Source organism: Micromonospora arida (genome assembly GCF_042873195.1).
Classification (GTDB): Bacteria; Actinomycetota; Actinomycetes; order Mycobacteriales; family Micromonosporaceae; genus Micromonospora; species Micromonospora arida.
In genome coordinates this window covers 165,728-276,328 of record NZ_JBIALC010000005.1, presented here as the reverse complement: position 1 = coordinate 276,328, position 110,601 = coordinate 165,728, and the positions used below count along the sequence as shown (strand labels likewise).

The following is a 110,601-nucleotide window of genomic DNA, read 5'->3' as shown; positions in this document are numbered from 1 at the left end:
GATGGCGATCGCGCGGCGGATGTGTCGGCGTTGCGCGGCGGGTTCCTCGTGGTTGTCGGTGAGCAGGTGCCGCATCGCGGTGAACGCGTCCCCGGGCCGGCCGATGACGTTGAGCAGCATCGAGTGGCTGACCTGGAAGCTGGAGGTCAGTGGCTCCGGCTCGGCGTCGACGAGTCGGTCGAAGGTGGGCTGGCCCCAGCCGATCGAGCCCTCCGGCGGCTTCTTGCGGACCACCTTGCGCCGCTTCTTCGGGTCGTCGCCGGCCTTGGCGAGAGCCTTCTCGTTGTCGATGACGTGTTCCGGGGCCTGCACCACGACCCGGCCGATGGTGTCGTAGCCGGCCCGGCCGGCCCGCCCGGCGATCTGGTGGAACTCCCGGTTCTTCAGCAGCCGGGTACGGACCCCGTCGTACTTGGACAGGCCGGTGAACAGCACGGTCCGGATCGGCACGTTGATGCCGACGCCGAGGGTGTCGGTGCCGCAGATGACCTTGAGTAGGCCGGCCTGGGCGAGGGTCTCCACCAGGCGGCGGTACTTGGGCAGCATGCCGGCGTGGTGCACGCCGATGCCGTGCCGGACCAGCCGGGACAGCGTCTTGCCGAAGCCGGCGGTGAACCGGAAACCACCGATCGCCTCGGCGATCATGTCCTTCTCGGCGCGGGTGCAGACGTTGACGCTGGTCAGGGCCTGGGCGCGTTCCAGTGCGGCGGCCTGGGTGAAGTGCACCACGTACACCGGGGCCTGCTTGGTCTCCAGCAGCTCCTCAAGCGTCTCGTGCAGCGGCGTCATCGCGTACGAGAAGATGAGCGGGACCGGCCGCTCCGCCGTGCGCACGACGGCGGTGGGCCGCCCGGTGCGCCGGGTCAGGTCGTCGACGAAGCGGGTGGTGTCCCCCAGAGTGGCGGACATCAGGATGAACTGGGCCTGCGGCAGCTCGATGATCGGCACCTGCCACGCCCAGCCCCGGTCGGGTTCGGCGTAGAAGTGGAATTCGTCCATGATCACCTGACCGACGTCGGCCTTCGTGCCCTCGCGCAGCGCCAGGTTCGCCAGGATCTCCGCGGTGCAGCAGATGATCGGGGCGTCGGCGTTGACGCTGGCGTCGCCGGTGAGCATGCCGACGTTCTCGGCGCCGAAGACCTCGCAGAGCGCGAAGAACTTCTCCGACACCAAGGCCTTGATCGGTGCGGTGTAGAAGGTCGTCCGGCTGTCGGCGAGGGCCGCGAAGTGCGCGGCGATCGCCACCAGGCTCTTACCCGAGCCGGTGGGCGTGTTCATGATCAGGTTGGCGCCGGAGACGATCTCGATGACCGCCTCTTCCTGATGGGGGTAGAGGTCGAGGCCGCGCTCCTTCGCCCAGCCGGCGAACGCGTCGAAGAGGGTGTCGGGGTCGGCGCTTGTCGGCAGCGCGGCGGTGAGCGTCATAGCCTGTCCATGGTGCCTGGATCATGCCCCGGTACGCCAACCCGGCCTGCACCGGACCCCCGTCCGGGCATCCCGAACGCCCCGCCGCGTTCCGGTTCGGGCGTTTCGTCGGTCACCGTCGGCGGTACAGCAGGTCGGCGACCGGCCGACCGGCAGTGATCGCCCGCCGTTCGAACTTCGTCACCGGTCGGTGCGCCGGCCGCGGCGCGAAGCCGCCGTACGTGTCCACCAATTCCGGGTCCGCGTCGAGGGTCTCCCGCATCACGTCGGCGTACTCGGCCCAGTCGGTCGCGCAGTGCAGCATTCCGCCGGAGCGCAGCCGGGACCGCAGCAGCGCCACGTGCGTCGGCTGGATGATCCGCCGCTTGTGGTGGCGGGACTTCGGCCACGGGTCCGGGAAGAATACGTGCACGGCGTCCAACACACCCTCGGGCAAGCCGTTTACCAGGGACAACGCGTCGCCCTCAGCCACCCGTACGTTGCGCAGGCCATCGCGCTCCACCAGGTGCAGCAGGTTGGCGATTCCCGGCGTGTGCACCTCGACCGCCAGATAATCTCGATCCGGGTCGGCGGCAGCCATCGCAGCGGTGGTGTCGCCCATGCCCGAGCCGATCTCCAGCACCACGGGCGCCCGGCGACCGAACAGGTCGGCCAGGTCGACGGGCAGCACAGGCCCGTCCGGCACATCCAGGCCGTACGCGGGCCAGAGCCGGCTCAGCGCGTCGGTCTGCCGGTCGCTCATCCGACCCCGGCGGGGGTGGAACGTGCGGATCGTCCGGCTCGCGGGCGGGACGGCGGGGTCATGGTCGGTGGCGGTCACAGCGACCCGAGCGTACGCGACGCCGCCGGCGGATCGGATGTGATGTGCGACCGGAAATGAGAGGATCCAACTGGTACGGCAGGTCGGGTGCTCCACCGCCCGACCCGGCCGCACGGCGTCGAGAGGGGGCATCGTGACAGTGACCCGCGGCGTCGTGACCCTGTCGCTGGTGACCGTGCTGGCCGGCCCCCTGCTGGCCGCCACGCCCGCCCTCGCCGCGCCTGAGCCTGCCGCCGTTGCCCTTGCCGCATCCCAGCCCGCCGTCGCCGTCTTTGCCGTGTCCGAGCGGCCTGCTGCCGTTCTTGCCGTGCCCGAGCAGGCTGTTGCCGTTGCGCCAGCGTCCGAGTGGGCCGTCGCCGTCGCGCCCGCGTCCGAGTGGGCTGTTGCCGTCGCGCCCGCGCCGCAGCCCGAAGGGCCGCCCGGCGGAAGGCCTCAACCGACTCCGGCGGTGGACATCTTCGTCGAGGTGAGCCCCAGCACTGTGCAGCCCGGTTACCTGGTCGGCATTCGGGCCAGTTGTCGGGACAACTCGGTGGGCGCCACCGTGGTCTCCGACGCTTTCGGGGCGGTCGGCGTGCAGCCGCAGCGCGGGGTGCTCACCGCCGCGCCGATGGTCCGCGAGCGCACCCGCCCCGGCAACTACCGGGTCAAGCTGGAGTGCCGTGACGGCGAGACCGCCTCGACAATGCTCCAGGTGGTCAAGAAGGTCCCCGTCCAGCCCAGCCGTGGTCCGGCGACCGGCTTCGGTGGGAGCAGCGGCGGGATGACCGGCAAGCTGCTGCTGCCCGGCGGCGCGGCGCTGATCATCACCGGGCTGGTCCTCGCCGTGATGGCGCTGCGCCGCCCCCGAGCCGCCGCGCGTCGCTGAGGCCCGCCATGGAGATCTTCCGCCCCACGCCCCCGCCGGCCGGTTCACGCCCGCCGGCGCCTGGCCGTCCCGCGTCGCCGCCGGACGCTGCCCGCCAGCCGTTCGCCGGCCGTCCCGCGTCGCCGCCGGACGACGTTCGGCTGCCCTTGGACGACGGTTGGCCGGGCGACCGCCCGCCAAAACCTGACCGCCCGCCGGATCCAAGCCGCCCGCCGGATCCCGACCGCCCGTCGGTGGCCGCGCGTCCGCCGACCGCCGTTGCCCCCCGGCGTAGTCGTCCCTCGGGTCGCAGCCCCTGGTCCGTACCGTTGGCTGTGGTGTTGGTGTTGGCCGGGGTCTTCGCCACCGGGGCCGGGCTGGGCCGTTCGGTCGGCCCCTTCGACCTGGCCCCGACCGGCGGCGACCGGCCGGCCCGCAGTGAGTCGGTCGGGTTGTCGGCCAGTCGCCCGGTGCGCCTCTCGGTGCCGGCGATCAAGGTGGCCGCGCCGGTGGCGCCCGTCGGGCAGGCACGGGACGGCTCGATCGCCGTACCGCCGTTGGAGCGGCACAACGAGACCGGCTGGTACGACCGGGGGCCCACGCCCGGTGAGCCTGGCCCTGCGGTGATCGTCGGGCACGTGGACACGAAGACCGGCCCGTCGGTCTTCTACGACCTGGCCAAGCTGCACCCCGGCGACCTGATCGAGGTGGCTCGGGCGGACGAGTCGGTGGTGGTGTTCCGAATCGACACCGTCGAACACTTCCCGAAGGACCAGTTGCCCGCCGAGCGGATCTACGGCCACGACGGGCCACCCGGGCTGCGGTTGATCACGTGCGGTGGGCAGTTCATCGGGGGCCGTACCGGCTACGCCGACAACGTCATCGCCTTCGCCACCCTCCAGTCCTCCCGCAAGTCCTGAGGCCGACCCCGGCCAGGCCGGCGGGGCCGTCCGCTCGCCTGCTCGTCGGCCTGTCCGGTCGGCCGTTCCTCGGTCGCGGCCGTTGATCGACTCGGGATCATTGAAGTCGCGCTATCGGGCCGACCAGGACACCCCGGTTTCATTGAACCCGAGTGGATCAAGTCGGCGGGGGCGCCGGGCCAGCTACCGCTCGGGCCGCCTCGACGCTATCAACGGAGACAGCCGGTCCGGCGCGATTCGGCCGTGGTGCGGGCCTGAGTGCATCTGAGGGTATGGCGGCGCGGTTCCGACGTCCCCGTGAACTCCGCCATCGGTCTCCCAACCTCCCGCTTGACTTCAACCAATATTTAAGTCCTAGCGTCGTTGACACGAGGTGTCGAGGCGGAACCGAACCGTCGGACTGTGCTGATCGGAGACATGCGTGCGGGCGATTCAGGTTTCTCGGTACGGGGGTCCGGAGGTTCTGATCCCGGTGGACCTACCCGATCCGCAAGCCGGGGAGGGGGAGGTCATCGTTCGGGCCGAGGCTGTCGACACGATCTACCTGGAAACTCAGATCCGCGGTGGCTGGGGTGAGATGTTCGGTGTTACCCCGCCGTACGTACCGGGCGGCGCAGCGGCGGGAACGGTTGTTTCCACCGGTCCGGGTGTCTCTGCGTCCTGGCTCGGCCGCCAGGTCGTTGCGGGTGCCGGAACGCGGGGTTCATACGCTGAACTGGTTCGGGCCGGCGTCGACCGACTGGTGCCGGTCCCCGACGGCCTGGGCCTGCGGGAAGCGGCTGGTCTCGCACACGACGGCGTGACCGCCATGGGCATCATCGACGGCGTCGGCGTCAAGCCGGGCGACCGGGTGCTGATCCTGGGGGCTGCGGGCGGCATGGGAACGCTGCTCGTTCAGCTCGCACACCGTCTCGGTGCGCAGGTCGTGGGAGCGGCCCGTGGCGCTGACAAGCTCACACTGGTGCGACGGCTCGGCGCCGACGCTGTCGTCGACTACTCCGGTGATGGATGGACCGACGCGGTACGCGAAGCCCTTGGCGGTATGTCTGTCGATGTGCTGCTGGACGGCGTCGGGGGAGATCTGGGCAGCGACGCCTTTCCTCTGGTCGCCGACGGCGGGCGGGTCTCGGCCCATGGGGCGGCGAGTGGCGACTTCGCCAAGACCGACCTACAGGGTGCACAGGCGCGCGGCATCGATCTGTACGGCATCGCGGACGTTCAGTTCGAGGCACCGGAGATGGTGCAGCTCGCGAGCAGGGCCCTGACCGAGGCGGTGCAAGGGCGGATCCGCCCGGTGATCGCACGCGAGTACCCACTGTCCTCCGCGGCTGAAGCTCACCGCGCGATGGAGGCGCGCGCGATCCCGGGCAAGGCCCTCCTCATTCCGTGAGGCGGGTCGCGACCGCTGCGGTGAACCTCGGCGATCGCCGCCTGGCGTCACCGGCCGGTCGTCGCATGACCTCGACTGTCAAACCGGGCCGTTGCCCGCAGGTAGGTGGCTAGGGCTGGGGGACGTGCAGCGCCACCTCGAACTCCAGCAGGCTGGCGCCGGTGGAGACCGGTGGACGGGGCTTGTCGCCGGGGGCGGTGGCGTGGGCGGCGCGCGAGGGGCCGGCGGCCCACGCCTGGAACGCTTCTTCGCTCTCCCACTTCGTGTAGACGAAGTAGCGGGTCTCGCCGGCCACCGGGCGGAGGAGTTCGAAGCCGAGGAAGCCGGGGGAGTTCTCCACCGCTCCGGCCCGCGCGGCGAACCGCTTCTCCAGCTCCGCGCCGCCACCGGGCGGGACGTCGATTGCGTTGATCTTCACAACTGCCATCTGCCCACCCTAGCCACTCAGAACGTCTCGACCGCGGGCACCAGGTCCGCGTCGACCACGATCGGCGCGTGGTCGGAGGGGCCCTTGCCCTTGCGGGCCTCCCGGTCCACGTACGCGGAGCGGACCGCTCGGGCGAACGGCGCGGACGCGTACACCAGGTCGATTCTCATGCCCTTGTTCTGGTGGAACATGCCGGCCCGGTAGTCCCAGTAGGTGAAGGGGTGCGGGCCCTTCATCGGGGTGGGCACGACGTCACTGAGGCCCAGGTCGCGCAGCGCCGCGAGGGCTGCCCGTTCGGCCGGGGTGACGTGGGTGGAGTGGGTGAAGACCGCCGGGTCCCAGACGTCGGCGTCGGTCGGGGCGACGTTGAAGTCGCCGCAGACCGCCAGCGGCAACCCGCCGGCCAGCTCCGCGTCCAGCGCGTCGCGCAGCGCCGCGAACCAGGCCAACTTGTACGCGTAGTGCGGGTCGTCCGGCGTCCGGCCGTTGGGCACGTACACCGACCAGACCCGCACCCCGTCGCAGGTGGCGGAGATGGCCCGGGCCTCCGGTTCGGGAAAGCCGGGTTCACCGGCGAACCCGACCCGGACGTCGCCCAGCCCGACCCGGGACAGGATGGCCACCCCGTTCCACCGGCCGTCGCTGTGGCTGGCCACGGTGTAGCCCAGCGCGCCCACCTCGGTCACCGGGAAGGCGCCGTCCGGGCATTTGGTCTCCTGCAGGCAGACGACGTCCGGCCCGGTGTCGGCCAGCCACTCCAGCAGCCGGGGTAGGCGGGCCTTCACCGAGTTGACGTTCCAGGTCGCCAGGCGCATACCCCCAGCCTGCCGCATCCGCCGCCGCGACGCCGGGTCAGCTGCCCGGGGTGTCGCCGGGACGGGTCTGTTCGGCCAGGAACCGTTCCAGTTCGGCGCCGAGTTCGTCGGCCGTGGGCAGTGGGCCGGCATCCGGGGCGAGCAGGCTCTTCTCGCCCCGACCTCGGGCGAACGCGTCGTACTGCTCCTCCAGGGCCTGGACCAGGGCCGCGGCGTCCTCGGTCTGCGCGACCTGCCGGTCGATCTCCACCCGGACGACCTCGGCGGCCGAGCGCAGCCCGTCGCCGGGCAGCAGCAGCCCGGTGCTGCGCGACACCGAGGTGAGCAGCACCTCGGCGGCTGCCGGGTATTCGGTCTGCGCCACGTAGTGCGGCACGTGGGCGGCGAAGCCCAGCGCGTCGCGGCCCTGCTCACCGAGGCGGAACTCCAGCAGGTGACCGACGCTGCCGGGCACCTGGACGCGTTGCAGCCAGGGCTCGTAGCCGGCGATCAGTTCGGGGCGGGTGGCGTGTGCGGTCACCCCGGTCGGTCGCGTGTGCGGGACCGCCATCGGGATCGAGTTGAGTCCCACTGTGAGTCGGACGTCCAGCTGGGCGGCGAGCCCGGCCACGGCGGCCACGAAACGCTCCCACTGCAGGTCCGGTTCGGGGCCGGTGAGCAGCAGGAACGGGGTCTCGTCGTCGTCCCGCAGCAGGTGCAGCTCGAGCTTGGGCGCGTCGACGCTCTCCCAGTGGTCCTCGACGAAGGTCATCACCGGTCGTCGCGATCGGTAGTCGAAGAGCTGGTCGACGTCGAACGTGGCGATCGGCCGACCCTCCAGCGAGGTGAGTAGCTGCTCACGCGCCAGTCGGCTGGCGTTTCCGGCGTCCACGAACCCGGTGAGGGCCTGGATCAGGACCGGCTGCCCGAGGTCGGGCAGATCGTCGGTGAGCTGGTAGAGCTCGTGTGGGTCGAGCACCGGTGCGGACCTCCCTGAAATGTGCCTGCGGGGTGCCTCGCGACGAAGGGCACCCGTTCGGGCAACGTACCCGCCATCCTGGTGCATTCCTGCGTCGGGCGATCCGTTGGCCGGGTGGTGGGCGTGACCGGACTAATCGGCTGTTTACGCCACCAGGCCGAGCCTCGTGGCCGATCGGCCGAGGGGCGGTTCGGCCCAAAGGCCGAGTTTGTCGATCATGTCAGACTCGGGGGTGGAATGTTCGGTCCTGTCCGGGCGCGTGCCGGTCCGCGTGCGGCGCCAGCTTCATCCGGTACGCGAGGTCCGTTCCCCGGGCGGGTCACCCCGCCCAGGTCGTCCACCAGTACGGCTCCGATCTGTGTCGAGCGCCACGTGATCACCGTGCGTGATCAGGGTTTCCACCTGCCTAGCCTCGGTTGATGCGTGACGACGGCACCCTCGACGACCCGTACGCCCCGAGCAGGCCCACTGCCGATACGGAGGATGGCACCTCAACCGAACGGACAACCACCGCGAGCCGGCTCCGGGCGTACGCCCGGGACCTGACCGGTCGACGCCGGGCACAGGTGGCGCTGGCCACCGGTGTGGTGTGCTGCCTCGGTCTGACCGCCGTCGTCCAGGTTCGGAACGAGGACGCCGACGCGGCGACCAGGAGTGGATCGCTCTCCAGCTCCGAGTTGGCGCAGCGGGCCGAGCAGCAGCGCGCCTCCCGTTCCCTCGACCGCACGGCTGCCCCGAGCACCTCCGCCGCCGCCCAGTCCCCCGCGGCGAGCCCTGCCGACCCGGACACCAGCGCGCCGGCCCGTAAGGTCGCCCCGGCTCGCCCGACCGACCCGGCGCCCGTCGCCGGGCTGGACGAGGACCAGATGGAGAACGCCGAGGCGATCGTCAGTACCGGCCGCAAGATGGGTGTGCCGCGCCGGGGTCTGGTGATCGCGGTGGCCACCGCCATGCAGGAGAGCAATCTCTACAACGTGGCCAGCGGCGTGCTGCCCGAGTCGCAGGACTATCCGCACCAGGGCGTCGGCTGGGACCACGACTCGGTCGGGTTGTTCCAACAGCGCTCCAGCAGCGGCTGGGGCCCGGTGGGGCGGCTGATGGACCCCGAGTTCGCCACCCGGCAGTTCCTCAGCGCGCTGGAGCAGGTGCCCGGCTGGCAGCGGATGCGGCTCACCGACGCCGCCCAGGCGGTGCAGGTCTCCGCGTACCCCGAGCACTACCAGCAGCACGAGTGGCGGGCCACCAGGGTCGTTGACGCCATCGTTCCGGCGGGGCGGTAACCTACCGCCCACTATGGACGGTCAGGGTTGAGGCTGTCGCATCCCGGGTACATGTGTTGCGGGTTCGGGGTACACATGACTGCGGGACCATCGACAGGAGGACGCCATGTCACTGATGCAGCGGATCACCACATTCCTGAGATCGCCGAAGGGGCAGCAGTTGGTCGAGCGAGGTCGTCGAGAGATGGCCAAGCCGGGCAACCAGCAGAAGTTGAAGGGGTTGGCGGCTCGGCTGTCCAACCGCCGCCGCTGACCGCTCCATCGGCCGCCCTGTCCACCGTTTCCACCCCTGGGGAGACCTGGTGACCGACACCCCGCCCATCGGCGGCCAGCCCGCCGCCCCTACTCCGCAGCCGTCCGTCGACCTGCCGGCCGGGCCGGTGGACGCCCCCGAGGGCCCGCCGGCCCGGCTCTGGGACCGGATGCGTGACGACCCGCAGTACGCGCCGGAGCACCTTGCCCTGGAGGCGGTGCGCCGCCTCGGGCCGGAAGCCGTGCAGTGGGCCGCCCGTGCCCGGGCCGAACAGCCCGGGGTTTCCGCCGACGTCCTGGCCGACCAGGCGGCCCGCAAGTTCGTCAACCTGGCCCGGCTGTCCGGCGCGGTCTCCGGCGCGGCCGGGCTGCCCGGCGCCGTGATCGACGTGGGCGTGCTGGCCTGGACCCAGGCGCGGATGGTGCTGCACATCGCCGCCGCGTACGACGTCGACCCCCTGCACAATGACCGGGCCACCGACCTGCTGGTGCTCCAGCGGGTGCACAAGGTCGCCGAGAGCGCCCGGCTGGCGCTCGGCGTGGCCGCCGGCCGGGAACGCGCCGACGCGCTCTTCGGCCTGGGCGGCCAGCGTCCGCTCGGTCGGGTCATGCTGCAACTCGGCATCCGGCTGGCCCAGATGGCCGGCGTCCGGGCCGCGAAGCGGATGGTCGCCAAGATCGTCCCCGGTGCGGCCATCGTGCTCGGCACCTGGGCCAACTCGTCGGCCACGAAGGACCTCGCCCAGCGGTCCCGGGCCCTCTACGGCTCCCGCGGCAACGCCGTCCCGGAGCCGCGCCAACCCTGACGGCCCGTCCGGGGTCGTTCAGCTGGCCAGGCCGGAGGAGCGCCAGGTCACCTCGGCGATGCGGCCCTGGCCGGTGGCGTTGGGGTGGAACCAGTCCAGCGGGTTGAGCAGGTCCAGGGTGAACCGGACCTTGTGCAACGCGCCGCCGTCGTGCCGGCACCGTGCTCCGTACGCCCGGCAGGCCGCCTTCAGCTCGGCGTTGTACGCGTCGATCCGGTCCCGGACGGCGGCCCGGCGCGCCCGGTCGGCCGGTGCGGTCGAGGTCGCCTCGGCCAGCAGGGCGGGGCAGATGCCCCGCCGCCACGCGCGGGTCGCCCGGGCGTCGTCGTGCCCGACCTCCCAGAGCCGGTAAAGGTCCGGGATGCTCACCACCAGCACCCGGGCCTTCGGCCGGCCGGTCCGCAGAACCCGCAGCCCCCGGTCGACGTCGGCCCGGAACTGCGCCACCGGCGTCATCGCGTCCACCCCGCCCCGGCAGATGTCGTTGGCGCCGATCAGCACTGTGACGTAGTCGGCGCGGTCGCGTACCGCCGCCTGGGCCTGACCCTCCAGGGCGTCCGCGCGAGCGCCGGGACGGGCATGGTTGTACGTCCGGCCGCGGATCGCCGGGTTCTGTTCGAGCAACCGCCGGTAGTGGCTCTGCACCCGCAGCCCGTCCCCGGTCGACCAGGAGTTGCGCTCGCAGGAGGTGAGCACCAGGCAGGAGGCGAAGCCGGTGCTGATCGAGTCGCCGAGGGCGGCGATGCCGCCGGGCCCGCTCGACGGTCTGGCGCTCGTGGTGGGGCGGGGTGTCGCGGAGTTGCCGCCCTCGCAGGCCAGGGCGACCAGCGCCGCGAGACAGGCCAGTGCGGCGACCCAGCGTCGAGGCATGACGTCTCCCGTTCCCGCAGCACAGAGCGACAGCGCGGTAACTCTATGCGCAGGATGTGGTTCGCCGGGAAGTTGCTGTCGGGTATGCGGCAGAGTGCCGACGCGGAAGCCGTAGGGGTGCTAAGCGTCCCGCCACGGTGCCCGCTGACCGTGCAGCCACCAGTGCAACGCCCGGGTGATCCGGGGCAGCACCAGATAGGTCATCAGCGGGGTCAGGCAGAGCGTCATCAGCAGCACCCGGGCCGCCAGCGGCACCGCTTCGAGAAAGCGGCTCGTCAGCAGAGTGGCGGTCAGGCTCAGGGGGAAGAACGCCAGCCAGATCGTCACCGCCTGCTTCCAGCGGGGAGGCGATGCGGGCGGGGCCGGCTCCACCGGGTCCACCGAGTGCTCCAGCGGCCTGTCGAACCAACCCTCGATTCCGGTACGCCGCTCGACCCGCGTGTGCTCGACGATGCCCTGCGCCGAGCTGAGCCACCAGTGCCGCTGCGGCGACTCCTCCCACCGGCGCAGCGTCTCGGCGTCGGCGAAGCGGTAGAGCATGTGCCACTCCGGCGAACCGGGGCCGCTCTGCACCCAGCCGGCGCCGAGGAAGCCGGGGAACGCCTCGGCCAGCGCGGTGCCGGCCCGCATCCAGGCCACCATCTCGCTGGCCCGGCCGGGATCGACGCGGCGGGCGATGGAGACGGTCACCGGTACGGCGAGGGTCATTGACATGCGCCCATCCTGCGGTCGACGAGGCCGCGGCGCGAACGGATGTGCCGGAGCACACCGGCGGGTGCGGGTGTGCGGGCGCGCGCGGTACCGGTTAATCCGGCCGATCGGGGGTAGATCGGTGGGTATGACGAGATCGCAGCCCCGGCGCGCCCGTGGCACGGTCGGCCACGCGAACAGCGCGTTGAACCTTCGGCTCACCCTCGCCAGCTTCGGGCTGGTGATCATGGTGCTCTTCGCGGTGCTGGCGTTCTGGGCCGGCATCGCCTGGCTCGGCGTACTCTGCGCGATCTTCGCCGTGGTCGCCGTGGTCGACCTGGTCGTGATCCAGCGCCGCCGCGCCGCCCGCCGCCGCGAGGAGCCGGGCGTACGACACTCGTTGTTCGAGTGACAGGAGGACGCAATGCCCCACATCGCCACCACCAACCCCGCCACCGGACAGGTGCTCAAGACCTACGAGGCGATGTCCACCGAGCAACTCGACGACGCCATCGAGCGCACCGACCTCGCGTTCCACCAGCTGCGGGCGACGACCGTCGGCCAGCGCGCCCAGTGGATGAACGCCGCGGCCGACCTGCTGGACGCCGAGCGCGACGAAATCGCCCGGATCATGACCACGGAGATGGGCAAGACGTACGTCGCGGCGCAGGCCGAGGTGACCAAGTGCGCCAGCGCCGCCCGCTTCTACGCCGACAAGGCCCCCGCGTTCCTCGCCGACGAGCCCGCCGACGCCGACGCCGTGAAGGCCACCCGGGCGTTCATCCGCTACCAGCCGATCGGCGTGGTGCTCGCGGTGATGCCGTGGAACTTCCCGCTCTGGCAGGTGATGCGCTTCGCCGCCCCGGCGCTGATGGCCGGCAACACCGGCCTGCTCAAGCACGCCTCGAACGTGCCGCAGACCGCGCTGCTGCTGGAGGACGTGTTCCGGCGAGCAGGCTTCCCCGAGGGGGCCTTCACCACCGTGCTGGTCGACTCGGAGGCCGTCGACCACATCCTCAGCGACCCCCGGGTACGCGCCGCGACGCTCACCGGCAGCGAGCCCGCCGGCCGGTCCATCGCGCAGATCGCCGGGCGGGAGCTGAAGAAGACCGTCCTCGAACTCGGCGGCAGCGACCCCTTCGTGGTGATGCCCTCGGCCGACGTGGATCGGGCGGCCGAGGTCGCCACCACCGCCCGCTGCCAGAACAACGGCCAGTCCTGCATCGCGGCGAAGCGGTTCATCGTGCACACCGACGTGTTCGACGCCTTCGCCGAGAAGTTCGCCGCCAACATGGCCGCGCTGCGCGTCGGCGACCCGATGGACCCGAACACCGACGTCGGGCCGCTGGCCAGCGAGCGTGGCCGCGACGAGGTGCACGCCCAGGTCCGCGACGCGGTCGACAACGGCGCGACAGTGCTCTGCGGCGGCGAGCCGCCGAGCGGCGACGGCTGGTTCTACCCGCCGACCGTGGTCACCGACCTCACCCCGCGGATGCGGATGTGGTCCGAGGAGGTCTTCGGCCCGGTGGCCGGCCTGTTCCGGGTCTCGTCGTACGAGGAGGCCATCGAGGTCGCCAACGGCACCAGCTTCGGGCTCGGCTCGAACGCCTGGACCCGGGACCGGGCCGAGCAGGAGCGCTTCGCCACCGACCTGGACGCCGGCAACGTCTTCATCAACGGAATGACCACCTCGTACCCGGAACTGCCGTTCGGTGGTGTGAAGAACTCCGGGTACGGGCGGGAGCTGTCGGCGCTGGGCATGCGGGAGTTCTGCAACACCAAGACGGTCTGGGTGGGAGAGGGCGCCCCCTCGGCCGGCGCCGGCGCACACGCCGAGTAGTTCGGGTCGCGGCACGCGTCAGCCGGTGCCGTCGTGGGTAGGAAGTGTGCCCATGACGTCGTACGGATTTCACGCCTCGCATGAGCAGATCGGTCCACGCGCCCTGTTGGAGGCGGTGATCCACGCCGAGCGGGCCGGCTTCGACGCCGCCATGTGCTCCGACCACTTCTCGCCGTGGAGCGCCCGGCAGGGCGAGTCCGGCTTCGCCTGGTCCTGGCTCGGCTCGGCGTTGCAGGCCACCGGCATGCCGTTCGGCGTGGTCAACGCGCCCGGTCAGCGGTACCACCCGGCGATCATCGCGCAGGCTATCGGCACCCTCGGCGCGATGTACCCGGGCCGGTTCTGGGCGGCCCTGGGCACCGGCGAAGCCAGCAACGAGCACATCACCGGCGACCCGTGGCCGCGCAAGGACGTGCGCACCGCCCGGCTGCGCGAGTGCGTGGACGTGATCCGGGCCCTGCTGGCCGGCGAGGAGGTCAGCCACGACGGCCTGGTCCGGGTGGATCGGGCCCGGCTGTGGACCCGCCCCGAGCAGCCGCCCGCGCTGGTCGGCGCCGCCGTCAGCGTGGCCACCGCCCGCTGGTGCGCCGAATGGGCGGACGGGCTGATCACCGTGAACGCCCCGGTGGCGCACCTGCGCGAGATGATCGACGCGTACCGGGACGCGGGCGGACGTGGGCCGCTGCACCTCCAGGTGCACGTCTCCTGGGCGCCGGAGCAGGCCCAGGCCGAGGCGCTCGCGTACGACCAGTGGCGCAGCAACGTCTTCGCCCCGCCGGTCTGCTGGGACCTGGAGACCGTCGAACACTTCGACGTGGTCTCCGCCGACGTGCCGGCGCAGCGGGTCGCCGAGGTGGTGAACGTGTCGGCCGACCTGGGGCGGCACGTCGGCTGGCTGGAGGAGTACGCGCAGCTCGGCTTCGACCAGATCGCCCTGCACCACGTCGGGCAGGAGCAGCGCGGCTTCATCGACGCGTTCGGGGCGGAGGTGCTGCCGAAGCTGCGTCCGGCTGGCTGATCGAGGGCTCAACCGACGGACCCCTAGGCTCGTACCCCATGGAAAGCCTGTTTCCGGTCGTCGTCTTCCTGGCGATCGCCACCCTGGGCGCCGCGTTGGCCCGCCGGCTCGGTCTGCTCGCGCCGATCGTGCTGGTCGTCCTCGGCCTGGCGCTCTCGTTCGTGCCAGGCTTCCCGCAGATCGAACTCGACCCTGAGTTGGTGCTGGTCGGCATCCTGCCGCCGCTGCTCTACGTGGCCGCGCTGGAGACCTCGGTGCCGGCGTTCAAGAACAACATCCGGCCGATCCTGCTGCTCGCGGTCGGCCTGGTGTTGTTCACCGCGTTCGTGGTCGGGTTGGTGTTGCACCTGCTGTTGCCGCAGCTGCCGTTCGCTATCTGCCTGGCCCTCGGCGCGGTGGTCGCCCCACCGGACGCCGTGGCCGCCACCGCCGTCGCCCGTCGGGTCGGGCTGCCCCGCCGGGTCGTCACCATCCTCGAGGGCGAGAGCCTGGTCAACGACGCGACCGCGCTGGTGCTGCTGCGGGTCGCGACGATGGCCACCGTCGGCTCGACCGTCGGCGCCGACAAGATCGCCATCGAGGTGCTGCGGTCGACCGGCGGCGGCATCCTGATCGGGGCGCTCGGGGCGCTGGTGTTCGGCTTCCTGCATCGGCGGATCACCGACCCGCTGCTGGACAACGCGCTGTCGTTGATCATCCCGTTCGCGGTGGTGTTCACCGCCGAACACCTGCACGCCTCCGGGGTGGTCGCGGTGGTCGTCACCGGTCTGGTGCTCGGGCACAAGCTGCCCCAGCTGCTGTCGGCGGCGTCCCGGCTGCAGATCGGCGCGTTCTGGCGGCTGGTTCGTTTCCTGCTGGAGGGCCTGGTCTTCCTGCTGGTCGGGCTGCAACTGCGGGAGGTACTGCACGATCTCGACGAGCCGATCGGCTCGCTCGTCCTGATCACCTTCGCGGTGCTCGGCACCGTCTTCCTGACCCGGTTCCTCTGGCTCTTCCCGGCCACCTACCTGGCCCGGTTGGTCCCCCGGGTCCGCCGCCGGGACGCCCGGCCGTCACCGAAGATCCCGATCATCATCGGCTGGGCCGGCATGCGGGGCGTGGTGACCCTGGCCGCCGCGCTGGCCCTGCCGCTGACCCTGGCCGGCGACGAGTCGTACCCCAGGGCGTTGTTGATCTGGCTGGCCTTCGCCGTGATCGTTTTCACCCTGGTCGGCCAGGGCGCCACCCTGCCGCTGGTCGCCCGGCGGTTGAAGCTGCCGCAGGACGACCCGGTGCAGGACGCGCTCTCCGCCGCCGCCGTGCAGCAGCAGGCCAGCAAGGCCGCCCAGGACCGCCTCGGCGAGTTGGCCGACAGCGCACCGGATGCCGTGGTGGACCGGCTGCGCCGAGCGGTGGAGGACCGCACCAACATGGCGTGGGAACGACTCGGCGGCGACGAGCGGGAGACCCCGTCGCAGGCGTACGGTCGGCTGCGGCAGGAGATGATCGACGCCGAGCGGGACGTGTTCCGGGCGGCCCGGGACTCCGGCCGGATTCCTGAGGAAGTCCTGGTGCGGGCCTACCGTGACCTGGACCTGGAAGAGTCGTTGCTGCGAGAGGTTGAGAAGTGAGCTGTGAGCACCTGACCGAGGCCGGTGCCGCCGAGCCGCGTACCCCCGACGAGTGCGCGGACTGCGTCGCCATCGGCGACACCTACTGGGTGCACCTGCGCACCTGCCTGAGCTGCGGGCAGGTCGGCTGCTGTGACTCGTCGCCGAACCAGCACGCGAGCAAGCACTTCGCGTCCACCGGCCACCCGGTGATCCGCTCGGCGCAGCCGGGTGAGGCCTGGCGCTGGTGCTTCGTCGACGAGGAGATCGGCTGACGGTCAGCCCGGGTGCGGTGACCGGTCGGCGCGGTCGGTGTGGTCGCTGCGGTCAGCGCGTTCGGCGTGGTTGGCCAGGGCCCGTCGGGTGAGCGGCGGCACGGCGAGGCCGGTGAGCGCCAGCAACCCCGCCAGCGCCAGCCAGCCGACCGGGCCGCCGTCGATGATCAACCAGGTCAGCAGGGCCGGGCCGGCCGCGCGGACCAGCCCGGCGAGCAGTCCGTCGACCCCCTGGTAGGCGCCGAGGGCGTCCGGGGCGGCGAGGTCGTAGGCCAGCGCCGCCCCGGCCCCGGCGTGCCACAGGTCGCCCAGGGTGTAGATCACCGTCGCCGCCAGCAGCAGACCGACCGCCGCCGCGGTGGGCACGACGGCGGTCGCGGCCCAGAGCAGCATCCCGGCCGCGAGCACCAACCCGGCCCGGCGCATCGTCGCCGCCGCCGGCGCCGCGTGCCGGGCGCTCCCGCTGAGTCGTACGGCGAGCAGCACGGTGAGCAGCGTGTTGATCAGCAGGAGGGCGGCGACCGTCACCGGAGGCGCATCGGTGTGCGCCACCACCCACAGCGGCAGCACCAGCGTCAACGCCACCTGGTGCACGGAGAGCACCGCCGAGGCGCCGGCGACCGCGAGGAACGGCCCGTCGCGCAACGCCCGGCCGGCTCTCTGCCTCAGGGGTCGCCGGGCCGGCGGGTACGCCGGGAGCCGCATGATCAGCGCCGCCGAGACGAGATAGGTGGCGACGTTGCCGAGCACCAACAGTCGGTACGCCCACCCGGTGTCCGCCACCAGCGCGAACGCGGCCAGCCCCGCACCGAGCGCCACACCCAGGTTGGCCACCGCGCGCAGGGTCGCGAAGGCGTGCACCCGGCCCTCGGGGCCGCCCACCGCCGCTACCAGCGCGGCGCGGACGGCGAGGTTGCCGGAGATCAGCAGAGCGTCCAGTGTGGCCACCAGCAGAAAGACCGGGAAAGAACCGACCAACAGGTACGCGGCAGCGACAACCGCCTGCGCCAGTTGCAGGACGGCGCGCAGGCTCCGGGGGTCACGTCGGTCGGCGAGCCCGCCGAGCGGCACGCTGGCAGTGAGCCCGACCAGGCCGGCGAGAGTGAGCCCGAGCCCCACCTCGGTCGGAGTCAGCCCCACGGTGCGGGTGAGGAAGAGCGCGGCACCCGTCACCCACAGCCCTGTGCCGACCGTGTTGGCGAGGGTGGCCAGCGACAGGGTGCGCAGCCGACCGGGCGGCGGCAGCGGCGACAGCGACCGCCAGCGGCCGCGAACCTCCGCCGTGGTGCCCATTCACCGACCCTAGAGCTGGCGCCTGCTCATCGATGCCCCGCGCAGTGCGGTGCCCGTCACAGCCCGCCTCCGGGTCGCCTGCCGGTTCTTGATCTGCTCGCGCGCTGCGCCTGTTCGGCGGCGCAGGCTTGTTCGGTGGCGCAAACTTGTTCGCCGGGGTCGTCCCTTTCGGCGACGCACGTTGGCTCGGCGGCGTCGGCTTGTTTGCCGGGGTCGGCATTTCGGCGACGCGGGCTTGTTCGGCGGCGCAGGCCTGTTTGCCGGGGTCGGATCAGTGATGGGTCACGTTCGCCGGTGGTAGTGGTTGCGGCGGGGGAGCCGGTCGGGATCGAGCCAGGCTGGCGGGACGAATTCGGGCCGACCGTCGCCACCGAGCCGGACGGTCCACTCGCCACGGTGGACATGTCGGTGATGGTGGGCGCAGAGCAGCACGGCGTTGGTCAGGCTGGTCCTGCCGCCGTCGGCCCAGTGGTGGATGTGGTGGGCGTCGCACCAGCGGGGCGGGCGGTCGCAGCCCGGGAACGCGCAGCCGCGGTCGCGCAGGACCAGGGCGCGGCGGAGAGGGCCGGTGACGAGGCGCCGCTGCCTGCCCACGTCGAGCGTCTGACCGGTGCCGCCGAGGACGGCGGGCAGGATCGCCGCGTCGCAGGCGAGCCGGCGAACCGTCTCCGGGGTGAGCCGAAGGTCGGTGTCGAGAGTGCCGGCGGCGAGCTGCCGGGCCAACGTCTCGAAGCTTGTGGTGACGACGAGCTGGGCGGGGTCGCCGCCGTGCTCGGGCAGCTCGCCGGTTCGCAGTGCAAGCCGGCAGAGGTCGGCGAGCGCATCGTGCCGGCGTTGCCCGGGAGAACGCCGATCGTCCGGACCGGACGGCGCGGTCAGGGGATCGATCGCGGCGCGCAGCAGGCCGGCCGCCTCAGCGTCCAGGCTGCCGGACAGCCGCAGCCGGCCGTCCGACAGCTCGGACAGGGTGACATGGCGATCCCGGCTGGCTCGGCGGGCCTCGGCCTCCAGCGCCGCCCGGGCGGCGGCTTCGGCGACCTCCGGGGCGACGTGATCGAGGATGCGGGTGCCCAGCTTGCGCAGCAAGGTCGGTTCGAACTGCCCGGCCCACTCGACCAGGACGGCGACCGCCTTCCCGGCCGCCTCGGCGCCGGCGGACGTGCGCACCGTGCTGACCGTGTCGCCGATGACCCGGGCCTGCTCCACGCTGATATCCCCGCCGGCCAGAGCAGCCCGCACGCCTGGCGCTCCCGCGTCCAACGCGCCGGCGAGATCGACCAGCCGGCGTGCGGCGGAGACGCTGAGCCGCAGCCGGTCCCGCAGCCACACCGCCGTCGAGGACGCGCCCTGCGCGGTCGCGGTGCCTCGACCGTCCAGCTCCCGCACGAGGGTCAGCTTGACCGCGGCCAGACGTTGCTCGAGTCGGTGCGCGGCGTCGAGTGCCGCGACGAGGTCGTGCTCCGCAAGAGCCCACGCCGGCGCGTCGAGGCAGTCGGAGACCGCCGCCTCCGCGTGCGCCAACCCCTCCAACATGGAACGAGATTAGAACAGGCGTACGACACTTCCGGGTTCGATCGGCAGGCCAGGCTCGGTTGCCCGGCAGTGGCGATGGGTGGCCACTCGGACGGTGGGCGAGGCGGTCGTCGTCAGGCCCGGTTCAGCGGCTGATGGAGTCGACGAGACGTTCGGTGGCGAGGCAGGAGACGAGGCAGCGTTCCTTCGCGTCACCGCTCAGCCGGGCGGTCCAGTCGGTGAGGCCGCCGTCGCCGATCTCCAGGCTGCCGTCCAGGACGGTGATCCGCAGTGCGCAGCCCGTGTAGTAGCCGCGACCGCGAGACCGCTCCGGTTCGTCCACGAGCGGCACCACACCTGCGGCGAGTGCCGGTCGGACGGTGTCGGCCAGCCGCTCCCGGACGGCCTCATCGTCGAAGGTGGTGACGTGCAGCTGAGGCGCGGCGGCCGGTGCCAGCTCGGCGAGGACGGTCCGCCAGTAGGTGAGGTGTCGGACCAGCAGCCGTGCCTGCGTGTCGCCCGAGCCGGTGTCCCGGGCGCTGGACACCAGGGCGAAGAGTCGGAAGTGCGCCGACGCGTCGCCGCCGAAGTCCTGCGCCCGCAGCACCCGATGGGCAGCGGCCAGGTGGACCTCGCTCTGTCGGCGGCGACGTAGGGCCGCCTCGATGGCGAGGGCGTTGGTGGGATCGCTCAGCACCTCGCTGGCACGCATCGTGGTGACGATCCTGTTCTGGCTGACCGGTGCGACCGCCGAGCAGGTGCCGACCGGTACGACCGGCGACAGCTCCACCCCGGCGACGTCGGCGGGCAGCAGTTGCCACATCCGGGCCTCCACCCGCGCGAGCACGCGCGGATCGGCGCGGGCCGGGCGGACGAAGCGGTCCTCGCGCCACCGTCGTAGCACCTCGGATGGGCGCGCGGTCTCCGCCCGGTCGCGGGCCACGCTCAACAGCAGACTGCGCAGGTCTGCATTGGACAGCCCTGACAATGCGCTGCGGGACCCCGGCGGCATCGTCGCCCACACTCGACGCTCCGCGCCAGCCAGACCACCACCAGCCGATCCACCGCCAGTCGATCCACCGCCACTCAGGGCACCGCCAGCCAGATCATCGCCAACCAGATCGTCGCCATCCATGGCGTCACGATGGCTCACTCGGCGCGTCCGATCCATCGGTTTTGCCGCGTGCCCGATGATTCGTTCACGTCATCAGCTCGACAGCGCCAGCCGCAGGCACCCCGCCCGCGCCCCTGAACTGTCCTGCGGAGCGACACACCGCCGCCGGTGTTCCAGCCACCCACCAACAGCTGATCATGGAAGCCCGCCGGTCGTGCGTACCCCCGTCTATGCTTCACCGACGGATCGAGCGTCAACGGGGGACGGACATGATTGACACGGTCATCTTCGATGTGGGTGGGACGATTCTCGACGAGTCCCACGAGTTCGCTGCCTGGGCCGACTGGCTCGGCGTGCCCCGGCACACCTTCTCGGCGGTCTTCGGTGCGGTGATCGCCCGGGGTCTGGACTATCAGGAGACGTTCCGGGTCTTCCGGCCCGACTTCGATCTCACCCTTGAGCTGGAGCGTCGGGCGGCTGCTGGCCAGCCGGAGTCGTTCGCCGAGGAGGATCTCTACCCGGACGCGCGGGAGTGCCTGGAGTCCTTGAAGGACCAGGGCCTGTTCGTGGGCCTGGCCGGTAACCAGCCAGCTCATGCCGAGGCGACCCTGCGCGCTCTCGGCCTTCCGGTGGACGTGATCGGTACGTCGCACGGGTGGGGTGTGGCGAAACCGTCGCCGGTGTTCTTCGAGCGGGTCGTCGCCGCGGGCGGTGGTGTCGCGTCGTCGATCCTGTATGTCGGCGACCGGCCTGACAACGACGTGCGCCCGGCCCTGGAGGCGGGCATGAAGACGTGCCTGATCCGACGCGGTCCGTGGGGGCACATCCTCGACCCCTCCACAGTGGCCGACCGGTGCCTGTTCCGGATCGACTCGCTGGACGAACTCCCGAGCCTGGTGGCGAAGCACAACGCGGCCGGCGGTTGACCCGCCGGCCGCGCTGATCGTGCGGCCCCGGTGACCGCCTGCGGAAGGGCGGCCACCGGGACGTCGGTCAGGTCAGCGAGCAGGGCGCTCCGTTGACCGTGACCAGGCCGGGGCTCGGGTTGGCGCCGCCGCCGGTCGTCGCGTTGAAGCCGAACGTCACAGTGCCGCCGGGTGCGATCTTGGCGTTGTACGACTCGTTGCGCGCGGTCACCGTCGCGCCGGACTGGGCGACCTTCGCCAGCCACGCCTCGCGTACCCGCTGGTCACCGGTGAACGCGAAGCGCACGCTCCAGCCGTTGACGGCCGCGGTGCCCGTGTTCTGGATGGTCAGCTGCCCGGTGAACCCGGTGCCGCCCTGCCAGGCACCGTAGTTGGTGTAGCGCGCCGTGCAGGTGGTGGCCGGCACCGCGCCGGCGTCACCCTGGTCGGCCAGGAACGAGGAGATCCAGGTCAGCGCCGAGTTCCAGTTGATCGCCACCTCGTTGGTCGAGTACGAGTTGATGTCGTCGACGTAGCAGAACATCGGCTCGCAACCGGCCAGCAGTTGCGCCACGAACGGGTCCTGGAGGGCCGCGTTCGGGCCACCGGCGAGGGAACCGGCGGGCGGTCGGGGCAGGCTCGGGTCGAGCTGGTGGCCGAAGATCCGGCTGTGCTGGTTCTGCGCGGCGTGCTCGCCCCACCCGGTGACGTAGGAGATGTTCAGGGCGTTGCGACCGAGGATGTAGTCCATGGCCTGCACGGCGCCGTCGCGATAGACGGGGTTGCGGGTCAGGTCGAACGCGGTGGCCAGCACCACGGCGTTGTTGATGACGTTGCTGTTGCCGCCCCAGAAGTAGCTGTTGGCGTCACCGGGCATCGGCAGCCCGTACGCCTGCCGGCGCAGCTCGGCGAGGTACGTGTCGGCGGCGGCGGTGACCGAGGCGCGAACCCGGGCCAGGTCGGCGGCGGGTAGCCCGTTCGGCACGGTGGCCAGGTCGAGGCGGCCCAGCGCGGCCACGCTCTGCCAGCCGAAGCCCCGTGCGTCGAACACGTTCCCGGTGTGGTGCGGCGAGGCGGTCAGGTCGGCCAGGTAGTTCTGCGCCCCGGTGGTCAGGTACAGCTCGGCCGCCGCCCAGTAGAACTCGTCGGTGACGTTGCTGTCGTCGTACGCGCCGCCGCCGGTGCCGTCGGTCGGGCTGGCGTACACCGCCGGGTGGGCCTTGGCCGCGGCGTAGGCGGTCTTCGCGGCAGTGCCGCAGCGGGTCGCGAACGCCGCGTCGTAGGGGGCGAAGAGCCGGGCGCACTGGGCGGCGGTGGCGGCCATGTTGAGGGTGGCCGCAGTCGACGGCGGGTGCAGCTCGCGAGGCTGCGGGTCGTCCTGCGGGGAGAGGGGCAGTCCGGTCCAGTTCTGATCGTGGATCTTGTGGTGGACCATGCCGGCGAGCGGCTTGCCGGCGGGCACCTGCATGCGCAGCAGGAACTCCAGCTCCCAGCGGGCCTCGTCGAGGATGTCCGGCACGGCGTTGCCGCGCTCGGGCACCCGCAGCGTGCTGTCGGCGAGTTCGGCGCCGCCGTTGGCGGTGGCCGCCGTCTTGGTCCGCTCGAAGGTGTTCAGCAGCTGGTAGGTGGCGATGCCGCCGTTGACCACGTACTTGCCGTGGTCGCCGGCGTCGTACCAACCGCCGCGCACGTCCAGGGAGTAGTCGCAGACACCCGGCTGGCAGGGCACGTTGGTGTCGCCCTGGTTGGGTGCGACGCCGAGGTGACCGGCGGGCCGGGCGTACTCGTCGCCGATCAGGTCACCGTCGATGGCGATGCCGCTGCGCTGGGCGTAGAAGAACTGCAACGAGTCGGAGCGCAGTTGGTCGTAGAGGGCACCGGAGATGTCGAACGGGTGGCTGGTCTCACCGTCGACGGTGAGCGTGAGCCCGGTGCCAGGGGTGCGGTAGCCGGAGAAGTCGACAGTCTGCACGTTCTGCCCGGAGGCGGCGTCGACACCGCGGGCGGTGGTGGTGCCACTGGCCACGACGGCGCCGGCGGCGCTGCGCAGCTGCCAGGGCAGCGCCGCGCTGGCCTCGGTGACGACAGTGGCGTTCTTCGGGCCGCCGGGCAGGTAGCCGACCTGGTTGACGCGCACCCTCGGCCCGGTGTCCGGCACGTACGGCTCGGGCGGCTCGCCGCCGCGCAGCGAGACGTCGTCAAGGCAGATGGTCTGCGCCTGGGCGGAACCGCCGACCTGGAAGATCAGTTGGGCGTTGGGGTTGTCGTCCGGGACGGTGAAGGTCTGCTCGACCCGCTGGAGGGTGCCGGTGGCGGTGGCGTCCACGGCCGCGTACGTGGTGTACGGGGCGCTGCCGAGCTGCAACACGGCCTTGACCGCGGCGCCGGGAGTGGCGGAGACCGCGAAGCCGAGGGTGTATTCGGCGCCGGCGATCAGCGGCACGCCGTCCTGGCCGATGCCGGCGTCCCACGGGTTGGCCAGCCCGCCCGCGACGGTGGTGCAGAGCTGGCCGTCGGTCACGGCCAGCGCACCGGTGCCGAAGGAGAACCAGGGGCTCACCCCGGCGCTGAAGTCGCCGTTGTCGATCTGCTCGGGAGCGTCCGGTGGTGGGTCGGCGTGGGCCGCGCCGGCGCCCGCGCCGGTGAGGGCCAGAGTGGTCGCCGCAGCCAACAGGAGGCGGCGTCGGGATGGCGTCACGGGGAGTCCTTCCGGGACGGAAAGTGGGACGTTGGTGGTGGCACGGTGATGCGAAGGGGAAGCTGGGAGCGCTCCCAGGTATCGGCTCGATGTTTCCAGTGCCGGTACGCCATGTCAATTGATCTGGTTGGATGGGTTTCAGCATCCGACGAGGGCGGTCAGCCCGAGCGGCGCCCCCCGACGCGCCGCCACCCGGACGTGAGATTGGCCGCGCCACGCGCCGTCGTCCTGATCTCCTAGAGACAACTGCGCCCTTCGCCTGGCAGGCTGCCTCCCATGACCCTGAAGCTGCGTTCCGTCGGAACGAGCGACCGTGGGCTGATCCGCAGCGGAAACCAGGACGCCCTGCACGCCGGCACCTGGCTCGTCGCCGTCGCCGACGGCATGGGCGGAATGGCCGCCGGCGACCTGGCCAGCGCCCTCACCATCGACGCGGTCGCCCCGCTGGACGTGGAGACACCCGAGGACGCCCTGGTGGCTGCGCTCGAAGGTGGCATCGCACTGGCCACCTCCCGGATCCGACAGGCGGTCGCCGAGGATCCCGAGCGCCAGGGCATGGGCACCACACTGACCGCCCTGCTCTTCGCCCGTACCGGCAGCTGCCTGGCACTCGCGCACGTCGGCGACTCCCGGGCCTACCTGTTCCGCGAGGGCGTGCTCAAGCAGGTCACCCGGGACGACACGTTCGTCCAGATGCTGGTGGATCAGGGCGTGATCACCGCGGACCAGGCCAGCAGCCACCCGCGTCGAGCTGTGGTCACCCAGGCGTTGCAGGGTGACGAGGTCTCCCCGTCGTACGCGACCATGGTGCCCCGGGCCGGGGACCGGTGGCTGCTGTGCAGCGACGGCCTCTCCAACGTGGTCCGTCCGGACACCCTCACCGAGGTGCTCAGCGACTATCCGGACCGGGACGCCTGCGCCGCCAAGCTGATCGACCTGGCCCTGCACGCCGGCGCGCCGGACAACGTCACAGTCGTGGTGGCCGACGTCGTCGAGGAGTAGACCGGCGCTCAGCGCCGACGTGGTGTGGCGTGCCGGGTGGGTGTCGCCGTTCCCGGATCCTCCGGCCACGGGTGCCGGGGATAGCGCCCGCGCAGCTCGGAGCGGACCTGCGGATAGCCGGTACGCCAGAACGACGCCAGGTCGGCGGTGACCGCCACCGGGCGGCCGGCGGGGGAGAGCAGGTGCAGCAGCACCGGCACCCGACCGTCGGCGATGCGGGGGGCCGCCGGCCAGCCGAACGTCTCCTGGAGCTTCACGGCGAGCACTGGCGCGGCCGGGTCGCCGTAGTCCAGCCGGATCCGAGAACCACTCGGCACCTCGATCCGCTCCGGGGCCAGCCCGTCGAGGCGGGCGGCCTGCGCCCAGGGCAGCAGCCGACGCAGCGCCGACGGCACGTCCACTCGCGCCAGGTCGGCCCGGCGTCGCGCGGCGGCCAGCTCCGGGCCCAGCCAGCTCGGCGCGGCGTCGAGCAACGAGTCGTCGTCGACCTCCGGCCACGGCTCGCCCAGGTGGTGCCGGAGGAACGCGAGCCGCTCGCGCAGCGCCCGAGCCGCCGGCGTCCAGGGCAACAGCCCCAGCCCGTCCTGGCGCAGGCCGGTCAGCAGCGCTGCGGCCACCTCCGTCCGGTCCGGCCGGTCCAGCCGCCGTTGGACCAGCTCGATCGCGCCCAGCCGGGTCACCTCCCGGGCCACCACGTCCCCGTCGGACCAGCCGACCTCGCGGCCCGTGCGTAGCAACGGGCCGGCCGCCTCCCGGGCCGTCGCCTCGTCCACCGGGGAGGCCCGGCGGATGCGGGCCGACGGCGCGCCGGGGGTGCGGTCCGCGACCGCCACCGCCAGCCAGTCGGACCCGGCCAGCCCTGAGCCGGCCGCAAGCTCCGCGGCGGTCCCGCCGGTCATCAGGTACGCCGAACCGCCCGGCCGCCGCACCCGTGCCAACCGTTCCGGGTACGCCAGACCGACGAGCAGCCCGGCGGCGAGATCGTCGCTCAGTCCACCCGAGCCGGTGCGGCTGGTGGCGTCGGCGCGGCCCTTCGGGGCACCGGCAGGCAGCGCGGCCCGCAGCCGGCGTACCTCGGTGCGCCAACGGGCGGTCGCGCCCGCGTCCACGCCGGTGCGCAGCCGACGCCAACCGGCCACCAGATCGTCACCGGGGCCGGCCGCGCTCTCCTCGGCGAGCAGGGCGACCACCTCGGCGGCCCGGTCGGCGCCGACCCGGCCGGCACCGTCGAGCAGCGCCCGGGCCAGCCGTGGGTGTGCCCCGGCGGCGGCGATCGACCGCCCCCGCGCCGTGATCCGACCGTCGATGTCGACCGCGCCCAGGGTCTCCAGGGTGTCCCGGGCCACCGTCATCGCGGCGGCCGGCGGCGCGTCGGGCAACGCGAGCCCGACGCCGTCCGGTCGGCCCCAGGCGGCCAGCTCCAACGCGAAGCCGGTCAGGTCGGCGGTGGCGATCTCCGGCTCGGCGCGGGCGGGCAGCCGCTCGTGGGTCGCCGCCGACCAGCAGCGGTAGACGTACCCGGGGGCCTCCCGGCCGGCCCGGCCGGCCCGCTGGGTGGCGGCGGCGCGGGAGACCGGCACGGTGACCAGCGCGCCCAGCCCGCGGGCCAGGTCGATCCGGGGCACCCGGGACAGCCCGGCGTCCACCACGATCCGCACACCCGGGACGGTCAGACTGGTCTCGGCCAGCGCGGTGGCCAGCACCACCCGCCGTCGGTCCGCGCGACGCAGTGCGGCGTCCTGCTCGGCACCGCGTTGACGGCCGTGCAGCGGCAGCAGCGCGACCGCGTCTCGCAGGTCGGCCAGCCTGCCGGTGACCGCCGCGATCTCGCCGGCCCCGGGCAGGAAGACGAGCACGTCGCCGTCGTGCTCGCGCAGCGCCCGCCGGACGGTGGCGGCCACGTGGTCGAGCAGGGCCCGGTCCACCGGCCCGGCCCCGGGCGGGGCGATCGGGCGCGCCGGGGGCACCCAGATCCGCTCTACCGGGTGCAACGCCGAGTCGGCCCGTACCACCGGGGCCGGGGTGGGCCCACCCAGCAGCGCGGCGAACCGGTCGGTGTCAGGGGTCGCCGACATCGCCAGCAGCCACAGATCCGGCCGGAGGGTGGCGCGCGCCTCCACGGTGAAGGCCAGCGCGAGGTCGGCGTCGAGTTGACGTTCGTGGCACTCGTCGAGCAGCACGGCACCCGTGCCGGGAAGCTCCGGGTCGTGGTGCAGCCGGCGGACCAGCAGACCGGTGGTGACCACCTCGATCCGGGTGGCCGGGCCGACCCGGCGCTCGCCGCGTACCGCGTAGCCGACCCGCTCACCGACCCGCTCGCCGAGCAGCTCGGCCATGCGTCGGGCAGCGGCACGGGCCGCCACCCGGCGGGGTTGGGCGATCACCACCCGACCGGTCACCCGGTCGGCCACGGCCAGCGGCGCGAGGGTGGTCTTGCCGGTGCCCGGCGGGGCCACCAGCACACCGGCGCCGGCCGCGTCGAGTGCGGCGACCAGCGCTGGCAGCACCGGACGGACCGGCAGGTCAAGGGTTACGTCGGAGAGCACGGCCCAGTCTCGCACCGGGACGGGTGCGTCAGGAGCGACGGACCTCGCCGACGCCGAGCACGAAGGACCGCCAGGCTGCCGCACCGAAGGCGAGCACCGGGCCGGAGCGGTCCTTGCTGTCCCGGACGGCGACCTGACCGTCGACTGTCGCGACCTCCACGCAGTTGCCGTTGCCGCTGCTGCGCGTGCTGGTGCGCCAGTCCGCTCGGGTCAGGTCGTACGCCGTCATCCGCGGTACCTCTCGTCTGCGTCGGCGTGCCGCAGAAGCGGTCACGCAAAGTTACGAGAAGCATGCTCAAGACGGGTCAACGACGCCGTCGGATCGAGCGCCATCCGGCACAGCTCCTCGTGCAGAAGGCTATACCCGAGCACATGATCGGCTTCCTCCAGAGCCAGTCCCATCGTGAGGTTATCCAGGTAAACCACGGACGCGTCGGCGGCGTCGGCGAAGTTGAGGATCACGTACGGGGTGCTCATGGCCGGATGCCCGCCAGCCGCGAATGGAAGTACTTGAATCGTCACGTTGGGTAGTTGCGCGATCCGGCTCATGTGGACCAGTTGTTCGGCCATCACCGCGGCGCCGCCGACCGGGCGCAGGAGCACCGCCTCGTTGAGGATCACTGACAGATCGACCGGGTCCTCACGGCGCAGCACCTCCTGCCGGCGCAGTCGGGCGGCGACCTTGCGCTCCAGGCCGTCCTCGCCGGCGGTACGCCGGAAGATCTCCCGGGCGTACGCCTCGGTCTGCAGCAGCCCGGGCACAGACTCGGCCTCGTACGTGCGCAGCGCCGCCGCCTCGGCCTCCAGCCCGACGTAGAACTCGAACCACTCGGGGAGTACGTCGCTGTAGTTCTGCCACCAGCCGCGCTGCTGTGCCCCCCGGGCGATCTCGATCAGCGCCTCGGCATCCGAACCGGTCACCTGGTACAGCGCGAGAGCGGCCCGGACATCGCGCGGTTTGATGCCGATCTGTGCGGTCTCGATCCGGGAGAGGTTGCTCTTCGACATGTCGAGCTGACGGGCGGCCACATCGAGGGTCATGCCCGCGCGTTCCCGCAGTTGGCGGAGTTCCCGGGCGATGCGGCGTCGCCGCACGGTCGGGCTGGCGGCGGGTCGGATGGCGGGAGTGGCGGTCACCGTCCGAGTCTGCCACGACAAGATCCGCAGGTCGCATATGCACGGAGTGCAACTTTCAAATCTGGGAGTTGCGTTGCAGTAGCTGTCGGTGCATTCTTTCCCGGTCGCGATCACTGTGGACACATCTGTGCGGGAGGGCCGTTGCTCATCGCCGACGAGTTCTTCCTGATCGCACACAACGACAGTCGCGGCAAGGCCAAACTGCACCCGGCGGCGACCGGGCTCGGGCTGGCCGGCGGGCTCCTCGGCGAGCTGATCCTTTATGGACACATCACCGTCACGGCCGGGCAGATCTCCGTCATCGACCGGCGTCCGCCGGCCGATGCCCTGGCGCACACCGTGCTGGACCAGTTGGTCGGTGAGTCCCAGCACCGGGAGCTGCGCACCTGGCTGAGCTTCCTGGCGCAGAGCGCCACGACCTCGGTGGGGGAGCGGTTGGCCCGCGCCGGGGTGCTGCGCCGCCAGGAGAGTCGCCGGCTGCTGCGTACCACGGTCAGTTACCTGCCGATCGACCTCAACGCGGTGGCCTGGCCGGCCACCCGGCTACGGGCCCTGCTGGACCGGCCGGATCCGCCGGGCGTGCCGGACGCCCTGCTGCTCGGCCTTGTCGTGGCCGCGGGGCTGACCCGCGAGGTGCTGTGGAGCGCCGGCCCCCGAGCGCACCACCGGTTGAACGTCCTCATCCCCGCGCTGCCGGCACCACTCAAGGAACTCGTCGCGCACACCGAGGCCGCCGTCGGCGCCGCCGTGCTGCGCGGCATCCCCTGACCCCCGGTAACCCCCAACCCTCCCCAAGACAATCGGAGTAGTCGTATGCCCCCGACATCGACAGTCGACCGACCCAGCAACGTCTCCGAAGCCCTGGCCCGAGGCCGTCTCGGCATCCCCTCGGTGATCTTCTTCGTTCTCTCCGCCGCCGCGCCGCTGACCGTGGTGGCCGGTGTCGTCACCACCGGGTACGGCGTCATCGGGGTGACCGGCATCCCGCTGGCCTTCCTGCTGATCGCCGCGGTGCTCGCGCTCTTCTCGGTGGGCTACGTGGCGATGTCCCGCCGGGTGGAGAACGCCGGCGCCTTCTACGCCTACGTCTCCCGTGGCCTCGGCCGACCTGCCGGCGTGGGCGCCGCCTGGGTCGCGCTGATCGCGTACAACGCTTTGCAGGTCGGGCTGTACGGCACCATCGGCGTGGCGGCCGAGCCGGTGCTCGACCGGCTCTTCGGCGGGCACCCGCACTGGGCCGTCGTGGCCCTGGTGGCGTGGGCGTTGGTCGGCCTGCTCGGCCTGCTCCGGGTCGACCTCAACGGCATGGTCCTGGCCGCGTTGCTGGTCGCCGAGATCGTGGTGGTCCTCGTCTTCGACCTGGGACAGCTCGGCAACCCGGCCGAGGGTGGGGTCAGCTTCGCCCCGTTCTCGCCGGACAACCTCTTCGTGCCGGGTGTCGGCGCGGTGCTGGTGCTCGCCGTCCTCGGCTTCGTCGGCTTCGAGTCGGCGGTGGTCTTCAGCGAGGAGAGCAAGGACCCGAAGCGGACGGTGCCGCTGGCCACCTACCTCTCGGTCGCGATCATCGCCGGGCTGTACGCGCTGTCGTCCTGGACCATGACCGTCGCGGTCGGGCAGGACCAGATCGTCGCCGAGGCCGGCGAGCAGAGCGTCGGGCTCATCTTCAACCTGGCCGCCGCGCACCTCGGCGACACCGCGGTCACCATCGGGCAGGTGCTCTTCCTGACCTCGGTGCTCGCCGCGATGATCTCGTTCCACAACACCACGGCCCGCTACACCTTCGCGCTCGGTCGGGAGCGGGTGCTGCCGGCGGTGTTCGGGCAGACCTCGGCCCGCACCGGGGCGCCGCGGGCCGCCTCGGTGGCGCAGAGCGTCCTCGGACTGCTGGTCATCCTGCTGTACGCGGTCAACGGCTGGGATCCGGTGGTCCAGCTCTTCTTCTGGGTCGGCACCACCGGCGGCTTCGGTGTCCTACTGCTGATCGCCACCACCTCGGTGGCGGTGATCGCCTACTTCGCCCGCTCCGCCGGGGGCGAGAACCTCTGGCGACGGGCCATCGCGCCCGGCCTGGCCACCATCGCGCTCTTCGTGATCATCTGGTTGGCCGTGTCGAACTTCGCCAACCTGCTCGGCGTCGCGCCGGACTCGACGCTGCGCTGGGCGCTGCCCGCCGCGTACCCGGTGGCCGCCCTGCTGGGCATCGGCTGGGCCCTGCTGCTGCGCAGCAACCGCCCGGACACGTACGCCCGGATCGGCCTGGGGGCGGCGAGCGCCGCGGCCACCGTCAAGCCGGAGGCTCCGGCCGTGGAGGTGACCCGATGAGCGTGGTCATCGAGCAACTCGGGCCGGAGGAGACCACCCTCGTGGCGGGTCGGATCGCCGAGGCGTTCACCGTTCTGGAGGTGACGTACTGGCTGGTCCCCGACCCGAGCAAGCGGGAGGCGGTACTGGCCGGAGACTTCGAGATCCTGGTCGGGCACGCGATGCGGCACGGCATCGTCCACGCCACCGCGGACCGGACCTCGGTCGCGGTCTGGTTTCCGTCGGTCGGCCAGCCGGCGCCGCCGCCGGCGGACTACGACGCCCGACTGGCCGCCGCCTGCGGCGAATGGACCGACCGGTTCCAGCACCTCGACGAACTGTTCGCGGCGCACCACCCGCATCCGGATCACCATCACCTCGCGTTCCTGGCGACCCGGCCCGACCGGCAGGGGCAGGGCTTGGGGAGCGCGCTGATGCGCCACCACCACGCCTGGCTGGACGCCAACGGGATGCCGGCGTACCTGGAGGCGAGCAGCCCGCGCAGCCGGGACCTGTACGCGAAGCACGGCTACCTGGCCGGCGAGCCGTTCCGGGTGCCCGACGGAACGCCGTTCTGGCCGATGTGGCGTGAGCCGGTGGGGCACTGAGCCGGTCGGTCGACGCGACCAGCACGGTCTGTGGTCGCACTGTAACGCTCACGTGACAACACGGGCAGCACAGACAGAGCGGAGGGCCGGGTCCATGGACCCGGCCCTCCGTGCGTCAACCGGTCAGTACGTGCCGTCGAGCTGGCCGCGCAGCTTGGTCAGCGCGCGGGTCAACAGCCGCGAGACGTGCATCTGCGAGACACCGATCTGGTCGGCGATCTGCGACTGGGTCAGGTTGCCGTAGAAGCGCAGCGTGAGGATCTTCTGCTCGCGCTCGTCGAGGGTGGCCAGCGCCGGGCCGAGGGCGACCCGCAGCTCAGCCAGCTCGAACTCGCTGTCCTCGCCGCCGAGCATGTCGCCCAGCTCGGTGGCGCGCTCGCCGTCGCCGGTCGGGGTGGACAGCGACACCGCGTTGTACGCGCGGGCGCCCTCCAGGCCCTCCAGCACCTCTTCCTCGGTGAGCTTGAGGTGCGCGGCGATGTCGGCGACCGTCGGCGAGCGGCCGAGGGTCTGCAGGAGCGAGCTGTTGGCGTCGGAGATGGCCAGCCGCAGCTCCTGGAGCCGGCGGGGCACGCGGATGTCCCAGGTGCGGTCGCGGAAGTGTCGCTTGAGCTCGCCGATGATGGTGGGGATCGCGTAACCGGCGAAGTCGACACCGCGCTCGGGGTCGAACTTGTCGATGGCCTTGATCAGGCCGATCGCGGCGGTCTGCGCCAGGTCGTCGTTCGGCTCGCCTCGCCCGCTGTAGCGGTGGGCCAGGTGGTTGGCGAGCGGCAGCCAGGCCTCGATCGCCCGGTCCCGCAGCGCAGCGCGCGACGGGTGGTTGGTGGGCAGTGCCGCCATTGCGTTGAGCAGGTCGGCGGCGCTGTCGGTGAGTGCGCGCGGGTCGAGCTTGGTGGTGGCCTTGACGGCGGAGCTCGGCTGCTCGGTGATCGTTGGCGCGGTCATGGGTGGTCCTCCCTGCACCTCGTCCGCGGACAAAAAGACGTGACGCTTTGGTTTAGCTTCCAATGGGCCGTTCGGGAGTCACCTTAACCTGATCGTCTCCCGGAAATCTAGCCGAAAGGTTGATGTACTTAAGGTGTGTTGAACCATAAAAGGGGCAAAAGGTGCGGAAGTCAGGGTGGCTGTGAGGATCCTTACCCGTGTTCCGGCCGTGGGCCGGCTGCGCGCTCGGCCGGTCGGTCGGTCCGGCCGGGCGGCCCACGGGTCGCGCCGACCGGTCAACAGGAAATCCGACAACTCGCCAGGAGTGTCGACTATCCGTCCTTGTCCCACCGGCGGGACCGGCCTAGCGTCGCGTGTACACACCCGGTTCGGAGGCACCGTGCTCGATCCAGCCGCTCCCCAGCTTGTCGTGAACAGTCGCACCCTCTACTTCAGCTGGCTGCCGGCGGATCCCGACGCGGTCGCCGCGCTGGTCCCGCCGGGGCTCCGCCCCCGCCCCGACCGGCAGGTCTTCCTCAACCAGTACGTCGTCGACGACGAGACGCAGACCTCCGGCTTCGGCGCGTACTCGCTGACGTACCTCGGCGTCTCGCTCCTCGGCGTCGACGCGCCCGGCGGCCTCAACGCGGGTGGCTGGTGGACCCACTACGTGGCCTCCAGCCGGCGGGTCCGTGAGTACGCCCTCGCCCGCGGCGCTCCGGTGCTCGCCGGGCGCACCCGGATCGACGTCAACGGCGAGGACCTGCTCTCCGAGACGGAGATCGACGGCACGCCGTTGATCCGGGCCCGGTGTCGGGTGGGGGAGACCGGTCACGCGATCAGCAGTGGGCACCACCGCTACTTCACCCGGCGCGACGGCCAGCTGCTCAGCTCGGCCTACCCGTTCGTCGCCGAGCCGGTCGCCCCGTTCGAGATCGAGTCGGTGGAGTTCCTCCAGCCCGGCCACTCGATGTACGCGCTGCGCCCGGCCAACCCGCTGACCATCGGCTTCGGCTACTACTCACCGCGCTCGTCGTTCGCCTACCCGGGCGGGCTGAACGTGCACGCGGTCGCCGCCCCGGAGCCGGCCCGACCGCTTCACCAGGTGCCGGCCAGTCTCGCCCGCAGCGGCCTGCCGTCCGGGTCGTAGACCAGCCGGTACACCGGCAGCGCCCAGGCCCGGGTGTACCACGGAAGCCGTTCGGGGCGGTGCGGGCGCAGCCGCCCGGGCGGCCGTTCCCCCACCTGGCCGTCGTCGTACCACTGCTGTAGCGCGTCGGCGGCGGTCGTGACGGCCGCGACGGCGTCTGCCGGGTCCAGCAGGTCGGCGTCGTCGGCGCCGTCCGGGTCGCGGTCCAGGTGCTCGCGCCACAGCCGCAGTCGCAGGTCCCGGGCGAAGCTCCGCGCGCCGTCGCCCCGCCCGGCGGGGTCGGTGGGCTCCCGCTGGTCCGGGGTGTCGTCGAGCACCGCGCAGGACAACTCGCTGTCGTGCGTCCAGGACCGCCGGTTGAAGTTGTCGCTGCCCACGCTGGCCCAGACGTCGTCGACCACGCAGACCTTCGCGTGTACGTAGACCGGGTCGCCGGCGTGGTTCTCCACGTCGAACACGTGCACCCGGTCCGGTGCGGCCCGCTCACACAGTGACAGCGCCTGCTCGCGCCCGACCATGTTCGGCGGCAACGCCAGCCTGCCGTCCACGTCCGGGTGGCGGGGGACGACGGCGATCAGGTGCAGGTCCGGGTTGTCCCGCAGCGCGTGCGCGAACAGGTCCGCGACCTCGGCCGACCAGAGGTACTGATCCTCCAGGTAGATCAGTCGGCGGGCCCGGCGTACCGCCTTGGTGTAACCCCGGGCCACGGTCCGCTCCCCGTCCGGTGCGAACGAGTAGCGCGGGCGTACGGCGGGGTAGGTGCGCAGCACCTGGATCTGGTGCGGACCGCAGGGCGGCGGATCGGCCGGCTGTTCGGGCAGCGGGTCGGGGCGCAGGTCCGAGCCGCGCAGCCGGTCCCGCAGGTAGGCCATCGGGTTCTCCGAGTCCAGCGGCATCGGGTCGTTCCAGCGTTCCCGGAACAGGGTGTCCAACGCGCCGACCACCGGACCGCGCACCGCGAGCTGCACGTCGTGCCAGGGCGGATTGGGTCCGTACCGGGGGGACATCTCCACCGGCTGCGGGTCGCCGTGGTGGGTGGCGTCGTCGCGGCGGCTGTGGCACAGGTCGATCCCGCCGGCGAAGGCGACGTCCCGCTCGGGCGCGCCCTGGTGCCGCAGCACGACGAGCTTCTGATGGTGCGAGCCGCCGCGCCGGACCCGTTGGTCCAGCAGCACCTCGCCACCAGCGGCCGAGATCGTCTCGCTGAGGTCGCGGTTCTCCGCCTCGCTGTACGCCAGGACGTCGAGGTGCGAGCGCCAGATCAACCCCTTGACCACCACACCGCGCTGCGCGGCCTGCGCGAAGAGTTGGGCCACTGTCGGACCGTCCGTGCGCAGCCGCTGGTCCGGGTCACCGCGCCAGTCGGTGAAGAACAGGTGGTCGCCGGGGCCCAGGGCCTCGACCTCGTCTACCAGTCGGTCGAAGTACGCGGCACCGTGAATCAACGGCTCGGCGAGGTTTCCCGTGGTCCATACGGGTATGCCAGACACCGGGTTGGCACGTTCCTCAGCGGTCAGAAACCAGTCCTGCAACGGCACCGTCCAGCCCCCCTGGAGGTCGGCAACGTCCTCACGGTAGGACCCCCGACGCGGGTCCGCACGCCAGGCCCCGGACCGGTGACCTGGCCAACGCCATCGGAAGCGACGCGACAACAGCCGAGGAGGCCACATCATGCCCCGCGACACGACGAATCCCGTGACCGAGAACCGCGAGCCGGCGGTGGAGAGCGAACGGGGTGCGCTGGTAGCGGTGTTGGTGATGGTGATTCTGGGCGTCGCCGGGATATTTGCGGTCTCCTGAGGCGGCGCCGACGCCCCCGGGTGAACCGGAGGCGTCGGCGCCGAACTCAGCGGTCGACCGTGGTCAGGGCCGGGTGCCCTGGCCGCCGGTGTGCGGAAGCCGCTCGGTGGGGATCACGCCGAGACGGCCGGCCTGGAAGTCCTCGAACGCCTTGAGCAGTTCGTCCCGGGTGTTCATCACGAACGGGCCGTACTGTGCCACCGGCTCCCGGATCGGCTGACCACCCATGATGTAGAGGTCCAGTGCCGGGGTGTTGCTGTCCTGAGCGGTGTCGGCGCTGAACCGCAGGGCGTCACCCGGGCCGTGCACCGCGAGCTGGCCGGTACGTACCGGCCGCCGGTCGGTGCCGACCGTGCCGCGACCGCCCAGCACGTACACCAGGGCGTTGAAGTCGGGCCGCCAGGGCAGGTCGACCTGCGCGCCCGGCTGCACGGTGACGTGCGTGATGGTGATCGGGGTGAAGGTCGAACCCGGGCCGCGGTGACCGGCGACCTCGCCGGCGATGACCCGGATCAGCGCGCCGCCGTCGGGCGTGGTGAGCAGCGCCGACTCCCGACCTCGGATGTCCTGGTAGCGGGGCGGGTTCATCTTGGCCGAGCGGGGCAGGTTGACCCACAGCTGGGTGCCGTGGAAGAGCCCGCCGCTCATCACCAGGTGCTCCGGCGGCGCCTCGATGTGCAGCAGGCCGCTGCCCGCCGTCATCCACTGGGTGTCGCCGTCGGTGATGGTGCCGCCACCGCCGTTGGAGTCCTGGTGGTCGAAGACGCCGTCGATGATGTACGTGACGGTCTCGAAGCCGCGGTGCGGGTGCCACGGGGTGCCCTTGGGCTCGCCCGGCGCGTAGTCGACCTCGCCCATCTGGTCCAGATGGATGAACGGGTCCAGGTCGGTGGTCGACACCCCGGCGAAGGCGCGACGGACCGGGAAGCCCTCACCCTCGAAGCCGCTGGGCGCCGTGGTCACCGTGCGGACCGGGCGGATCGTGGCGGCCTCGTCGAGGCGGGGCAGGCGGGGCAGGACGAGAACGTTGTCGACGGTGATCGCGGGCATGTCGAGGCTCCTAGCGTGTGGCGGGGGTGGTCGAGCTGACCCGCGATGCCCGCAGGCGCTCGCCGAGCCGGTCGAAGACCCTGGTGAGGCAGGCGACCTCGGCATCGTCGAGGTCGTCCATGAGATGGGTACGCACCGACGCCAGATGGTGGGGTGCGGCTTCCCGCAGGGCGAGCAGCCCGGCGGCGGTGAGCACCGCCTCGCTGCCGCGCCGGTCGTCCGGGCAGGGCTCCTTGCTGACCAGCCCACGACGCTGCATGGAGGAGACCTGGTAGGTGAGGCGGCTGGGCGAGAAGATCAACCGGTTGGCCAGCTCGCCCATCCGTAGCCGCTGCCCGGGTGCCTCGGAGAGCAGGACCAGCACGTGGTAGTCGGCGAAGCTGAGGTCGCTGTCGACCCGCAGGTCCTCTTCCAACTGGGTGTAGAGACGCTGGCTGGCCTCGATGTAGGCGCGCCAGGCGGCCTCTCGGGTGCTGTCCAGGCTCTCGGTCATGCCATGACGGTAGCACTCCTTCAAAATTTAAGTAATGCCGTTAGGCGTCGTCTGGGTCACTTCCTCACGCGCTGGCCGCCGGATCGTGCAGCTTTGAAGGAAGTCCGCGCTAATCCAGCGGCGTGTAGGCCGCAGGTTGTGCCAGACTCCGGCCTCGTGGAACACGTGGAACTCTCCGCCGCCGACCTGTTGCTGCGCCCCTGGCGGGACGAGGACGCCCCGGCAGTGCGCGACGCCCTCCGGGACCCGGCGATCGCCCAGTGGAACCCGCAGGCTGGCGGCCCGATCGACGACGAGGTCGCGCTGCTCTGGGTGCGTCGCCGGGCCGACTGGTCCACCGGCGGTCACGCCTCGATGGCGGTCACCGCGGCGGCCGACGGCGAACTGCTGGGCTCGGTGTCGCTGCACCGCATCCACGACGGCGACGCGTCCATCGGCTACTGGACGGTGCCCGCAGCACGGGGCCGTCAGGTGGCGGTCCGCGCCGTCGTCCGGCTCACCGACTGGGCGTTCGCGGATCTTGGGCTGCACCGGGTGGAGCTGTGTCACGCGGTGGCCAACCCGGCGTCCTGCCGGGTCGCCGACCGTGCTGGCTACCCGGCCGAGGGGACGCTGCGCGAGTCGTACCGGTACGGCGACGGCCGCCGCTACGACGAGCACCTGCACGCCCGCCTGGCCACCGACCGCTAGCCGGCCGGGGTCCGAACCCGCTCTGGCCCCGGCCGCGCCCGGTCGCCTCGAACCATCACTCGGTGACCTTGCCGAGGAATGTCGCGAGAGCGGTCCTGACCCGGTCGATCCGCTCCGGCAGGGGCAGCGGCTCGGGCGCGGGGGGCCCGGCGTGCTTTTTCCCCCGCAGGTACAGCGAGCAGGCCAGGTCGGAGCACAGGTACGTGCCCACGGAGTCGCCCTGCCGTCCGCTCGGACCGGCCTTGGGTGCGGTCATCAACGAGACGCCACCGCCGAGGTGGGTGGTCAGGCAGAACGAGCACATGCTGTGCCGCACGCGCCCCATCTGGTGCGTCGCGGCGCGCAGCACCACCCCGGTCAGCCTGCCGTCGGTCTCGGCCACCAGGTAGGCCCGCTGCGGCGCGGAGGGATCCCGCCAGCCGAGAAAGTCGAGGTCGTCCCAGGGGCGCATATCAAGATCATTCGGTACGGCCAGCCGCTTCGCCTCGCCCTTGCTGCAATTGACGAAGGACGCGCGGATGACGGATTCGGTCAGGACCAACATAGGTAGTAGCCTAGCCCTTCTAGGCAAGAGAATATTACGGCTAGGTTTGGAGTGTGCTGCATGGCACGTGCTGGGGTGACCGTCGAGCGCCTGACGCTGGCCGCTGCCGAGTTGGCCGACCAGCTGGGCGTGGAGAACGTCACGGTTGCGGCGCTCGCACGCCAGTTCGGGGTCAAGGACGCCAGCCTGTACTTCCACCTCAAGAACGCGCAGGAACTGCGGGTCCGGATCGCCCTGCTGGCACTGGCGGAGCTGGCCGACCGCGTCGCCGCCGCGCTCGCCGGCCGGGCCGGCAAGGACGCGCTGGTGGCGTTCGCCAACGCGTACCGCGACTACGCGCGAGAGCACCCCGGCCGCTACGCCGCCATGCAGATCGACCTCGACCCGGAGACCGCCGTCGCGAGCGCGGGCGTCCGGCACGCCGAGATGACCCGGGCGATCCTGCGCGGCTACCGGCTTTCCGAGCCCGACCAGACCGACGCGGTGCGGATGATGCACAGCACGTTCCACGGGTTCGTGAGCCTGGAGAAGACCGGCGGCTTCCGGCACACCCCGCGCCCCACCGACGACTCCTGGTCGCGCACCCTGGACGCCCTCGACGCCGTCCTCACCAACTGGCCGTCGCGCTGAGCTGCCGCAGAGCCACGGCATAGGCTCGGTGGCGTGGATGATCTGGAGTTGGCCGACTGGCGGGAGCGGGTGGCCCGGCTGTACCTGTCCGACGTCGACCTGGCCGGCTTCCGCGCCGGTCGCGACGAACTCTTCGCCACCCACCCGCAGAGCCCGATCCCCGTGGCGGAGCGGCCCGACTTCGCCGGGGTGCGCTACTTCCCGCCCAACCCCGAGGCCGTGGTGGAGGCACCCCTGCGATCGGCCAGCGGTGAGCTGCGCATCGACACCGGTGGCCCGGACGGGGTGGTCGCGTACCGGCGGGTCGCGGTGGCCGAGACGCCGTGGGGGCCGCTGACCCTGTGGTGGATCGAGGCGTACGGGGGCGGGCTGTTCGTTCCGCTGCGCGACGGCACCTGCGGGCGGGAGAGCTACGGCGGAGGTCGGTACCTCACCGACACGGTGAAGGGCACCTTCGGTCGGGGCGTCGAGCTGCTGCCCGGCGACCGGGTCCGGCTGGACGCCAACTACCTCTACAACCCGAGCTGCGCCTACGACGACCGTTGGGCCTGCCCGCTGGCACCACCGGAGAACCGGGTCGACGTGCCGCTGCGGGCCGGCGAGCTGGCCTACCACGACTGAACGGCCGCCCCGGCGTGTTGCCGGGACGGCCGGTCGATCGTCGCTCAGCGGGCGTTCGCCGCCGAGCCGGACATCTGCATCCGACCGAGCAGCTGTCGCGCCTGGTCGGCCAGTTTTGCGTCGACGGTCACCGCGTACTGGCCGGCGCGCAGTGAGCTGGCCGAGGTGAAGTCGCGCTGGCCGCCCGTCATGGCGTGCGCGACCGCGCCGAACACGGCACCCCAGATCGCACCGATGACCAGCCCGACCAGGATCACCGCCAGCCAGTTGCCGACGGTGAAGATGCCGAACAACAGGCCGATGAAGAGCCCGAACCAGGCGCCGGTACCGGCGCCGAGCAGGCCGGCTCGACCGGTGGTCATTCGCCCGAGCACCGTCTCCACCAGGGTGAGGTTGGTGCCGACGATGGCGCTGTGCTCCACCGGAAAGCGATTGTCGGCCAGGTAGTCGACAACCCGCTGCGCGGTCGGATAGTCCGGGTACGAGCCGATCGTCACGGTCGGCGGACCGCCCTCCGGCCCGTGGCCGTCCCCGGCTGGTGTCGACAGGCGGCCGGCCGGCCCGGATGGAAGCAGGTCGCCACCCTGTGTGCCGGACCGCCAGGCGGCGGTCGGCCCCGAAGCTGACGTCATGAGCATCCTCCCTCGTCAGCTCGCCGCGTTCCCGTCCAGGCCGCCCGGTAACGCGGTCTCCACCGTCGGACAGGAAGGGAATGGGCGCGGACTGCCCGGGTAGGCAGTCAGGTGGAGAGCGGACAGATCAGCGACTACGGGTTCCTCGCCGACGGCCGCACCGCGGCGCTGGTGGACGCCTCGGGCTCGGTGAACTGGTGGTGCCCTGGCCGGTTCGACGCCCCGTCGGTGTTCGGGCGGCTGCTCGACGACGGCGCGGGTCACTGGTCGATCCGACCGGAGGTCGATTTCACTGTCGAACGGAGCTACCTGGAGGACACCCTGGTGTTGCGGACCGTCTTCCGCACCGCGCAGGGGGAGGTCGCGCTCACCGACGCGCTCGCCTTCGAGCCAGGCTCGCGAGGTCACGACATCGGGATGCACCCACCGCAGGTGCTGGTCCGTAGCGTGCAGGGACTCTCCGGTGCGGTGCCGATGCGGGTGCACTACCGTCCGCGCTTCGAGTACGGGCGCACCATCGCCTACCTGGTCGAGCGTGAGGACATGCTCGAGGCCATCGCCGGGGCCGCGCGGCTCACCTTCCGCAGCAGCGTGCGGTTGGCGTGCGGCGACGATGGCGATGCCGCGGCCACGTTCACCGTCCGCGCCGGCACGACCCACAACTTCAGTCTCGGGTACGCCCCGACCTACGACGCCCCACTGCCGGAGGTACCGGACGCCGACCAGACGATCGCCGACACCGTCGCCGGCTGGCGGTCCTGGGCCGCCGACCACGACTACCAGGGTCTCTACGCCGAGGAGGTGCGGCGCAGCGGGCTGGTGGTGCAGGGCATGACGTACCGGCCCAGCGGCGCGGTGGTGGCCTCGGTGACCACCTCGCTGCCGGAGAAGCTCGGCGGGGACCGCAACTACGACTACCGCTACGTCTGGGTGCGCGACTTCAGCCACACCCTGCGGGCGCTGTGGCGGTCGGCGTGCTTCGACGAGGTGCGGCGGCAGTTCGCCTGGTTGGGCCGGGCGATGGGCCGAATCGGTGATCAGCCGGTGCCCATCATGTACGGGGTGCTGGGGGAGCGGGACCTCACCGAGCATCGGCTGGACCAGCTCGGCGGTTACCGCGACAGCCCGCCGGTGGTGACCGGCAACGACGCGTGGCGGCAGCGGCAGAACGACATCTACGGCGCGGCCATGGACGCCGCCTGGCTGATGCGTGACCAGCTGGAACCGTTCGACCCGGACGTCTATCACCTGCTCCGGGTGCTCGCCGATCAGGCCGAGCAGGACTGGAAACAGCCGGACGCGGGGATGTGGGAGGAGCGTGGAGTGCAGCACCACCACGTGTCCTCGAAGGTGGAGTGCTGGGTGGCGCTGGACCGGGCGGTCCGCTTCGGCGACCAGCTCGGCGGGCCGCAGGACCTGGCTCGCTGGACGGCGGCCAGGGACGAGGTGCGCGCGGCGATCCTTGAGCGGGGGTGGAGCGACCGGCTCCAGTCGTACACCGGGATTTTCGATTCCGACGAGCTGGACGCGTCGGTGCTGGTGATGCCGCTGGTGGGGTTTCTGCGGGCCGATGACCCGCGGATGCGCTCGACGGTCCGCGCGGTGGAGCGGCGACTGTCGCACGACGGCCTGCTGCGGCGCTGGGACGGCGACCCGGCGGGCTTCGTCATCTGTTCGTTCTGGCTGGTGAGTTGCCTGGCGTTGGCCGGCGAGCGGGACCGGGCGCACGAGTTGTTTCGCGATCTGGCTGGTCGGGTCAACGACCTGGGCCTGTTCGCCGAGCAGATCGACCAGCAGACCGGGGAGCAGTTGGGCAACTTCCCGCAGGCGTTCTCGCACATCGGCCTCATCAATGCCGCCGGTGTGCTCACCGACGTCGAGCAGGACCCGACGTTGCGCGATTGCGGGATGCCCCCGGCGCACTTCACTCCGACGCGTCGCTGAGCCCGTACTTTCGTGTAAATCTTGACAACTTTCGATACGACGACGCGAAGTTCTATCGTCTTCCAGTGAAAGACGTTAATGTCCGGGAAACACCGCGGTGCTCCTCCAGTCGGCGGGAGCGGCACCGAGATCCCCCGGACAGCTGGAGGTCTCGTGTCCCGCACTCTGCGTCGACGGCTCGTCAGTGCCACCACAGTGCTCACCGTCCTGGTCGCCCTCTGCCTCGTTCCGCAGGCAAGCGTTCTACCGGCCGCCGCGTCCCCGGCTCAGGTCGCCGCCCTCGCCCCGCCCGCCACCATCGGTTTCGAGAAGGTCGCCCTCGACGGCGGCCTCTCCATGGGCGAACCGATCGAACTGGCCGTCGCACCCGACGGCAAGGTCTTCTACATCAACCGGGGCACCAGCAGCGCCGGTGGCCAGGTCCGCCTCTACAACCCGGCGACCAGGTCCACCACTGTGGCCCTGACCCTGGCGCTGGACGCCCGCTTCGAGGACGGCCTGATCGGCATCACCCTGCACCCGGGCTTCGCGAGCAATCGCTGGGTCTACCTCTTCTACTCGCCGAAGGTCACCCCGTTGGTCAACCGGATCAGTCGGTTCACCTTCAACCCGTCCACGCTGCTGCTCGACCCCGGCAGCGAGGACGTGCTGATCGAGTGGCCCACCGAACGCGATCTCTGCTGCCACTCGGCCGGCTCGATGAGCTGGGACACCGCCGGCAACCTGTACTTCGCCGTCGGCGACAACACCAACTCCGGCGGCGACTCCGCCGGGATGGCCCCGATCGACGAGCGGACCAGCCGCAACGCGCAGTACGACGCCCAGCGCACCTCGGGCAACACCAACGACCTGCGCGGCAAGATCAACCGGATCCACCCGGAGAACCACGGCAGCTACACCGTCCCCGCCGGCAACCTCTTCGCCGCCGGCACCGCGCGAACGCGCCCGGAGATCTACGTGATGGGCGTGCGCAACCCGTACCGGATCTGGGTGGACCGCAAGGCCGACAACACCCTCTACTGGGGCGAGGTCGGCCCGGATGCCGGCACCGACCTCGCCAACCGTGGCCCGGCGGCCTACGACGAGTTCAACCGGGCCAACGGGCCCGGCAACTACGGCTGGCCGTACTGTGGCGGCCCCAACGTCGCCTACAACGACTGGGACTTCGCCACCGCCACACCGCGTGGCTGGTTCCCCTGCGGCGGCTCGACCGGCCCGGTCAACAACTCACCCCGCAACACGGGCGTCCAGCAGCTTCCGCCGACGAAACCGGCGCTGGTCTGGGAGCAGCACGGCGGCAGTGAGGACTGGCCGGCGCTGGACAACCCGGGTGGGTGCGGGTCGCCCAACCACGTCGAGGTCTACCACTACGACCCGAACCTCGTCTCGGACGTGAAGTGGCCGGCCTACTACGACAACAAGTGGCTGATCTCCGAGTACTGCCGCAACTGGATCAAGGAGGTCCAGTTCGACAACGGCAACCCGTCCAACGGGGCGCCGACCGTCATCGAGCCGGTGCTCGCCGGCATGAAGCTCGTCCACCCGATCGACTGGCAGTTCGGCCCGGACGGCTCGCTCTACCTGCTGGAGTACGGCAGCGGCTACTTCTCCGGCGCGGTCGACGCCGGTCTCTACAAAATCAACTACGTCCAGGGTGGCCGGTCGCCGGTAGCCAAGGCCACCGTCAACCGGGACAACGGCCTGGCCCCCCTCTCGGTGACCTTCTCCAGCGCCGGCAGCTCGGACCCGGACGGCGACCCGCTGACGTACGCGTGGGACTTCACCAACAACGGCAGCACCGACTCGACCGCCGCGAACCCGTCCTTCACGTACTCCGCCAACGGCAGCTACAGCGCCCGGCTGACCGTCAACGACGGCACCGGCCGCAGCGCCACCACAGTGGTGTCGGTGGTGGTCGGCAACAACCGGCCGACGGTCACGTTGACCGGCCTGCCCGCCGGCGGGCTCTTCGACTGGGGACAGGACCTGGCGGTGGGTGCCACGGCCAGCGACCCGCAGGACGGCACGCCGGCCTGCTCGGCGGTTGTCGTCCGGGCCGCGCTGGGCCACCAGGAGCACGCCCACGAGGAGGGGGAGGGGACCGGCTGCGGCGCGACCTTCAACACCGGCCCGGTGCACGCCGGCCCCGACTCGGTGCTGTTCTTCGTCCTGCGGGGCAGCTACACCGATCGCGGCGCGACCGGCTCGGCCGCCCTCACCGGTGAGCAGGAGATCAGCCTCTACCCGAAACAGTGGCAGGCCGAGCACTTCGTCCAGCTCAACGGCCCCAAGGTGATCGACCAGGCGGCGGCCGAGGGTGGCAAGCGGCTGGGTGACGTCCAGAACGGCGAGAGCGTCCGGCACCACGCGGTGAGCCTCAAGGGGATCACCGGCGTCCGGGCCCGGGTCTCCTCCGGCGGCCCCGGCGGCACCATCTCCTTCCGGTACGACTCACCGACCGGCACCGAGGTCGCCCGGATCGCGGTGCCGAACACCGGCGGCTGGGACAACTACACCGAGCTGAGCGCCACGGTGACCACGCCAGACGACGGCACCCACGACCTGTACCTGGTCGTCACCGGCGGCAGCGGGGCGTTGCTGGACGTGGACAGCTACACCTTCACCGGCCCAGGTGTCGGCACCGGCGGGGCGCGCACCGGTGAGGTCAAGGCCCTCGGCAAGTGCGCGGACATCGCCTCCAGCCAGACCGCGAACGGCACCAAGGTGCAGACCTGGACCTGCAACGGCACCGCCGCCCAGCGCTGGACCCTGCCCGGCGACGGTACGGTGCGAGGGCTCGCCAAGTGCCTGGACGTGAAGGCGAGCGGCACCACCGACGGCACCCTCGTGCAGCTCTACGACTGCAACGGCACCGCTGCCCAGCAGTGGGCCGCCCAGCCGGACGGCAGCCTGCGCAACCCCCAGTCCGGACGTTGCCTGGACATCCCCAACTCGGACCTCACCGACGGTCGGCAACTGCGGATCTGGACCTGCAACGGCACCGGGGCGCAACGCTGGACCCTGCCGTGACCGCCCCCTGACCGGCTCGGCACCCGTACCCGAGCGTCGATGACGCACGGGGCCGGGCGGCGGAGGCGGAACCCGGCCGTCCACCCACGTCCCCCGGGTGGGCGGCCGGGACTCGGGGGACAATGCCAGGTATGCGGCTGGTGCTCACGGCGGACACCCACCTACCGAAGCGGGCCCGGGACCTGCCCGGGCCCCTCTGGGCGGCCATCGAGGCGGCCGACGTGGTGGTGCACGCCGGCGACTGGGTGGACGAGGCCCTGCTCGACGCCATGACCGCGCGATCGCGCCAACTGATCGGGGTGTACGGCAACAACGACGGCCCGGCGCTGCGCGCCCGGCTGCCGGAGGTGGCCCGGGTCGAGCTCGACGGCCTGCGGGTCGCTGTGGTGCACGAGACCGGGCCCCGGGCCGGCCGGGAGAAGCGGTGCGCGGCCCGCTTTCCCGACGTCGACCTGCTGGTGTTCGGGCATTCGCACATCCCCTGGGACACCGAGGCACCCGGTGGGCTGCGCCTGCTCAACCCCGGCTCACCCACCGACCGCCGCTCCCAACCCCACGCCACCTACCTCACCGCCGAGGTGCACGAGGGCAGCCTGACCGAGGTGAAGCTGCACTCCCTGCCCCGCCCCTGATCGCCCTCACCAGGCCCTCGCCCAGTCGTCCTCCCTCTCGCCCCTCGCCCCCTGCTCCTGCGGATCTTGCACTTGCTGTCGTTGTTCTGCGCCTTGCGCGGCTTTTGTCGCGACAGCAAGTGCAAGATCGCGTGGAGGGTGCGGCGGACCGGACTGCCCCTGCTCCGCGATCTTGCACTTTCTGTCCCGACACAAGGGGCATACCCGCCCAGGCCGACAACAGAAACCGCAAGATCGGCGCGGGCCTCTCGCTCGACACCCGTTGATCTACCACAGGTCCCGTTGTCCAACACGGGGCTGGCCCGGCGGCCGCAGCCCCAACGCAACGGCGTCGAGGTGCGGGGTGCGAGGTTACTGGCCTCGGCCCGTTTCGGCTTGGAGCTCGTCGATGCGCTTGGACGCCTCGGCCTTGGTCAGGTCGTCCGGGAGGTCGGCGTGGGCTTCCCGGGCCAGCGTGCTCAGGTAGGACTCCTGGGCGGCGGTCGGCGGCTCGTCCCCGGTGACCCACTCGTCCGGGTCCTTGATCGCGGCGTTCTGGTCGGCCTGCTCGGTGCGGCGGTCCGTCATCATCATCACCCTTTCTTTCGAACAGGTGTGCCAGTACCCCGATCATCGGTGGTTCATGCCCGAACTCCGCCACCTACGATCATCGGATGACGGAGGACCGGTCGAGCGTGGTGGTGGTCGGGGCGGGCATCGCCGGGGTGGCCTGTGCGGTCGAGCTGACCCGGGCCGGGGTGCCGGTGCAGGTTCGGGAGCGGGGGCACGTCTGCGGTGGCCGGATGGCCAGCAAACGCTTCCAGGGCCGGCCCGCGGACATCGGCGCCGCCTACTTCACCGCCACCGACCCGGACTTCGCCGCACTGGTCGAACAGTGGCGCGCCGCCGGGCTGGTCCGCGAATGGACCGACACCTTCCAGGCGTACGACCGGAGTGGCAACCACGAGGTGCCCGGGCCGATGCGCTTCGCCGCCCCCCGTGGGCTGCGCTCGTTGGTCGAGCACCTGGCCGGCGAGGTGCCGGTGACCGTCGACCGGCTGGTGCTCACCGTGGAACCCGGCCCGGTCGTCGACGGGCAGCCGTGTGCGGCGGTCGCCCTGGCCATGCCGGGTCCGCAGGCCGCCCTGCTGCTCGACCCGGCCCTGACCGACGCCACCCGGGTCGTACAGGCGCAACGCTGGTCGCCGTCGATGGCCGCGGTGCTGCGCTTCCCGACCCGGCGCTGGCCGGACTTCCGGGGTGCGTTCGTCAACGAGCATCCGGTCCTCAACCTCGTCTGCGACGACGGTGACCGGCGCGGTGACGGTGCGCCGGTGCTGGTCGCGCACACCGTGCCGGAGTTCGCGGCCGGGCACCTGGCCCAACCCACCGGGGCCGGCCCGGCGATCGAGCAGGCCGTCCGGGACCTGCTCGGGCTGCCCGAGCAGGCCGTCGACGTGCACGTGCACCGCTGGACGTACGCGAAGCCGACCAGCGGTGCCGGCGGCGCCACCCACCACCTCGACGCCGACGGAATCGGCCTGGCCGGCGACGCGTTCGGCAAGCCCCGGGTGCAGAGCGCCTGGCGCTCAGGCCGGGACCTGGGCCGTGCGCTGGCCGCCCGCCTGGCCTGAGCCACTGCTCAGGGGTGTTCGGGTGGCCGGAGCCCACCCGATCAGGCGTGTCCGGCTGCCGCGACGGGGCGAGCGTCGGCGTCCCGCTCGGCCGGGTCGGAGGTCCGCTCTCCCTCCCGGTCCAGCAGTTGCATGACCGGGGTCGCCGCGACGCCGTGCACCACGACGGAGACGAGCACCACCAGCCCGACGGTCGCCCAGAGCAGCTCGGCCTGCGGGAAGTCGGCCTTGGTCGTGGCGTACGCGAGGTAGTAGAACGAGCCGACGCCGCGGATGCCGAACAACGAGATGACCCAGTGCTCGGCCGGCCGTCCGGGAGCGCCGCGCAACGACAACCAGCCGATCAGCGGCCGCACCAGGAACACCAGCGCCAGCCCGACGGCGGCCGCCGGCCAGGTCAGCGGGCCCAGCAGACCACCCACGATCGCGCCGCCGAGCAGCAGCAACAGCACCAGGGTGAGCAGCCGTTCGACCTGCTCGGCGAAGTCGTGCAGCACCGAGTGGAACTCGTGGGTCCGCTCGGCGGCCCGAATGGCCCGTGCGGCAACGAACACCGCCAGGAAGCCGTACCCGCCGACCACCTCCACCAGCCCGTACGCCAGGAACGTGGCGGCCAGCGCCAGGAATCCCTCGGCGTGGCGGGCCAACCGCAGCTCACTGGGAGCGCGGAAGAACAGCTTGCCGAGCAGCCAGCCGATGAGCAGGCCACCGCCGACGCCGATGCTGATCTTCCAGAGCACGTCCACTGTGAACCACTCGGCCAACCAGTCGCTCGGGGCGAGGCTGGTCGAGGCGATGGCGATGGCCGCGTAGACGAACGGGAACGCCAGCCCGTCGTTCAGGCCGGCCTCGGAGGTCAGCGCGAAGCGGACCTCGTCCTCGGAATCCTCCGCGTCGGTCGGTTCGCCGACCTGCACGTCGGCGGCGAGCACCGGGTCGGTGGGCGCCAGCGCGGCGCCCAACAACAGCGCGGCGGCCGGCACCAGCCCCGCCCACCACCAGCCGAGCAGGGCCACCGCCGCGATGCACAGGGGCATCGCGATCGCCAGCAGCCGCCAGGTGGACGACCACCGCCGCCAGCTCAACGGCCGGTCGATCTTCAGCCCGGCGCCCATCAGCGCGACGATCACGCCGATCTCGGTGAGGTGGGTGGTCAGCTCCGGGTGGGCCAGGGGGTCCGGTGACGGCAGCCCGACCGGCAGCAGGAACACCAGCATGCCGAGGGCGAGGAAGGCGATCGGCATGGACAGTGGGCGCCGCTCCAGCACCCGCGGCAGGATGCCCGCGAGCAGGGCGCCCAGGCCCACCAGTGCGAACGCCACATCTACCGGCTCCACGGCACCACCCTTCTGCCCGCACCCGCGAGGCGCGGGCAGGTGGTGACAGTCCTTGCCCCGCAAGGGGTCCGGCTATGCGCGTAGGCGCCGGTGGACCCGAATGATCCTCATCGGAGCCGGGTGAGCGGTGAGTCCGCGAACTCGTGCAACAGCGCGGCCGGGTCGTCGTACACCGCTACGGCACCCGCGCCGGCGAGCTCGCCGCGACTGGTGCCACCGCAGGTGAGGCCCACACACGGGATGTTCAACTTCCCGGCCGCGACGACGTCCCACACCGAGTCGCCGACGAAGACCACCCGCTCGGCGGCCAACCCGGACTGCTCCAACGCGGCGACCAGGATGTCCGGTGCCGGCTTGCTCTGCTGGGCGTCCTCTGAGGAGGTGACCGTGTCGATCACGTCTTCGGCGGCCAGCGCCCGACGAAGCGCGCCCACCTCGGGTTCCGAGGCGGAGGTGGCCAGCACGACCCGCAACCCCCGCTCGGCGCAGGCCCGCAACAGGTCGGCGGCCCGGGGTAGTGGCGTGAGCCGTTCCCAGTACTCGGCGTAGAGGGTGTCGTGCGCGTCGCGCAGCTTCGAGTCGGCGTCGCGGTCCCGCTCCGGCCCGAGGAGGTGGTCCAGGAGTTTGTCCGACCCCATCCCGATCGAGCGGTGCACCACCGCCATCGGCACCGGCTGATCGGTCTGGCGTAACGCCTCCCACCAGCTCACGGTGTGCAGATAGGTGGTGTCGACCAGGGTGCCGTCGACATCGAAGAGGACCCCGGCGGGCCGGTCGGTTGCCATCGGCGTCCTCCTACTCTCGGGCGGCTCAGGGATGCGCGGCCGGCGGCGTGAGGATCTCGAACCAGACGGTGGAGCCCCGGACCGACGGGTCGGTGCCCCAGGCGTCGCTGAGTTCCTCGATCAGGCCGAGGCCGCGCCCGCGACTGCTCAACGTGTCGGTACGGGCCCGGGTCACGGTGCCCCGCGTGCCGGAATCCGCGACCGAGACGAGCAGCCGCTCGGCGCTGAGGTCGATCTCCACCCGTGCGGCCGTGCCGGCGTGCAGCAACGCGTTGGTGGTCAGCTCGCTGGTGCAGAGCACCGCCGCCCCGATCACCGACTCGGGCACCTGCCACTCGGTGAGCTGACCGGTCAGCCAATGCCGGACCCGGCTGGGCGCGGTCGGCTCGGCGGGCACCTCCATGCTCGCCGAACGACTCGGTTTGAGCGCGTGCTCGACCGCCAGCACGGCCACGTCGTCCTCCGTGCCGCCCGGGACCGCCGCGGTGGCCACCGCGCAGAGCGCACGGGGGTCGCCGCTGCCGGCCTTGGCGACGGCGTCGCTCAGGGTGGCCAGCCCGGCGCTGAGGCTCTGCCGGCGACGCTCCACCACACCGTCGCTGAACAGCAGCAGGGTGTCGCCGGGGCGGAACGGGACGGTAGTGGTGCCGGGCCGGCCGCCCAACCCCAGTGGCGGCCCGGCCGGGACGTCGACGTACTCGGCGTGGAACCGGCCATCCGGGTCACCGCGGCGGATCAACGGCGCGGGGTGACCGGCGCTGGACAGGGTCAGCTCCCGGCGCTCCGCGTCGATCACCCCGAACGCCACGGTGACGAACAGCTCGTGGGTGCCGGCCTCCGCGCCGAGGCTGGTCACCAGCCGGTCCAGGCCGGCCAGGACAGCGTCGGGCGTCGGGTCGGCCAGGGCCAGGGCGCGCAGCGCGGCCCGGACCTGCCCCATCCGCGCGGCGGCCTGCACGTCGTGCCCGGCGACATCGCCCAGCACCACGCCGAGCGAGCCGTTGGGCAGCAGGAACGCGTCGTAGAAGTCACCGCCGGCCGCGTTGCCGTCCACGCCCGGGTCGTAGCGGGCCGCGATCCGCAACCGGGGTAGATCCGGCAGGTGCTCCGGCAACATGCTGCGCTGCAACAGTTGGGCCGTGCCGTGCTGGGTCTCGAACCGGCGGGCCCGCTCGGCGGCCTGGCCGATCAGCTCGGCCGAGGCGGCAAGCAGCGCCCGTTCGGCGGGGGACCAGGTGTGCGGAACCTGGTAGCCGACCGCCAGCCCGCCGCGGACCACCGAGGTGCCCAGCGGCAGGGCCGCCATCGCGCGGACCTTCTGGTCGTGGCGGTCCACGGCGGTGTCCCGCAGCGGCTGCCCGTCGCGGGTGAACGACGGGGCTCCGGAGCGGGCCGCCTGCACCACCGGGGCCGACCAGTCCGCCGGCGCGCGCCGCCAGAGCGGGGGAAGCCTCTCGTCGGCCTCGTCCAACAACTCGCCACGGACCCGGCGCACCATGCGCCAGCCGCCGCCGCCCTCGTCGACAGCGAACGAGGCCTGGTCGGGGTCGAACGTGGTGATCGCGTACCGCAGCGCCACCCGGGCCACGTCGTCGAGGGTGAGGGTGCCCGCGAGCGCCGCGGCCACCTCGCTGAGGCTCTGCAACTGCTCGGTGACGTGGGTGGTCTCGGCCGCGACCGTCAACACGCCGACGATCTGGCCGGCGCTGTCGCGCACCGGTGAGTAGCCCCGGGTGAAGACCGCCTGCTCCACCGTCGCGGAGTGCCCACGGACCAGCGGCAGGGTGGACTCCTTCTCCAGGAAGGGCTCGCCCTGCCGGTAGCAGCGCTCGATGACCGCACCGACGCCAGGCAGCGCCCAGATCTCCGCGAACACCTCGGAGGCCGGACGACCGAGTGCGCTCGGGTGCTTGGTGCCCAGCAGTTCGGCGTAGCCGGCGTTGTAGAGCAGGACGAGGTCGTCGCCGTACGCCAGGGCCATCGGCATCGGCGAGGCGAGGACCAGCTCCACCACGGCCTGGAAGGCGACGTCCCAGTCGTCGGCCGGGCCCAGCGGCGTGTTGGCCCAGTCGTGGGCGAGCACGCCGACGGCCGGGCCGGACCCGGTGGGTGCGCCCGGGCCTGGAGTTGCTGGCGTGGGGACCCGCCTGACCGTTCCTGGCATGTTCGCAGCCTAGTCGGCCGACCGGGAAAGGCATCCGACCATGGCGGCGGGCCGTGGCCGCGTCCGTCGCGGCGGCCGTTCGGGCAGTTCAGGGCCCCTGTCCGGGGGTCTGTCGGGAAAAACGCCGCGCGCTGCGCGGAGTGCCGGACCGGTTGCCGGGTATGCGCCCGGCGCAGTCCATGCGACAGGAGGGACATCATGCTGAAAACCCTCGCGGTCCGGCAGGCCGACATCGGCGATGCCATCGCCGACACCTGGAGGTCGGTGCTGCTCTTCATCCCGAAGGCAGTGGCCTTCATCGTCATCCTCGTGGTCGGCTGGCTCATCGCCAGAGCCGTCCTCAAGATCGTGGATACGGTGCTGGAACGGGTGCGTTTCGACCAGGCGGTCGAACGCGGTGGCATCAAACGGGCCCTGGAGAGAACGAAGTACGACGCCAGCGACATTCTGGCCAGACTGGCGTACTACGCCGTACTGCTGTTCACGCTGCAGTTCGCCTTCGGAGTCTGGGGGCCCAACGCGATCAGTGACCTGATCAGCGGCGTGGTGTCCTGGCTGCCGCGCGCGTTCATCGCGATCGTCATCGTGGTGGTGGCGGCCGCGATCGCCAACGCTGTCCGGGATCTGGTCACCGGGGCGCTGGGAGGGCTCTCGTACGGCAAGGTCCTGGCCGACCTGACGGCGATCTTCATCATCGCGCTCGGTGTGATCGCCGCCCTGAACCAGGTGGGTATCGCCACCACAGTGACCACCCCGGTGCTGATCGCGGTGCTCGCCACGGTGGCCGGCATCCTGATCGTCGGCGTCGGCGGTGGTCTCGTGAAGCCGATGCAGAGACGCTGGGACGGCTGGCTGGACCGGGCGGCCCAGGAGGCTCGGGCGGTGCAGCAGCAACGTCAGGCCGCGTCGGCCGGGCGTAGCGACGTGGAGCGGCAGATGGCCGACCGCGGGGGTGACCGCACCCAGGCCATGCCTCGGGTGGACGAAACCCAGCAGTACCGCTCGTAGCGGGGCGGAACGGGCACGACGGGTGGGAGGGCGCTTCGCGTACGACGCGGGGTGCCCTCCCTCGCGTGTCAGTGCCGGTCGAGTGCGCGAGCCAGCGCGCAGACCGCGACCAGCCGGGTGAGCAGCCACTCCGGGTGGCTCCAGTCCACCGGCCCGCTGGGCGGCGTCCACCCGTGCTCCAGGGCGGCGGCGCGCACCCCCTCCGCGTAGCCGGCGAGTGCCGCGGAGGTGAGCGGGGTGCGGTCCCCGTCGAGGCTGTCCCGGACGGCCGCCGCATGTTGGTCGACGAGGGCCAGCAGCCCCGGTCGCGCGGCCGCGGCGGCGAGTCCGACAGTGCCCACGGAGACGGTGAGGGCGGCCAGGGTGGACCGCGCCGAGTCGACGGCGGTACGGGAGGCGACCCGGTTGAACGGCACACGCATGGTGACCGAGGCTAACCGACCAGTGACAGTGTCGGCCTCGTCCGCTCGGCGGATGTCGGCTGCGCCACTGGGGCGGTCGCCGCTGACCTGGGGGATTGATCCGGCACAGACGGGGCAGCAGGAGAACACCCACGGATGACGGCACCCGGCACGGAGGCACGGATGGGACAGCAGGTGGACGGACCCGACGAGCGGCACCGGCGGCCGGACGGCGTCAGCGACGCGACGGTCGCGGCGCTCGGCAAGCTCAGCGAGGCGCTGGAGTGTGTGGAGCGGGCCCGGGGGCACCTCTACTCGGTGCACCAGTTGATCGGCCATGCCGACCTGATGCTCGACGACGCGGTGGAGCAGTTTCGCGCCGCCGGGCATCCGCATCTCGCCGACCGGATAGCCACGGAGCTGCGCGGCCGCAACGTCATCGCCGGACGGTGGACGTTCCAGATCGTCGAGGACTTCGACGACGGTTACCACGCGCTGTTCCGGGAGTTGGACCAGCAGGCCCGCGACGAGTTGGTGGGTGGGCGGCGCCACCTCTACGAGGCGGAGATGAAGGAACGCCGCCGTAGCCGGGGCCGACCGGGCCACGAGGCCCGGCCGGGCGGCGGAGGCTAGTCGCTTGTCGCGTTGGCCGGGCGACGACGTGCCGCGTCGTCAGCGATGATCACGGTGGCCACCATCAGCGCGACGCAGAGGCTGAACAGCCACGACTCGTCGGCGACGAGCCAGGCGGACACGGGCGCCTGGAGCGCGGCGAGCAGGAAGCCGAGCCAGGCGAGCCGGCGCTGACGCGTGGAGAGGATTCCGGAGCCTTGATGCATCCCGAAATTCTTACGCGAACCAGCCGGCTTGCCGTCCTCCGATCGGCCGATTCTGGATGAGCTGTCCGCTTTCTCGACCGTACGGACACGACTTCTTTGCCTCGCGGGCAATCGGGTGCCGACGGCGCTAGGGTGCCCCTGCGGCAGGATGGTGACTCGTGTCCACCCTGCCCGCGCGCCCCCGCGCCGCACTGCTCCTGCTCGCGTACCTCGCGTTCGTCAGTCTCGGCCTGCCCGACGGCCTGCTCGGCGTCGGCTGGCCCTCGATCCGGGGCGACTTCGACGTGCCGACCGAGGCGGTCGGGTGGGTGCTCACCGCCGGCACCGTCGGCTACCTCACCTCCAGCGTGCTGGCCGGCTTCACGCTGGCCCGGGTCGGCGTGGGCGCCCTGCTCGCGGGCAGCACCCTGCTGGCCAGCCTGGCGCTGACCGGCTACTCGGTGAGCCCCGTGCTGGCGGTGCTGGTGGGCTGTGCGCTGCTGCTCGGGCTCGGCTCCGGTGCGGTCGACTCCGGGCTCAACGCGTACGCCGCCGGGGCCTTCGGGCCCCGCCACATGAACTGGTTGCACGCCTTCTTCGGCCTCGGCGTGGCCATCGGTCCACTGATCATGACCGCGGTGCTGAGCGCCGGCCTCGCCTGGCGTTGGGGGTACGGCATCGTGGCCGCCGCCCAACTCGTCCTCGCCGTCGCGTTCGCGCTCACCGTGCGGGCCTGGCAGCGTGGCGTTCCAGCCAGCACCGAGGCGGGTGACGCGATCCAGGCGCCGATCGTCCGGGTGCCGGTTCGGGAAACGCTGCGGCTGCCGGCGGTCTGGTCGGGGACGCTTGCCTTCGTGCTGTACGTGGCGATCGAGGTGTCCGCTGGGCTGTGGGCGTTCCTGCTGCTGACCGAGGGGCGCGGGCTCAGCGCCGCGGTGGCCGGCGGCTGCGTCTCCGCGTACTGGGGCAGCCTCTTCGTCGGCCGGATCGTGCAGGGTCTGGTGGCCGAGCGCCTGGGGGCGGGGCTGGTGCTGCGCGTCAGCCTCGCCGGGATGGCCGTCGGCGCGGCGCTGATCGCCGTGCCCGGGCCGGCCCTCCTGGCGGTGCTCGGCCTGGTCGTTGTCGGTTTCGCCGCCGCGCCGGTGTTTCCGCTGCTCACCCTCACCACCGCCGAGCGGGTCGGAGCGGCGCACGCGGACCGCGCCATCGGCCTCCAGATCGGCGCCGCGGGCATCGGCGCGGCGCTCGTCCCGGCCGGGCTGGGCGTGCTGATCGGCAACACCTCGGTGCAGGTGCTGGGGTCGGCCCTGCTGGTGCTCGCGCTGGCGCTGATCGCGCTCTACGAGTGGGGCGCCCGTCGCTCGACCGGCCGGCCCACCGGTCAGCCAGCGCCTACTCAGCCCGGCGGGGAGGGTCAGCCCGCGTCCGGGCCGGTCCGTCCGGTGGTGGACGGGCGGTAGCGGCGCTCCGGATCGGTGTCCTCCCGGCTGTTGCCCTGGGCCTGCCCCTTACGGTCGTCCGCTGCCGGCCCGTGGCCGAACGTCGCCTCTTCCCCCGCGTCGTTGCCGGTCACGTCGTCGGCCTGCCCGTCGAGGGTGGAGCCGGCCACGGCCTGCTCCAGCTCTTCCAACGGAAGCCGTTCCTCGTCCCGCCACACCCTGATGTTGTCGTCGGTCATGTCTTCAGCGGTACCCGGGCGCGATGATCGCAAACGGTGGCGTGCGACAAGGCTCGAACACGGCGATGGCCGCCAGGATTCTGGCGGCCATCGGTGTCACTGCTCAGGTCACGGCTGCGGACGGTCCACCGACCCGCGCCAGGCGCCGGTCTCCTGACCGCGTCGCTCGATGAAGGTCTTGAACCGCTCCAGGTCGCCCTTGGCGCGCCGGTCGACGATGCCGAGCTTGTCACCGGCCTGCTCGACCACCCCGTGCGGCTCGAACTCGAGCTGCAGGGTGACGCGGGTCTTGTCCTGGTCGAGTCGGTGGAAGGTCACCACGCCGGCCTGCTGGGTGCCGCCGGTGGAGCGCCAGGCGACGCGCTCGTCGGGCAGCTGCTCGGTGATCTCGGCGTCGAACTCGCGCTTCACCCCGGCGATGTCCACCGTCCAGTGGGTCATCGTGTCGGAGAGCTGCCGGACCTCCTGCACACCCTCCATGAACTCGGGGAACTCCTCGAACTGCGTCCACTGGTCGTACGCGGTGCGTACGGGTACGGACACGTCAACATGTTCGGTAACGCCACTCATCGGGGAACCTCCTTCAGTCGCCGGTGGATTGCCGGATCGGGGGCGATCCTGATCACCAGCGAGTTGTCTCGTTCTTGTTGCCCAGCGCGGCCCACACCTCGGAGACCGTCTGGTAGACGGTGCCCTCGGGCAGCCGTTCCAGCGCCGCCACGATGTCGTCCGGCGCCTCGTTCTCACGGGCGCTGGCAATGAGCACCAGACGGTCGCCCGGCAGTGCGCTCATCGAGATGAACCGGCCGAGCCGGCTGCGCTGCTCGACGTCCGTGGAGCTCATGCCCTGCGGGGTGCCGGTGCGCAGGTCGCCGGCCGGGGCGGTGGTCGTCTCCGGCTGATCCTCGCCAGCCGGTTCCGGCACCCGCGACTCGTCGACGCGAGAGCCACCGGTCCCCGGCCCCTGTACGAGGCCGCTGACCTCCTGACTCATCTGTTCGTCGATCCTCGGTCCGTGCTTGCTGTTGCCACGCTCCATGCCTTCTGCGCTACCCGGCACCCCGCTCGGTAAACCGGCACCGGGCCACGAACCGGCCCCCGGCCCGGCGGCGAACCGGACACCACGGCCGAACGGGAGCTCACTCGTCGGCAGGCTTGCGAGGCGGCAGCACCGGCTCGTCCGGGTCCGGGTCGCCGGCCTGCAACTGCCGTCCGCGCTGCACCTCGGAGTTGATCTGCACACCCAGCATCAGCGCCGAGTTGGACAGGTAGAGCCAGACCAGGAACGCGATGGCTGCTCCGAGACTGCCGTAGGTGGTGTTGTACGAGCCGAAGTTGGCCACGTAGAGGCCGAAGCCGAAGGAGGCCGCCGCCCAGGAGATCAGGGCCACCGCGCCGCCCGGGGTGAGCCAGCGGAACCGCGGCTGACGCACGTTCGGCGCGATCCAGAACAGCAGGGACAGCAGCACCATCATGATCATGGCGAGGACCGGCCACTTCGCCACGCTCCACGTCGTGCGGGCCAGGCCGCCGGCGTTGATCAGGTCGCCGACCGCATCGGTGACCGGCCCACTGACGATCAGGCCGAGGGCGACCACCGCGAGCAGCACCAGCGTGATCGCCGCCAGGCCGATCTGTAGCGGTCGAAGCCTCCAGACGGGGCGGCCCTCGGTCACCCCGTAGACGGCGTTCGAGGCCCGGGTGAACGCGCCGATGAAACCCGACGCGGACCAGAGCGCGCCGAGCAGGCCGAAGCTCAGCAGCAGCTTGGGGTTGCTCTGCTCCAGCACCACGGAACGAATCACCTTCAGCACGCCGCCCTCGTCGTCGCTGAGCACCGCCCCGGCACCGACCTGGTTGGCCAGGTCGACCACAGTGTCAAGGGTCCGCTCCCCGTCGGAGACCAGGCCGACCAGCGCCACCACCACGATGGCGGACGGAAAGAGCGCCAGCACCCCGTAGTAGGTCAGCGCGGCCGCCCAGTCGGAGCAGTTGTCGTTGACGAAGTTCTGCACGCTGCGGACCAGCACCCCGCGCCAGGTCCGCCAGCTCAACTGCCGCATCCGCCGGGGCACTCCGGTGCCCGGTGTGCCGTCGAGCGTCGTACCCGGCTCCGTGGTCGTCATGCCCGCTCCCTGCGCCCCGGCCGCCGGATGACCGGTCGTCCGGTCTGGCCTGGCTCGGCGGTACCCGGGCGGTGAAATCGACAAACCCACCCGGTACCCGGCCGGCGTCGCTAGGGTTTGCCGCCCGGTCACCGGGGAACGGTCACAGTGACCCTGTCGACACGGAGGAGGACGAGATGCCCGGGCGCGAAGACCTGCCCAGCACGCTGCGACGCTCCCCGGAGAAGGCGCAGCGCACCTGGGAGAAGACGCACGACTCGGCGGTTGAGACCTACGGCGAGGGGGAGCGGTCGCACCGCACCGCCTTCGCCGCCGTGAAGCATGAATTCGAGAAGGTGGGCGACCACTGGGAGCCGAAGGGCCGCAAGGGCCCCAGCGACCAGCAGGCCGCCGGTGGCGGGCCGGAACGGCGGGCCCCCACAGCCGGTGGCGTGGACGCCAACGCCACCAAGGACCACCTGATGTCGGTGGCCCGCAAACTCGACGTGCCCGGGCGGTCCAGCATGACCAAACCGGAACTGGTCACGGCCATCGAGAAGGCCAACGACCGCGCCACCCGCAAGGCCCGCGGCAACTGACCGCGGCCGCACCGGAGCACGACCGACGCGGTGCGGGCGGACGCGCCACCCCTGCGTCCGCCCGCACCGTTCACCAGTGCCCGCCGCCCGGCGCCTCGATGTGCACCGCCTTCGTCGCGGTGAACTCGTCCAGCAACTCCGGGCCGTACCCGAAGCCCTGCCCGCTGGCCCGGCGCGGATGCGCGGCACCCCCCGGCGCACCCCCGAACACCGCGTTGACCTTGACCGTGCCCACCGGCAGCTCCCGCCACGCCCGCTGCGCGTGACTCATCGACGCGGTCAACACCGTCGCGGCCAGCCCGTACGGGGAGTCCGCCGCGCAGCGCAGCGCCTCGTCGAACGAGTCGACGACCACCACCGGGGCGACCGGCCCGAAGGTCTCCTCCCGGACCAGCGGCATGTCGTGGCGGCAGTCGGTGACGACGGTGGCCGGGTAGAACGCCCCCGGCCCGTCCGGCACCTCGCCGCCCACCCGCACCCGTGCGCCGTCCGCCACCGCGACCGCCACCTGCCCGTGCACGTGGTCCCGGTGCCGCCGGTCGACCAGCGGGCCCAGCTCGGTGCCCGGGTCCCGGCCCGGTCCGACCCGCAGCGCTCCGGCGCGTCGTACCAGCGCGGCCACGAAGTCGTCGGCCACCTCCCGGTGCACGTAGAGCCGCTCCACCGCCACGCAGATCTGCCCGGCGTTGGCGAACGCGCCGAGCGCGGCCTGCTCAGCCGCCCACTCCGGGTCGACGCCCGCGTCCACGATCAACGGGTCACTGCCGCCGTTCTCCAGGAGCACCTTCGCGCCGGTGCGGGCCGCCGCGGCGGCGATCGCCCGCCCGGTCGCGGTGGACCCCACGTGGGCCACCACGTCGACGTCCTGCGCCGCCAGTGCCGCACCCACCTCCGGGCCGCCGGTGAGCAGTGACAACACCCCGGCGGGCAGTGCCTGGTCCAGTGCTCGGGCCAGCAGCCAACCCGTCGCCGGTGTCCGTTCGCTCGGCTTGTAGAGCACCACGTTCCCGGTCACCAGGGCCGCGCCGAGCAGTCCACAGGAGACCGCCACCGGGTCGTTCCACGGGGTGATCGCCGCGACCACCCCGCGCGGCTGCGGGGTCAGGAAGTCCAGCGCGTCGGTTTCGCCATTCAGCGTGCGCCCGCCGCGCAGCGGTGCCAGTTCCGCATACTGTCGCAGGGTGCCGATCCCCGCCTCGACGCCGCCGCGGGCGTCCGCCAACGGTTTGCCCATCTCCGCGGTGACCGCCGCCGCCAGCTCCTCGACGACCGCCTCCACCGCGTCCGCGGCCCGGTGCAGCGCGGCCGCCCGTTCCGCCGGGGCGGTCGCCGCCCACTGGGACGCTCCGTTGCGGGCCGCCTGGGTCGCCTTGCCCACCTCGTCGGCCGTGGCCACCGGCACCGTGCTCACCGGCGCGTCGTCCGCCGGGTCACGCACGACCAGTTCGCCGCCGTCGCCGCCCGCACCCCACACCCCGCCCACCAGCTGCGCAACCGTGTACATGCGGTGCCGGATGCCCGGGCCCCGGCGAGGCAAACGCGTTTCGCCCGGTTGCGCGCCGGGTAGCCGGATCCGATGACAACCACCGCCGCGCAGAGCGCGGACGCCGTCATCATCGGCGCCGGGCACAACGGCCTGGTAGCGGCCAACCTGCTGGCCGACGCCGGCTGGGACGTGGTGGTGCTGGAGGCGACCGCGGTGCCCGGCGGCGCGGTCCGCTCCGCCGAGGTCACCGCGCCCGGCTACCTCAGCGACCTCTACAGCTCGTTCTACCCCCTCGGGTACGCCTCACCGGTGCTGGGCGGCCTGGACCTGGGTCGACACGGGCTGTCCTGGCGGCACTCGCCGGACGTGCTGGCGCACCTGCTGCCGGACGGTCGAGCTGCGGTGATCAACCGGGACCCGGACGTCACGGCAGCGTCGCTGGAGCAGTTCGCCCCCGGGGACGGGAAGCGCTGGCTCAACGCGTACACCGACTGGCTCGACGTGGCCGAGCCGATGCTGGAGGCGATCACCTCGCCGTTCCCTCCGGTACGCGGCGGGCTGGGCCTCCTGCGTCGATTGCGCGTCGCCGGCGCGCTGCGACTCGCACGCCGGCTCGTCGTACCGGTCCGCAAACTTGGCGACGAACTCTTCGACGGTCCCGGCGGGCCGGCGCTGCTGGCCGGCTGTGCCCTGCACACCGACCTCTCCCCGGAGGAGGCCGGCTCCGGGGTGTACGGCTGGCTGCTGGCCATGCTCGGCCAGCAGGTCGGCTGGCCGGTGCCCGACGGCGGCGCGCAGCAGATCACCAACGCGCTGGTGGATCGGCTACAGGGGCTCGGCGGGACGATCATCTACGGCGCCCGGGCCGATCGGGTGCTCACCGCCCGGGGCCGGGCGATGGGGGTCCGAACCGTCGGCGGCGCGCTGTGGCGGGCCCGGCGGGCCGTGCTCGCCGACGTGCCGGCGCCAGCGCTCTTCCTCGACCTGGTCGGCGCGGCAGCACTGCCCTCCCGGCTGGTGGAGGACCTGGCGCACTTCCGGTGGGACGGCTCCACGCTGAAGGTGGACTGGGCGCTCTCCGCGCCGGTGCCCTGGACGAACCGGCAGCTGGCCGGCGCCGGCACCGTGCACCTCGGGGCTGACCTGAACGGGCTCACCCACTACGCCAGCGAGTTGGCCCGTGGCGAGCTGCCCCGCGACCCGTTCCTGCTGGTCGGGCAGATGTCGGTGGCGGACCCGAGCCACTCCCCGCCGGGCACCGAGTCGCTCTGGTCGTACACCCATCTGCCGTTCCGGCGGGACTGGCGGGCCGAGGAGGTCGCCGGGCACGTGCAGCGGATGGAGGACGTGCTGGAGGCGGCGGCCCCGGGTTTCCGGAGCCTGATCGTGGGCCGGCACGTGGCCGGGCCGGCCGACCTGGAGAAGGGCAATCCGAGCCTTGTCGGTGGCACGCTCGGCGGCGGGACCGCCGCCGCGTACCAGCAGCTCTTCCTGCGACCGATCCCTGGCCTGGGCCGGGCGGACACCCCGGTGGACCGGCTCTTCCTGGCGAGCGCGTCGGCGCACCCCGGCGGCGGTGTGCACGGCGCACCGGGCGCGAACGCGGCCCGCGCCGCGCTGGCCCGCGACCGCGCGCTCACCGGCCGCGCCTACGCCGCAGCCATCTCCACCGCCCACCGCGCCATCTACCCCGACTGACGTCCACCCACCCACCCACCACCGTGGCTCCCGGTGATCAAGAGGTTTGCGTCGTCAGCGTCGGCGGATCTGACGCAAACCCCTTGATCACCCAGGCGGGGTGGGGCGGGGGTGGGGGTTGGGTGGGGTTAGCGGGTGATGTTGCGGTGCTTGCTGCGGAGGCGGAAGGGCATGAGCGCGCTCTCCACCTTGGTCGCGGTGGTCATCTTGGAGACGCCGTCGCGCCGCTCCTCGAAGCGGATCGGCACCTCCAGGATGGTGTGCCCCAGCTTGGTGGCGAGGTAGTGCATCTCCACCTGGAAGCTGTAGCCGTTGGACTGCACCCGCTCCAGGTCGATGTCGCGCAGGGCTTCGGCCTGCCAGATCTTGAAGCCGGCGGTGAGGTCCCGGATGCGTACCCGCAGCAGGGTGTGCACGTAGAGGTTGGCCCAGCCACTGAGCGCCCGGCGGTAGAGCGGCCAGTTCTCGTCCAGCTCGCCGCCGGGCACGTACCGGGAACCGATCACCACGCTGGCCTGGGTGGAGAGCAGCGCGCCGAGCATTCCCGGCAGCGCCTCGGGCGGGTGCGAGAGGTCGGCGTCCATCTGCGCCACGTACTCGGCGCCGCCCTCGATCGCCCGGGTCATCCCGTCCACGTACGCCCGGCCGAGGCCCTCCTTGCCGGCGCGGTGCACGACCTCGATCCGGTCGGGGTGCTCGATGGCCAGCTTGTCCGCCACCTCCCCGGTGCCGTCGGGGGAGTTGTCGTCGGCGACGAGGATGCGCAGCCCCGGCAGCGGCAGCGCGAGCAGCCGCTCGACCAGCGCCGGGAGGTTGCCCGCCTCGTTGTACGTGGGCACGACGACGGTCAGGCGTGCGTCCCGCCACGGCGTCGGCAACTGCACCGGCTTGATCATGTCGGTCATCCTCGGTTTGCGGACAAGGGTCATGGAAAGGGTATCTAGTTCCCGCATTCGGTCCGAGGGAGGCACCCCTTCCGGGCGATGCGGACCCTCGGCGCCCACCCCGCGCGGGCGTCAAAGCCCTGGTCAGGGGCTTGCGCTGGTCAGTGACGGCGGCGAGCGACAGCGCTGAGGGCGAGCGCCGCGACGGCGAGTGCGACACCGGAGAGCGCCGGTTTGTGCGTGCCGACCCAGAGCGCCGCGGAACGGTCACGCGCCTGTTCGCGGAACACACCCGCTGCGCCCCGGTCCGTGTGTGCATCACCGGGGTTGTCCAGATTGTCCCGCCAGGTCGCCGGATCGATCTCCTCACCGGTCTGCTGGCTGTCGTAGCCGTCGCGGGCAAGCTTGCGGTCCAGCAGGCCGGGGAACAGGGCGTCGCCCACCCGTGCCTGCCAGGTCGGGCCACCCACGTTCAGCTCCCTGGTGCCGCGGTCGGCGGCCCAGACGATGGCCCGGGCGGCCAGCTCCGGAGTGAAGATCGGTGGCACCGGCTGCGGATGCCGGGGCAGCCGGGTGCGGACCCAGGAGAACTGCGGCGTGTTGACCGCGGGCAGCTGGACCATGGACAACTTCACCCCCGGGCAGTCGTGCAGCAGCTCGGCGCGCAGCGAGTCGTTGAACCCCTGGACGGCGTGCTTGCTCGCGCAGTACGCCGACTGCAGCGGGATCCCCCGGTAGGCCAACGCCGAGCCCACCTGCACGATCGTGCCCCGCCCGTGCGCCCGCATGTGCCGCAGCGCGGCGAGGGTGCCGTGCACAGTGCCCAGGTAGGTGACCTCGGTGACCCGACGGAACTCGCGCGCCGGAATCTCCCAGGCCGGCGCGAACACCGACGCCATCGCGTTGTTGATCCACACGTCGATGCCGCCCCAGCGGTGCACCACGTCGTCGGCGGCCTGCTGCACCGCGCCCGCGTCGGCCACGTCGACCCGGTACACCCGCACGTCGGTCGCGCCGCGCAGTCGGCACTCCCGCTCGGCGGCGACCAGACCCGCCTCGCCCCGAGCCAGCAGCGCCAGCCGGGCGCCGCGCTCCGCGTACGCGTGGGCGACGGCGCGGCCGACGCCGGCACTCGCGCCGGTCACCACCACGGTCCGGGTCACGAGGACCCCTTCTGTCGGGTGGCGATGTCGGAGAGGCGGGCCAACGTCTCCCGGTTACGCCGGTGCAGCACCAGATCGTTGACCTTGTTGTGGACCCAGCGCAGCGGGCCGGCCGCGAAGTCCTCCCCGATGCGGACCCGGGTGGCGCCCTCGCCCACCGGTTGCAGGGTGAAGGCCACTATCGCCTCGCCCGCCGGCCAGAGCCCGGCCCTCAACACGAGCCGGTGCGGCGGTTCGCAGACCAGCACCGTCGACGCGTCCTGCAACGAGAACGGCCACGGCCCGGCCCGGTGGTGAAGTTGGCTGCCCACCCGAGGCCAGGCGTCGTCCACGTCCCGCACGTGTGCGGTGCCCACCACCCAGTCGCTGTACGTCCATCCGTCCGCCAGCACGTCGAACACCTGCTGCGGGGAAGCGTCGATCACTTTCTCCACAATCGCCACCGGGATCCCATACCCGGAGCACGGCACGGGCTAACGGGTGACCGGTTAGCTTCTCTTCGACGGCGGGTAAGGCCGACCCGGGGCGTCGCTGGCGGCGCTGCCCCACCGCCTCCGCGACGACGTTTACTCCTCGGGGCGCAGGGAACCCGCCGCCTGTGCGACAGGACCAGGAGGATCCGTATCAGCGCAGGTCAGCCCAGGTGTACGCCGCTGCTGACCGCGCCGGTTCCGGGTCTGTCGCAAGCCCCCGGCCCGTGCTCTACGACGCGGTGCTGCTGGACCGCGACGGCACCCTGATCGAGGACGTGCCGTACAACGGCGACCCGGAGAAGGTGCGGCCGGTGCCGGGCGCGCGGGCGGCGCTGGACCGGCTGCGCGCGGCCGGGTTGCGGCTGGCGGTCGTCACGAACCAGTCGGGCCTGGCCCGGGGCTACTTCACCGGCGAGCAGATGCGGGCGGTGCACGCCCGCGTCGAGGAACTGCTGGGCAGGTTCGACGCGTGGCTGGTCTGCCCGCACGACGACGCCGACGGCTGTGACTGCCGCAAGCCGGCGCCGGGCCTGGTGTACGCCGCCGCCCGCGAGCTGGGCACGACGCCGTCCCGCTGCGTACTCGTGGGCGACATCGGCCGGGACGTCGGCGCCGCCATGGCCGCCGGGGCCGCGGGGGTGCTGGTGCCCACCCCGGTGACCCGGCCGGAGGAGGTCGCCGCCGCCGGGTGGGTGGCCACCGATCTGCCGGCGGCGGTCGCGGAGATCCTGCGCCGTCAACAGGCCGTGCAGCCCTCGACCCCGCCCACCGAACCGGTACGGACGGCGCTCGTGGTCCGCTCGGACTCGGCGGGTGACGTGCTGGTCACCGGCCCGGCGATCCGTGCCGTCGCGGCCGGAGCGGAGCGGGTGGTACTGCTGTGCGGGCCGCGCGGTCGGGCCGCCGCCAACCTGTTGCCCGGCGTCGACGAGATCATCGAGCATCCGCTGCCGTGGATCGACCCCGCGCCGGGGCCGGTCGACCCGGAGGCCATGCGGAGCCTGTCCGCGCGGCTGGGCGCGGTCGGCGCGGACCAGGCGGTGGTGTTCACCTCGTTCCACCAGTCCGCCCTGCCGCTGGCGCTGCTGTTGCGGATGGCGGGGATCGACCGGATCGCGGCGATCAGCGACGACTATCCGGGCTCCCTGCTGGACGTCCGGCACCGGGTGCCGGTGGGCGTCCCCGAACCCGAACGTGCCCTTTCCCTGGCCGCCGCCGCCGGCCACCGGCTGCCCGACGGCGACGAACCGGTCCTGCGGTTGCGCCGAGACGCCGTGCCACCGCGCCCGGCCGACGTCGGCGATCCGGGGTACGTGGTGCTGCACCCCGGGTCGGCCGCGTCGAGCCGGGCCTGCCCGCCCGAGGTGGCTACCCGGATCGTCGGGGCGCTGGCCGACGCCGGGCACCGGGTGCTGGTCACCGGCGGCCCGGACGAGCGCGCGGTCACCGCCCGGGTCGCCGCAGCCGGCGGCACCGACCTGGGCGGCCGCACCGACCTGGCCGGGCTGGCCGCGATCGTCGCGGACGCCAGCGCGGTCGTGGTCGGCAACACCGGGCCCGCGCACCTGGCCGCCGCCGCCGGTGTGCCGGTGGTGAGTCTCTTCGCGCCGACCGTCCCGTTCGGCCAGTGGGGGCCCTACCGGGTGCCGACCGTCCGCCTCGGCGACGCCGCCGCTCCCTGCCGGGACACCCGGGCGGCCAGTTGCCCGGTGCGCGGGCATCCCTGTCTCAGTGGCGTCGACCCGGGCGACGTGCTCGACGCGCTCCGGACCCTCGCCGTCAGCGGTGGTGGCGGCCGATGAACATCCTGCTCTGGCACGTGCACGGCTCCTGGACCACGTCGTTCGTGCACGGCAGCCATCGCTACCTGATTCCCACCACACCCGACCGGGGCCCGTACGGCCTCGGCCGGGCCCGCACCTACCCGTGGCCGGACAGCGCGGTCGAGGTCAGCCCGGAGGAGCTGCCGAACGCGGACGTCGACCTGGTCATCCTGCAACGCCCCGAGGAGATCGACCGGGCCGAGCAGTGGCTTCGTCGCCGCCCCGGCCGCGACCTTCCCGCGATCTACGTCGAGCACAACACCCCCAAGGGCGACGTGCCGAACACCCGCCACCCGATGGCCGACCGCGACGACCTGCTCGTCGCCCACGTCACCGGGTTCAACCAGATCTTCTGGGACACCGGCGCCACCCGCACCACAGTGGTCGACCACGGCATCGTCGCACCCTCCGCGTCCTACACCGGCGAGCTGGACCGGCTCGCCGTGGTGATCAATGAGCCGGTACGGCGAGGTCGGGTCACCGGCACCGACCTGCTGCCCCAGTTCGCCGAGATCGCGCCGCTGGACGTGTTCGGCATGGGCGTCGCCGGCCTGGCCGACCACCTCGGGCTGCCCGCCGACCGGCTGACCAGCCACGACGACGTGCCCCAGGAGCGGATGCACACCGAACTGGCCCGGCGGCGGGCGTACCTGCACCTGTGCCGGTGGACCTCCCTCGGGCTCAGCCTCATCGAGGCGATGGCGATCGGCATGCCGGTCGTCGCGCTCGCCACCACCGAGGCGGTGATGGCGGTGCCCCCGGAGGCGGGGGCGCTCGCCACCCGGACCGACACCCTGCTCGACGCCGCCCGCCGGTTCATCGCCGAACCGGCTACCGCGCGGCAGGCCGGAGCGGCGGCGCGAACCGCCGCGCGCGACAGGTACGGCCTCGACCGTTTCCTCGCTGACTGGGACCGGCTGCTGGAGGAGGAAGTATGCGGATCGCGATGATCTCGGAGCACGCCAGCCCGCTCGCCGTCCTCGGAGGGGAGGACGCCGGCGGCCAGAACACGCACGTCGCGGAGCTGTCCGCCGCGCTCGCCGCCGCCGGGCACGAGGTGCGGGTCTACACCCGCCGCGACGCGCCCGACCTGCCGGTGACCGTCCGCAGCCCGGACGGGTACGACGTGGTGCACGTGCCGGCCGGCCCGGCCGAGCCGGTGGCCAAGGACGCGCTGCTGCCGCACATGCGGGAGTTCAGCAACTGGCTGATCGAGCGGTGGCGCGGCGGCGACTGGGTGCCCGAGGTGATCCACGCGCACTTCTGGATGAGCGGACTGGCCGGGCTGACCGCCGGCCGGCAGACCGGGGTGCCGGTGGTGCAGACGTACCACGCGTTGGGCACTGTGAAGCGCCGCTACCAGGGTGTGCAGGACACCAGCCCGGCCCGCCGGATCTCCTACGAGCGGGAGCTGGGCCGCTCGGTGGACCGGATCGTCGCGCAGTGCCGCGACGAGGTGGGCGAACTGGTCCGGATGGGTGTGCCCCGGTCCCGGATGACAGTGGTGCCCTCCGGGGTCAACCTCGCCACCTTCGCCCCGCTCGGGCCGGCCGCCGACCGGGAACCGGGACGGGCCCGCATCCTCACCGTGGGTCGGCTGGTCGAGCGCAAGGGCTTCCAGACCGTGGTCCGCGCGATGGAGCTGGTCCCGGACGCCGAGTGCGTGGTCGTCGGCGGCCCACCCGAGGGGCTGTTGGAGACCGACCCGTACGCCCGCCGGCTGCGGGCCCTCGCGGAGTCGTGCGGCGTGGCCGACCGGGTGCACCTGGCCGGCGCGGTGCCCCGGGAGGAGATGGGCCGCTGGTACCGCTCGGCGGACCTGCTGGTCGCGGCGCCCTGGTACGAGCCGTTCGGGTTGACCCCGCTGGAGGCGATGGCCTGCGGGGTGCCGGTCGTCGGCACGGCCGTCGGCGGTATCCGGGACACCGTGGTCGACGGGACGACCGGTGACCTCGTGCCGGCCCGGGACCCGCACGCGCTGGCCGCCGCGATCCAGGGGTTGCTCGACGACCGGATCAGGCGTTTCGCGTACGCGACGGCGGCGCGTGAGCGGGCCCGGGAACGGTACTCGTGGGCGGCCACCGCCGAGCGGCTGGTCGAGGTCTACAGCGAGGTGGCCGCCGTGCGCCGGCCGACCCGGGTGGTGGCCTGATGCCGACGGGCAGCCTGCTCGACACCCATCTGACGAATCTCGCGGCGGCGCTGGTGCCGTACCGACGGTGTGAGCGACAGCTGGCGCGCTGGGGCGCGGACCTGGCCCACCGGCTGGCCGCCGGGGGTCGCCTGCTGGTGGCCGGCAACGGCGGCAGCGCCGCCGAAGCCCAGCACCTCACCGCCGAGCTGGTCGGCAAGCTGCACGACGACCGCCAGCCGCTGTCCGCGATCGCGCTGCACGCCGAGACGAGCGCGCTCACCGCCATCGCCAACGACTACGGCTACACCGACGTGTACGCCCGCCAGGTGCGTGCCCACGGCCGCCCGGGCGACATCCTGCTGTTGCTGAGCACCAGCGGGACCAGCCCCAACCTGGTCGCCGCCGCACAGGCGGCCCGCGACGTCGGGGTGACCACCTGGGCGCTCACCGGCGCCGCCCCCAATCCGCTCGCCGACGCCTGCGACGACGTGCTGGCCGTCGCGTCCCCGGACACCCAGGTCGTCCAGGAGCTGCACCTGGTGACCAGTCATCTGCTCTGCGAGTACCTCGAACAGGAGTTGCCTGCCGCGCTGGCGGCAGCCGCCGATCCGGCGGTCGTTCGATCCGTGCCCGGGGAGCCCGCACCGGCCGGTCGGCTGCCTGCCGCGCCGGTACGCACCGGGGTCGAGGTGGTGCTCGACGGCGGGCCCGGACAGCAGGTCGACGCGTGAGCCGGACAGCAGGTCGACGCGCGAGGATGAGGAGGCAAGCGTGAGGGGACCGGTGGTGGTGCTCGGGGACACCCTGCTCGACCGGGATGTGGAAGGTGTGGTGAACCGGCTCTGCCCGGATTCCCCGGTGCCGGTGCTCGACGAGACCGCGGCCACCGACCGACCGGGGGGTGCCGGGCTGGCGGCGGTGTTCGCCGCCGCGCAGGGCGCCGAGGTGGTGCTGGTGACCGCGCTCGCCGACGACGCCGGCGGGGCCCGGCTGAGCGCTCTGCTCGCCGCCGCCGGCGTGCAGGTGTACCCACTGGCCCTCTCCGGCGCGACGCCCGAGAAGATCCGGCTGCGGGCCCGGGGGCGGGTGCTGCTGCGCCACGACCGGGGCGGCACGTCCGGGGAGCCGGGTCAACCCTCCGACGAGGTGCTCCGGGTGATCGCCGCGGCGTCGGCGGTGCTGGTCAGCGACTACGGCCGGGGGGTGGCCCGGCAGCCCGCGGTGCGCGACGCGTTGGCCGCCACCCGCGCGCCGGTGGTGTGGGACCCGCATCCGCGCGGCCCGGCGGCCGTGCCCGGCGTACACCTGGTCACCCCGAACGAGTCCGAGGTGCGCGAGCTGGTCCCCGCGCTGCCCGGCGCCTCCCGACTGGCCACCGCGTCCCGTGGCGCCCAGGGGCTACGGCGGCGCTGGCGGGCCGGCGCGGTCGCGGTGACGCTGGGCGGTGACGGCGCGCTGCTCTGCCACGCCGGGTCGACGCCGCTGGTGGTGCCGACGCCGGGTAGCGCCGAGGGGGACACCTGCGGTGCCGGCGACCGGTTCGCGGCGGCGGCCAGCCTCGCACTGGCCCAGGGCGCGCTGGTCTCCGAGGCGGTGCAGGTGGCGGTCGCCGAGGCGTCCGCGTACGTGGCCGGTGGGGGAGTGGCCTCGGTGCTGCCTCCGTCGGCTCCCGCGGTGCGGGCCAGGAGTGCGCCGGGGCCGCGAGCCCTCCAGCCGGCACCACGAGGTGGTGCGGTGGCCGACCGGGTGGGAGTCGCCGCTGTCGCCGCCCTCCTGGGTGAGGTACGCGCCGCGGGTGGCACGGTGGTGGCGACCGGCGGTTGCTTCGACCTGCTGCACGCCGGGCACGTGGCCACCCTGGAGGCGGCCCGGCAACTCGGCGACTGCCTGATCGTCTGCCTGAACTCCGACGCCAGCGTGGCCGGGTTGAAGGGGCCGGATCGGCCGGTGCAGTCCGAAGCTGACCGCAGCCGACTGCTGGCCGCCCTGAGCTGCGTCGACGCGGTCCTCATCTTCGACGAGCCGACCCCGGAGACGGCGCTGTCCTGGGTACGCCCCGACGTGTGGGTCAAGGGCGGCGACTACGCCACCGGCGGTGGGGACGCGAGCGTCACCCTCCCGGAGGCGGAGGTCCTGCGCCGCTGGGGTGGGAACACCGTGGTGGTGCCCTATCTGGACGGTCGTTCCACCACCGACCTGATCGTCCGCACGCTCGCGGAGCGGACCCGATGACCGCCACGCGGCCCGGTGCCGGGCCCACCGTCCTGGTCACCGGCGGCGCCAGCGGCCTCGGCGCCGCAGTGGTCGCCGCGGTGGCCGCCTCCGGTGGCCGACCGCTCGTGCTGGACCGGCAACCGCCAGCCGACGGGGTGTCCTGGACCGAGTGCGACCTGGCCGACACGCGAGCCGCCGAGGTGGCCACCCAGCACCTCGCCGAGCAAGCTGGTGGCCTGGACGCGGTGGTGACCGCCGCCGGCACGGACGTGCCGGGCCGACTCGCCGACCTGCCGGGGGAGACCTGGGACCGGATCGTCGCCGTCGACCTGCTGGCCACCGCGGCGGTGATCCGGGCCGCGCTGCCGTTCCTGCTGACGTCCCGGGGCCGCATCGTCACCGTCGCCTCCACCCTGGGCGTCAAGGCGGTCAGCGACGCCACCGCGTACTGCGCGGCGAAGTTCGGCGTGGTGGGGTTCACCCGCGCCCTCGCCGCAGAGCTGGCCGGTCAGGTCGGCGTCACCCTGCTCATTCCGGGTGGGATGCGCACCGCGTTCTTCGACGAACGTGACCCGCAGTACAAGCCGGGGCCGGACGCGAACCTCAACGAGCCCGCCGACACCGCCGCCGCGATCATGTTCGCGCTCAACCAGCCGCCCGGTTGCGCGGTGCGCGAGATGGTGGTCTGCGCCGAGCAGGAGACCTCGTACCCGTGATCCTCGTGCTGCGCGCCCTCGGCGTCGGCGATCTGGTGACCGCGGTGCCCGCGCTGCGGGCGCTGCGGGCCGCGTACCCGTCGCGGGAGCTGGCGCTCGCCGCGCCCGGCTGGCTGGCCCCGCTGGTCGATCTGGTCGGTGGCGTCGACCGGCTGGTGGACACCGCCGGGCTGGAGGGGCCTCTCCGGGTGGGGTCGGCCCCACGGGTCGCGGTCAACCTGCACGGGCGCGGCCCGCAGTCGCACCGGCTGCTCGCGGCCACCCGGCCCGGTCGGCTGCTCGCCTTCGCCAGCCCGGACGCCGGCTGCGCCGACGGCCCGCGCTGGGCCGTCGACGAGCACGAGGTGGACCGGTGGTGCCGGCTGCTGTCCTGGTACGGCATCCCGGCCGACCGCGCCGACCTCAGCCTGCGTCGGCCCGGGGCGGCAGGGCTGCCCAGCGGTGTCACAGTGCTGCACCCAGGCAGCAAGATCCCGGCCAAGCGATGGCCCGCCGAGCGGTTCGCCGCGCTGGCCCGGGCACTGACCGACCAGGGGCACCGGGTGCTGCTCACCGGCTCGGCCGACGAACGGGCGTTGGTGGCCCGGGTGGCCGAGGCGGCGGGCCTGAGCCCGGACGCCGTGCTGGCCGGCCGGACCGACCTCGGCGCGCTCGCCGCGCTGGTGGCCGACGCCCGGCTGGTGGTCAGCGGGGACACCGGGGTCGCCCACCTGGCCACCGGGTACGGCACCCCGTCGGTCGTCCTCTTCGGGCCGGTGCCACCGGCGCACTGGGGGCCTCCACCGGATCGGCCACGGCACCGCGTGCTCTGGGCCGGCGAGGCGGATTGGCCCAGGTGGGACGGGGTAGGAAGCCACCCGACGATGGCGGCTCTGCGCCTTGACGAGGTGCTGGCCGCCGTGGCCGAGGTGGAGAGGGTGGTGCGGGTCTCCGGTGCGGTTGCGGCGTAGCGACCCGGGTCGACCGGGGTACGGACGGCGTCGGCGCGGACGGGGCTGGCTCTTCGTCGACCCGTCCGGGGCTCCGGTGCGTGATCCGGATGTCCTGACCCGGCTGCGGGAGCTGGTCATCCCGCCGGCCTGGCAGGACGTGTGGATCGCGCCGCATCCGAACGGGCACATCCAGGCGATCGGGATCGATGCGGCCGGGCGCAAGCAGTACGTCTACCACCCGCGGTGGCGGGAGAAGCAGGACGAGGCGAAGTTCGACCACATGCTGGAGGTGGCCCGGCGGCTGCCGGCGCTGCGCGAGCGGGTGGGACGGGACCTGGACGGTCGTGGCCTGGGCCGGGACCGGGTGCTGGCCACTGTGGCCCGACTGCTGGACATGGGGATGTTCCGGGTCGGCAGCGACCAGTACGCGGCCGGCGACGACCCGACGTACGGTGTGTCCACCCTGCGCCCCGAGCATGCCCGGTCCCGGGGCGGCTGCGTGGTGTTCGTGTTTCCCGCGAAGGGGGGCATCGAGCAGGTACGCCGGATCGAGGACCCGGAGCTGTGCCAGGTGCTGGTCAATCTGCGCCGTCGTCGGCGACGGGCGGACCGGTTGTTCGGCTACTGGGACGGCCGGGAGTGGCGCGACGTGCGCAGCGACGAGGTCAACGGCTACCTGCGCGACGCCAGCGGTGGGGAGATGACCGCGAAGGACTTCCGCACCTGGCACGCCACCGTGCTGGCGGCCACCGAGCTGGCCACCGCCGGCCCGGCCCGTTCGGTGACCGCGCGGCGTAAGGCGGTGGTCGCGGTGATGCGCGAGGTGGCGGAGCTGCTGGGTAACACTCCGACGGTGGCCCGTGCGTCGTACGTGGACCCTCGGGTGGTCGACCTCTACCACGACGGGGTGGTGGCGTCGGTGGATCCGGAGGCGCCTCGCGAGGAGGCGGAGCGGGTCGTCCTGGAGCTGCTGGAGAAGTCCTGACCGGCCCCGTCGGCGATTCTGGGGGGAAGCGCGACGGGACCGGAGCCTCGGGCGTGAGTGGGTGCCACCGGGCGGCCGCCCGCCGCTCGCGCGGCGGGCGCCTCGCCACGGCCCCCGTTGGCGGCCCACCAGGCGATGGTCGGCCGCGTTGGTGTCAGTCTGCCGGCAGCGAGTTGACCGTGAACGCCCGGCGGTTGACGATCCGCGCCAAATCCGAGCCGCTGTCGCGGTGTTCCTGCGGGGTGGTGCCGTAGGCGGCCTTGAAAGCCCGGCTGAAGTGGGCCTTGTGGGGAAATCCCCAGCGCGCCGCGACGGTCTGCACGGGCTGGTTGCGCAGCGCCGGGTCGGTCAGGTCGCGCCGGCACCGGGCCAGCCGCAGGTCCCGGATGTACGACGCCACAGTGGTGTCCTCGCCCTCGAACAACCGGTGCAGGGACCGCACCGAGATGTGGTGGGCGTCGGCGACGACCTGTGGGTCGAGTGTCGCGTCGCCGAGGTGACGGTGGATGTACGACTGCACCTGGGTGAGCAGCGCCCGGCGGCGGACCTCGGTGGGCACGGCGTCCTCGGCGACGAGGTGCCGGCCGAGCATGGTGGTGGCCAGGTCGAGCCCGACCGTGCCAAGCCGGCTGGCGTCGGCGGCGTGGTACTGCTCGGGGTGCCCGGTCACCTGGAGCAGGAACTGCGCCAGCAGCGCCCCGATCCCCTCGCTGCCGGACATCCGGCCGCCGTAGAGGGCGGCCATCCGCTGCGGCGGTAGGGGCAGGGCGGCGTGCGGGATCAGCGTGATGATCGAGGTGGCCTGGGCCCGTTCGGGTTCGGTCGCGTGGTGGCAGACGTCGTGCGGCCGGGACCCGTCGTAGAAGGTGAACTCGCCGGCGAGGATCTCGCTGCGGCGACCGTCCTGGCTGGATGTGCCGATGCCGCCGGTGGTGAGGGCGAGGATGTAGAACTCCGGGTCGGACTGACGGACCAGCTTCCGGGTCCGGGTGGCGTCCAGGGACGGGTATTCGTACTGCACCAGCTGGATCGGCCCGAGCGCGATGAAGTCGGCGCGAGCGGCGAAGTCGTCGCTGTGCGCGGACCGGATGCGCAGTGGCGCCGAGGTGCGCGCCACCAGGTCCAGCCACATGCCGAACCGTTCGCCCGGTGGCAGGACTGTCGTGTCGATGGTGTCTCTCGGCAGCATGGGACTCCCTCAGCCCGCTCGACGCCGGATCAGCGCCTCGACGCCGTCGAGGATCCGGTCCAGGCCGAAGACGAACTCGTCGTCTGGGTCGTCGTCCTGATAGAGCACACCGGCGTTCAGCACCCGGTGCAGCGCGGGGAAGCGGGCCGGGTCGATGAGCCGGGCCACCAGCCGGCCGTACGCCGGCATCATCTCGCTGGGCTCGACGCCGGCGGCCCGGCTGCCCTCGGCGATCTGCGAGGTGAGGGTGGCCTCGTTGCGGACGTACCCGGTGATCAGCAGGAGCACCGACATCTTCTCGCCCTCGCCGAGCGTGGTGCCGTCGAGGCAGCGCAGCCCGTCCTCCATCCAGCCGAGCTGCTGCGGGGTGATCGGTGGGCCGCTGATCGGCACGTGCAGCAGCCAGGAGCGCTGCCGCAGCACCTCGTGCTCGGCCCAGGCCCACCGGGTGAGGCCGGCGCGCCAGTCGTCCTCCGGCGCGGGTGGGCCGGGGGATGGGCCGTACCCGGTGTCCACCATGAGCATCAGCAGCTCGTCCTTCGAGCCGACGTACCGGTAGAGGGCCATGGTCGCGGCGCCCAACTCCTTGGCCACCCGGCTCATCGAGACGGCCGCCAGGCCGTCGGCGTCGGCCACGCGTACGGCGGCGTCCACGATGGCGGGCACGCTCATCCCCGGCCGTGGGCCCTTGGGTGGCCGCTCCCGCAGCCCCCACGCGCTCTCGATGGCCGCCGGGAGTACGGGCCCGCTGTCGTCTGTCTTCGCCGCCACATTTCCTCCTTGCCCCGCCATCCTAGTTCTGCGTATGGTCTACGCATAACAGCGTACGCCCTACGCAGAAGGGGAACTGACCATGACGATCACCACCACACCGGCACCGCGAGCGGGTCGGCGGGAGTGGATCGGGCTCACGGTGCTGATGCTGCCGCTGCTCCTGGTCTCGATGGACGTGTCGGTGCTCTACTTCGCCGTCCCGTACATCAGCGCTGAGTTGCGTCCCACCGCCACTGAGCAACTCTGGATCTTCGACATCTACGGCTTCGTGCTGGCCGGGCTGCTCATCACCATGGGTGCTCTGGGCGACCGGATCGGTCGACGCCGACTCCTGTTGATCGGCGCCACCGCGTTCGGCGCGGCGTCGCTGCTGGCCGCGTACGCCGACAGCACCGCGACCCTGATCGCCGCGCGTGCCGTGCTCGGCGTCGGTGGGGCCACCCTGATGCCCTCGACGCTCGCCCTGGTGCGCAACATGTTCCACGACGCCAAGCAGCGCGGGACCGCCATCGGCATCTGGACCGCCACCCTCACCGGCGGCATCGCGATCGGCCCGGTGCTCAGCGGCATCCTGCTGGAGCACTTCTGGTGGGGCTCGATCTTCCTGATCAACATCCCGGCGATGCTGATGCTGCTCCTGCTCGTGCCGCTCCTGGTGCCCGAGTTCCGCAACCCGGCGACCGGCCGGTTCGACCTGATCAGCGCGGCACTGTCGCTCGGCGCGCTGCTGCCGGTGATCTACGGCATCAAGGAGATGGCCCGCGACGGCCTCAGCCCCGTGCGGGTCCTCGCCATCGTCGGCGGTCTGCTGGTGGCGGCGCTCTTCCTGCACCGGCAGCGGACCCGGGCGTACCCGATGGTCGACCTCACGCTGTTCCGCCGTCGCGGCTTCGCAGGGTCGCTCGCGGTCAACCTGTTGGCGATGTTCGCCATCGTCGGCTTCGCCATCTTCACCACCCAGCACCTTCAACTGGTGCTCGGCCTGAGCCCGCTGCGGGCGGCGCTGTGGAGCCTCGTGCCGTCCCTCGCCGTGGGCGGAATCGCGCCGGCCGCAGCCGCCCTGGCCCAGCGCGTCGAACGGGCGTACCTGATCGGTGCGGGGTTCGGCATCGCCGTGGTCGGCTTCGTGGTGTTGACCCGGGTCACCCCGGAGACGCCACTGTGGCTGCTGCTCGTCGGCGCCAGTGTCTACGCGGGCGGCCTGGTGATGGTGATGTCCCTCGTCACCGAGCTGGTCCTCGGCGCGGCGCCGCCCGAGCAGGCCGGTGTCGCGTCGGCGCTGACCGAGTCCAGCAGCGAGCTGGGCGGCGCGCTGGGAATGGCGATCCTGGGCAGCGTGGGTGCGGCGGTCTATCGCCGCGAGATCGTCGACGGCCTGCCGGCCGGGCTGCCCGCCGACACCACCGCCGCGGCCCAGGAGACCCTGGGCGGTGCGCTCGCGGTCGCCCGGGGGCTGCCGGCGGAGCTGGCCGACGCGGTGCGGCACGCCGCCGGGGTGGCGTTCACCGACGGACTGCACCTGGCCGCGTACGCCGCCATGGCGGTGATGCTGCTGGGCGCGGTCACCGCGCTGGTCGCGCTGCGCGGCGTCCGGCCGGCCGACTCCACGGCGCTGGCCGTCGAGCCGACCGGTCCGGCCGACACGTCGCTGTCGTCGGTCAGTCGATGAGGACGTGCGCGAGACGGTCGCGGAAACGCCGCTCGGAGTCGCTGACCGACTCGCCGCCGATGCCCAGCAGCCCACCGCTGGACGCGGCCCCCACCACCTGCTCGGCGATCTTCACGAGCCAGTGCTTGTACGCGCCGGCCTCACCCTCGTCGACCCGCGCCGCCAGCAACGCGCCGGCCTCGCCGGCCCGCAGCAGCACGTCGTCGATGTACGCCCCGGGGTCGGAGGGCGCGATGACCGGCAACTCCTCGCCGGTGTCCGGGTCACCGACCCGGGTGACGATCTCGCCGGCCACGGCGGCGACCAGCGGGCTGGCCGACTCCCGGCCGGCGGCGATGGTCTCCAGCCCGGCCGCGTTCTCCGCCATGGTCCGGCGGGTGCCGTCGGACTCGGCGGCGCTCGCCGCGGTCAGCACCGACTGCGGCAGGCCGACCAGCAACCCCCACTCCCCGTCGGAGAAACCGAAACCGGTGTACGCCGGCTGCTCGATCACGGCAATGCCCCTTCCGCCCTGCTCTGCTTGGTCAATCGGTGCTCTGCTTGTTCGATCCACCGGGCCCGAAAGCGGCACCCGGGTCAGGCTAGTCCAGGGTCAGCAGGCCCTGTTCGGACACCACGCGCACCGACAACGTCTTGTACCCGACCTCCTCGAAGAGGACCGTCATCTTGTCCTCCTCGTAGGAGAGCACCATGCCGGGCCCCCACTCCGGGTGCCGCACCTGGCTGTGCACCGGGAACGGCCCGACCGCACCCTGGTCGGCCACGCTGGTCCCGTTGTGGCAGTTGTCGCAGTGGCCGCAGACCTGCGTCATCTGCTCGCCGAAGTAGGCCAGCAGGGTCTGCCCCCGGCAGGCGGTGGTCTCGGCGAAGGCCCGCATCATGTCGGTGCGGGACCGGGTCACGGTCTGCTGGCGCTCCGCCTCGGCCAGCGCCGCCGCGGCGGCGTCGGTCGGGGTGGGCGAGTAGCGGGGCGCGCCGATGCGCTGCCGGGCGCGTGGCTCGGCCGCACCGACCTGCTCCAACAGGGAGAGGTACTGGCCCAGCTTGCGCGGCCCGAGGCCGGTGGTCTCGCGCAGTTCGGTCTTGGTGGCGGGCTTCTTGCGCAGCAGCGCGGCCAGGTCGCGCAGCTCGTCGACGTCGGGCAGGCCGCCGCTGAAGAACCGTTGCAGGCCCACATCCTCGGCCTGCCAGAGCAGCAGAACCCGGGCCGGTTGTCCGTCGCGGCCTGCCCGACCGATCTCCTGGAAGTAGCTGTCCGGCGAGTCGGGCAGCGCCATGTGCACCACCCAGGCGATGTTGGGCTTGTCGATGCCCATGCCGAACGCCGAGGTCGCCACCATGATCGGCACCTGGTCGGCGAGGAACGCCTCGTGCAGTTCGTGGCGTGCGCCGGTCGCCATCCCACCGTGGTAGAACTGCGCCGGGTAGCCGGCGTCGGTCAACCGGGTGGCCAACTCCTCGGCGGCGCGACGGGTGGGCACGTAGATGATCCCGGGCCGCTCGTCGTCGCTCAGCAGCGCGATCAGTCGCCGCCACCGGTAGTCCTCTGTGGCGCATTGCGCGACCTCGACGAACAGGTTCGGCCGGTCCAGCCCGGAGACCACCACCTCCGGGTCGCGCAGCCGCAGCCGGGCGATGATGTCGTCGCGTACCGGAGGGGAGGCGGTGGCGGTCAGCGCGACCACCGGCGGCCGGCCGATGCCGTCGATGAGGTGCCCGAGCGCCAGGTAGTCGGGGCGGAAGTCGTGCCCCCACGCCGAGATGCAGTGCGCCTCGTCGATCGCCACCAGGGCCGGCTTCAGCGCGGCGACCTCGGCCATCCGGTCCGGGTTGCTGAGCTGTTCCGGGGTGATGAAGAGGAACTCCGCCCGGCCCTCGCGGATCTCGGTGATCGCCTCGGCCTGCTGGGTGGGCGACTCGTTCGAGCTGATCCGCACCGCCCGCAGCTCCGGGCGTTGCCGCTCGTTGAGGGAGGCGATCTGGTCCTGCTGGAGGGCCAGCAGTGGCGAGATCACCACGGTGGGGCCGGGGATCAGGCTGGCCGGGATCTGGTAGATCGCCGACTTGCCGGCTCCGGTGGGCAACACCACCAGGGCGTCTCGCCGCTTCATCACGGCGCGCATGGCGGCCAGTTGGTTGGGCCGTAGCGCCTTCCAGCCGAAAAGGCTGCGGGCTGCGCGGCGCAACGTCATCGAATGCGTGGACAGTTTCATCGAGGGCCGGAGGTACCCGAGCCCATGACCGCCGAAACGCGTTCGGACGATCACAGGCAGGGCACCTGCCATGCCCCCGAAGGCCGGCTCGCCGATCCGCGGCTCAGCGCAGCCGGGGCAGGACCTCGCGCTGGTAGAGGTCGAACAGACCCTGGTAGTGCGGGCCGGTGTTGGCCACGTACACCTCGTCGAAGCCGGCCTTGGCGTACTTGTCGATCATCTCCAGGTGCGCGTCGACGCTGTTGCCGCAGACGAACGCGTCCCTGACCATCTCCGGCGTGACCAGCTCGGCGGCCTGCTCGAAGTGCCGCGGTGAGGGGAGCACCTGGGACAGCTCACCCGGCACCCCCGCGTTCGGCCAGCGCTCGTACGCGATGCGCATGCCCTCGTCCTCGCTGTCCGCGTACGCCGCCTTGAAGCCGGCCTGGCACGGCTTGTCCCCGCCGCCGTTCTCACGGAATCGCCGGACCATCTCGCCGTCGGGCATGGTGCTCACGTAGCCGTCACCGATCCGCGCGGCCAGGTCGATGGACTTCGGCCCGAAGCCGGAGACGTAGATCGGCGGGGGAGCGTCGGGCAGCGTGTAGATCCGGGCCTGCTCCACGGTGTAGTGCTTGCCGTGGTGGCTGACGAAGTCGCCGGCCCACAGCGCGCGCAGCACCTCGACGGCCTCCTCCAGCATCTCCAGCCGGACGTCGGCCTGCGGCCAGGCGTCACCGAAGATGTGCTCGTTGAGCGCCTCGCCGGTGCCGACGCCGAGCACGAACCGCCCGCCGTGCAGCACCGCGCTGGTCGCCGCCGCCTGCGCGATCACGGCCGGGTGGATTCGCACTGTCGGGCAGGTCACCGCCGTGGTCACCGGCAGCGAACAGACCTGGCTGAGCGCGCCGATCATCGACCAGACGAACGGGCTCTGGCCCTGTGCGTCCACCCACGGGTGGTAGTGGTCGGAGATCCACAGCGCCTCGAAGCCGGCCCGTTCGGCACCGCGCGCCTGCTCCAGCAACTCGGCTGGCGTGAACTCCTCACTGGACAGAAAGTATCCGATCTTCATGGCTTACCCCTTCGGCACGCGGACCTGCTGATGGGGAAAGCCGTACCCCGGGCGCTGTCGACCACACCCGGCCCGTCGGGCCCGGATCGGCACGGGTCGCTCAGCGTCGACCGAACATCGCCCGGATCGCGGCGAGGAGCAGCAGGGCGCCGACCACCAGGCCGAGCAGGCGTACGCCGGGGATGTCGGCCGGGCTCGTCGCGTCGGCCAGCAGGACGGGATCCATCCCCGCACTCTCCCCGGGGAGCGGGCCGCCAGGCAACTGTAAGGTTTATTGACTATTGAATCGCTCAGTGTGACCATGGCAGGACCGCCTGCCGGTGGCGGTGCGCCGAGGGCGCGCGAGAGATGGGGTACGGGGGCCGCATGAGCGAGCGCAACCAGCGGGTCGACGCGGACGCACCGCCGCCGGTGATCGACATCGATCACTGCGAGGGGGCGGCGTGACCACGACCAACGGACACCTCCCGGCGCTCGCCGCCGCCGTCCTGCAACCCGGCTTCGTCGGCACCACCCCACCACCATGGGTGTGCCGCTGGCTCGGCGAGGGTCTCGGCTCGGTGGTGCTCTTCGCCCGCAACGTCGTCGACACCGAGCAGGTGGCCGCGCTCACCGCGACGCTGCGCGCGGAACGACCGGACGTCATCGTGGCGATCGACGAGGAGGCCGGCGACGTCACCCGGCTGGAGTCGGTGCACGGCAGCTCCCGGCCCGGCAACTTCGCCCTCGGCGTGGTCGACGACCCGGAGCTGACCGAGGCCGTCGCCCGGGACCTCGGCGTCGAGCTGGCCGCAGCGGGGATCACCCTCAACTACGCCCCGGACGCCGACGTCAACTCCAATCCGGCGAACCCGGTGATCGGCGTCCGCTCCTTCGGTGCCGACCCGGTGCTGGTCGCGCGGCACACCGCCGCCTGGGTTCGCGGGCTCCAGGCCGGCGGTGTCGCGGCCTGCGCCAAACACTTCCCCGGGCACGGCGACACCCGGGTCGACTCACACCACGACCTGCCCCGGATCACCGCCGACCGGGACCGGCTGGACGCCTGCGAACTGGCCCCGTTCCGCGCCGCCGTGGTCGCCGGGGTGCAGGCGGTGATGACCGGTCACCTGCTGGTGCCCGCGCTCGATCCGCACCTGCCGGCGACGCTGAGTCAGCGCATCCTGGGCGGTTTGCTCCGCGACGAGCTGGGCTTCTCCGGCGTGGTGGTCACCGACGCGGTGGAGATGCGCGCGGTCGCCGACCGGTACGGCTTCGCCGGGGCGACGGTCCGCGCCCTCGCCGCCGGGGCCGACGCCATCTGCATCGGTGGCGAACGGGCCGACGAGCAGGCGGCCCGCGAGCTGCGCGACGCCATCGTGGCCGCCGTCGTCTCCGGTGAGCTGCCCGAGGAACGCCTCGCCGAGGCCGCCAAGCGCGTCGGTCAACTCGCCGCCTGGACGGTGGCCGCCCGCAGCGCCGGCTCGGCCGGAGCGCGCGCCGCCACCGACGTCGGGCTGGTCGCCGCCCGTCGGGCAGTCCGGGTCACCGCCGCCCCGGGCACGACGGTCGCGCTGCCCCTGACCCGCGCGGCGCATGTCGTCGAGTTCGAGCCGCTGCGCAACATCGCCATCGGGGCCGAGACCCCGTGGGGCATCGGCGGGCCGCTGACCGAGCTGCTGCCCGGCACCAGCACGGTCCGCTACGCCGAACCCGACGTGCCGGCGGACCCGGGTGCCGGTGCGGGCAGCCGCCCCCTGGTCCTGGTCGTCCGCGACCAGCACCGGCACGACTGGATGCGCGCCGCCGTGCACCGCGCGTTGGCCGCCCGGCCGGACGCCGTCGTGGTCGAGTTGGGCGTGCCCGAGTTGGTTACCGGGGCGGTGCACCTGGCCACCCACGGTGCCACCCGGGCCAGTGGACAGGCTGCCGCCGAGGTGCTCACCGGGGCCCGCTGACGGCCCGCCCTACGGGAGGTCGGCGACCAGGTCGGCGTACTCGGGGTGCTTGTCGATGAACGCGGACATGAATGGGCACTGCGGCACCACTGTCGTGCCGCGTGCCCGGAGCTGGTCCAGGGTGCCGCGGATCAGCGTGCCGCCCACACCCTTGCCCTGAAAGCCCCGGTCCACCTCGGTGTGGGTGAAGACCAGGACCTCCCCGCGCGGCACGTACGCGGTGAAGCCGGCCAGCGCGTCGTCGACCAGGATCTCGAAGCGGTGCTTCGCCGGGTTGTCCTCGACCAGGGTGCTCATCCGGCCATTCTCCCCGCCCGCTCGGCCAGCGCGTCGAGTTCGCCGAGCAACCGGTCCACCTCGTCGGTCGTGTTGTAGTGGTAGATGCTGGCCCGCACCGCGCCGCCGCTGTCACGCAGGCCCATGAGCTGGAAGTACTCGTAGGCGTAGTAGTCGCCGACGGAGAGGCAGAACCCGGCGGCGCCCAACGCCTCCTGGGTGGCCGCCGGGGACATCCCGGCGACCCGGAACGACACCGTCGGGCAGCGCCGCGCCGGCGAGCCGTAGACGGTGACCGCCGGCCGCTGCGCCAGCCCGGCGAGCAGCCGGTCCAGTAGCGCCTCCTCGTGCGCCTGGGCGGCCGCCAGCCCGGCCCGCAGCCGGGCCCGCCGGTCCCCGACCGCGTCCGGGTCCAGCCCCGCCAGGTGATCCACCGCGGCGGCCACGCCGGCCAGCAGCGGAAAGCTCGGCGTGCCGTACTCGAACCGGTCCGGGACCGCGTCGGAGGAGGGCACCAGCTTCGCCGGGCGCAGCGCCGCCCACCGGGCCGGGTCCGCCACCATCGCCGCAAGGTGCGGGCCGGACCACTTGTACGCGCTGGTGACCAGCACGTCGGCACCGAGCGAGGCCAGGTCGGTCGGCCCGTGCGGAACCGAGTGCACCCCGTCGACGTAGACCAACGCGCCGACCGCGTGCGCCGTCTTGGCGATCGCCGGCACGTCCGGCATGGTGCCGATGGCGTTGCTGCCGGCGGTCACCGCGACCAACCGGGTCCGCTCACCCACCAGGTCCGCGTACTGGCCCGCGGGCAGCTCACCGGTGTGCCGGTCGACCTCGGCCCAGCGCACCGTCGCGCCGGCCGCCTCGGCGGCCTGCACCCACGGCCGCACGTTCGCGTCGTGGTCGAGCCGGGAGACCACCACCTCGTCACCCGGGCGCCAGGCCGCGCCGAGCGTGCGCGCCAGGGTGTACGTCAGCGCGGTCGCACTCGGGCCGAGCACCACCCCGGCCGGGTCGGCGCCGAGCAGGTCGGCCACCGCCGAGCGGGCCTCGGCCACCAGCTCCAACGACCGGCGGCCCGGGACGAAGGCGGCGCTGCGGTTGCCGACCGCCGACCGCATGGCATCAGTGACCGCGTCGATCACACCGGCCGCGGTCTGGGTGCCGCCGGCACCGTCGAAGTGGACGAAGCCCTCGGTCAGGGCGGGGTACGCGGCCCGGGTGCGGGCGATGTCGAACGGCATGTCCCGGACCCTAGCCGGTGCTCCTCGTACCCTTCCCGGCCGCCGGGGTGATCACCGTTCGGCGGCGACCTCGCGGGTGTCTCGTACTCTTGGCGAGGTGACGAACCGACCCGCCACCATGCCCATTCCCCCCGTCCGCCGCGCCGCCGGTCTCTTCGCCGGTCTGGCGCTCGGCCTTGCCGTGCTCGCCGGGTGCAGCTCCCAGGGCGCCTCCACCGACTGCGGGCTGGACGCCTGCACGGTCACCTTCGAGCGGGGTGTCGACGCCAGCGCCACCATCCTTGGCGTCGAGGCCAAACTGGTCGGCGCCGAGGGTGACCAGGTGACCGTCGAGGTCGCCGGTGAGCAGCTCACCCTCACCACCGGTCAGCAGGCCGCCGAGGCCGGGGGCTTCGCGGTCACCCTGGACAGCGTGACCGACCAGCAGGTCAAGATTCGCGTATCGCGTAATCCGGGCAGCTGAGCCGGACGGGCGGCGGTGGCCGACGTTTGGGAATCTTCCGAATCGGAGATTGTGGCGCCATGTCACTCACCCGTAGCGCAGAAGCCACCGCCTCCCGTACGGCGGACAGCCGGTGGCTGGAACTCCTCGCCCGGGCCGGCTTCATCGGCTACGGCATCGTCCACCTCCTCTTCGCCTGGTTGGCGTTGCAGATCGCGTTCGGCACGTCGTCCGACGACGGCGACCAGTCCGGCGCGCTGCGTACCCTCTCCGAACAGCCCCTCGGCAAGTTCCTGGTCATCGCCGTCGCGGTCGGCCTGCTCGCGATGGCGATCTGGCAGGCGCTGGAGGCGGCGGTCGGGCACCGCGCCGAGCGCGGCAAGGAGCGGATCATGGAACGGCTCGCCTCGGCCGGCCGGACCATCGTCTACCTCTACTTCGCCTGGACCGCCTTCAAGGTCTTCAAGGACGCCGGGTCGAACAGCGCCGACCAGCAGGAGGCGTTGACCGGCAAGCTGATGACCTCCAGCGGTGGCCGCTGGCTGGTCGGCCTGGCTGGGCTGGTCGTCGCCGCGATCGGCATCGGCCTGGTCATCTACGGCGCCCGGAAGAAGTTCGAGAAGCACCTCAAGACCGGCGAGATGAACCCGAAGACCCGCCAACTCGCCCGCCGGCTGGGCATGGCCGGATACATCGCCAAGGGCGTCGCGTACGGCATCGCCGGCCTGCTGGTCATCCTGGCGGCGGTGAACTATGACCCGGAGAAGGCCCGCGGTCTGGACGCCGCGCTGCACACCCTGCGTGAGCAGTCCTACGGCACGTTCCTGCTGGCCCTGGTCGCCCTCGGCATCGCCGCCTTCGGCGTCTACTGCTTCCTCCAGTCCCGGTACCGCAAGGTCTGAACTGGTCGATTCCCGGGCTGTCGGGCACTCTTGGGCTTTTGCCCGAAGTGCCCGACGCCTGGTCGAAGGGGAGCACCGAAGCCGTGCAGAACTATCTCGAAACGGCCGTCGCCGCGCTCATCGCGGCGGCGGTCGCCCTGTTCCTGGTCGAGGTCGTCCACCGGCTGACCCGACGATTCGGCCGCCGGTCACTGTTGTTGACCGAGCTGACCGACCACGCGCACCGCCCCTTCCAGGTCGCCGCAACGGTCCTGGCCGTGCAGTTCGCCGTCCGCTTCACCACCGGGTACGCGGTCGGCGAGAGCTGGCGGCGGCTGCTGCTGCACCTGCTCATCCTCGGCGTCATCGCCACCCTGGCCTGGCTTGTCGCCTGCCTGCTGGTCGTCGTGGAAGACACCGCGCTGGCCCGGTTCCGGGTCGACGTCCCGGACAACCGGCACGCCCGGCGGGTCCGGACCCAGGTGGTGATGCTGCGCCGACTGACCATCGCGGTGATCGTCATCCTGACCGTCGGCGTGATGCTGATGACGTTCCCCAGCGTGCGGGGCATCGGCGCCGGTGTGCTGACCTCGGCCGGTGTGGTCGGTGTGGTGGCCGCGCTCGCCGCGCAGAGCCTGCTCGGCAACGTGTTCGCCGGCCTCCAACTCGCCTTCAGCGACGCCGTCCGGCTCGACGACGTCGTCGTCGTCGAGGGGGAGTGGGGTCGCATCGAGGAGCTGACCCTCAGCTACGTCGTGGTGCAGATCTGGGACGACCGCCGGCTGATCCTGCCCACCTCGTACTTCACCAGCAAGCCGTTCCAGAACTGGACCCGGACGGAGGCGGCGGTGCTCGGCACCGCCGAATTCGACGTCGACTGGGCGGTGCCCGTGCAGACCATGCGCGAGGAACTGCGCCGCCTCGTCGAGGGCACCGAGCTGTGGGACGCTCGGGTCTGCGTCCTCCAGGTCACCGACGCCACCGGCGGGATGGTGAAACTGCGGGCGCTGGTCAGCGCCGCCGACGCGGGCAGTCTGTGGGACCTGCGCTGCCTCGTCCGGGAGCACCTGGTGGCCTGGATCCGGGACAACCGCCCGACCGCCATGCCCCGGATGCGCACCGAGTTGGGCGACGCCAACAGCAACCTGCCCTGGCAGTGGGTGCAGCCGAGGCGGCCGGCCCGCCGCCTGTCCGACACCGAGGCGCCCGACGACGCCCGTGTCTTCGGCGGCAGCGACGACGGCGACGCCCGCAGCGAAGCCTTCGTAGGCCCCGAAGAAACCCGCCCCCAGTAGCCCTCGCCCCGCCCTCGCCCCGCCCTCGCCCCGCCCTCGCCCCGCCCGCGTCGCCCCGCGTCGCCCCGCGTCGCCCCGCGTCGCCCCGCCCCGCCCGCGCGGCGTCGCCCCGCAAGATCGTGCAACTTCCTGGTTGTAGTGGCCTCCACCCCCGTCGAGGCCACTACAACCAGGATCGAGCGCGATCTTGCGCGACAGACTCCGACGATCATGGACTTGACGGGTGAGTACGCCTGGTTTGTCCCCGCCAACCTCATGATCACCGCCGCGGGGGCCGGGGCGGAGACCGGGGAGACCAGGAGACCGGGGGAGCGGGGGACGGGCCGGGGCGGGACGGGGGCGGGGGACGCGGGCCGGGACGGGCCGGGCCGGGCCGGGCCGGGGCGGGGCGGGGGGCGGACGGGCCGGGCCGGGGCGGGGCGGGTCGGTTGGGGGAGGTTTGGTCGGGCTTGGGTGGGGGATGTGCTGCCGGACGTCTCTGGCGTGATCGCGGCGGCTGGTCGCGTATTGGCGGCGCGGCGTCCGGACAACGGGGACGGTGAGCTGCTTGGCGCGCTTTAGGATTGACGAGCGGCGACTTCGGGCATACAGCGCGGTGATGAGGAAAGGAGGACAGCATGGCTGACGTGGCGAAAGCCCGCACATCCCAGAATGGGAGCGAGCCCTCCACCGCCGAGTTGGTGCAGCGGGCCACTGAGCAGATATCCCGCCTCGTGCGGGACGAACTGACGCTGGCCCGAGCGGAGTTGACCCAGAAGGGTAAGCACGCGGGCATCGGGATCGGCCTGTTCGGTGGCGGCGGCGCGCTCGCGTTCTTCGGTCTGGGTGCGCTGGTCGCCACGGCGATCCTGCTGCTCGACCTGGTGTTGCCCGCCTGGGCCGCGGCGCTGATCGTGGCGGTGGCCTGCTTCCTGGTGGCCGGCATCCTCGCCCTGGTGGGCAAGAAGCAGGTCAGCCGTGCCGTCCCGCCGGTGCCGGCGGCCACGGTCCGTAGCCTCCGGGCAGACATGGACACCGTCACCGCCGCGGTGAAGGACAGGGGGCGGCAATGACCGGTAACGGGACCGGCGACACGGAGGCCCTCCGCGAGGAGATCCGCCGCACCCGGGTCGAGTTGGGCGAGACGATGGAGGCGTTGGCCGCCAAGGCCGACGTCAAGGCGCGTCTGAAGGAGTCCGCCGAGCAGGCCAAGGAGCGGATGCGGGAGCAGGCGGCGCAGACCGTCGCCCGGGTCCGCGGGCAGGCTGCGCGTGGCGCCGGGATGGCGCGGGCGCAGGCGTACGAAAAAGGCGAGTTGGTACGCGCACAGGCGTACGAAAAGGGCGAGTTGGTGCGCCGCAACCCGGTGCCGTGGGCGGCCATTGCGGCCGGCGCGGTGGCCACCGTGGTGGTGCTGATGATCGTGCGGGGGAGGCGTAGGTGAGTAAGAGCATCGGCAGGGTCGCGTACCGGCCGGTCGGCGTGTTGTTGGGTATCGCCGCAGGCACGGTGGCCGGGGCGATCTTCCGGCAGGTCTGGAAGGCGACCGCGGGCGACGGTGAGGCGCCCAACGCGACCGACGAGGATCGCGGCTGGGGCGAGATCCTGGCCGCCGCGGCGTTGCAGGGCGCCATCTTCGCGGTCGTCCGGGCCGCAGTGGACCGGGGCGGCGCGGTGGGCGTACGCCGGATGACCGGCAGCTGGCCCGACTGACCGGCAGCGATTTCAGCCCCCTTCCCGCATCGATGGGAAGGGGGCTTTCGCATGACATCGCACGCCGCCCAGCGCACCTGAGGCATCCGTCAGGTCACATGTCGGAGAAATTCGTCGGAGAGGTCGTGACAGACTTTTTACGTCCGTGATTTGCTGGTCCCCGCTGTTGCGAGATGGCGTGGGTTGAGAGAAGTCTCCTTCGTGGGGCTGCCTCAGGCGCCGCTGCTCAAAAACGGCCAATCGGCCGGACGGCGTGCACGGCCGCCAGTTTTTAGAGGGAGAAACACATGGCTCAGGGAACCGTGAAGTGGTTCAACGCTGACAAGGGCTTCGGCTTCATCACCGTCGATGGTGGGGGTGCTGACGTGTTCGTCCACTTCTCGGCCATCCAGACCAGCGGCTACCGCTCGCTGGAGGAGAACCAGCGGGTGGAGTTCGAGATTGCTCAGGGTCAGAAGGGCCCGCAGGCTGAGCAGGTCCGTCCCATCTGAGTAGGACGGCCGGCCCCCGCCGGCCAGTGGGACGATCCGGCTCACGGGTCACGGTAAAGCCCCGCATCCTGGTTGGGATGCGGGGCTTTCGCCTGCTCAGGCTCGCCGGTGGAGCAGTCAGCGTCGACGCGAGCGCAGGCCGAGCCAGATCACCACAAGCCCGGCCGCCGTCACGAGCGGGCCGATCACCGCCCAGATCTTCTTGTCGGTCATCACGCTGCCGCTGACGTAGCCGAGACCCTGGACCGTCCACACCGCACCGATCACCACGGCCAGCAGGCCGAGGGTGAGTGGAAGCCAACCCCTCATCGCGTCCCCTCTCCGCCGCCCGGGGCGGCGCGCCGCCGTCCAGCATCGCCGGCCGGGTGGCGTGACGCGAGCACCCCGGGCGCGCGGGTCACCACCGGTCGTGCACCTGCGGGCGGATCAGCTCGTCGTAGGTCTCGCGGACGGCTGCCAACTGCTCGTCGGTGAGCGGGGACAGGGCCGCCGCGGCGGCGTTGCGTCGGGCCTGGTCGGCGTCGCGGGCACCGGGGATGACCACGGTGACGCCCGCCTGGTCCAACACCCAGCGCAGGGCGAACTGCGCCATCGTGCGGTCCGCGTCGACGAGCGGGGCCAGCCGACGTACGGCGGCCAGACCTCGATCGAAGTCGACTCCGGAGAACGTCTCCCCGACGTCGAAGGCCGCGCCGTGTCGGTTGTAGTTGCGGTGGTCGTCGGCGGGGAACTCGGTGTGCTCGTCGTAGCGGCCGGAGAGCAGGCCACTGGCGAGCGGCACGCGGGCGATGATGCCGACACCCGCTGCGGCAGCGGCCGGCAGCACCCGCTCCAGGGGCTTGTGGCGGACCGCGTTGAGGATGATCTGGACGCTCGCCACCCCCGGTCGGGCGATCGCGGTGAGGGCCTGGTCGCAGGTCTCGACGCTGACTCCGTACCCGGCGATGGCTTTTTCGGCGACGAGGGTGTCCAGGCCGTCGAAGACCTCGTCGGAGGAGAAGACCTCGGTGGGCGGGCAGTGCAACTGGACCAGGTCCAGGGTGTCCATGCCCAGGTTGCCCCGGGAGCGGTCGGTCCACTGCCGGAAGTTGGCCAGGGTGTACGCCTCCGGCCGCTGCTCGACGCGGCGGCCCATCTTGGTGGCGACGGTCAGCCCGGCGTCGGGTCGGGTGCGCAGGAAGCGGCCGATCAGCTGCTCGCTGCGGCCGTCGCCGTACACGTCGGCGGTGTCGAGGAAGGTGACCCCGGCGTCCACGGCGGCGGCGAGCACCGCCATCGCGTCGTCCTCGCTGACGGTGCCCCAGTCGGCGCCGAGTTGCCACGCGCCCAGGCCGACCGCGCCAACGGTCCGGCCGAGCCGGTTGAAGCTGCGCTGTTCCATGCCCCGAGCCTAGTGATCGGGTTGCCACCCTGCCACGCGAGCCGTACCGTCAGCAGTACGGACGTACGGTTTGGGAGGCGACCATGTGGGACCCGACGACCTACCTGCGCTTCGGCGACGAGCGATCCCGGCCGTTTCACGACCTTCTCGCCCGGATCCCGGCCGAGCGACCCCGGGCGGTGGTCGACCTCGGCTGCGGCCCCGGCCAGCTCACCGCCGTCCTCGCCGAGCGCTGGCCGACCAGCCGGGTGCGCGGCCTCGACTCCTCACCCGAGATGATCGGTCGGGCCGAGGCCCTCGGCGCGCCGGTCGACTTCGCGGTCGCCGACCTGCGCGACTGGGTTCCGGCCGGCGACGAGGACGTGGTGGTCAGCAACGCGGCGTTGCAGTGGGTCCCCGGCCACCAGGAGCTGCTGCGCCGCTGGGCCGCCGAGCTGCCGGCCGGCGCCTGGCTCGCCCTGCAGGTCCCCGGCAACTTCGCCGCCGACTCGCACCGCGCCCTGCGGGAGGTCGCCAACCGACAGACCTGGCAGGCCGAGGTCGCCCCGCTGCTGCGCGCGGACCCGGTCGACGACCCGGCCGACTACGCGGCGCTGCTGACCGCCGCCGGCTGCGCGGTGGACGCCTGGGAGACTACCTACGTGCACCTGCTGCCGGCTCGACCCGCCGCCGAGCACCCGGTGCTGGCCTGGATGGAGGGCACCGCGCTGCGCCCGGTCCGGGCCGCACTGGACGCCGCCGGCTGGTCCGCCTTCCGGGCCGAGCTGGGAGTACGGCTCACCGCGGCGTACCCGGTGCGGCAGGGTCAGGTGTACTTCCCGTTCCGCCGCGTCTTCGTCGTCGCCCGCACCGGCGACCATGCCCAGGAGAACCCGTGACCGACCTGTCCACCTTCATCGCCGGCCTGCCCAAGGTGGAGCTGCACGTGCACCACGTCGGCTCTGCCCTGCCCCGGATCGTCGCCGAGTTGGCTGCGCGTCACGAGGGGCGCACCCCCGTGCCGGCTGACCCGGACGCGCTCGCCAGCTACTTCGAGTTCCGCGACTTCGCGCACTTCATCGAGGTGTACCTGAGCGTCGTGGATCTCATCCGCGACCCGGAGGACGTCTGGATCCTCACCCACGAGGTGGCCCGCGAGCTGGCCCGCCAACAGGTCCGGTACGCGGAGCTGACCATCACCCCGTACTCGCACGTCCGACGGGGCATTCCCGCGCCGGCGTTCTGCGAGGCCATCGAGGACGCCCGTAAGCGCGCCCTGGCCGACTTCGGCATCGAGCTGCGCTGGTGCTTCGACATCCCCGGCGAGGCCGGCCTGCCCGCGGCCGAGGAGACGCTGCGCATCGCACTGGACGAGCGCCCGGACGGGCTGGTCAGTTTCGGTCTGGGTGGCCCGGAGATCGGCGTACCCCGACCGCAGTTCCGGCCCTACTTCGACCAGGCCCGCGCCGCCGGGCTGCGCTCGGTGCCGCACGCCGGGGAGACCACCGGGCCGCAGACCGTCTGGGACGCGCTGAACGAGTTGGGTGCCGAGCGGATCGGGCACGGCATCTCCGCCGCACAGGACCCGCAGCTGCTCGCGTACCTGGCCGAGCGGCAGATCGGGATGGAGATCTGCCCGACGTCCAACGTCCGTACCCGGGCGGTGGCCACCCTCGACGAGCACCCGCTGCCCCGGCTGGTCGAGGCCGGGCTGCTGGTCACCATCAACTCCGACGACCCGCCGATGTTCGGCACCACCCTCAACGACGAGTACGCGGTGGCCGCCCGCCTGCTCGGCGTCGGTGCGGAGGGCCTGGCCGGGCTGGCCCGCAACGCGGTGACCGCGTCCTTCCTGGACGCCGCCGGCCAGCAGCGGATCCTCGCCGAGATCGACGCCTACCTCGCCGCCGCCGGCTGAGCTGATCGGTCGGCTGGGCCGGTCGGTCGGCTGAGCTGATCGGTCGGCTGGGCCGGTTGGTCGGCTGGGCCGGTTGGTTGAGCAGGGCGCGCGGCGGGAGCGTGGGTGTGGGGGGACCTGTGGCTCCCGCCGCGCGCGCGGCTCCACCGGCCGGGGGTGCGTGGTGCGCTCGGCCGGTGGAACTGGTGGGTTCGTGCTGTGATCCTGTCAGCCCGCAGCCGGTCCAACACGGTCGTTAACCGCGATCTAAGGAAGACTTGCGCCGGCGCACAGCCCCGGGTTCGGCCGGGTCAGTCGTCGGTGGGGCGCTGGCGGGGCCAGCGACGTCCGGTGGCCTTCGTGTCCCGGGCGTCGCGGGCCATCCGACCGACCAGACCGAAGCGGCTGACCTGCCGGGGCGTCGCCTCCGGGTCGGCGAGCAGCATCACCACGCTGGCCCCGCCCAGCCGGGCGCGGTCGATGCTCACCGAGCCGTTGGCCTGCAACGCGACCCGCTTGGCGATGTCCAGCCCCAGCCCGGTAGAGCCCTGGTCACTGGCGCCCCGGCGCAGCGCCCGGTCCGGGTTGGCGATGCCGGGGCCGGCGTCGTCGATCCGGATCGCCACGTAACCGTCGCGCCGGGACACCGCCACCTCGAACGCGGTGCCCTGCGGGGTGTAGCGGAAGACGTTGCCGATGACCGCGTCCAGCGCGGCGGCCAGTTCGGCCCGGGGCACCGGCGCCGGGATGCGCAGCTGGGCGCCGTTGACCCGGTGCGGCCGGTTCTGATCGCCAGCCAACGCCGCCCAGAACACCATCCGGTCCCGGACCACCTCGCTGACGTCGCACATCGCCGGCCCGGCCTCGAGCGCCACCGTCTTACGGGTGGTCTTGATCAGCACGTCGATCTCACCCTCCAGGGTGACGATCGCCTGCCGGATCCGCCGGATCCCGCGCAGCCGGTCCAACTCCGCCGGGCTGAACGAACCCACGCTGGTGTCGTCGGACTCCAACGCCTCCGCGTCCAGGCGCAGCACCGTCAACGGGGTGCGCAGACGATGCGACAGGTCGGCCACCAACTCCCGCTCGTCGGTGCGGGCGGCGTCCAACCGGTCCGCCATCCGGTTGAAGGCGTACCCGGCCTCGGCCAGCTCGCGCGGACCGGTCGGCTCGACGCGTACGCCGAGGTCGCCGTCGCCGACGGAGAGCGCCGCCTTGACCAGACCGCGAGTGGAGTCCACCGCGCGGGCAGCGACCCGGTCGACCACCAGCACCGCCGCGCCGGCCATCGCCGCGCCGACCGCGAACAGCAGTAGCCACGTGCCGCCGGCGCCCTCGCCCAGCGTCGACTCCGGAAGGAACACCTCCACCACGGCCGTCCGGTCACCGAGGACGACCGGGTCGAGCCGGGCCACACCCCCGTCGACGTCGACGACCAACGACTGGCGCTCGGAGCGGGCCCGGTCCAGGTCGCTGCCGCTGGCCCGACCAGCCGACTCGTCCAGCCCCAACCCGTGCACCACGGGCCGGGTGGGTGCGCCCTCGGCGCTGGCCACCACGGCACGCTCGACGACCGCCGGGTCGGTGCTCACCGCCAGCGCTCCGGTCACCAGCGCGCTGCGCCGCGCCGCGTCGGCGATCGCCTCGTTCCGGCTCTCCTCCCGCAGGCTGAGCCCGAGCGGGATCAGGAACGCGAGCGCCACGAGACTGCACATGCCGGCCGTGAGCAGGGCCAGCGCCGTCCTCAGTCCGGTGCCACCAGCCGGAATCCGACCCCCCGCACGGTGCGCAGGTAGCGCGGCTTCGCCGCGGACTCGCCCATCTTTCTGCGGAGCCAGTACAGGTGAACGTCGATGGTCTGGTCCTCGCCGACCGATGGCTGCCGCCATACCTCCTCCAAGAGTTCCCGGCGGGACACTACCCGCCCAGGTCGTGCGGCGAGATACGCCAACAGGTCGAATTCTTTGCGGGTCAGCGCCAGCGGCTCCCCGTCGAGCTGGGCGCTGCGTTCGCCCACGTCCACCCGCAGCCCGCCGACGCTGTGCACCGCGGGCTGCACGGACCGACTGGCCCGGCCGGCCCGGCGCAGCACGGTGGTGATCCGGGCGTCCAGGTGCGCGCCGGTGAACGGCTTGACCATGTAGTCGTCGGCGCCGGCGCGCAGCAGCTTGACCACCGACTGCTCGTCGTCGCGGGCGGTGGCGATGATGATCGGAACGTCGGTGATGCCGCGCAGCATCCGCAGCGCGTCCGAGCCGTCCAGGTCGGGCAGGCCGAGGTCGAGCACCACCAGGTCGGGTGTCTCCGCGGCGACCCGGCGCAGGGCGTCCAACGCCGTACCCACGGCGTGCACGGCATGCCCCCGGTCGGTGAGGGACCGCAGCATCGCGCCGCGTACGACGTGATCGTCTTCGACCAGGAGCACGGAGGCCACGACAAGACCGTACTTGGCCTGGCAAGTTGATCGCGTTGCGGCGTGCCTGGCGACCGGGCAAGCTGGTACGACGATGTCGTTCACCCTGTTCGCCGATGCCCGCTTGGCGCTCGCCCGGGACAGCCTCGCCGGTCTCTCCACCGGCGACGCGCTCGGCGCGCAGTACTTCCTGCCGGGGCCCGCACCCGTGGATCTCGCCGCCGACGCGCTGCCCCCACCGCCCTGGGAATGGACCGACGACACCGAGATGGCCTGTTCGGTCCTCGCCCAGCTGGCCGACTCCGGCGGCATCGACCGGGACCGGCTTGCCCTTTCCTTCGCCGAGCGATGTACCGAGCGACGGGGCTACGGCGCGGGCGCGATGCTCATCCTGGGGCTGATCCGCACCGGCACGCCGTGGCCGCTGGCCGCCGCGTCCGCCTTCGACGGGCAGGGCTCCTGCGGCAACGGCGCGGCGATGCGGGTCGGCCCGCTGGGCGCGTACTTCGCCGACTCGACCGCGCGCGCCGCGGCACAGGCCCGCGCGTCCGCCGAGGTGACGCACGCGCACCCGGAGGGGATCGCCGGCGCGGTCGCCGTCGCCGTCGCCGCCGCGCTGGCCGCCCGGGCCCGCCTCGACGGGCACCGGCCGGCCCCGGAGCGGCTGCTCGCCGGAATCGCTGCCGCGCTCGACCCGGGCACCGAGGTGCATCGGGGCGTACACCGGGCCGCCGGGCTGCTCGGCCGACCGTTGCCCCGGGTGGTGGCCGCGCTCGGCAACGGCTCCCGGGTGATCGCCCAGGACACCGTCGGGTTCACCCTCTGGGTGGCCGCCACGCACCTCGACGACTATCCGGCGGCCGTCGAGACGTGCGTACGGGCCGGTGGGGACGTGGACACCACGGCCGCCATTGCCGGATCGGTGGTGGCGGCGCACACCGGCGTCGGCACCCAGGGCGGGGTGCCCGAAAAGTGGCTGACGGCCCGCGAGCCGCTACCTGACTGGCTCCCCTGACCCCCCCGGGGGACGCCCTTCCCTGCCCTGCCCTGGCCTGCGGCTGCCCTGCGCCTGTGCCTGCGCTGCCCTGCCCTGGCCTGGCCTGGCCTGCGCACGATCAACTCGGCTTCCTGGAAATTGGGTCGTCCGGGCGGCAGGGATGCCGCGGTTTCCTGAAAGCCGAGTGGATCACCGCTAAATCGGGCTGTCGGGGCGGCGGAGATGCCACGGTTTCCGGGAACCCGAGTGGATCACCGCGATGCTGCGGGAACAGCGGCCCGGGGGTCGGCGGCCTGGGGATCGGTGGGCTGCGGATCGGCGGGCTGTGGGTTGGCCGGCTGCGGGTGGGCGGCCTGGGGGTCGGTGGGCTGCGGGTCGGCGGGCTGTGGGTTGGCCGGCTGCGGGTTGGCGGCCTGGGGGTCGGTGGGCTGCGGGTTGGTGGGCGTCGGGTCTGGCGTTGCGGTGTCGTCTCCGCGACCGGTTATCTCGGCCAGCGTCGCGGCCTCGTCCGTGCCGCCGGTCACCTCGGCGAGCGCGGTGGCCTCGTCCGGGTCGCGTCGGCGCCAACGGCTGACCAGCCAGCCGATCGCCGCGCCGCCGCCCAGCCCGGCCAGCAGGCCGGCGGCCAGCATCCCGTCGGCGCTGCCCTCGTCGGTGCCGTCCGCCGGGGCCGGCGGTGCGGCGTCCGCACCGTTGTCCGCTGCGGCCGGTGCGCTGGCCGCAGGGCCGGCGTGCCCGCCGTGTGCGGCCGGACCCGCCGCGCCGGGCGCCGCCGGCAGCAGGGCGAGCGTCGGGGCCCGGTGCGGGCCGGTGGCGTCCGCCCACCGGACCACAGTGCCATCGGCGTACGTCTGGACGACCTCGAAGGTGAGCCGCTCGGCCTGCGGCATCGGCCCCATGGAGAGCGCCAGCCGAGCCGGCCCGGGGTCACTCGCACCGACTCGGACCCACGTCACCGCGGTCGTGACCGTGCTCACCCCGGAGGAGTGGATGCCGGCCAACGGCTTGTCCAGGGTGCGGGAGCTGATCCGGGGAGCCCAGCCGTTCACCGACATGGGGTACACCTCGGCGATCGGCGCGTCGGCCGGCAACCGGATCTCGATCTGGTTGGTCTTCGTGCCGGCCCGCTCCTCCGGAACGCTGAACTCCAGCCGTACCGCGTCGCCCTGCCGGGCCTCGGTCGGGGTGGTCGTCACGTCCGCCGCGTACGCCGTGCCAGGCCAGAGCAGCAGCCCAGCGGCGGTCACCGCGGTAGCCGCCACGATCCGCCGCCGACGGCCACCGCCGTACGTGCTCGCCATCTCGTGCCCCCATCCGTGTCGACGCGGCCGGCACCGGTTTCCGGCCACACCTTCTAGTTCGGCTGCGAGGCGCGAAAGGTTCAACGTCGGCGGTAAGGAGGTGCCCTTCCCGGTCGGAGGCGGGGCGACCGATAGCATCGGCAGGAGCCGAGGATCGGCACTGTTTCGTACCACTTGGAGGAGTCACCGTGTCCGCACCCCGTACCCCCGCCGTGGCCGACCCCGTCGTCGTCGCCGCCGGGACCACGGCGGCCGACGCGGTGGCCGCGGCCGGACTGCCCGCGAACGGCCCCAAGGCGATCGTCGTGGTCCGCGACCCGCAGGGCCAGCTGCGCGACCTGGACTGGACGCCGGCCGAGGAGACCGTCGTCGAGCCGGTCAGCCTGAATTCGCCCGACGGGCTCAACGTGCTGCGCCACTCCACCGCGCACGTCCTCGCCCAGGCCGTGCAGGACATCTTCCCCGAGGCCAAGCTGGGCATCGGCCCGCCCATCGAGAACGGCTTCTACTACGACTTCGACGTCGACAAGCCGTTCCAGCCCGATGACCTCAGCAAGCTCGAGAAGCGCATGCAGGAGATCATCAAGTCTGGTCAGCGGTTCCGTCGCCGCCGCTTCGGCAGCCTGGACGAGGCGCGCTCCGAGCTGGCCGACGAGCCGTTCAAGCTGGAGTTGATCGAGGTCAAGGGCGAGGGCCTGGACACCGACGAGGTCATGGAGGTGGGCGGCGGCGAGCTGACCATCTACGACAACCTCGACGCCAAGGAGGACAAGGTCTGCTGGTCGGACCTGTGCCGGGGCCCGCACCTGCCGACCACCCGACTGATCGGCGCGTTCAAGCTCATGCGCTCCGCCGCCGCTTACTGGCGGGGGTCGGAGAAGAACCCCCAACTACAGCGGGTGTACGGCACCGCGTGGCCGACCCGCGACGAGCTCAAGGCGTACCTGAAGCTGTTGGAGGAGGCCGCCCGGCGCGACCACCGCAAGCTCGGCGCGGACCTCGACCTGTTCAGCTTCCCCGACGAGATCGGCTCCGGCCTGGCGGTCTTCCACCCCAAGGGCGGCATCATCCGCCGCGAGATGGAGCACTACTCCCGCCAGCGGCACGAGGCGGCGGGGTACGAGTTCGTCAACACCCCGCACATCACCAAGGCGCAGCTGTTCCAGACCTCCGGTCACCTGCCGTACTACGCGGACACCATGTTCCCGCCCATGCAACTGGAGGGCGCGGACTACTACCTCAAGGCGATGAACTGCCCGATGCACAACCTGATCTTCAGGTCGCGCGGGCGGTCGTACCGGGAGCTGCCGCTGCGAATGTTCGAGTTCGGCACGGTCTACCGGTACGAGAAGTCCGGCGTCGTGCACGGCCTGACCCGGGTCCGCGGCCTGACCCAGGACGACTCGCACATCTACTGCACCCGCGAGCAGATGGCCGGTGAGCTGTCCACGCTGCTCAGCTTCGTGCTCGACCTGCTGCGCGACTACGGCCTGGACGACTTCTACCTGGAGCTGTCGACCCGGGACGACTCGCCCAAGTTCATCGGGGCCGACGAGGACTGGGCCGAGGCCACCGAGGCGCTGCGGACCGCCGCCGAGACCTCCGGCCTGGACCTGGTTCCCGACCCGGGCGGCGCGGCGTTCTACGGGCCGAAGATCTCCGTGCAGGCCCGTGACGCCATCGGCCGGACCTGGCAGATGTCCACCATCCAGGTCGACTTCAACCAGCCGGAGCGGTTCGCGTTGGAATACCAGGCCGCCGACGGCAGCCGGCAGCGGCCAGTGATGATCCACCGGGCGTTGTTCGGCTCGATCGAGCGGTTCTTCGGGGTGCTGACCGAGCACTACGCGGGGGCGTTCCCGGCCTGGCTGGCGCCGGTGCAGGTGGTCGGCATCCCGATCCGCGAGGACCACACCGACTACCTGCACGGCTTCGTCGCGGCGCTGCGCGCCGAGGGGATCCGGGCCCAGGTGGACGCGGGTGACGACCGGATGCAGAAGAAGATCCGGACGGCGCAGCAGCAGAAGATCCCGTTCATGGTGATCGCCGGTGACGACGACGTGGCCGCCGGTACGGTCTCCTTCCGCTACCGCGACGGCTCCCAGCGCAACGGGGTGCCGGTCGCCGAGGCCGTGACCCACGTGCTGGACGTGGTCAGCTCACGGACCAACATCGGCCCGTCCGCCGCAGCGGAGTAGCGGGACCACTGCCTGCCGCGGGCGTGCCGCCCGCAGCCCGCCCGCAGCCCGCCCGCAGCCCGCCCGCAGCCCGCCCGCAGCCCGCTCGGGCGGCCCGTCGCGGTCCGTTCGCGGCCTGTCACGACCTGCTCGGGCGGCCCGTCGCGGTCCGTTCGCGGCCTGCCGGGGCTCGCTCGCGGCTCGCGCGCCGCATGATCGCGCTCGATCCAGGAAGTAGTGGCCTCCCCGGTGGGGGAGGCCACTACTTCCATGTTCGAGCGCGATCATCGCCAGGAGGTGGCGCGAGAGTGCGGCGCCCGGAGTGCGGCGCCCGGAGTGCGGCGCCCGGAGTGCGGCGCCCGGAGTGCGGCGCCCGGAGTGCGGCGCCCGGAGTGCGGCGCCGGGAGGCGGCGCTGGGTGTCAGATGCCGCAGTTGGGCGCTGACCAGCCTCCGACCGCTGCCACGTGGGTGTGGTCGTTGTGGTCGGGGTAGCCGGGGCCGAGGATCTGCCCGAAGCCGTGGTAGCGGGCCTGCTGCGCCAGCCGGCAGAACGACGGGGACCCGACCAGGTCGACCCCGTCGCCGTACAGGTGTCGGCTGTTCGACGCTCCGCCGACGGCGCTGTTGCAGGCGTAGCTGCGGAAGCTGCTGCTGATCGCGATGTTCACGTCGCCGAGGGCGTGGCGCATGGCCTGGAGCTTCCACATCGAGACGAGCGCGTTGAACCGCGCGGTGCTCGCCGAGACCGCGCCGCCGGACCAGGTGCTGTTGCAGTTGTTCAACTCGGCGTAGCTGAAGTTGACCGGGGTGCAGTCGTCGTCCTGGAGGGCGTAGAGCCGGTTGAACGTCTGCGCCCCGGCGACGCCGTCCGCCGACAGCCCGTACGCCTGCTGGAAGCGGATCACCGCCGATCGGGTGGCCGGGCCGTACGAGCCGTCGATGGTGAGCACCGCGCCGTAGCCGGGGTAGCCGGCGACCCGGATCTGGAGTTGCCGGACATCCTCGCCGGACGCCCCCTGGGACAGGGCGCGTCCCCAGGTGTAGCAGCCGTCCGCCTGGGCCGCGCCGGCAGTGAGGGTGACGCCGGCCACTGTGGTGGCGGCGGTCAACGCCAGTGCCGCGAGGAACCTGCCGAGCCGTCGGAACATGTAACCCTCCATCAATGCATGGAAGTACTTGGATGCACGGAAGTTTCATGCCTCGGCTTTGATCCGTCAAGAACTTGCAGTCCCGGGTTTCCCGAAGGCAGGTGTCGCGGCGTGCCCGCGGGGCTCCGTAGGATCGGCTCGTGACAGGGGCGGAACGGCACACGGACAGTGACGGCATGGCGGACGGCCTGGAGCGGCTCTGGACACCGCACCGGATGACCTACATCTCCGGCGAGGACCGCCCGGCCGAGGGCTACGAGAAGCCGACCGGCTGCCCCTTCTGCCGAGGGCCGCAGCTGCCCCCGGAGGAGAGCCTGGTGGTGGCCCGGGGCGAGCACGTCTTCGTGGTGCTCAACCTCTACCCGTACAACCCGGGGCACCTGCTGGTCTGCCCCTACCGGCACGTCGCCGACTACACCGACCTGGACGTGCCGGAGACTACCGAGCTGGCGTCGTATACCCAGAGCGCCATGCGGGTGATCCGCAAGGTCAGCAACGCCCACGGCTTCAACCTCGGCATGAACCAGGGCGGGGTGGCCGGCGCCGGCATCGCCGCGCACCTGCACCAGCACGTGGTGCCGCGCTGGGGCGGCGACGCGAACTTCATGCCGGTGATCGGCCGCACCAAGGTCCTGCCGCAGCTGCTCGGCGACACCCGCGACCTGCTCGCCCGCGCCTGGCCGTCCTGACCGCCGCCGGCCGCGCCGCGCCGGTCGCGCGGCCTCCGCGCCGGTCCGGCTAGTCGGCGCGCAGCAGCGGGGTCAGCTCCGACCAGCTCTCCACCCGGCGTACGCGGGGCAGCAGCGCGGCGTGTGCGGCGACCTCGGCCTTTCGGGGCCGGAACAGGATGCGGTGCGGCACCGAGTCGAGATAGCCGAGCACCTCCAGCTTGTCGTCCACGAAGTGGGTCAGGCCGAGGCGTCTGGCGATCGGCGCCTTGTCCGGTCGGGTGCGGCAGAAGTGCACCCGCTCGACCGGGATGCCGGTGCGGGCCGGAAAGTCGTGGTGGGCCAGCCAGTCCCGGGTACGCCGCTCGGTGGCCTCCCCGCACTTGGACACCAGGTGCACCTCGTCGAACGCCGGGCCGAGCGCCGAGAGCGCGTCGAACGCCCCGACGACGGCCGGCGTACGGAGGTAGTGCGCGCCGAAGAACGACGTGTCCGCGTCGTCGTCGGCCGGCTCGATGATGACTCCGCCGATGTCCACCCCGAGCCGTCGCATGGCATTGATCATGCCGCACCGTGACCGTCTCCATGCGCCCGCGTGTCCGCCCGCGGATCTGCTACGCCACGGCCCGCCGAAGGTGGCACGATCGGCCGATGGCAGTCACGACACGGGTGTTGGGGCGCAGCGGCATCGAGGTCAGCGCCCTCGGCATGGGGTGCTGGGCGATCGGCGGGCCCTGGGCGGAGGGCACCCAGCCACTGGGCTGGGGCGCGGTCGACGACGACGAGTCGGTGCGGGCGGTACGCCGGGCGCTCGACCTCGGCATCACCCTCTTCGACACCGCCGACACGTACGGGGCCGGGCACGGTGAGCGGGTGCTCGGTCGCGCGCTCGCCGGTCGCCGCGACGACGCCGTGATCGCCACCAAGTGGGGTTACACCTTCGACGAGGCCGGCCGGCAGGCCACCGGCGAGGACGCGTCGCCCGGGTACCTGCGCAGTGCCGTGACAGCCTCGCTGCGCCGGCTGGACACCGACCGGATCGACCTCTATCAGCTGCACCTGGCCGACCTGTCGGTGCCGAGGGCGCAGGCGCTGATCGGGACCTGTGAGGACCTGGTGGCCGAGGGCCTGATCCGCGCGTACGGGTGGAGCACCGACCGTACCGACCGGGCGACCGCGTTCGGGCAGGCCGCCGCCGGTGCCACCGCCGTGCAGCACGCCCTGTCTGTGCTGCGCGACGCCCCCGAGCTGCTCGCCGTCTGCGAGAAGTACGACCTGGCCAGCGTCAACCGGGGTCCACTCGGGATGGGGCTGCTCACCGGCAAGTACTCGGCCGGGTCGACGCTGCCCCGCGACGACGTACGAGGGCTGGCCCCGGGCTGGTTGGAGTGGTTCCGGGGTGGCCGGCCGGCACCGGAGTGGCTGCGCCGGGTCGGCGCGGTCCGTGCCGCGCTCACCGCCGACGGGCGCACCCTCGCCCAGGGCGCGTTGGGCTGGATCTGGGCGCGCAGCGGGCGCACCATCCCGATCCCGGGCTGCCGTACGGTCGCCCAGGTCGAGGAGAACGCCGCCGCGCTGCACCGGGGCCCGCTGCCGGCGGATCAGTTCGTCGAGGTGGAGCGTCAGCTCGCCGCCGTCCGCACCGCGGCCCTCCGCGACGCCGACCGCCCCCACTGGCCCCGCCCCGCCCACCCCACAGTCCACCCGTAGACCCACCCCGGCGTCACTCCATCCCCCGCCGATCTTGCACTTCCTGCGGCGACTTATGCCGCAACAGCGACATGAGGACAACAGGAAGTGCAAGATCGCCGGGCAGGGTCGGGCCGGGCAGGGCCGGGCCGGGCAGGGTCGGGGCGGGTCGGGGCGGCGCCGGGGGTTAGGGGAGTTGTTCCTTGCGGGTCTGGTCGGCAAGGTGGGCGGGCATGGGGTCGTGGCGGACGAAGTGACGGCGGAAGGTGCCGGTGCCGGCCGTCATGGAGCGCAGCTCGACGGCGTACCGAAGCAACTCGGTGGCCGGCACTTCGGCGCGGACGAGGGTGCGGCCCTCGGTGTCCGGGTCCGGTTCGGTGCCGAGCACCCGGCCGCGTCGGCCGGACAGGTCGCCCATCACCGTGCCCACCGAGCCGTCCGGAACCCGGATGGTGACCTCGTCGATCGGCTCCAGCAGGGCCGGCTGGCCACGCTCGGCCGCGTCGCGCAGCGCCAGCGCTCCGGCGGTCTGGAAGGCCGCGTCTGAGGAGTCGACGCTGTGCGACTTGCCGTCGACCAGTGTGACGCGCAGGTCCACCACGGGGTGCCCGGCGACCAGCCCGCGTTCCAGTTGGGCGCGGACGCCCTTCTCCACGGACGGGATGTAGTTGTGTGGCACCGCGCCGCCGACCACCCGGTCGACGAACTCGAAGCCACTGCCGCGGGGCAGCGGCTCGACCTCGATGTCGCAGACCGCGTACTGGCCGTGGCCGCCGGACTGCTTGACGTGGCGACCGTGCCCCTTCGCGGGCACGGTCAGCGTCTCGCGCAGCGACACCTTGACCGGCTCGGTGTCCAGCTCGACACCGCCGGCGCGCAGCCGGTCGAGCACCACGTCGGCGTGTGCCTCGCCCATGCACCAGAGCACCAGTTGGTGGGTCTCCGGGTTGCGCTCCAGCCGCAGCGTGGGGTCGCCCGCGACCAGGCGGGCGAGGTTGCGGGCCAGGGCGTCCTCGTCGGCGCGGCTGCGGGCGGCGATCGCCACCGGCAGTAGCGGCTCCGGCATCTCCCAGGGGGCGATCAACAGCGGGTCGTCCCTGGTCGAGACGGTGTCGCCGGTCTCGGCGCTGCCCGACTTGGTGATCGCGCAGATGTCACCGGCGACGCAGAGCGACACCTCCCGAAGGGTGGCGCCCAGCGGGGTGTAGATGTGGCCGACCCGCTCGTCGGCGTCGTGGTCGGGGTGCCCGCGTTCGGCCATGCCGTGCCCGGAGACGTGCACGGTCTGGTCGGGGCGCAGCGTGCCGGAGAAGACCCGGACCAGCGAGACCCGACCGACGTGGCGGTCGATGGTGGTCTTGACGACCTCGGCGACCAGCGGCCCGGCCGGGTCGCAGCTCAGTGGCGGACGCGGCGAGCCGTCCACGCCGGTCACCGCCGGCAGCTCGTGCTCCAGCGGCGAGGGGAACGCGGCGGTCAGCACCTCCAGCAGCACGTCCAGCCCGACACCGGTCTGGGCGCAGACCGGCACCACCGGGTAGAAGTGGCCCCGGGCGACGGCCTTCTCCAGGTCGTCGATGAGCACCTCGTCGCTGATCTCCTCGCCGTCGAGGTAGCGGTCCATGAGGGTCTCGTCCTCGCTCTCGGCGATGATCCCCTCGATCAGCTCGTCGCGGGACTCGTCGATGGCCCGCTGGTGCTCCGGGTCCGGGTTGCGGACGTCGGCGGGCAGCCCGGCACTGTAGTCGAAGACCCGACGGGTGATCAGGCCGAGCAGTCCCTCGGTGGAGACCCCGTCGTCGCCGAGCATCGGCAGGTAGAGCGGCATCACGTTGTCGCCGAAGAGGCGCTGGCAGAGCGCCACCGTCTCGTCGACGTCGGCGCGGGGCTGGTCCAGTCGGGCCACCGCGACCGCGCGGGGCATGTCGACGGCGGCGCACTCCTCCCAGAGCGCGACGGTGGCCGCGTCCATGCCGCCCGCGGCGGAGACCACGAAGAGCGCGGCGTCGGCGGCCCGCAGCCCGGCGCGCAGCTCGCCGACGAAGTCGGCGTACCCGGGGGTGTCCAGCAGGTTGACCTTGATGCCGTTGTGCAGCAGCGGCGCGCAGGACAGGCTGACCGAGCGCTGCTGGCGTACGGCGGCGGGGTCGTGGTCGCCGACAGTGGTGCCGTCGACCACGGTGCCGGCGCGGCCGATCGTGCCGGTCGCGGCGAGCAGGGCCTCGACCAGTGTGGTCTTGCCCGCCCCGGAGTGCCCGACGAGCACCACGTTGCGGACCCGCTCGGGCTCGGTCACCACCGGCGTGCCGCCGGTGGAACCCTTCTCGTGACTCTTCTGCGCCATGGGGCGCACCTCCCTCAGCCGGTGGTGGTGGCGACCGCCGCGCGACGGGAAGCGGCCCGGGGCGAGTGCGCGGCGATATCCTCCGGTGGTCTGCTGCACAGCGGGAACGGGACGGGCGGACGGGTGAGCTGGCTCACCTCCCGGCTCGATCTCACACCCGTTGCCGGGTAGGCACAAGCCTCCCCCGGGCGGGTCGGCGGTACCGTCCGTATCGCCGGAGCTGGGCGGACCGTTATCGTGGGGACCGCCATGGCGAAGATCTTCCAAGTGTCGGCCCGCGCGGGGATGACCCGCGTCGTAGAGCCGATTGCCCGCGCCCTGCTGCGCGCGGGCGTCACCCCCAATGCCGTCACCGTCGCGGGCACCGTTGGTGTGCTCGTCGGCGCGCTCGGCTTCGGTGCTCGCGGCCACCTGGTCGCGGGCGCGTTGATCGTCACCCTGTTCGCGCTCACCGACCTGCTCGACGGGACGATGGCCCGGATGAGCGGCGGCTCCACCAAGTTCGGCGCCTTCCTCGACTCAAGCATGGACCGGGTCGCCGACAGCGCCGTCTTCGGCGCGGTCGCGTACTGGTTGGCCACGCAGGGCAACCACTCCGGGGTGGCCGCCGCGTTGGTCTGCCTGGCCGTCGGAGGCCTCGTCTCCTACGTCAAGGCCCGCGCCGAAGGGCTCGGCATGACCTGCAACGTGGGCATCGCCGAGCGCACCGAGCGGCTGCTGATCGTCGGGGTCGGCGGGATCCTCACCGGCGTCGGTGTCGATCCGGCCCTGGAGATCGCGCTCTGGCTGCTCGCCGCCGTGTCGATCTTCACTGTGGGCCAGCGGATGACGCACGTCTACCGCCAGGCCCAGCAGCTCCAGCCGGACGGCCAGGCGTGAGTGGCGTGCCGGCGACCCGGCGTCGGACGACCGGCGGCCGAGCCGCGTGAACCTCACCGAGCTGGGCTACATCGCCGGGTGGCGGGTGGTCCGCGCGCTGCCCCGGCCGTTGGTGGCGGCGGCGTTCCAGGCGGGCGCGGACCGCGCCCACCGCACCGGCGGCGGGGGTACGGCCCGACTGCGCGCGAACCTGCGCCGGGTGGTCGGCCCGGAGTTGCCCGACGCCGAGTTGGACGATCTCGTCAAGCGCGGGTTGCGCTCGTACGCCCGGTACTGGATGGAGGCGTTCCGGCTGCCCGCCCTGAGCCGGTCGCAGATCCTGTCCGGTTTCCGGCTCGACGGCGCCGAGCTGCTCGCCGCCGACGTGGCCGCCGGTCGGGGCGCGGTGGTGGCCCTGCCGCACGCCGGTAACTGGGATGCCGCGGGAGCCTGGGTGGCGGCCACCGGTTGGCCGATCACCACTGTCATGGAGCGGCTCAAGCCGGAGGGCGTGTACAAGCGTTTCCTGGCCTTCCGAGAGGTCCTCGGGATGGAGATCCTGCCGACCCACGGGGGGCCGCGCCCGGCGTTCGACGTGTTGCTGGACCGGCTGCGGGCCGGTGCCGTGGTGCCGTTGCTGGCCGACCGGGACCTCTCCGCCCGGGGGGTGGAGGTGGACTTCTTCGGTGGGAAGACCCGGATGCCCGCCGGGCCGGCGCTGCTCGCGCTGCACACCGGCGCGCCGCTCTACGTGGCCTCACTGTGGTACGAACCGGATGCCGCCTGTGCGTCGCTGGCTGGTCCTTTGCCGGTGCCGGGGCCCGAGGTGGGGCCGCTGGACCAGCGGGTCCGGTCGCTGACCCAGCTGATCGCCGACCGTCTGGCGGCGGGTATCGCCCGGCATCCGGAAGACTGGCACATGTTGCAGCGGATGTGGCTGGACCAGGCGAGGTCGGGGGAGGGCGCGGCGCTGCCCTCGTCGGCCTCCGGCCCGGCCTGAGGAGGTGGGCTGACGGATGCGGATCGGCATCGTGTGCCCGTACTCCTTTGACGTGCCCGGTGGGGTGCAGAACCACGTCATGGACCTCGCCGAGGCGCTGATCGCGCTGGGCCACGAGGTCAGCGTGCTCGCGCCGGCCGACGAGGATTCGCCGCTGCCGGAGTACGTGGTGTCCGCCGGCCGGGCCGTTCCGCTGCCGTACAACGGGTCGGTGGCCCGGATCGCGTTCGGCCCGGTGTCGACCGCCCGGGTGCGGCGGTGGATCACCAACGGCGACTTCGACGTGCTGCACGTGCACGAGCCGCTCACGCTGAGTCTGTCGCTGCTGGCCGTGCTCTCCGCCCGCGGCCCGGTGGTGGCCACGTTCCACACCGCGATGACCCGTTCGCGGGTCCTCGCCGCCGCGCAGGGTGTGCTCCAGATCGTGTTGGAGCGGATCACGGCCCGGATCGCGGTGAGCGCGCTGGCCCGCAAGGTGCAGGTCGAGCACATGGACGGCGGTGCGGTGGAGATCCCCAACGGGGTCGCGGTGGCCAAGTTCGCCGACGCCGAGCCGTTGCCGGGTTGGCCGGGGGAGTGCGCGGCCGGCACCGGTGGCACCCTCGGCTTCCTGGGCCGGTTCACCGAGGCACGCAAGGGCTTCCCGGTGCTGCGCGACGCGTTCGTGGCGCTGGCCGCCAACCGGCCCGGTTTGCGGCTGCTCGTCGCCGGCCCGGGTGACCCCGACGACCTGTACGACCAGTTCCCGGCCGAACTGCACGAGCAGATCACGTTCCTCGGCCTGGTCAGCGAAGCGGACAAGGCGCGCATGCTGCGCAGTGTGCACCTCTATGTCGCACCGAACACCGGCGGTGAGTCGTTCGGCATGATCCTCACCGAGGCCCTCGCTGCGGGTACGACGGTCGTCGCCAGTGACCTGGACGCGTTCCGGCGGGTGCTCGACGGTGGGCGCGCCGGTCGGCTCTTCCCCACCGGCGACCCGGTGGGGCTGCGTGACGTGCTGGTCGAGCTGCTGGACGACCCGGCCGCGCGGGCCACGCTGAGTGCCTGCGGCGATCAGGTGGTCGCGAATTTCGACTGGCCGGTGGTTGCTCGCCGCGTTCTGGAGGTATACGCAGCGGCGATCGAGGCAACCGACGGGCGGGTCATCGACCATGAGTGGGTGGGGCTGAGCTGAGCCGGTGTGACGGATGGTGCGGAGGTGACCGGTGGGACCGGTCCGGCCGCGCCCAATCGGACGAAACGGAGCAGCACTACGATGCCGCACATGTGGTGGGTGGTGGCCGCGAGCGTGGTCGTGGGGCTGGTCGCGGCGTACCTCATCTGGACCGCCGGCCGGGTGGAGCGGCTACAGGGCCGCGCGGAGCTGGCGGCCCGGGCCCTCGACGCCCACCTGCTGCGCCGCGCGGCGGCAGCTGCGGTCCTGGCTGAGCGGCGTTTCGGCGTCGAGCTGTACGCGGCGGCCCGGATCGCCCTGGACGCCAGCCCGGACGAGCGGGAGGCGGCGGAGAACGACCTGACCCGGCAGTTGCGCGGCGTCCAGTTGGACCCGGGCGACCCGGACTGCGCGGCGGTCATCGCCGCGAGTCGTCGCCTCGCGTTGTCCCGGCAGGTGCACACCGACCTGGTCCGGGACGCCCGCTCGGCGCGCAGCCGGCCACTGGTGCGTCTGATGCGGATGGGGCGGGGCCGGGAGTGGCCGCGCTACTTCGACATCGACGACCCGACCCTCGTCGTGCCGGCGGACGTCCCCGCCGCCTGACCTCCGACGGTCGCCGCCTGCTTCCCGACTGGTACGGGCGGGTCGGTGACCACTGCCACAGTGCAGGCCACCGGGGGTCTGATTGGCTGTCGGTGCGGCGTTGAACCGCGCGTAGCATTTTCGCTGCCACCCCCAGAGCATGTCCAAGGAGCGATGACCCGTGCCCGAAAACACCGCCTCGAACACCGGTACCGCCCCCGTCGTCGGCACGGCCCGCGTGAAGCGTGGCATGGCCGAGATGCTCAAGGGCGGCGTGATCATGGATGTCGTCAACGCCGAGCAGGCCAAGATCGCCGAGGACGCCGGCGCCGTCGCCGTGATGGCCCTGGAGCGGGTGCCCGCGGACATCCGCGCGCAGGGTGGGGTGTCCCGGATGAGCGACCCCGACATGATCGACGGGATCATCGGGGCGGTCTCCATCCCGGTGATGGCCAAGGCCCGCATCGGCCACTTCGTGGAGGCGCAGATCCTCCAGTCGCTCGGCGTGGACTACGTCGACGAGTCCGAGGTGCTGACCCCGGCCGACTACGCGAACCACATCGACAAGTGGGCGTTCACAGTGCCCTTCGTCTGTGGCGCGACCAACCTGGGCGAGGCGCTGCGCCGGATCACCGAGGGCGCGGCGATGATCCGCTCCAAGGGCGAGGCGGGTACCGGTGACGTCTCCAACGCCACCACCCACATGCGGAAGATCCGCCAGGAGATCCGCCGGCTGGCCTCGCTGCCGACCGACGAGCTGTACGTCGCGGCCAAGGAGTTGCAGGCCCCGTACGAGCTGGTCAAGGAGGTCGCCGAGAGCGGCAAGCTGCCAGTGGTGCTGTTCACCGCGGGTGGCATCGCCACGCCGGCCGACGCGGCGATGATGATGCAGCTCGGCGCGGAGGGCGTCTTCGTCGGTTCCGGCATCTTCAAGGCGGGCAACCCGGCTCAGCGGGCCGCCGCGATCGTCAAGGCGACCACCTTCCACGACGACCCGGACGTGCTGGCCAAGGTGTCCCGGGGTCTCGGCGAGGCGATGGTCGGCATCAACGTCGACGAGATCCCGCAGCCGCACCGCCTGGCCGAGCGCGGTTGGTGAGCGCTCTTTTCGAACGGCGGACGCGGAGAGGAACGGTGCGACGATGACGGCACCCGTGATCGGTGTGCTCGCGCTCCAGGGCGACGTCCGCGAGCACGTGGCGGCGCTGGCCGCGGCGGGCGCGGACGCCCGCCCGGTCCGCCGTCCGGCGGAACTGGACGCAGTCGACGGCCTGGTCGTCCCCGGCGGCGAGTCCACCACCATGAGCAAGCTCGCCGACATCTTCGAGATGCGTGAGCCGATCGACAAGCGGATCGCCGACGGCATGCCGGTCTACGGCTCCTGCGCCGGGATGATCATGTTGGCGACCGAGGTGCTCGACGGTCGACCCGATCAGCGGGGTTTCGCCGGCATCGACATGACCGTCCGGCGCAACGCGTTCGGCCGGCAGGTCGACTCGTTCGAGGCACCGGTGACCGTCGCAGGGGTGCCGGGCGAGCCGTTCCACGCCGTGTTCATCCGCGCGCCGTGGGTCGAGCGGGTCGGTGCCGGCGTCGAGATCATCGGGGTGGTGTCCGACGGCCCGGCCGCCGACCGGATCGTGGCGGTCCGACAGGGCAACCTGGTGGCCACCTCGTTCCACCCGGAGCTCACCGGTGACCTGCGGGTGCACGCGTACTTCGTGGACCTGGTCCGCGCCGCCTCCTGACGGGTGACCCGTCGCTCAGCCGGCGACCGCGCGCAGTCGCCCCGGGCGGCGGCCCGCCAACTCGTCGAGCGCGTTCGCCGTGGCGGCGTCGGCGGGCAACTGCACCACCAGGCGCTGCGGGTCGGCCTCGGCCAGCTCCAGGGCTTCGACGTTGAGGCGCAACAACCCCGCCGCCGGATGGCGCACCGTCAGCGGGCCGGTACGCGCGGCGGTAATCGGTCGCCGCCGCCAACGGTCGACGAACGGCGCGCCCGCCGTACGGGCCAGCCGTTCGGCGAACGCGTCGCTGGCCGGGTCACCCCGGCGAAGCAGGTGCAGCTCCGCGACCTGCTGGTCGGCCAGCGCCGACCACTGCGGGTAGTGCTCACGAGCCCGCTCGTCGGTCAGCACGAACCAGACCAGATTCGGGCGCGACCCGTCCAGCAGGCCGAGTGGACGCGCCAGCAGGTCGAACGGCTCGTTCCAGGCCAGCACGTCGCCGAGCCGGTTGAGCACGTACGCCGGAGTGTCGCGCAGCGCGTCGAGCATGGCGCGGACCGTTGGCCGAACGGTGCGGGAGACTCTCGGCCGGTCGCCCGAGCAGAGCTGTCGGGCGTGCTGGGCCGAGGCGAGCTGTCGCAGGTGTTCCCGGTCGGCGCTGTCCAGGCGGAGGGCGTCGGCGAGCGCGGCGAGGATCTCCGGCGACGGCCGGGTGTCGCGGCCCTGCTCCAGCCGGGTCAGGTACTCCACGCTGACCTGAGCCAGCGTCGCCAGCTCGGCCCGGCGCAGCCCGGGTGTACGTCGGCGGGGACCCTCGGCGAGACCGACCTCGGCCGGCCGCCGCGCCTCGCGGCGACTGCGCAGGAAGGCGCCCAGCTCTCCGTCCATCATTGGACCAGTCTTGCAGCCGGCGCCCTCCGGTGGGTGGCCCTGGCAGGGCCATCCTCGCGGCGGTCTCCTCGCCTCGTCCTGCGGCCAACAGGATCGTGGTCATGAGAAACGCACAGAGCACAGGACCGCTGCGGATCGGTGTGATCGTGGGCAGCACCCGCCCGGGCCGGCGCGGCGCGGCGGTCGCCCGTTGGGTGATGGAAGCGGCCGAGGGGCACGAGGCGGTACGCGCCGGGGACGCCGTCTTCACACTGGTGGACCTCGCCGAGCAGGCGTTGCCACTGCTCGACGAGCCGGTGCCGGCGCTGTTCGGCGACTACCGGCGCCCGCACACCCGGCGCTGGGCGGAGGTGGTGGACGGCTGCGACGCCTTCGTCTTCGTCACCCCGGACTACAACCGATCGATACCGGCCGCGCTCAAGAACGGCATCGACTACCTGTACGCGGAGTGGACCGACAAGGTGGCCGGGGTGCTGAGCTACGGCGTGCAGGGCGGCAACCGCGCGGCCGATCACCTGCGCTCGATCCTCACCGAGGTGCGGACCGTGGTGGTGCCGACGGGAGTGGCATTGTCGATCTTCACCGATTTCGACTTCACCGGCGCCGACCCTGGTGACCGGACCGCCGGCCGCTTCGCGCCGGGCGACGGTCGGGAGGCGGAACTGTCGACGATGATCGCCGAGGTCGTGACCTGGTCCCGAGCGCTGCACCCGGTCGACCCGGCCGGGGTGGCGGCGG

Annotated in this window: 111 protein-coding genes (2 of these 111 only partly in view); 60 read left to right on the top strand and 51 right to left on the bottom strand. The window is 72.4% G+C overall.

Features of this window, described 5'->3' with window-relative positions:
* Together ACFYP0_RS18140 and trmB are read right to left on the bottom strand one after the other, a co-directional pair.
* Positions 1-1,425, bottom strand: the 5' portion of a protein-coding gene (locus ACFYP0_RS18140) for a DEAD/DEAH box helicase (RefSeq protein WP_356981001.1). 1,089 nt of this gene lie to the left of the window's left edge; only the first 1,425 of its 2,514 coding nucleotides appear in the window; its start codon is at positions 1,423-1,425; its stop codon lies beyond the left edge, outside the window.
* 112 nt (positions 1,426-1,537) lie between these two features.
* Positions 1,538-2,245 carry a tRNA (guanosine(46)-N7)-methyltransferase TrmB gene (gene trmB / locus ACFYP0_RS18135; protein ID WP_386996813.1) on the bottom strand — a complete coding sequence of 236 codons (708 nt, stop codon included), beginning with the start codon at positions 2,243-2,245 and terminating at the stop codon, positions 1,538-1,540.
* A gap of 130 nt (positions 2,246-2,375) precedes the next feature.
* On the opposite strand from trmB, the gene ACFYP0_RS18130 reads away from it, so the two are divergent.
* The 3 genes from ACFYP0_RS18130 to ACFYP0_RS18120 all read left to right on the top strand — a co-directional run bounded on the left by ACFYP0_RS18130 (position 2,376) and on the right by ACFYP0_RS18120 (position 5,402).
* A complete protein-coding gene (locus tag ACFYP0_RS18130; RefSeq protein WP_355501431.1) occupies positions 2,376-3,113 on the top strand; it encodes a hypothetical protein in 738 nt (245 codons plus the stop codon).
* A 233-nt stretch (positions 3,114-3,346) separates the two neighbouring features.
* A complete protein-coding gene (locus tag ACFYP0_RS18125; protein WP_124854510.1) occupies positions 3,347-4,012 on the top strand; it encodes a class F sortase in 666 nt (221 codons plus the stop codon).
* 472 nt (positions 4,013-4,484) lie between these two features.
* Positions 4,485-5,402, top strand: a complete 918-nt coding sequence (locus tag ACFYP0_RS18120; RefSeq protein WP_355501370.1) for a zinc-binding dehydrogenase — start codon at positions 4,485-4,487, stop codon at positions 5,400-5,402.
* 109 nt (positions 5,403-5,511) lie between these two features.
* Here ACFYP0_RS18120 and ACFYP0_RS18115 read toward each other — a convergent pair whose 3' ends face one another.
* Genes ACFYP0_RS18115 through ACFYP0_RS18105 form a run of 3 tightly spaced genes read right to left on the bottom strand, consistent with a single transcriptional unit; the run spans position 5,512 to position 7,602 of the window.
* Complete coding sequence (locus ACFYP0_RS18115) at positions 5,512-5,829, bottom strand: antibiotic biosynthesis monooxygenase family protein (RefSeq protein WP_124854512.1); 318 nt, start codon at positions 5,827-5,829, stop codon at positions 5,512-5,514.
* Between the two features lie 17 nt (positions 5,830-5,846).
* Positions 5,847-6,644, bottom strand: coding sequence for an exodeoxyribonuclease III (locus ACFYP0_RS18110; RefSeq protein WP_124854513.1), 798 nt, complete (start codon positions 6,642-6,644; stop codon positions 5,847-5,849).
* 37 nt (positions 6,645-6,681) lie between these two features.
* Entirely contained in the window at positions 6,682-7,602 is a 921-nt protein-coding gene (locus tag ACFYP0_RS18105; protein WP_356980997.1) for a proteasome assembly chaperone family protein, read from the bottom strand.
* 419 nt (positions 7,603-8,021) lie between these two features.
* Between ACFYP0_RS18105 and ACFYP0_RS18100 the strand changes: the two genes are divergently transcribed.
* From ACFYP0_RS18100 to ACFYP0_RS18090, 3 genes are all read left to right on the top strand, one after another.
* A complete protein-coding gene (locus tag ACFYP0_RS18100) occupies positions 8,022-8,882 on the top strand; it encodes a peptidase M23 (RefSeq protein ID WP_356980995.1) in 861 nt (286 codons plus the stop codon).
* Between the two features lie 106 nt (positions 8,883-8,988).
* Positions 8,989-9,135: a hypothetical protein gene (locus tag ACFYP0_RS18095; protein ID WP_167457721.1), complete on the top strand. Its 147-nt coding sequence runs from the start codon at positions 8,989-8,991 to the stop codon at positions 9,133-9,135.
* Between the two features lie 49 nt (positions 9,136-9,184).
* Entirely contained in the window at positions 9,185-9,940 is a 756-nt protein-coding gene (locus ACFYP0_RS18090; RefSeq protein WP_124854515.1) for an EcsC family protein, read from the top strand.
* Positions 9,941-9,958: 18 nt separating this feature from the next.
* Here the strand turns inward: ACFYP0_RS18090 and ACFYP0_RS18085 are convergent, their stop codons facing one another.
* Positions 9,959-10,810: a GDSL-type esterase/lipase family protein gene (locus tag ACFYP0_RS18085; RefSeq protein ID WP_355501380.1), complete on the bottom strand. Its 852-nt coding sequence runs from the start codon at positions 10,808-10,810 to the stop codon at positions 9,959-9,961.
* A gap of 120 nt (positions 10,811-10,930) precedes the next feature.
* Positions 10,931-11,524, bottom strand: a complete 594-nt coding sequence (locus tag ACFYP0_RS18080; RefSeq protein ID WP_355501383.1) for an antibiotic biosynthesis monooxygenase — start codon at positions 11,522-11,524, stop codon at positions 10,931-10,933.
* A gap of 124 nt (positions 11,525-11,648) precedes the next feature.
* Here ACFYP0_RS18080 and ACFYP0_RS18075 point away from each other — a divergent pair, with 124 nt between their 5' ends.
* Genes ACFYP0_RS18075 through ACFYP0_RS18055 form a run of 5 tightly spaced genes read left to right on the top strand, consistent with a single transcriptional unit; the run spans position 11,649 to position 16,222 of the window.
* Complete coding sequence (locus ACFYP0_RS18075; protein ID WP_091401582.1) at positions 11,649-11,912, top strand: DUF6343 family protein; 264 nt, start codon at positions 11,649-11,651, stop codon at positions 11,910-11,912.
* Between the two features lie 12 nt (positions 11,913-11,924).
* Positions 11,925-13,340, top strand: a complete 1,416-nt coding sequence (locus ACFYP0_RS18070) for an NADP-dependent succinic semialdehyde dehydrogenase (protein ID WP_355501386.1) — start codon at positions 11,925-11,927, stop codon at positions 13,338-13,340.
* Positions 13,341-13,392: 52 nt separating this feature from the next.
* On the top strand, positions 13,393-14,358 hold the full coding sequence (locus ACFYP0_RS18065) for a TIGR03885 family FMN-dependent LLM class oxidoreductase (RefSeq protein WP_386996807.1): 966 nt from the start codon (positions 13,393-13,395) through the stop codon (positions 14,356-14,358).
* Positions 14,359-14,396: 38 nt separating this feature from the next.
* A complete protein-coding gene (locus tag ACFYP0_RS18060) occupies positions 14,397-15,968 on the top strand; it encodes a Na+/H+ antiporter (protein ID WP_124854519.1) in 1,572 nt (523 codons plus the stop codon).
* Positions 15,965-16,222, top strand: a complete 258-nt coding sequence (locus tag ACFYP0_RS18055; RefSeq protein ID WP_238669891.1) for a UBP-type zinc finger domain-containing protein — start codon at positions 15,965-15,967, stop codon at positions 16,220-16,222. Before ACFYP0_RS18060 ends, ACFYP0_RS18055 begins: the two co-directional genes overlap by 4 nt.
* Before the next feature lie 3 nt (positions 16,223-16,225).
* Here ACFYP0_RS18055 and ACFYP0_RS18050 read toward each other — a convergent pair whose 3' ends face one another.
* From ACFYP0_RS18050 to ACFYP0_RS18040, 3 genes are all read right to left on the bottom strand, one after another.
* Positions 16,226-17,515, bottom strand: coding sequence for an MFS transporter (locus ACFYP0_RS18050; RefSeq protein ID WP_386996804.1), 1,290 nt, complete (start codon positions 17,513-17,515; stop codon positions 16,226-16,228).
* A 282-nt stretch (positions 17,516-17,797) separates the two neighbouring features.
* Positions 17,798-19,048: an HNH endonuclease signature motif containing protein gene (locus tag ACFYP0_RS18045; RefSeq protein ID WP_355501395.1), complete on the bottom strand. Its 1,251-nt coding sequence runs from the start codon at positions 19,046-19,048 to the stop codon at positions 17,798-17,800.
* A gap of 124 nt (positions 19,049-19,172) precedes the next feature.
* Entirely contained in the window at positions 19,173-20,039 is an 867-nt protein-coding gene (locus ACFYP0_RS18040) for a hypothetical protein (RefSeq protein WP_356980990.1), read from the bottom strand.
* A 371-nt stretch (positions 20,040-20,410) separates the two neighbouring features.
* On the opposite strand from ACFYP0_RS18040, the gene ACFYP0_RS18035 reads away from it, so the two are divergent.
* Positions 20,411-21,067 carry an HAD family hydrolase gene (locus ACFYP0_RS18035; RefSeq protein ID WP_355501400.1) on the top strand — a complete coding sequence of 219 codons (657 nt, stop codon included), beginning with the start codon at positions 20,411-20,413 and terminating at the stop codon, positions 21,065-21,067.
* A gap of 67 nt (positions 21,068-21,134) precedes the next feature.
* Here ACFYP0_RS18035 and ACFYP0_RS18030 read toward each other — a convergent pair whose 3' ends face one another.
* Positions 21,135-23,744, bottom strand: coding sequence for a glycoside hydrolase family 9 protein (locus tag ACFYP0_RS18030; protein ID WP_356980988.1), 2,610 nt, complete (start codon positions 23,742-23,744; stop codon positions 21,135-21,137).
* Positions 23,745-24,020: 276 nt separating this feature from the next.
* Between ACFYP0_RS18030 and ACFYP0_RS18025 the strand changes: the two genes are divergently transcribed.
* Positions 24,021-24,746 carry a PP2C family protein-serine/threonine phosphatase gene (locus ACFYP0_RS18025; RefSeq protein WP_124854525.1) on the top strand — a complete coding sequence of 242 codons (726 nt, stop codon included), beginning with the start codon at positions 24,021-24,023 and terminating at the stop codon, positions 24,744-24,746.
* A gap of 8 nt (positions 24,747-24,754) precedes the next feature.
* Here ACFYP0_RS18025 and hrpB read toward each other — a convergent pair whose 3' ends face one another.
* The 3 genes from hrpB to ACFYP0_RS18010 are packed head-to-tail and all read right to left on the bottom strand — an operon-like array spanning position 24,755 to position 28,387.
* Positions 24,755-27,292 carry an ATP-dependent helicase HrpB gene (gene hrpB, locus ACFYP0_RS18020; RefSeq protein ID WP_356980985.1) on the bottom strand — a complete coding sequence of 846 codons (2,538 nt, stop codon included), beginning with the start codon at positions 27,290-27,292 and terminating at the stop codon, positions 24,755-24,757.
* Positions 27,293-27,320: 28 nt separating this feature from the next.
* Positions 27,321-27,521, bottom strand: a complete 201-nt coding sequence (locus ACFYP0_RS18015; protein WP_355501409.1) for a DUF397 domain-containing protein — start codon at positions 27,519-27,521, stop codon at positions 27,321-27,323.
* 41 nt (positions 27,522-27,562) lie between these two features.
* Positions 27,563-28,387, bottom strand: coding sequence for a helix-turn-helix domain-containing protein (locus tag ACFYP0_RS18010; RefSeq protein WP_279635848.1), 825 nt, complete (start codon positions 28,385-28,387; stop codon positions 27,563-27,565).
* A gap of 183 nt (positions 28,388-28,570) precedes the next feature.
* On the opposite strand from ACFYP0_RS18010, the gene ACFYP0_RS18005 reads away from it, so the two are divergent.
* The 3 genes from ACFYP0_RS18005 to ACFYP0_RS17995 are packed head-to-tail and all read left to right on the top strand — an operon-like array spanning position 28,571 to position 31,338.
* The gene (locus tag ACFYP0_RS18005) at positions 28,571-29,197 is read left to right on the top strand and encodes a GOLPH3/VPS74 family protein (RefSeq protein ID WP_355501412.1); all 627 of its coding nucleotides are present in this window, start codon (positions 28,571-28,573) and stop codon (positions 29,195-29,197) included.
* 45 nt (positions 29,198-29,242) lie between these two features.
* Positions 29,243-30,751, top strand: a complete 1,509-nt coding sequence (locus tag ACFYP0_RS18000; RefSeq protein ID WP_355501415.1) for an APC family permease — start codon at positions 29,243-29,245, stop codon at positions 30,749-30,751.
* Positions 30,748-31,338, top strand: coding sequence for a GNAT family N-acetyltransferase (locus tag ACFYP0_RS17995; protein ID WP_355501417.1), 591 nt, complete (start codon positions 30,748-30,750; stop codon positions 31,336-31,338). The genes ACFYP0_RS18000 and ACFYP0_RS17995 overlap by 4 nt, the downstream gene beginning before the upstream one ends.
* A gap of 123 nt (positions 31,339-31,461) precedes the next feature.
* Here ACFYP0_RS17995 and ACFYP0_RS17990 read toward each other — a convergent pair whose 3' ends face one another.
* Entirely contained in the window at positions 31,462-32,286 is an 825-nt protein-coding gene (locus ACFYP0_RS17990) for a SigB/SigF/SigG family RNA polymerase sigma factor (RefSeq protein ID WP_124860175.1), read from the bottom strand.
* A gap of 409 nt (positions 32,287-32,695) precedes the next feature.
* On the opposite strand from ACFYP0_RS17990, the gene ACFYP0_RS17985 reads away from it, so the two are divergent.
* Positions 32,696-33,415: a hypothetical protein gene (locus tag ACFYP0_RS17985; RefSeq protein ID WP_355501872.1), complete on the top strand. Its 720-nt coding sequence runs from the start codon at positions 32,696-32,698 to the stop codon at positions 33,413-33,415.
* On the opposite strand, the gene ACFYP0_RS17980 is transcribed toward ACFYP0_RS17985, so the two are convergent.
* Positions 33,364-34,953, bottom strand: coding sequence for a phospholipase D family protein (locus tag ACFYP0_RS17980; protein WP_356980502.1), 1,590 nt, complete (start codon positions 34,951-34,953; stop codon positions 33,364-33,366). The two genes, ACFYP0_RS17985 and ACFYP0_RS17980, sit on opposite strands and share 52 nt — an antisense overlap.
* A gap of 133 nt (positions 34,954-35,086) precedes the next feature.
* Between ACFYP0_RS17980 and ACFYP0_RS17975 the strand changes: the two genes are divergently transcribed.
* On the top strand, positions 35,087-35,215 hold the full coding sequence (locus ACFYP0_RS17975; protein WP_256441970.1) for a hypothetical protein: 129 nt from the start codon (positions 35,087-35,089) through the stop codon (positions 35,213-35,215).
* A 63-nt stretch (positions 35,216-35,278) separates the two neighbouring features.
* On the opposite strand, the gene ACFYP0_RS17970 is transcribed toward ACFYP0_RS17975, so the two are convergent.
* A complete protein-coding gene (locus ACFYP0_RS17970; RefSeq protein WP_112583430.1) occupies positions 35,279-36,265 on the bottom strand; it encodes a pirin family protein in 987 nt (328 codons plus the stop codon).
* A 10-nt stretch (positions 36,266-36,275) separates the two neighbouring features.
* The gene (locus ACFYP0_RS17965) at positions 36,276-36,758 is read right to left on the bottom strand and encodes a MarR family winged helix-turn-helix transcriptional regulator (protein ID WP_356980504.1); all 483 of its coding nucleotides are present in this window, start codon (positions 36,756-36,758) and stop codon (positions 36,276-36,278) included.
* 156 nt (positions 36,759-36,914) lie between these two features.
* On the opposite strand from ACFYP0_RS17965, the gene ACFYP0_RS17960 reads away from it, so the two are divergent.
* Entirely contained in the window at positions 36,915-37,448 is a 534-nt protein-coding gene (locus ACFYP0_RS17960) for a GNAT family N-acetyltransferase (RefSeq protein WP_356980506.1), read from the top strand.
* A 55-nt stretch (positions 37,449-37,503) separates the two neighbouring features.
* Here ACFYP0_RS17960 and ACFYP0_RS17955 read toward each other — a convergent pair whose 3' ends face one another.
* Positions 37,504-37,992: an FBP domain-containing protein gene (locus tag ACFYP0_RS17955; protein ID WP_356980508.1), complete on the bottom strand. Its 489-nt coding sequence runs from the start codon at positions 37,990-37,992 to the stop codon at positions 37,504-37,506.
* A 60-nt stretch (positions 37,993-38,052) separates the two neighbouring features.
* Between ACFYP0_RS17955 and ACFYP0_RS17950 the strand changes: the two genes are divergently transcribed.
* Entirely contained in the window at positions 38,053-38,622 is a 570-nt protein-coding gene (locus tag ACFYP0_RS17950) for a TetR/AcrR family transcriptional regulator (RefSeq protein WP_356980510.1), read from the top strand.
* A 33-nt stretch (positions 38,623-38,655) separates the two neighbouring features.
* On the top strand, positions 38,656-39,243 hold the full coding sequence (locus tag ACFYP0_RS17945; RefSeq protein ID WP_356980512.1) for a DUF1684 domain-containing protein: 588 nt from the start codon (positions 38,656-38,658) through the stop codon (positions 39,241-39,243).
* A gap of 44 nt (positions 39,244-39,287) precedes the next feature.
* On the opposite strand, the gene ACFYP0_RS17940 is transcribed toward ACFYP0_RS17945, so the two are convergent.
* Positions 39,288-39,875, bottom strand: coding sequence for a general stress protein (locus tag ACFYP0_RS17940; protein WP_124860157.1), 588 nt, complete (start codon positions 39,873-39,875; stop codon positions 39,288-39,290).
* Positions 39,876-39,986: 111 nt separating this feature from the next.
* Here ACFYP0_RS17940 and ACFYP0_RS17935 point away from each other — a divergent pair, with 111 nt between their 5' ends.
* The 3 genes from ACFYP0_RS17935 to ACFYP0_RS17925 all read left to right on the top strand — a co-directional run bounded on the left by ACFYP0_RS17935 (position 39,987) and on the right by ACFYP0_RS17925 (position 45,481).
* A complete protein-coding gene (locus tag ACFYP0_RS17935; RefSeq protein WP_356980514.1) occupies positions 39,987-41,819 on the top strand; it encodes a glycoside hydrolase family 15 protein in 1,833 nt (610 codons plus the stop codon).
* A gap of 153 nt (positions 41,820-41,972) precedes the next feature.
* Positions 41,973-44,849, top strand: coding sequence for a ricin-type beta-trefoil lectin domain protein (locus ACFYP0_RS17930; RefSeq protein WP_356980516.1), 2,877 nt, complete (start codon positions 41,973-41,975; stop codon positions 44,847-44,849).
* A gap of 131 nt (positions 44,850-44,980) precedes the next feature.
* Entirely contained in the window at positions 44,981-45,481 is a 501-nt protein-coding gene (locus ACFYP0_RS17925; RefSeq protein WP_356980518.1) for a metallophosphoesterase family protein, read from the top strand.
* A gap of 351 nt (positions 45,482-45,832) precedes the next feature.
* Here ACFYP0_RS17925 and ACFYP0_RS17920 read toward each other — a convergent pair whose 3' ends face one another.
* Positions 45,833-46,051 (bottom strand): DUF3072 domain-containing protein, encoded by a 219-nt coding sequence (locus ACFYP0_RS17920; protein WP_091402204.1) that lies wholly within the window; start codon positions 46,049-46,051, stop codon positions 45,833-45,835.
* A gap of 104 nt (positions 46,052-46,155) precedes the next feature.
* Between ACFYP0_RS17920 and ACFYP0_RS17915 the strand changes: the two genes are divergently transcribed.
* The gene (locus ACFYP0_RS17915) at positions 46,156-47,094 is read left to right on the top strand and encodes an NAD(P)/FAD-dependent oxidoreductase (RefSeq protein WP_386996895.1); all 939 of its coding nucleotides are present in this window, start codon (positions 46,156-46,158) and stop codon (positions 47,092-47,094) included.
* Positions 47,095-47,135: 41 nt separating this feature from the next.
* On the opposite strand, the gene ACFYP0_RS17910 is transcribed toward ACFYP0_RS17915, so the two are convergent.
* The 3 genes from ACFYP0_RS17910 to ACFYP0_RS17900 all read right to left on the bottom strand — a co-directional run bounded on the left by ACFYP0_RS17910 (position 47,136) and on the right by ACFYP0_RS17900 (position 51,380).
* A complete protein-coding gene (locus ACFYP0_RS17910; protein ID WP_124861241.1) occupies positions 47,136-48,431 on the bottom strand; it encodes a cation:proton antiporter domain-containing protein in 1,296 nt (431 codons plus the stop codon).
* Positions 48,432-48,538: 107 nt separating this feature from the next.
* Complete coding sequence (locus ACFYP0_RS17905; RefSeq protein WP_124861243.1) at positions 48,539-49,216, bottom strand: HAD family hydrolase; 678 nt, start codon at positions 49,214-49,216, stop codon at positions 48,539-48,541.
* 25 nt (positions 49,217-49,241) lie between these two features.
* Entirely contained in the window at positions 49,242-51,380 is a 2,139-nt protein-coding gene (locus tag ACFYP0_RS17900) for an ATP-binding SpoIIE family protein phosphatase (RefSeq protein ID WP_386996792.1), read from the bottom strand.
* 198 nt (positions 51,381-51,578) lie between these two features.
* Here ACFYP0_RS17900 and ACFYP0_RS17895 point away from each other — a divergent pair, with 198 nt between their 5' ends.
* Complete coding sequence (locus ACFYP0_RS17895; protein WP_124861247.1) at positions 51,579-52,388, top strand: mechanosensitive ion channel family protein; 810 nt, start codon at positions 51,579-51,581, stop codon at positions 52,386-52,388.
* Positions 52,389-52,456: 68 nt separating this feature from the next.
* On the opposite strand, the gene ACFYP0_RS17890 is transcribed toward ACFYP0_RS17895, so the two are convergent.
* Positions 52,457-52,810 carry a DUF6401 family natural product biosynthesis protein gene (locus tag ACFYP0_RS17890; RefSeq protein WP_112583451.1) on the bottom strand — a complete coding sequence of 118 codons (354 nt, stop codon included), beginning with the start codon at positions 52,808-52,810 and terminating at the stop codon, positions 52,457-52,459.
* 162 nt (positions 52,811-52,972) lie between these two features.
* Between ACFYP0_RS17890 and ACFYP0_RS17885 the strand changes: the two genes are divergently transcribed.
* Positions 52,973-53,422, top strand: coding sequence for a hypothetical protein (locus ACFYP0_RS17885; protein WP_124861249.1), 450 nt, complete (start codon positions 52,973-52,975; stop codon positions 53,420-53,422).
* On the opposite strand, the gene ACFYP0_RS17880 is transcribed toward ACFYP0_RS17885, so the two are convergent.
* Positions 53,419-53,628, bottom strand: a complete 210-nt coding sequence (locus tag ACFYP0_RS17880) for a hypothetical protein (RefSeq protein ID WP_091401653.1) — start codon at positions 53,626-53,628, stop codon at positions 53,419-53,421. The genes ACFYP0_RS17885 and ACFYP0_RS17880 overlap by 4 nt on opposite strands.
* Positions 53,629-53,786: 158 nt before the next feature.
* On the opposite strand from ACFYP0_RS17880, the gene ACFYP0_RS17875 reads away from it, so the two are divergent.
* Positions 53,787-55,067, top strand: coding sequence for an MFS transporter (locus ACFYP0_RS17875; RefSeq protein WP_124861251.1), 1,281 nt, complete (start codon positions 53,787-53,789; stop codon positions 55,065-55,067).
* On the opposite strand, the gene ACFYP0_RS17870 is transcribed toward ACFYP0_RS17875, so the two are convergent.
* The 4 genes from ACFYP0_RS17870 to ACFYP0_RS17855 form a co-directional block, all read right to left on the bottom strand.
* Positions 55,022-55,285, bottom strand: a complete 264-nt coding sequence (locus tag ACFYP0_RS17870) for a hypothetical protein (protein WP_124861253.1) — start codon at positions 55,283-55,285, stop codon at positions 55,022-55,024. The two genes, ACFYP0_RS17875 and ACFYP0_RS17870, sit on opposite strands and share 46 nt — an antisense overlap.
* A 108-nt stretch (positions 55,286-55,393) precedes the next feature.
* Complete coding sequence (locus ACFYP0_RS17865; protein WP_124861255.1) at positions 55,394-55,855, bottom strand: SRPBCC family protein; 462 nt, start codon at positions 55,853-55,855, stop codon at positions 55,394-55,396.
* A 52-nt stretch (positions 55,856-55,907) separates the two neighbouring features.
* Positions 55,908-56,324, bottom strand: a complete 417-nt coding sequence (locus ACFYP0_RS17860) for a DUF2795 domain-containing protein (RefSeq protein ID WP_088947320.1) — start codon at positions 56,322-56,324, stop codon at positions 55,908-55,910.
* A gap of 100 nt (positions 56,325-56,424) precedes the next feature.
* Complete coding sequence (locus ACFYP0_RS17855; RefSeq protein ID WP_124861257.1) at positions 56,425-57,411, bottom strand: YihY/virulence factor BrkB family protein; 987 nt, start codon at positions 57,409-57,411, stop codon at positions 56,425-56,427.
* A gap of 176 nt (positions 57,412-57,587) precedes the next feature.
* Here ACFYP0_RS17855 and ACFYP0_RS17850 point away from each other — a divergent pair, with 176 nt between their 5' ends.
* Positions 57,588-57,989 (top strand): ChaB family protein, encoded by a 402-nt coding sequence (locus ACFYP0_RS17850; RefSeq protein ID WP_124861259.1) that lies wholly within the window; start codon positions 57,588-57,590, stop codon positions 57,987-57,989.
* 70 nt (positions 57,990-58,059) lie between these two features.
* Here ACFYP0_RS17850 and ACFYP0_RS17845 read toward each other — a convergent pair whose 3' ends face one another.
* Positions 58,060-59,493 carry an aldehyde dehydrogenase family protein gene (locus ACFYP0_RS17845; protein WP_386996786.1) on the bottom strand — a complete coding sequence of 478 codons (1,434 nt, stop codon included), beginning with the start codon at positions 59,491-59,493 and terminating at the stop codon, positions 58,060-58,062.
* 72 nt (positions 59,494-59,565) lie between these two features.
* Between ACFYP0_RS17845 and ACFYP0_RS17840 the strand changes: the two genes are divergently transcribed.
* Positions 59,566-61,173 (top strand): phytoene desaturase family protein, encoded by a 1,608-nt coding sequence (locus ACFYP0_RS17840; RefSeq protein WP_386996784.1) that lies wholly within the window; start codon positions 59,566-59,568, stop codon positions 61,171-61,173.
* A 128-nt stretch (positions 61,174-61,301) separates the two neighbouring features.
* Here the strand turns inward: ACFYP0_RS17840 and ACFYP0_RS17835 are convergent, their stop codons facing one another.
* The 3 genes from ACFYP0_RS17835 to ACFYP0_RS17825 all read right to left on the bottom strand — a co-directional run bounded on the left by ACFYP0_RS17835 (position 61,302) and on the right by ACFYP0_RS17825 (position 63,663).
* Entirely contained in the window at positions 61,302-62,069 is a 768-nt protein-coding gene (locus tag ACFYP0_RS17835; protein ID WP_091402208.1) for a polyprenol monophosphomannose synthase, read from the bottom strand.
* Between the two features lie 149 nt (positions 62,070-62,218).
* Positions 62,219-63,220 (bottom strand): SDR family oxidoreductase, encoded by a 1,002-nt coding sequence (locus tag ACFYP0_RS17830; protein ID WP_386996782.1) that lies wholly within the window; start codon positions 63,218-63,220, stop codon positions 62,219-62,221.
* The gene (locus tag ACFYP0_RS17825) at positions 63,217-63,663 is read right to left on the bottom strand and encodes an SRPBCC family protein (protein WP_124858527.1); all 447 of its coding nucleotides are present in this window, start codon (positions 63,661-63,663) and stop codon (positions 63,217-63,219) included. The genes ACFYP0_RS17830 and ACFYP0_RS17825 overlap by 4 nt, the downstream gene beginning before the upstream one ends.
* Positions 63,664-63,818: 155 nt before the next feature.
* On the opposite strand from ACFYP0_RS17825, the gene ACFYP0_RS17820 reads away from it, so the two are divergent.
* Genes ACFYP0_RS17820 through ACFYP0_RS17785 form a run of 8 tightly spaced genes read left to right on the top strand, consistent with a single transcriptional unit; the run spans position 63,819 to position 72,497 of the window.
* On the top strand, positions 63,819-65,495 hold the full coding sequence (locus ACFYP0_RS17820; protein ID WP_386996780.1) for an HAD-IIIA family hydrolase: 1,677 nt from the start codon (positions 63,819-63,821) through the stop codon (positions 65,493-65,495).
* Positions 65,492-66,466, top strand: coding sequence for a glycosyltransferase (locus ACFYP0_RS17815; protein WP_386996778.1), 975 nt, complete (start codon positions 65,492-65,494; stop codon positions 66,464-66,466). The genes ACFYP0_RS17820 and ACFYP0_RS17815 overlap by 4 nt, the downstream gene beginning before the upstream one ends.
* On the top strand, positions 66,451-67,668 hold the full coding sequence (locus tag ACFYP0_RS17810) for a glycosyltransferase (RefSeq protein ID WP_386996776.1): 1,218 nt from the start codon (positions 66,451-66,453) through the stop codon (positions 67,666-67,668). Before ACFYP0_RS17815 ends, ACFYP0_RS17810 begins: the two co-directional genes overlap by 16 nt.
* Positions 67,668-68,381: a D-sedoheptulose-7-phosphate isomerase gene (locus tag ACFYP0_RS17805; RefSeq protein ID WP_386996774.1), complete on the top strand. Its 714-nt coding sequence runs from the start codon at positions 67,668-67,670 to the stop codon at positions 68,379-68,381. The genes ACFYP0_RS17810 and ACFYP0_RS17805 overlap by 1 nt, the downstream gene beginning before the upstream one ends.
* Before the next feature lie 55 nt (positions 68,382-68,436).
* A complete protein-coding gene (locus ACFYP0_RS17800; protein ID WP_386996893.1) occupies positions 68,437-69,882 on the top strand; it encodes a PfkB family carbohydrate kinase in 1,446 nt (481 codons plus the stop codon).
* Positions 69,879-70,580 carry an SDR family oxidoreductase gene (locus ACFYP0_RS17795; RefSeq protein ID WP_210785226.1) on the top strand — a complete coding sequence of 234 codons (702 nt, stop codon included), beginning with the start codon at positions 69,879-69,881 and terminating at the stop codon, positions 70,578-70,580. Before ACFYP0_RS17800 ends, ACFYP0_RS17795 begins: the two co-directional genes overlap by 4 nt.
* Positions 70,577-71,530 (top strand): glycosyltransferase family 9 protein, encoded by a 954-nt coding sequence (locus ACFYP0_RS17790; RefSeq protein ID WP_386996772.1) that lies wholly within the window; start codon positions 70,577-70,579, stop codon positions 71,528-71,530. The genes ACFYP0_RS17795 and ACFYP0_RS17790 overlap by 4 nt, the downstream gene beginning before the upstream one ends.
* The gene (locus ACFYP0_RS17785; protein WP_124858534.1) at positions 71,514-72,497 is read left to right on the top strand and encodes a DNA topoisomerase IB; all 984 of its coding nucleotides are present in this window, start codon (positions 71,514-71,516) and stop codon (positions 72,495-72,497) included. Before ACFYP0_RS17790 ends, ACFYP0_RS17785 begins: the two co-directional genes overlap by 17 nt.
* 154 nt (positions 72,498-72,651) lie before the next feature.
* Here ACFYP0_RS17785 and ACFYP0_RS17780 read toward each other — a convergent pair whose 3' ends face one another.
* Together ACFYP0_RS17780 and ACFYP0_RS17775 are read right to left on the bottom strand one after the other, a co-directional pair.
* Positions 72,652-73,686: an AraC-like ligand-binding domain-containing protein gene (locus ACFYP0_RS17780; protein WP_355501830.1), complete on the bottom strand. Its 1,035-nt coding sequence runs from the start codon at positions 73,684-73,686 to the stop codon at positions 72,652-72,654.
* 9 nt (positions 73,687-73,695) lie between these two features.
* A complete protein-coding gene (locus ACFYP0_RS17775; RefSeq protein ID WP_124858536.1) occupies positions 73,696-74,457 on the bottom strand; it encodes a TetR/AcrR family transcriptional regulator in 762 nt (253 codons plus the stop codon).
* Between the two features lie 82 nt (positions 74,458-74,539).
* On the opposite strand from ACFYP0_RS17775, the gene ACFYP0_RS17770 reads away from it, so the two are divergent.
* Positions 74,540-76,129 (top strand): MFS transporter, encoded by a 1,590-nt coding sequence (locus tag ACFYP0_RS17770; protein ID WP_355501827.1) that lies wholly within the window; start codon positions 74,540-74,542, stop codon positions 76,127-76,129.
* Here the strand turns inward: ACFYP0_RS17770 and ACFYP0_RS17765 are convergent.
* The 4 genes from ACFYP0_RS17765 to ACFYP0_RS17750 form a co-directional block, all read right to left on the bottom strand.
* A complete protein-coding gene (locus tag ACFYP0_RS17765) occupies positions 76,119-76,622 on the bottom strand; it encodes a hypothetical protein (RefSeq protein WP_091401689.1) in 504 nt (167 codons plus the stop codon). The two genes, ACFYP0_RS17770 and ACFYP0_RS17765, sit on opposite strands and share 11 nt — an antisense overlap.
* Before the next feature lie 88 nt (positions 76,623-76,710).
* On the bottom strand, positions 76,711-78,342 hold the full coding sequence (locus ACFYP0_RS17760; RefSeq protein WP_124858538.1) for a RecQ family ATP-dependent DNA helicase: 1,632 nt from the start codon (positions 78,340-78,342) through the stop codon (positions 76,711-76,713).
* Positions 78,343-78,445: 103 nt separating this feature from the next.
* Positions 78,446-79,396 (bottom strand): TIGR03557 family F420-dependent LLM class oxidoreductase, encoded by a 951-nt coding sequence (locus ACFYP0_RS17755; RefSeq protein ID WP_355501823.1) that lies wholly within the window; start codon positions 79,394-79,396, stop codon positions 78,446-78,448.
* Between the two features lie 100 nt (positions 79,397-79,496).
* Positions 79,497-79,622: a hypothetical protein gene (locus ACFYP0_RS17750; RefSeq protein ID WP_255750123.1), complete on the bottom strand. Its 126-nt coding sequence runs from the start codon at positions 79,620-79,622 to the stop codon at positions 79,497-79,499.
* A gap of 217 nt (positions 79,623-79,839) precedes the next feature.
* Between ACFYP0_RS17750 and ACFYP0_RS17745 the strand changes: the two genes are divergently transcribed.
* On the top strand, positions 79,840-81,330 hold the full coding sequence (locus ACFYP0_RS17745; protein WP_355501820.1) for a glycoside hydrolase family 3 protein: 1,491 nt from the start codon (positions 79,840-79,842) through the stop codon (positions 81,328-81,330).
* 9 nt (positions 81,331-81,339) lie between these two features.
* Here ACFYP0_RS17745 and ACFYP0_RS17740 read toward each other — a convergent pair whose 3' ends face one another.
* A complete protein-coding gene (locus ACFYP0_RS17740) occupies positions 81,340-81,627 on the bottom strand; it encodes a GNAT family N-acetyltransferase (RefSeq protein WP_124858541.1) in 288 nt (95 codons plus the stop codon).
* Complete coding sequence (locus ACFYP0_RS17735) at positions 81,624-82,850, bottom strand: cysteine desulfurase-like protein (protein ID WP_355501817.1); 1,227 nt, start codon at positions 82,848-82,850, stop codon at positions 81,624-81,626. Before ACFYP0_RS17735 ends, ACFYP0_RS17740 begins: the two co-directional genes overlap by 4 nt.
* 97 nt (positions 82,851-82,947) lie before the next feature.
* Here ACFYP0_RS17735 and ACFYP0_RS17730 point away from each other — a divergent pair, with 97 nt between their 5' ends.
* The 7 genes from ACFYP0_RS17730 to ACFYP0_RS17700 all read left to right on the top strand — a co-directional run bounded on the left by ACFYP0_RS17730 (position 82,948) and on the right by ACFYP0_RS17700 (position 87,651).
* A complete protein-coding gene (locus ACFYP0_RS17730; protein WP_372432984.1) occupies positions 82,948-83,313 on the top strand; it encodes a hypothetical protein in 366 nt (121 codons plus the stop codon).
* Between the two features lie 59 nt (positions 83,314-83,372).
* Positions 83,373-84,194: a DUF1206 domain-containing protein gene (locus tag ACFYP0_RS17725; protein ID WP_355501815.1), complete on the top strand. Its 822-nt coding sequence runs from the start codon at positions 83,373-83,375 to the stop codon at positions 84,192-84,194.
* Between the two features lie 83 nt (positions 84,195-84,277).
* Positions 84,278-85,468 (top strand): mechanosensitive ion channel family protein, encoded by a 1,191-nt coding sequence (locus tag ACFYP0_RS17720; protein ID WP_355501812.1) that lies wholly within the window; start codon positions 84,278-84,280, stop codon positions 85,466-85,468.
* Positions 85,469-86,085: 617 nt separating this feature from the next.
* Positions 86,086-86,520: a phage holin family protein gene (locus tag ACFYP0_RS17715; protein ID WP_030338239.1), complete on the top strand. Its 435-nt coding sequence runs from the start codon at positions 86,086-86,088 to the stop codon at positions 86,518-86,520.
* Complete coding sequence (locus ACFYP0_RS17710; RefSeq protein ID WP_091401702.1) at positions 86,517-86,891, top strand: DUF3618 domain-containing protein; 375 nt, start codon at positions 86,517-86,519, stop codon at positions 86,889-86,891. The genes ACFYP0_RS17715 and ACFYP0_RS17710 overlap by 4 nt, the downstream gene beginning before the upstream one ends.
* The gene (locus ACFYP0_RS17705; RefSeq protein ID WP_124817926.1) at positions 86,888-87,160 is read left to right on the top strand and encodes a DUF4235 domain-containing protein; all 273 of its coding nucleotides are present in this window, start codon (positions 86,888-86,890) and stop codon (positions 87,158-87,160) included. The genes ACFYP0_RS17710 and ACFYP0_RS17705 overlap by 4 nt, the downstream gene beginning before the upstream one ends.
* A 287-nt stretch (positions 87,161-87,447) precedes the next feature.
* Positions 87,448-87,651: a cold-shock protein gene (locus ACFYP0_RS17700; RefSeq protein ID WP_030338233.1), complete on the top strand. Its 204-nt coding sequence runs from the start codon at positions 87,448-87,450 to the stop codon at positions 87,649-87,651.
* 117 nt (positions 87,652-87,768) lie between these two features.
* Here the strand turns inward: ACFYP0_RS17700 and ACFYP0_RS17695 are convergent, their stop codons facing one another.
* Complete coding sequence (locus ACFYP0_RS17695) at positions 87,769-87,960, bottom strand: hypothetical protein (RefSeq protein ID WP_355501808.1); 192 nt, start codon at positions 87,958-87,960, stop codon at positions 87,769-87,771.
* Between the two features lie 88 nt (positions 87,961-88,048).
* Positions 88,049-89,032 carry an aldo/keto reductase gene (locus ACFYP0_RS17690; protein WP_355501806.1) on the bottom strand — a complete coding sequence of 328 codons (984 nt, stop codon included), beginning with the start codon at positions 89,030-89,032 and terminating at the stop codon, positions 88,049-88,051.
* 83 nt (positions 89,033-89,115) lie between these two features.
* On the opposite strand from ACFYP0_RS17690, the gene ACFYP0_RS17685 reads away from it, so the two are divergent.
* Positions 89,116-89,910, top strand: a complete 795-nt coding sequence (locus tag ACFYP0_RS17685) for a trans-aconitate 2-methyltransferase (RefSeq protein ID WP_355501803.1) — start codon at positions 89,116-89,118, stop codon at positions 89,908-89,910.
* Entirely contained in the window at positions 89,907-90,929 is a 1,023-nt protein-coding gene (locus ACFYP0_RS17680) for an adenosine deaminase (RefSeq protein WP_355501800.1), read from the top strand. Before ACFYP0_RS17685 ends, ACFYP0_RS17680 begins: the two co-directional genes overlap by 4 nt.
* A gap of 290 nt (positions 90,930-91,219) precedes the next feature.
* Here ACFYP0_RS17680 and ACFYP0_RS17675 read toward each other — a convergent pair whose 3' ends face one another.
* Together ACFYP0_RS17675 and ACFYP0_RS17670 are read right to left on the bottom strand one after the other, a co-directional pair.
* Positions 91,220-92,623 (bottom strand): HAMP domain-containing sensor histidine kinase, encoded by a 1,404-nt coding sequence (locus ACFYP0_RS17675; protein WP_355501797.1) that lies wholly within the window; start codon positions 92,621-92,623, stop codon positions 91,220-91,222.
* A 29-nt stretch (positions 92,624-92,652) separates the two neighbouring features.
* On the bottom strand, positions 92,653-93,342 hold the full coding sequence (locus ACFYP0_RS17670; RefSeq protein WP_091401712.1) for a response regulator transcription factor: 690 nt from the start codon (positions 93,340-93,342) through the stop codon (positions 92,653-92,655).
* Positions 93,343-93,415: 73 nt separating this feature from the next.
* On the opposite strand from ACFYP0_RS17670, the gene ACFYP0_RS17665 reads away from it, so the two are divergent.
* Positions 93,416-94,336: an ADP-ribosylglycohydrolase family protein gene (locus tag ACFYP0_RS17665; protein ID WP_355501794.1), complete on the top strand. Its 921-nt coding sequence runs from the start codon at positions 93,416-93,418 to the stop codon at positions 94,334-94,336.
* A 233-nt stretch (positions 94,337-94,569) separates the two neighbouring features.
* Here ACFYP0_RS17665 and ACFYP0_RS17660 read toward each other — a convergent pair whose 3' ends face one another.
* Positions 94,570-95,619 carry a DUF1775 domain-containing protein gene (locus ACFYP0_RS17660; RefSeq protein ID WP_355501791.1) on the bottom strand — a complete coding sequence of 350 codons (1,050 nt, stop codon included), beginning with the start codon at positions 95,617-95,619 and terminating at the stop codon, positions 94,570-94,572.
* A 188-nt stretch (positions 95,620-95,807) separates the two neighbouring features.
* Here ACFYP0_RS17660 and thrS point away from each other — a divergent pair, with 188 nt between their 5' ends.
* Positions 95,808-97,817 (top strand): threonine--tRNA ligase, encoded by a 2,010-nt coding sequence (thrS, locus tag ACFYP0_RS17655; protein ID WP_355501788.1) that lies wholly within the window; start codon positions 95,808-95,810, stop codon positions 97,815-97,817.
* A gap of 399 nt (positions 97,818-98,216) precedes the next feature.
* Here thrS and ACFYP0_RS17650 read toward each other — a convergent pair whose 3' ends face one another.
* Positions 98,217-98,945: a D-Ala-D-Ala carboxypeptidase family metallohydrolase gene (locus tag ACFYP0_RS17650; protein ID WP_355502413.1), complete on the bottom strand. Its 729-nt coding sequence runs from the start codon at positions 98,943-98,945 to the stop codon at positions 98,217-98,219.
* 176 nt (positions 98,946-99,121) lie between these two features.
* Between ACFYP0_RS17650 and ACFYP0_RS17645 the strand changes: the two genes are divergently transcribed.
* Positions 99,122-99,634: an HIT family protein gene (locus ACFYP0_RS17645; protein ID WP_208741278.1), complete on the top strand. Its 513-nt coding sequence runs from the start codon at positions 99,122-99,124 to the stop codon at positions 99,632-99,634.
* Between the two features lie 49 nt (positions 99,635-99,683).
* On the opposite strand, the gene ACFYP0_RS17640 is transcribed toward ACFYP0_RS17645, so the two are convergent.
* The gene (locus ACFYP0_RS17640; protein ID WP_124859085.1) at positions 99,684-100,178 is read right to left on the bottom strand and encodes a hypothetical protein; all 495 of its coding nucleotides are present in this window, start codon (positions 100,176-100,178) and stop codon (positions 99,684-99,686) included.
* A gap of 86 nt (positions 100,179-100,264) precedes the next feature.
* Here ACFYP0_RS17640 and ACFYP0_RS17635 point away from each other — a divergent pair, with 86 nt between their 5' ends.
* Positions 100,265-101,323, top strand: a complete 1,059-nt coding sequence (locus ACFYP0_RS17635) for an aldo/keto reductase (RefSeq protein WP_355502410.1) — start codon at positions 100,265-100,267, stop codon at positions 101,321-101,323.
* Between the two features lie 166 nt (positions 101,324-101,489).
* On the opposite strand, the gene ACFYP0_RS17630 is transcribed toward ACFYP0_RS17635, so the two are convergent.
* Positions 101,490-103,646: an elongation factor G-like protein EF-G2 gene (locus ACFYP0_RS17630; RefSeq protein ID WP_355502407.1), complete on the bottom strand. Its 2,157-nt coding sequence runs from the start codon at positions 103,644-103,646 to the stop codon at positions 101,490-101,492.
* Between the two features lie 249 nt (positions 103,647-103,895).
* Between ACFYP0_RS17630 and pgsA the strand changes: the two genes are divergently transcribed.
* The 6 genes from pgsA (at position 103,896) to pdxT (ending at position 108,993) form a co-directional block, all read left to right on the top strand.
* A complete protein-coding gene (pgsA, locus tag ACFYP0_RS17625) occupies positions 103,896-104,525 on the top strand; it encodes a phosphatidylinositol phosphate synthase (RefSeq protein WP_355502405.1) in 630 nt (209 codons plus the stop codon).
* A gap of 46 nt (positions 104,526-104,571) precedes the next feature.
* Positions 104,572-105,504: a phosphatidylinositol mannoside acyltransferase gene (locus ACFYP0_RS17620; protein ID WP_355502402.1), complete on the top strand. Its 933-nt coding sequence runs from the start codon at positions 104,572-104,574 to the stop codon at positions 105,502-105,504.
* 16 nt (positions 105,505-105,520) lie between these two features.
* Positions 105,521-106,681, top strand: a complete 1,161-nt coding sequence (locus ACFYP0_RS17615; RefSeq protein ID WP_124859081.1) for a glycosyltransferase family 4 protein — start codon at positions 105,521-105,523, stop codon at positions 106,679-106,681.
* An 81-nt stretch (positions 106,682-106,762) separates the two neighbouring features.
* Entirely contained in the window at positions 106,763-107,266 is a 504-nt protein-coding gene (locus tag ACFYP0_RS17610) for a hypothetical protein (RefSeq protein ID WP_124859079.1), read from the top strand.
* A gap of 160 nt (positions 107,267-107,426) precedes the next feature.
* Entirely contained in the window at positions 107,427-108,344 is a 918-nt protein-coding gene (pdxS, locus tag ACFYP0_RS17605) for a pyridoxal 5'-phosphate synthase lyase subunit PdxS (protein ID WP_355502399.1), read from the top strand.
* A gap of 43 nt (positions 108,345-108,387) precedes the next feature.
* Entirely contained in the window at positions 108,388-108,993 is a 606-nt protein-coding gene (pdxT, locus tag ACFYP0_RS17600) for a pyridoxal 5'-phosphate synthase glutaminase subunit PdxT (RefSeq protein ID WP_355502396.1), read from the top strand.
* A 15-nt stretch (positions 108,994-109,008) separates the two neighbouring features.
* Here pdxT and ACFYP0_RS17595 read toward each other — a convergent pair whose 3' ends face one another.
* The gene (locus tag ACFYP0_RS17595) at positions 109,009-109,863 is read right to left on the bottom strand and encodes a helix-turn-helix transcriptional regulator (RefSeq protein WP_355502393.1); all 855 of its coding nucleotides are present in this window, start codon (positions 109,861-109,863) and stop codon (positions 109,009-109,011) included.
* A 101-nt stretch (positions 109,864-109,964) separates the two neighbouring features.
* On the opposite strand from ACFYP0_RS17595, the gene ACFYP0_RS17590 reads away from it, so the two are divergent.
* A protein-coding gene (locus tag ACFYP0_RS17590; RefSeq protein ID WP_124859071.1) for an NADPH-dependent FMN reductase crosses the window boundary here: on the top strand, positions 109,965-110,601 show its 5' portion. Its footprint extends 23 nt past the window's final position; the window shows 637 of its 660 coding nt (coding positions 1-637); the start codon lies at positions 109,965-109,967; its stop codon lies off the right edge, out of view.

Excerpts from the sequence above, each read along its gene's own strand:
- ACFYP0_RS17955 (WP_356980508.1), bottom strand. The coding sequence starts at position 37,992 with ATGTTGGTCCTGACCGAATCCGTCATCCGCGCGTCCTTCGTCAATTGC.
- ACFYP0_RS17770 (WP_355501827.1), top strand. The coding sequence starts at position 74,540 with ATGACGATCACCACCACACCGGCACCGCGAGCGGGTCGGCGGGAGTGG.
- ACFYP0_RS18060 (WP_124854519.1), top strand. The coding sequence starts at position 14,397 with ATGGAAAGCCTGTTTCCGGTCGTCGTCTTCCTGGCGATCGCCACCCTG.
- ACFYP0_RS17735 (WP_355501817.1), bottom strand. The coding sequence starts at position 82,850 with ATGCCGTTCGACATCGCCCGCACCCGGGCCGCGTACCCCGCCCTGACC.
- ACFYP0_RS17850 (WP_124861259.1), top strand. The coding sequence starts at position 57,588 with ATGCCCGGGCGCGAAGACCTGCCCAGCACGCTGCGACGCTCCCCGGAG.
- ACFYP0_RS17940 (WP_124860157.1), bottom strand. The coding sequence starts at position 39,875 with ATGACGTCAGCTTCGGGGCCGACCGCCGCCTGGCGGTCCGGCACACAG.
- ACFYP0_RS18015 (WP_355501409.1), bottom strand. The coding sequence starts at position 27,521 with ATGACGGCGTACGACCTGACCCGAGCGGACTGGCGCACCAGCACGCGC.
- ACFYP0_RS18025 (WP_124854525.1), top strand. The coding sequence starts at position 24,021 with ATGACCCTGAAGCTGCGTTCCGTCGGAACGAGCGACCGTGGGCTGATC.
- ACFYP0_RS18035 (WP_355501400.1), top strand. The coding sequence starts at position 20,411 with ATGATTGACACGGTCATCTTCGATGTGGGTGGGACGATTCTCGACGAG.
- ACFYP0_RS17740 (WP_124858541.1), bottom strand. The coding sequence starts at position 81,627 with ATGAGCACCCTGGTCGAGGACAACCCGGCGAAGCACCGCTTCGAGATC.
- ACFYP0_RS17685 (WP_355501803.1), top strand. The coding sequence starts at position 89,116 with ATGTGGGACCCGACGACCTACCTGCGCTTCGGCGACGAGCGATCCCGG.
- ACFYP0_RS17965 (WP_356980504.1), bottom strand. The coding sequence starts at position 36,758 with ATGACCGAGAGCCTGGACAGCACCCGAGAGGCCGCCTGGCGCGCCTAC.
- ACFYP0_RS18100 (WP_356980995.1), top strand. The coding sequence starts at position 8,022 with ATGCGTGACGACGGCACCCTCGACGACCCGTACGCCCCGAGCAGGCCC.
- ACFYP0_RS17695 (WP_355501808.1), bottom strand. The coding sequence starts at position 87,960 with ATGAGGGGTTGGCTTCCACTCACCCTCGGCCTGCTGGCCGTGGTGATC.
- ACFYP0_RS17805 (WP_386996774.1), top strand. The coding sequence starts at position 67,668 with ATGCCGACGGGCAGCCTGCTCGACACCCATCTGACGAATCTCGCGGCG.
- ACFYP0_RS17610 (WP_124859079.1), top strand. The coding sequence starts at position 106,763 with ATGCCGCACATGTGGTGGGTGGTGGCCGCGAGCGTGGTCGTGGGGCTG.
- ACFYP0_RS18110 (WP_124854513.1), bottom strand. The coding sequence starts at position 6,644 with ATGCGCCTGGCGACCTGGAACGTCAACTCGGTGAAGGCCCGCCTACCC.
- ACFYP0_RS17780 (WP_355501830.1), bottom strand. The coding sequence starts at position 73,686 with ATGCTGCCGAGAGACACCATCGACACGACAGTCCTGCCACCGGGCGAA.
- ACFYP0_RS18065 (WP_386996807.1), top strand. The coding sequence starts at position 13,393 with ATGACGTCGTACGGATTTCACGCCTCGCATGAGCAGATCGGTCCACGC.
- ACFYP0_RS17995 (WP_355501417.1), top strand. The coding sequence starts at position 30,748 with ATGAGCGTGGTCATCGAGCAACTCGGGCCGGAGGAGACCACCCTCGTG.
- ACFYP0_RS17880 (WP_091401653.1), bottom strand. The coding sequence starts at position 53,628 with ATGCATCAAGGCTCCGGAATCCTCTCCACGCGTCAGCGCCGGCTCGCC.
- ACFYP0_RS17835 (WP_091402208.1), bottom strand. The coding sequence starts at position 62,069 with ATGATCAAGCCGGTGCAGTTGCCGACGCCGTGGCGGGACGCACGCCTG.
- ACFYP0_RS17845 (WP_386996786.1), bottom strand. The coding sequence starts at position 59,493 with ATGTACACGGTTGCGCAGCTGGTGGGCGGGGTGTGGGGTGCGGGCGGC.
- ACFYP0_RS17675 (WP_355501797.1), bottom strand. The coding sequence starts at position 92,623 with ATGTGCAGTCTCGTGGCGCTCGCGTTCCTGATCCCGCTCGGGCTCAGC.
- ACFYP0_RS17635 (WP_355502410.1), top strand. The coding sequence starts at position 100,265 with ATGGCAGTCACGACACGGGTGTTGGGGCGCAGCGGCATCGAGGTCAGC.
- ACFYP0_RS17715 (WP_030338239.1), top strand. The coding sequence starts at position 86,086 with ATGGCTGACGTGGCGAAAGCCCGCACATCCCAGAATGGGAGCGAGCCC.
- ACFYP0_RS17595 (WP_355502393.1), bottom strand. The coding sequence starts at position 109,863 with ATGATGGACGGAGAGCTGGGCGCCTTCCTGCGCAGTCGCCGCGAGGCG.
- ACFYP0_RS17810 (WP_386996776.1), top strand. The coding sequence starts at position 66,451 with ATGCGGATCGCGATGATCTCGGAGCACGCCAGCCCGCTCGCCGTCCTC.
- ACFYP0_RS17890 (WP_112583451.1), bottom strand. The coding sequence starts at position 52,810 with ATGCGTGTGCCGTTCAACCGGGTCGCCTCCCGTACCGCCGTCGACTCG.
- ACFYP0_RS18070 (WP_355501386.1), top strand. The coding sequence starts at position 11,925 with ATGCCCCACATCGCCACCACCAACCCCGCCACCGGACAGGTGCTCAAG.
- ACFYP0_RS17860 (WP_088947320.1), bottom strand. The coding sequence starts at position 56,324 with ATGGAGCGTGGCAACAGCAAGCACGGACCGAGGATCGACGAACAGATG.
- ACFYP0_RS17920 (WP_091402204.1), bottom strand. The coding sequence starts at position 46,051 with ATGATGACGGACCGCCGCACCGAGCAGGCCGACCAGAACGCCGCGATC.
- ACFYP0_RS17690 (WP_355501806.1), bottom strand. The coding sequence starts at position 89,032 with ATGGAACAGCGCAGCTTCAACCGGCTCGGCCGGACCGTTGGCGCGGTC.
- ACFYP0_RS17700 (WP_030338233.1), top strand. The coding sequence starts at position 87,448 with ATGGCTCAGGGAACCGTGAAGTGGTTCAACGCTGACAAGGGCTTCGGC.
- ACFYP0_RS18075 (WP_091401582.1), top strand. The coding sequence starts at position 11,649 with ATGACGAGATCGCAGCCCCGGCGCGCCCGTGGCACGGTCGGCCACGCG.
- ACFYP0_RS17660 (WP_355501791.1), bottom strand. The coding sequence starts at position 95,619 with ATGGCGAGCACGTACGGCGGTGGCCGTCGGCGGCGGATCGTGGCGGCT.
- ACFYP0_RS17630 (WP_355502407.1), bottom strand. The coding sequence starts at position 103,646 with ATGGCGCAGAAGAGTCACGAGAAGGGTTCCACCGGCGGCACGCCGGTG.
- ACFYP0_RS18080 (WP_355501383.1), bottom strand. The coding sequence starts at position 11,524 with ATGTCAATGACCCTCGCCGTACCGGTGACCGTCTCCATCGCCCGCCGC.
- ACFYP0_RS17725 (WP_355501815.1), top strand. The coding sequence starts at position 83,373 with ATGTCACTCACCCGTAGCGCAGAAGCCACCGCCTCCCGTACGGCGGAC.
- ACFYP0_RS17905 (WP_124861243.1), bottom strand. The coding sequence starts at position 49,216 with ATGGCAACCGACCGGCCCGCCGGGGTCCTCTTCGATGTCGACGGCACC.
- ACFYP0_RS17900 (WP_386996792.1), bottom strand. The coding sequence starts at position 51,380 with ATGCCAGGAACGGTCAGGCGGGTCCCCACGCCAGCAACTCCAGGCCCG.
- ACFYP0_RS17895 (WP_124861247.1), top strand. The coding sequence starts at position 51,579 with ATGCTGAAAACCCTCGCGGTCCGGCAGGCCGACATCGGCGATGCCATC.
- ACFYP0_RS17795 (WP_210785226.1), top strand. The coding sequence starts at position 69,879 with ATGACCGCCACGCGGCCCGGTGCCGGGCCCACCGTCCTGGTCACCGGC.
- ACFYP0_RS17750 (WP_255750123.1), bottom strand. The coding sequence starts at position 79,622 with ATGGATCCCGTCCTGCTGGCCGACGCGACGAGCCCGGCCGACATCCCC.
- ACFYP0_RS18040 (WP_356980990.1), bottom strand. The coding sequence starts at position 20,039 with ATGCCGCCGGGGTCCCGCAGCGCATTGTCAGGGCTGTCCAATGCAGAC.
- ACFYP0_RS18085 (WP_355501380.1), bottom strand. The coding sequence starts at position 10,810 with ATGCCTCGACGCTGGGTCGCCGCACTGGCCTGTCTCGCGGCGCTGGTC.
- ACFYP0_RS18045 (WP_355501395.1), bottom strand. The coding sequence starts at position 19,048 with ATGTTGGAGGGGTTGGCGCACGCGGAGGCGGCGGTCTCCGACTGCCTC.
- ACFYP0_RS17990 (WP_124860175.1), bottom strand. The coding sequence starts at position 32,286 with ATGACCGCGCCAACGATCACCGAGCAGCCGAGCTCCGCCGTCAAGGCC.
- ACFYP0_RS17760 (WP_124858538.1), bottom strand. The coding sequence starts at position 78,342 with ATGAAACTGTCCACGCATTCGATGACGTTGCGCCGCGCAGCCCGCAGC.
- ACFYP0_RS18095 (WP_167457721.1), top strand. The coding sequence starts at position 8,989 with ATGTCACTGATGCAGCGGATCACCACATTCCTGAGATCGCCGAAGGGG.
- ACFYP0_RS17710 (WP_091401702.1), top strand. The coding sequence starts at position 86,517 with ATGACCGGTAACGGGACCGGCGACACGGAGGCCCTCCGCGAGGAGATC.
- ACFYP0_RS17925 (WP_356980518.1), top strand. The coding sequence starts at position 44,981 with ATGCGGCTGGTGCTCACGGCGGACACCCACCTACCGAAGCGGGCCCGG.
- ACFYP0_RS17815 (WP_386996778.1), top strand. The coding sequence starts at position 65,492 with ATGAACATCCTGCTCTGGCACGTGCACGGCTCCTGGACCACGTCGTTC.
- ACFYP0_RS17975 (WP_256441970.1), top strand. The coding sequence starts at position 35,087 with ATGCCCCGCGACACGACGAATCCCGTGACCGAGAACCGCGAGCCGGCG.
- ACFYP0_RS17755 (WP_355501823.1), bottom strand. The coding sequence starts at position 79,396 with ATGAAGATCGGATACTTTCTGTCCAGTGAGGAGTTCACGCCAGCCGAG.
- ACFYP0_RS17645 (WP_208741278.1), top strand. The coding sequence starts at position 99,122 with ATGGCGGACGGCCTGGAGCGGCTCTGGACACCGCACCGGATGACCTAC.
- pdxT (WP_355502396.1), top strand. The coding sequence starts at position 108,388 with ATGACGGCACCCGTGATCGGTGTGCTCGCGCTCCAGGGCGACGTCCGC.
- ACFYP0_RS17865 (WP_124861255.1), bottom strand. The coding sequence starts at position 55,855 with ATGAGTGGCGTTACCGAACATGTTGACGTGTCCGTACCCGTACGCACC.
- ACFYP0_RS17870 (WP_124861253.1), bottom strand. The coding sequence starts at position 55,285 with ATGACCGACGACAACATCAGGGTGTGGCGGGACGAGGAACGGCTTCCG.
- ACFYP0_RS17640 (WP_124859085.1), bottom strand. The coding sequence starts at position 100,178 with ATGATCAATGCCATGCGACGGCTCGGGGTGGACATCGGCGGAGTCATC.
- ACFYP0_RS17650 (WP_355502413.1), bottom strand. The coding sequence starts at position 98,945 with ATGTTCCGACGGCTCGGCAGGTTCCTCGCGGCACTGGCGTTGACCGCC.
- pgsA (WP_355502405.1), top strand. The coding sequence starts at position 103,896 with ATGGCGAAGATCTTCCAAGTGTCGGCCCGCGCGGGGATGACCCGCGTC.
- ACFYP0_RS17840 (WP_386996784.1), top strand. The coding sequence starts at position 59,566 with ATGACAACCACCGCCGCGCAGAGCGCGGACGCCGTCATCATCGGCGCC.
- ACFYP0_RS18000 (WP_355501415.1), top strand. The coding sequence starts at position 29,243 with ATGCCCCCGACATCGACAGTCGACCGACCCAGCAACGTCTCCGAAGCC.
- ACFYP0_RS17855 (WP_124861257.1), bottom strand. The coding sequence starts at position 57,411 with ATGACGACCACGGAGCCGGGTACGACGCTCGACGGCACACCGGGCACC.
- ACFYP0_RS17615 (WP_124859081.1), top strand. The coding sequence starts at position 105,521 with ATGCGGATCGGCATCGTGTGCCCGTACTCCTTTGACGTGCCCGGTGGG.
- ACFYP0_RS17950 (WP_356980510.1), top strand. The coding sequence starts at position 38,053 with ATGGCACGTGCTGGGGTGACCGTCGAGCGCCTGACGCTGGCCGCTGCC.
- ACFYP0_RS17665 (WP_355501794.1), top strand. The coding sequence starts at position 93,416 with ATGTCGTTCACCCTGTTCGCCGATGCCCGCTTGGCGCTCGCCCGGGAC.
- ACFYP0_RS17970 (WP_112583430.1), bottom strand. The coding sequence starts at position 36,265 with ATGCCCGCGATCACCGTCGACAACGTTCTCGTCCTGCCCCGCCTGCCC.
- ACFYP0_RS18050 (WP_386996804.1), bottom strand. The coding sequence starts at position 17,515 with ATGGGCACCACGGCGGAGGTTCGCGGCCGCTGGCGGTCGCTGTCGCCG.
- ACFYP0_RS18115 (WP_124854512.1), bottom strand. The coding sequence starts at position 5,829 with ATGGCAGTTGTGAAGATCAACGCAATCGACGTCCCGCCCGGTGGCGGC.
- ACFYP0_RS17885 (WP_124861249.1), top strand. The coding sequence starts at position 52,973 with ATGGGACAGCAGGTGGACGGACCCGACGAGCGGCACCGGCGGCCGGAC.